Genomic DNA, 114979 nt, shown 5'->3' on the forward strand with positions numbered 1-114979 from the left:
CGGTCGAGCCCGTCCCGGCGGCGCCCGAGCCTCCGGCACCGTTCCAGGCCCCCGCGCTGCCGTACGCGGCTCCGGCTCCGGCCGAGACCGCTCCTCCGGCGCCCGAGGTCCCGGCACCGGTGCAGGCGCCCGAGCCGCCGTACGCGGCTCCCGAGCCGATCGTGGCACCCGAGCTGCCGTACTCCGGTCCGGCAGCGATCGCGGCGCCCGAACCGCCGGACCCGGCTCCGGTCGAGCCCGTCCCGGCGGCGCCCGAGCCTCCGGCACCGTTCCAGGCCCCCGCGCTGCCGTACGCGGCTCCGGCTCCGGCCGAGACCGCTCCTCCGGCGCCCGAGGTCCCGGCACCGGTGCAGGCACCCGAGCCGCCGTACCCCGCTCCGGCCCCGGCCGAAGGGGCCCCTCCGGTGCCCGAGGCCCCGACCCCCTTCACGGCGGCCCCGCCCGAGCCCGCCCCGTCCGGCACCGTGCCTCCGGCTCCCGTGCCTCCGGCGCCGTTCCCGCCGGTCGCGGCCACCGCCGAGCAGGCCGCCCCGGAGCCCGCCGACGCCGTGCCCGCGCCGTTCGCGGCCCCCGCGCCCCCGGCTCCCGTGGACGAGGTCCCGCCGTACCCCGTTCCCCCGGCCGAGGGGACGCCCGCGGCCCCCGGGGAGAACGCCTTCGGAGGGCCCGCCGGTGAACTGCCGCCGCTGCCGTCCTCGTTCGCGACACAGGGCTCCTACGGCTTCCCGCCGCCTGCTCCTGCGCCCGCGCCGCAGCAGCACCAGCCCCCGCAGCCGCAGCCGCAGTACGACCCCCGCGCCGCCGGGCAGTGGCCCGTCGGCCCCGGTCAGCAGCCCCCTCAATCCCAGCCCCAGCCCCAGCCCCAGCCGCACGACCCGCGGTACGCGGCCGGCCCCACCGGCGGAGGCGCGCCGCTCGGCTACACGGCCGCCGTCGAGCTGTCCTCGGACCGGCTGCTGCGCAACAAGCAGAAGCCCAAGAGCAACAACAACGGCGCGGGCGGCGGCGGCCTGTTCCGCTTCGGCGGCAAGGCGGCCGAAGCGGAGCGCCGCCGCAAGCTGGAGCTGATCCGCACCCCGGTCATGTCCTGCTACCGCATCGCCGTCATCAGCCTCAAGGGCGGCGTCGGCAAGACCACGACCACCACCGCGCTCGGCGCCACCCTCGCCACCGAGCGCCAGGACAAGATCCTGGCCATCGACGCGAACCCCGATGCCGGCACGCTCGGCCGCCGCGTCCGCCGCGAGACGGGGGCGACGATCCGGGACCTGGTCCAGGCGATCCCGTACCTGAACTCGTACATGGACATCCGCCGCTTCACCTCGCAGGCGCCCTCCGGTCTGGAGATCATCGCCAACGACGTGGACCCGGCGGTCTCCACGACCTTCAACGACGAGGACTACCGCCGCGTCATCGAGACGCTGGGCCGCCAGTACCCGATCATCCTCACCGACTCGGGCACCGGCCTCCTCTACTCCGCCATGCGCGGCGTCCTGGACCTGGCCGATCAGCTGATCATCATCTCGACCCCGTCCGTGGACGGCGCCAGCAGCGCCAGCACCACCCTCGACTGGCTCTCCGCCCACGGGTACGCGGACCTGGTCTCCCGCTCCCTCACCGTCATTTCGGGGGTCCGCGAGACGGCCAAGATGATCAAGATCGAGGACATCGTGCAGCACTTCGAGACCCGCTGCCGCGGTGTCGTCGTGGTGCCCTTCGACGAGCACCTCGCGGCCGGCGCCGAGGTGGACCTCGACCTCATGCGGCCCAAGACCCGCGAGGCGTACTTCAACCTCTCCGCCCTCGTGGCCGAGGACTTCCTGCGGGCCCAGCAGCAGGCCCCGCAGAACCACTGGGGAGCACCGCAGCAGCCCCACCAGCCCCACCCCCAGCAGCCGCAGCCGCAGCACCACCAGCCGCAGCCGCAGCCGTACGGTCAGCCCCAGGGCCAGCCCCCGTACCAGCAGCCCCCGCAGCAGCCGGGCCCCTACGGCCAGCCCTACCCGCAGCAGCCGCAGCCCGGCCAGCCCTGGCAGCAGCCCCCGGCCGCCCCGCCGCAGCAGCCCCACCAGCCGCCGCGCGACCCGCGGCTCGGCTGACGGCCGCGCCCGAGCAGGCACAACAGGAAGGGCCCGTACCGCCCCGGATCGCATCGGATTCCGGGACAGTACGGGCCCTCGCCCGTTCCTGCGTCAGCGCTTCATGTCGTACGCGTCGGTCAGCACCCGCGCCCGCTTCACGTCGTCGGCGATCGCCTCCAGCAGCCCGTCCAGCGACTCGAACTTCGCCATCCCCCGCACGTACGCGAGGAAGTCGACGGCCACGTGCTTCCCGTACAGGTCCAGCCCGACGCGGTCGATCGCGTACGCCTCCACCGTCCGCTCGGTCGCGTCGAACTGCACGTTCGTCCCCACCGAGATCGCCGCGGGCATCCGCTCGCCGTCCGCCGTCAGCCAGCCCGCGTAGACCCCGTCCGCCGGGATCGCGGTGTGCGGCTGCGTCTCCACGTTCGCCGTCGGGTAGCCGAGTTCACGCCCGCGCTGCGCTCCGCGCACGACCACGCCCTCGACCCGGTGCGGACGCCCCAGGACCTCGGCCGCACCGTCCATGTCGCCCTCGGCGACCAGCCGGCGCGCCAGCGTCGAGGAGAACGGCACGCCGCCGCCCGCCTCGCCGCGCTCCACGAGGTCCACGACCTCGACCCGGTAGTCGTACGTCGGTCCCAGCTCGCGCAGGAAGTCGACGTTCCCGGCGGCCCGGTGGCCGAAGCGGAAGTTCGGGCCCTCGATGACCGCGAGGGCGTGCAGCTTGTCGACGAGCACCTTCACGATGAAGTCGGCCGGGGACAGCTGCGAGAACTCTGCGGTGAACGGCAGGATCAGCAGCGCGTCCACGCCCAGCCCGGCCATCAGCTCGGCGCGCCGGTCGTAGGGGGCCAGGATCGGCGGGTGGCTGCCGGGGCGGACGACCTCGCTCGGGTGCGGGTCGAAGGTGACGACGACGGACGGGACGCCGAGCTCGCGCGCCGTGGCCACGGCCCGTCCGATGATCAGCTGATGTCCCCGGTGCACGCCGTCGTAGGAGCCGATGGTGACGACGCTGCGTCCCCAGTCCTGGGGGATGTCCTCCAAGCCACGCCACCGCTGCACTGTGACCGCTCCTCGCCCGAACCCGGTTGGTCCTTGAACTGATTGCCGATTGCAGGTCTAAGACTGCCATGCCGGGAGCCGGTGCCACGCATCGGCATCCGGGCCGGACGGGCCCGGCGGGCCGCCGTCGCGCCTCCTCATGTCACATCCGCGGCGACCCTGCCGAGGGTCTCCACGGTCTGCCGGGCGCTCGGCCCCAGCAGGGCCGCCGCCTCCGTGGCCGCCTCCGCCTGCCAGCGGGCCACGAGCGCCCCGAAGACCGGCCGGGCGCGGGCCAGCTCCACCGTCCGCCGCTCGAAGACCGCCGGCCCGCCGGGGGCCCGCAGCAGCTGCCGCCCGGTACGGCGCAGCAGCTCCCGCGTACGGTCCTCAGGGCGCTCCGCGGCACCCGCCGCGAGCGCCCCGAGGAACGCGTCCAGCACCCGCGCGTCCCTCTCCTCGCGCAGCAGTACGCCGGCCAGCTCCCCGCGCAGCGCGTACGAGGGCTCCCCGCCCGGCGCGCCCAGTACCGCGGCGAGCTCGGCCCGCACCCCTGCCGGCGCGGTCCGCAGCAGGTCCAGCACGAGCCGGCGCAGCGCGGGACCGGCTGCCGGGCCCTGCTCCAGCCGCCGGTCCACGAAGGCCGCGGCGTGCGGCGCGTCGCCGGGGCAACGCACGAGGTGCTCCCGGACGAGGTCGGCCGCGCGCCGGGCCAGCCCCGGCGTGTTCAGCGAGGCCAGGGCGCGCAGCACCTCCCCGTCGGCGCGGTCCCGCAGTGCGGCGAACACCGCGTCCTGGTCCGGGAGTACGGGCAGGGCCGCCACCAGCGCCTCGGCGGGCAACCGGGAGCCGGGCCCGGGGTCGCGGAAGGACGCGAGGGCTTCGGGCAAGTGGCGGGCGCGCACCTGCGGGTCGCGCAGCAGTACGGCCAGGGCGCTGCCGTGCAGGGTGACGTCGGCGGGGCGGGCGAGCAGTGCCCGGGCGGCACGGCGCAGCAGCTCCCGGTCGGCGGGGGTGCGTACGTGCGGGGCGGTGGCGAGTCCGTAGGCGGCGGCCGCGACCCTGCGCGCGGGGCGTTCGTCGTGTGCCCAGCGGTCCACGGCCCGGCACAGGGCGGCGGTCTCCTCCTCGGCGAGTACGGCGAGCAGTTCGTCGGCGCGGGGGTGCGCGGCGGTGACGAGCGCCTCGGTGAGGTCGTCCGGGGCGAGGTGGCGGTGGGTGTGCAGCAGGGCCTGCGCGGCGGTGGCGACGGTGGCCCCGGGGCGGCCGCGCAGCCGGCGGCCGTCGGTGAACCAGGCGCAGAGCAGCGGCTGGGTCCGCCGGGGGGCCCGGGCCAGCCGGCGGGCCACGGCGTCGAGGTAGCGGTCGCCGGGGACCGCCTCGGCGGGGTCTGCGGGGAGCAGCCGGCGCAGCAGGTCGAGGCGGTCGGGCTCGGCCAGCCGGAGCCGGTTCCAGAACCGGCCGCCGAACTCGCCCGGGCCGGCCCGGGCGACGTGCTCGGCGAGGGCGTGCAGGACGGGGAGGTGGGGGTGCGCGTCGGGGAGGCGCAGCAGGGTCTCGCGCAGCAGCCGGGCGGCCCACCAGCCGCGGTCGGAGCGGGCGGCATCGGTGGCCCCCGCCGGGGCTTCGGCGAAGCCGTTCAGGGCGTCGACCAGTCGGGTCAGTTCCTCGCGGAGCCGGTCCGGAGGGAGTCGGCGCAGGGCTTCCAGGACGGGCCCGATCCGGTGCCGGGGCACGGGCGGCCCGGGCCTGGCGGGGCCGTGGACGAGCACGCCGAGGGCCGTCGGGACGTCGAGGTGGCCGGCCTGGATCCAGTCAGACAGCTCCTCGTGGGCGAAGCGGTAGCCGGACCCGGCGGGCACCAGCAGCCCCTCGGTGAGGACGGCGGAGGCCCAGCCGGTGCGCCACGGGAACAGCTCCTCGAAGGAGGCCCGGTCCAGCTGTCCCTGCCCCGGCCCCAGGCACCGCCGGGCGGCCTCGTGCACGCGGCCGGCGACGCGGGCGGCGAGCCGCCGGACGCCGGGGCCGTGCACCGGTGCGTCTCCGGCGGCGATGCGGACCGCGCTGCGCAGGCACAGCAGGTCGAAGTGGGCGGCGAAGACCTCGTCGCGGCCGGCGCGGCCGGCGGTGACGCCGACGGCGCGGATCCCGGCGAGGAGGTGCAGCGTGAGCGGGTGCCGGGCGTCGGTCTCGCGGACGGCGTCGGCGGGGATGCCGAGGCGGGACCGGGCGGTGTCCGCCTCGGTGGCGGTGAGGTCCGCGAGCCGAAGGGCGGGAGGCAGTTGTGGGGTCGCGCGGGCCGGGATGTGCAGCGCCTCGGGCGGGTGGAGGGCGCCGGCCCGCTCCCAGTACTCGGGTCGGGCGGCGACGACCAGCCGGGCCCCGGTGCCGCGCAGCCAGGCGGTGGTGGCCTCGGTCCACGGTCCGAGCCGGTGGGCGAGCTCCGGCGGCATCTCCTCGGGGGCGTCCAGGACGACGAGCAGGGGCCGGTCGGCGCGGGCGGCGACGAGGGCGAGGTGCGCTGCGGCTCCCGCCGGGTCGGCGGGCTCCGGCCGGCCGCGCCGCTCCCCGGGCGGGGCCCCCCGCGGACCGGGCACCACCTGGCTGCGCCGCTCGACCGCCACGGTCCCCCCGGAGCCGCCCTCCGGCTGCCCCGGCCCCGCGGGGGCGTCCCCGCCGGAGCCGGACACCGCCCGGCCACGCCCCTCGACCGGTGCGGCCCCGCGCGGGCCGGGCACCGGCTCGCTGCGCGTCCCGTCCGGCACAGTCCCGTCAGGGCCGCGCTCCGGCTGACCCGGCCCGGCGGGGACCACCCGCCCCAGCCCCCCGTCGGACAGGGTTCCCCCGAAGCCGGACACCGCCTCGGCGCACCCCTCGACCGGCGAGGTCCTGCGCTGGGCCGGCACCGGTTCGCCGGGCCATGCGGCGGGCGGGGTTCCGGTGGGGCCGGGCGCGCGCCGGGGCGGCTCCTCGGCCGCCGAACGGTACTCGGGGTCGGCCGGTACGGCGGTGGTGCGTTCGGCGCCCTGCGGGGATCGGCCCGGCGCGCACCCGTCCCCACCACCTGTGGACGGGCCCGCTTCCGGGGTACGCCCGGGCCGGCAATCGGGGGCGGCGGGCCACGGCACGTCTTCGGATCCGGTCCCGGTCGTGTGCGGGCCGGATTCCGGGGTCCGGCCCGGCCGGGGATCGAGGGCGGCGGGGACCGGTGCCTCGGCCGGCCGGTGCGCGGGGCGGGAGGCCGCCGTCAGGGCTCGGGTCGCCGCATCCGCCAGCGAGGTGTCGTCGGCGTGCAGGTCCGCCCCGCGCAGCCACAGCGTCGGCGCGGGTCGGGCGCCGCGGGCCCGGCGGGCGGTCAGGGCCGCCAGTTCCGTCGTACGGCCGGTGCCCGGGTCGCCGACGAGGCCGAGCACCGGTCGGTCCCCGGCCGTGAAGGCTTCCAGTTCGGCGGCGATGCCGGGGCGTTCCACCGGTCGGTCCGGGGGGAGGACGGCGCACGAGGCGGCCAGTTCCAGCGCCCCGGCGAGGTTCAGGTCGGCGCCGCGGCCCGGCACGGTCGCCGCGTTGCGTGCGAGGAGCGCAGCCAGGGGGCCCCGCGGATCGGAGTCGGCCGCCGCCCGCAGGGCCACCGCGAAGCCGCCGGAGCGGTGCTCCGCGCGCAGGGCGGTGCCCAGTACGGCGAGCACCGCCCCGGTGGCGGCGTCGAGGACCGGCCCCCCGCAGACCTCCCCGCCCTGCGCGAGGGCGTCGCGGCCGTCCGTGCCGATCGCCAGCTCCACCGCGGCCCCCGCGGGCACCGCGTACAGCACGCCGCCCGCCCGGTACCCGACCTGCGCGCCCCCCAGCACCCGCGCCTGCCGCCAGCCCCGCGCGGGCAGCCGTACGTAGGTCCCCGGATCGATCGCCCCGCGCTGCGCCACCGCCAGCGGCCGCACCCCGAGTCCGTCCGTGCGGATGAGGGCCAGCGCCAGGGTGGGCAGCTCGGTCACGTCGGCCGCCTCGGCCGGCCAGGTCCGCCCGGAGGCGTGCAGCACGATCCGGGTCAGGCCGTCGACGGCCTCGTGACCGGTGACGACCGTCCCGCGGTCGTCCGCGACGAATCCGCTGCCGCGCTCCCGCCCGGCCGGATCGCAGATTTTGACGAGTTCCGCCATGGCCGCACCACTCCCCCGCAACGCCCCGTGCTCACGACGGTAGGCAGGTGAAGATCAGCACGAGAAGAACACGAGGCGAACGCGCCCCCCAACGCTCCCTCCATCACTCCGAGCGCCTGCTCGGACGGGTGAATAGCGGCGTCCGGGTGGATAGAGACCTACCCGAGGGGGGTCGTGGAGCGGTGAGCAGCACGGCATGTGCGCTCACCGCTCCACGTCAACGATCAGACGAAGACCGCGAGGGACTTCGCCTTTCCGTTCTTGCTCTCGACGAGCCCGAGAAGCTGGCCCTGCGGCCCGAAGACCGCGACCGTACGGCCGGCCTCGTACTCCTCCGGCATGTCGATCCGCACACCGTTGGCGAGCAGCGAGGCCCGCCGGGCGTCCAGGTCCCAGCGCGGGAAGGCCGCGGCGGCCGCCTCGCCGATCGGCATGACGGTCAGCTCTTCCTGGAGCTGGTCCAGGGTCCGCGCGCGGTCGATCTTGTACGGGCCCACCCGGGTGCGCCGCAGCGCGGTCAGGTGCCCGCCGACGCCGAGGTCGGCGCCGAGGTCGCGCGCGAGGGCGCGGATGTACGTACCGCTGGAGCAGACGACGGAGACGACGAGGTCGACGACCTTGGTGCCGTCCTCGGCCTCCGCCTCCCGCATGTCGTACACCTGGAACGACGAGATGGTGACCGGCCGGGCCGGGATCTCGAAGTCCTCGCCGTCGCGGGCCCGCTTGTAGGAGCGGACGCCCTTGATCTTGATGGCGCTGACCTTGGACGGGACCTGCATGATGTCGCCCGACAGCTTGACGACGCCCGCGTCCACGGCGTCCCGGGTGACCCCGGTGGCGTCCGTGGAAGAGGTGATCTCGCCCTCGGCGTCGTCCGTCAGGGTGTTCTGGCCCAGGCGGATCGTGCCGAGGTACTCCTTCTCCGTGAGCGCGAGGTGGCCGAGGAGCTTGGTGGCCTTCTCCACGCCCAGGACCAGCACGCCCGTCGCCATCGGGTCGAGCGTGCCGGCGTGGCCGACGCGGCGGGTCCTGGCGATCCCGCGCATCTTGGCGACCACGTCGTGCGAAGTGAACCCGGACGGCTTGTCGACGATGACAAGGCCTCCCCCAGGCTCCGCCCGGGAGGTGCCCCCGGGCGTCTTCCCTGCGTCGGTGCTCATTCCGCGGCTGCGTCCTCGTCGTCCTCGCCCGGCTTCTTGTACGGGTCGGCGTCGCCGGCGTACTGGGCGCCGGAGGACACCTCGCGCACCTGGGCGTCGGAGGTGCGCGCCTTCTCCAGGAGGTCCTCGATGGTCTTGGCGTTCTCCGGGAGGGCGTCCGCGACGAAGGTCAGGGTGGGCGTGAACTTCGTTCCCGCCGCCCGGCCCACCGCGGAGCGCAGAACGCCCTTGGCGCTCTCCAGGCCCGCCGCCGCACTGGCGCGGTCCTCGTCGTCGCCGTAGACCGTGTAGAAGACCGTGGCCTCCCGCAGGTCGCCGGTGACCCGGGTGTCCGTGATGGTCACGTGCGTACCGAGGCGGGGGTCCTTGACACCACGCTGCAGCTTCTCCGCCACCACCTCCCGGATGAGGTCCGCCAGCTTCTTCGCCCGCGCATTGTCGGCCACTGGTCCGTCTCCTTCTTTTCTTGCAGACAAGCAATCAGTCTTCATCACCGTGGAAGCGCCGTCGTACTGACAGCAGCTCCACTTCCGGACGTGCCGCGACCAGCCGCTCGCAGCGGTCGAGTACGTCCGAGAGGAACCCCGCGTCCCCACTCACCAGCGCGACCCCTATGCGGGCCCTGCGGTGCAGATCCTGGTCGCCCACCTCGGCCGCGCTCACGGAGAACTTTCGCTGGAGCTCGGCGACGATGGGCCGGACGACGGAGCGTTTCTCCTTCAGCGAGTGGACGTCGCCGAGGAGCAGGTCGAAGGACAGAGTCCCCACGTACATGCAGTTCCGGATATCCCGCCGGTGCGGGTTCGGTGGCCTGCCGGGCCGTCGCCCGGCAGGATCACCCGGCGCTCGCGCGGCCGGGTCACCAGAACCGTACACGCAACGGCCGGGGCCGATCGACGGATATTCCGCCGACCGGCCCCGGTGTTACGAGTTACGACACGGTGCGAACCGCCTCGCGCTTACGCGCGGGGCTTCTCGCGCATCTCGTACGTCGCGATGACGTCGTCGATCTTGATGTCGTTGTAGCTGCCGAGGTTGATACCGCCCTCGAAGCCTTCGCGAATCTCGGTGACGTCGTCCTTGAAGCGGCGCAGACCGGAGATGTTGAGGTTCTCCGCGATGACCTTGCCATCGCGCAGCAGGCGCGCCTTGGTGTTGCGCTTGACCTCGCCGGACCGGATGAGGACACCGGCGATGTTGCCCAGCTTGGACGAGCGGAAGATCTCGCGGACCTCCGCCGTACCGAGCTCGACCTCTTCGTACTCCGGCTTGAGGAGACCCTTCAGGGCCGCCTCGATCTCCTCGATGGCCTGGTAGATCACCGAGTAGTAGCGGACGTCGACGCCCTCGCGGTCCGCCATCTGCGCGGCACGGCCGGCCGCACGGACGTTGTAACCGATGACGATGGCGTCGGAGCCCATCGCCAGCGAGATGTCGGACTCGGTGACCGCACCCACACCGCGGTGCAGGACCCGGATGTCGACCTCTTCACCGACGTCGAGCTGGAGCAGCGAGGACTCGAGAGCCTCGACCGCACCGGACGCGTCGCCCTTGATGATGAGGTTGAGTTCCTGGACCAGACCGGCCTTGAGCACGGAGTCGAGGTCCTCGAGGGACACACGACGGACGCGCTTGGCGAAGTTGGCGTTGCGCTCACGCGCAGCACGCTTCTCGGCGATCTGGCGGGCCGTGCGGTCCTCGTCGACGACGAGGAAGTTGTCGCCGGCGCCGGGGACGTTGGTGAGACCCAGGACCAGGACGGGGGTCGACGGACCCGCTTCCTCGACGTTGTTGCCCTTGTCGTCGAGCATGGCGCGCACTCGGCCGTAGGCGTCGCCCACGACCATCGTGTCGCCGACGCGGAGGGTACCGCGCTGGACGAGGACGGTGGCGACGGCACCGCGGCCGCGGTCGAGGTGGGACTCGATCGCAATACCCTGAGCGTCCTGCTCCGGGTTGGCGCGCAGGTCGAGCGAGGCGTCGGCGGTGAGGACGACGGCCTCCAGCAGGGAGTCGATGTGCAGACCCTGCTTGGCGGAGATGTCGACGAACATCGTGTCGCCGCCGTACTCCTCGGCGACCAGACCGAACTCGGTGAGCTGACCGCGGACCTTGACCGGGTCGGCACCCTCGACGTCGATCTTGTTGACCGCGACGACGATCGGGACGCCGGCGGCCTTGGCGTGGTTGAGCGCCTCGATCGTCTGCGGCATGACGCCGTCGTTGGCCGCGACCACGAGGATCGCGATGTCGGTCGACTTGGCACCACGGGCACGCATGGCGGTGAACGCCTCGTGACCCGGGGTGTCGATGAAGGTGATCTTGCGCTCTTCACCGTTGACCTCGGTACCGACCTGGTACGCACCGATGTGCTGCGTGATGCCACCGGCCTCGCCCGCAACGACGTTCGTCTTGCGGATGGCGTCGAGCAGTCGGGTCTTACCGTGGTCGACGTGACCCATGACGGTCACGACCGGCGGACGCGGCATGAGGAATTCCTCGCCGCCCTCGTCCTCGCCGAACTCGATGTCGAAGCCCTCGAGGAGCTCGCGGTCCTCTTCCTCCGGGCTGACGATCTGAACCGTGTAGTTCATCTCGCCGGCCAGCATCTCGAGCGTCTCGTCGGAGACGGACTGCGTGGCAGTGACCATCTCGCCGAGGTTCATCATGACCGCGACCAGCGACGCCGGGTTGGCGTTGATCTTCTCGGCGAAGTCGGTGAGGGACGCACCGCGCGACAGGCGAACGGTCTCGCCGTTGCCGCGGGGCAGCATCACGCCGCCGACGGACGGGGCCTGCATGGCCTCGTACTCCTGGCGCCTCTGACGCTTCGACTTGCGACCGCGACGGGCCGGACCGCCGGGACGGCCGAAGGCACCCTGCGTACCGCCACGGGCACCGGGACCGCCGGGACGGCCACCGAAGCCGGGACGACCGCCGCCACCGGCGCCGGCCGGGCCGCCGCCGAAGCCGCCGCCACCCGGACGGGGACCGCCGAAGCCGCCGCCGCCCGCGGGACGCGAGCCGGGACCGGCCGGACGGCCGGCGAAGCCGCCGCCACCGGGACGACCGGCGCCACCGGGACGGGGACCGCCCGCACCGGGACCACGGCCACCGGGGCCGCCGCCGGGACGGGGACCGGGACCACCGGCAGCGGGACGCTGCGGCATCATGCCCGGGTTGGGACGGTTACCGCCGGGAGCACCACCGGGACGCGGGGCGCCGCCCTGCGGACGGGGCATGCCGCCCGGGGTCGGACGGGCGCCGCCGGGACCCTGCGGACGCGGAGCGCCGCCGGGGCCGCCCTGCGGACGGGGAGCACCCTGGCCGCCGCCGGCGCCGGGGGCACCGGGACGCGGGGCGCCGGCCGGACGGGGCGCCTGCGGGCGCGCCATGCCGGTGGAGCCACCAGAGGTGAACGGGTTGTTGCCCGGACGGGGACCGGCCGGACGGGCGCCCTGCGGACGCGGTGCCTGGGCACCGGGGGTGCCTGCGGGGCGCGCGGGGGCACCGGGGGTGGCACCGGCCGGACGCGGGGCGCCGGGACGGGCACCGCCCTGACCCGGACCGGCCGGACGCTGCTGCGCCGGACGGGGGCCGGGGGCCGCGGCGGGACGCGCCGGGGCGGCCGGAGCCGCCGGAGGCGCGGAGAACTCGGTCGCCACGGGCGCCGCCGGAGCGGGCTTCGGGGCGGCCGGAGCCTTCGGGCCGGGACGCGGGCCGGAGGCGGCCGGCGTCACGGGAGCTGCGGCCGGGACCTCGGCAGCGGCCGGCTTGGGGGCCGGTGCGCCGGGCTTCGGGGCAGCAGGACGTGCCGCAGCGGCCGGGGACGGCGCTGCGGGCTTGGCGGGCGCGGCCTTGCGGGGCGCGCCGGGCTTTGCAGCGGACTTGCCGGCGTTGCCACCGGGCCCCTGCAGTGCGTCAGTCAACTTGCGTACAACCGGCGCCTCGATCGTCGAGGACGCCGAACGGACGAATTCACCGAGTTCTTGGAGCTTGGCCATGACGACCTTGCTCTCCACCCCGAACTCCTTGGCGAGTTCGTATACCCGGACCTTAGCCACTTCGCTCCTTTTAGGTCCGGGTTACGCCGGACCGTCGCTACTTCATGGGCGTACTCATCGCGTACTCATCGAGTGCTCATCGCAATCTCGACCTACTTCCAACTCGCGAGGTACCTGACCGCACGGGGTATCCGTGCCGTACTACTTCTTTACGCTGTGGTCCCGGCTTTCCCGGCCACGGCATTGCGCAGGTTCGCCGTGTCGAGCGCTCCGGCGGACCGTAGGGCCCGGGGGAACGCGCGGCGGCGGACCGCCTGGTCGAGGCAGACCACGGCAGGGTGCACGTACGCACCCCGGCCGGGCAGCGTACCGCGAGGATCGGGGACGCATTCGTCCTCGATCGCCACGATCCGCAGCAGATCGCTCTTGGCCGCTCGCTCCCGACACCCCACACAGGTGCGTTCGGGGCATGCGCGGGCTTGCGTCCGGCCAGACACGCCTAAGTCTACCTCCCCGCACCGACCTCTCCCCCGACAAGTGTCGGGGGAAAGATCGAACGGCTGCTGTGTTGTCTTGATCCGCTGCCTGGGCAGCGGACGTGTGGACCCTGTCTACCGTCGGGACAGCCCCGGCCGGTACCGGTTTATTCCCCGGCCCTGTCCCGGTCCCTGTCCCGATCCCGGTCCCTGTCCCGGTCCCGGTCCGTGTCCGGGGACACCTCGGTGTCGGGACGGATGTCGATGCGCCAGCCGGTGAGCCGCGCGGCGAGGCGGGCGTTCTGGCCCTCCTTGCCGATGGCCAGCGACAGCTGGTAGTCGGGAACGGTCACGCGGGCGGAGCGCGAGTCCCAGTCGACGACCTCGACCTGGCTCACCCGGGCGGGTGACAGCGCGTTCGCGACCATCTCCGCCGGGTCGTCCGACCAGTCGACGATGTCGATCTTCTCGCCGTGCAGCTCGGCCATGACATTGCGCACACGGCTGCCCATGGGGCCGATGCAGGCGCCCTTGGGGTTCAGGCCCGAACGGGTGGACCGGACGGCGATCTTGGTGCGGTGACCGGCCTCACGGGCGATCGCCGAGATCTCGACGCTGCCGTCGGCGATCTCCGGGACCTCCAGCGAGAACAGCTTCTTCACCAGGTTCGGGTGGGTGCGCGAGAGGGTCACGGACGGGCCGCGGACACCCTTCGCCACGCGCACGACGTACGCCTTCAGGCGCAGACCGTGCGGGTAGTCCTCGCCGGGGACCTGCTCCTGCACCGGCAGGATGGCCTCCAGCTTGCCGATGTCGACGAGGACGTTCTTGGGGTCCTTGCCCTGCTGCACGACGCCGGTGATGACGTCGCCCTCACGGCCGGCGAACTCGCCGAAGGTCAGGTCGTCCTCGGCGTCGCGCAGACGCTGGAGGATCACCTGCTTGGCCGTCGTCGCGGCGATCCGGCCGAAGTCCGACGGCGTGTCGTCGAACTCCTTGGGCTCCTGGCCCTCTTCGAGATCCCTCGGGTCTTCCGTCGCCCACACGACCACGTGACCGTTGGTGCGGTCCAGCACGACGCGGGCGCGGCGGAAGCTCCCGTCGGTGCGGTGGTACGCGATGAGGAGGGCCGACTCGATCGCCTCGACGAGCAGGTCGAAGGAGATCTCCTTCTCCCGGACCAGACCCCGCAGGGCACTCATGTCGATGTCCATGGCTACGCCTCCTCTTCCTTCTTGTCCTTGCGGTTGAACTCGATCTCGACACGCGCCTTGGCGATGTCGGTGAATGCGATGCGGCGGGCGGTCGCCTTGCGGCCCTTCACGCCCGGTACTTCGAGGTCCATGCCCTCGTCGTCCACGTCGAGGATGCGGGCGACCAGTTCCCCGGCACCCTGCGCGTCCTCGGCGGACAGCTGGAACTTCACGAGACGGCCGATGGCCCGTACGTAGTGGCGGTGCTCGGTCAGCGGGCGGTCGGCGCCCGGGGAGCTCACCTCGAGGACGTACTCGTCCTCGCCCATCACGTCGGATTCGTCGAGCTTGTCGGAGACCTCACGGCTCAGCTCGGCACACGCGTCCAGCTCCACGCCCTCGTCGGAGTCCACGATGACCCGCAGCATCCGGCGCTTGCCCGCCCGCGACAGCTCGATCTCTTCGAGGTCCAGGCCCTTGGCGGCGACGAGCGGCTCCAGCAGTCCGCGCAGCCTGTCGCTCTGGGTCGTGCTCATCCGGGTGACTCCTCGGCCGCGTGTGCTGTTGTGGTTTCCGTCGTGTGTCAGGTCAAAGGGTATCCGGTGTCGGAGGGTGTTGCCGTCCGCCCTGCGACCAGGGCCCCGGGTACCGTGATCACACCCTGCCCCGCCCCACACCACGAGGACGTCGCCGTGCCCTGGACTCCGCCTTCCAGACCTTCGCGCAGGAGCCTGCTCGCCGGTGCCGCCGGCGCGGCCGGCGCCGTGCTGCTGACCGGGTGCACCGACGGACGCTCGGCGGACGCCGACCCCGCGATTTCACTCGAACGGCGGATGCGGGAAGCGGCCGTGCGTGACAGTGCCCGGCTGCTGGAACGTTACGACGCCACGGCCGCCACCCATCCGGACCTGGCCGCGCGTCTCGCTCCGCTGCGCGCCGCCGTCGCCGCGCACACGGCCGCCCTCTCCCCCGCCGCGTCGGGCTCGCCGTCCCCCGCGGCGTCACCGTCCGGCGGTACGGGGGCCGCCGCGCCCGCGGCGAGCGGTGAGCCGGTGCCCGCGAAGCCCGCCGAAGCCCTGACCGCGCTCGCCGACGCCGAGCGGAGCCTGGCCGAGGCCCGGACCATCGACCTGGCCGGGGCGCCGGGAGAGCTGGCCCGGATGCTGGCCTCGGTGGCCGCCTGCGGCGCCGTGCACGTCCACCTGCTGACCTCGACCCCCGGAGCCACGCCGTGAAGCCCGAACCCTCCCCCGCCGGCCGGGCCCTGGAGGCCGCCCAGGCGGCCCTCGCCGCCGAGCACGCGGCCGCCTACGGATACGGGGTGATCGGCGCACGGACCGCCGGCGCCCGTGCCGCGGAGGCCCGGGAGGCGTACGGCGGCCACCTCGCACGGCGCGACGCACTGGCCCGGACCGTGCGCGAACTGGGCGGTGCACCCCGGCCCTCGGAGGCCGCCTACGCCCTGCCCTTCGAGGTGCGCGGCCCCGCCGACGCCGAGCGGCTGGCCGCGGTGATCGAGGACCGGGTGGCCGGCGCGTATTCCGATCTGGTGCGGGCGGCAGAGGGCCCGCTGCGCCGTGAGGCGGCCGACGCGCTGAGCGCCGCAGCGGTGCGCGCGGCACGCTGGCGCGGTGTCGGCGTAGCCTTCCCTGGGCTCACGGAACGCGCATAGCGAGCCCTCACCAGCTGAAAGGGACCACGCACGCATGGCTTTCGAACCGCCGCAGCGGCTTGTACGGGCGCTCGGCGAGATGCCGGAGACGGCGCAGGAGGCGGACTGGCTGGGGCAGTTGCCCGAGCTCACCGAGGCCGCGCTGTCCCGGCGGGGCGTACGGGCCCAGCGGGTGCAGGCCCCGGGCGGCCGCAGCAGTCTGGTCCTCCTCGTGGCCTACGCGGACGGGACCCCGGCCGCTCTGAAACTTGCGCCCCCGCACGCGCGGCCCGACCTGGAGCTGGCCGCGCTGGCGCACTGGGGCGGTTTCGGCGCCGTACGGGTCCTCGACACCCGGCACCACCACGAGGACGGGGCTCTGCTGCTGGAGCGCCTGCACGCGGAGGTGTCGCTGCGGTCCCTGCCGGAGGCGAAGGCACTGCTGGAGGCGAGCGGCACACTGCGCCGGCTGTGGGTGGCGCCGCCGGCCGGGCACGGGTGGGAGACGGCGGCCGAGCGCACCGCGCGGCAGTCGCAGGCCCTGCGGGCCGCTCCCGCGGAGGCCCGGGCCCTCGCCGACACCGCTCTGGCGCTGCGCGAGGAGCTGGTGGCGGCCCCGCCGGAGGAACTGCTGCTGCACGGGAACTTCCGGCAGGGCAAGGTCCTGGCCGGCGAGCGGGCGCCGTGGCTGACGGTGGGCCCCGACCCGCTGGTCGGCGAGCGGGCGTACGACCTGGCCCGGCTGGTCCGGGACCGGCTGGAGGACCAGGTGGCCTCCTCGGCGGGGGCGGCGGGCGCCCGGCGCCGGGTGAACAAGCTGGCGGACGCGCTGGACGTGGACCGGGAGCGGCTGCGGGGCTGGACGCTCTTCCGGGCCGTGGAGTCGGGCAACCGCGCCCTGGCCGCCGGGCGCCGCCGGGACGCGGAGCTCCTGCTGGAGTTCGCCTCCTGGCTGTAGGCGGCGTCTCCGGCCTGATCGCACCGGCACGGAGTGGGGCATACCGTAGGTAGGAAGGTATGTCCGGCAGGGGGCCGTCATGGTCGAGGAACTGCTGACAGCGGTGCTGGCCGCAGCCGTGGGCGCCGCCGTCTACATGGGCGCTGCGGCCCGCGTGGTGAAGCAGTACGAGCGGGGCCTGGTCTTCCGCTTCGGCAGGCTGCGGCAGGAGATACGGCCTCCCGGCTTCACGGTGATCGTTCCCGTGATAGACCGGCTCCGCAAGGTGAACATGCAGATCGTGACGCTGCCGGTGCCCGCGCAGGAGGGCATCACCCGGGACAACGTCACGGTGCGGGTGGACGCCGTCGTGTACTTCAAGGTCGTCGACCCGGCGAACGCCATCGTGGCGGTGGAGGACTACCGCTTCGCCGTCTCGCAGATGGCGCAGACCTCGCTGAGGTCGATCATCGGAAAGTCCGACCTGGACGACCTGCTCTCCAACCGGGAGATGCTCAACCAGGGCTTGGAGCTGATGATCGACAGCCCCGCGGTGGGCTGGGGGGTGCAGATCGACCGGGTCGAGATCAAGGACGTGTCCCTGCCCGAGACCATGAAGCGGTCGATGGCCCGGCAGGCGGAGGCCGACCGCGAACGGCGGGCCCGCGTGATCAACGCGGACGCGGAGCTGCAGGCCTCGCACAAGCTCGCCGAGGCGGCGGAGGTCATGTCGGAACAGCCGGCGGCCCTGCAGCTGCGCCTGCTGCACACGATCGTGGCGGTCGCCGCCGAGAAGAACTCCACGCTGGTGCTGCCGTTCCCGGTGGAACTGCTGCGTTTCCTGGAACGCTCGGTCCCGCAGGCCGGGGCGGCGCCGGCGCGGAAGGAACCGGCCCCGGCCGGCCCGGCTTCCGAAGGCCCCGGGCCGGCCGGGGTCGCCACGACGGCGGCACCGGCCGAGGTCGACCCCGCGAAGGGGGACGAGGCGGCGGCCCTCGACCGGGCGGCGCAGGAGCCGGCCCTCGGGGCCGCCGAGCAGCCGCCGTACCCGGACGAGTCCCCGCCGTAGCCGCTGCGCGGAACTCCTCCCCGGACCCCGCGCCTCAGGCGGCGGGGCCGGCCTCGCGCAGGCGGGCGAGGGCTTCCGTCAGGGGGAGTTCCTCGCGGGTGCCCGTGGCGCGGTTCTGGAGTTCGACGACCCGGTCGGCCGAGCGGCGGCCCGCCACCAGGATCCACGGCACGCCGATCAGCTCCGCGTCCGTGAGCTTCACGCCCGGGGACAGGCCCGGGCGGTCGTCCAGCAGGACCCGCAGGCCGGAGCCCGCCAGGGCCGCGGCCGCCTCGTCCGCCAGAGCCAGCGGCACCGCCTTGCCGGCCGCCACCACGTGGACGTCGGCCGGGGCCACCGCCGCCGGCCAGCACAGCCCGCGCTCGTCCGCGGTCTGCTCGGCCAGGGCCGCCACCGCGCGGGAGACGCCGATGCCGTAGGAGCCCATCGTGACCCGGACCGGCTTGCCCTCGCGGCCCAGCACGTCCAGCCCGAAGGCGTCCGCGTACTTGCGGCCGAGCTGGAAGATGTGGCCGATCTCGATCGCGCGGTCGAGGCGGAGCCCGGCCCCGCAGGAGGGGCAGGGGTCGCCCGGCTCCACGACGACCACGTCCAGGTACCGGTCCACCTCGAAGTCCCGGCCGCAGACCACGTTGCGGGCGTGCGTGTCCTGCTTGTTGGCCCCGGTCACCCAGGCGGTGCCCGGAGCGACCCGCGGGTCGGCCAGGTAGCGGACCTTCTCCAGACCCTGCGGGCCCACGTAGCCGCGTACGAGGTCGGGCCGGTCGGTGAAGTCCTCGGCCGTGACGAGCTCGACGACCGCGGGGGCCAGGTGCTCGCCCAGCTTGCCGAGGTCCACCTCCCGGTCCCCGGGTACGCCCACGGCCACGATCTCGCCGTCGACCTTCACCAGGAGGTTCTTCAGCGTCGCCGAGGAGGGGACCCCCAGGTGTGCGGCGAGGGTCTCGATCGTCGGGGTGTCGGGGGTGTCCACCTCCTCCGACGGCGGGTGCTCCGCGGACACGGGGGTCAGCGCGAAGGTCACGGCCTCCGTGTTGGCCGCGTAGTCACAGGAGGGGCAGTCCACGAAGGTGTCCTCGCCCGCCCCGGCCGGGGCCAGGAACTCCTCGGACGCCGAGCCGCCCATCGCCCCCGACACCGCGGAGACGATCCGGTGGTCCAGGCCGAGCCGCTCGAAGATCCGGACGTAGGCCTCGCGGTGGAGCCGGTAGGACTCCTCCAGCCCCTCGTCGGACACGTCGAAGGAGTACGAGTCCTTCATCTGGAACTCGCGGCCGCGCAGCACGCCCGACCGGGGCCGCGCCTCGTCCCGGTACTTGGTCTGGATCTGGTAGAGCATGACCGGCAGGTCCTTGTACGAGGTGCACTGGTCCTTCACCACCAGGGTGAAGATCTCCTCGTGGGTGGGGCCGAGCAGGTAGTCCGCGCCCTTGCGGTCCCTGAGCCGGAACAGCAGGTCGCCGTATTCCGACCAGCGTCCGCTGACCTCGTACGGCTCCTTGGGCAGCAGGGCCGGCAGGAGCACCTCCTGGGCGCCGATGGCGTCCATCTCCTCGCGGACGACGCGGCTGACGTTGTCCAGGACCCGCTTGCCGAGCGGCAGCCACGTCCACACCCCGGCCGAGCTGCGCCGGACGTAGCCGGCGCGGACCAGGAGCCGGTGGCTGAGGGTCTCGGCGTCGGCCGGGTCCTCGCGGAGGGTCTTGGCCATGAGGCGGGACATGCGCTGTACGTGATGTGTGGACATGCCGGGAGGTTACCGGGGCCCCGCCGACGCCCGTTAACCCATTTCAGCGCCTGGTCAGCGGCAGTGTGGCGCCCATGACCGCATACGGGAGGCTCGCGCTCGGGAAGTGCACCTGGCGGGCGAGGTCGACGTAGCCGAGGGCCCGGTAGAGGCCGCGGGCGGGGCTCTCGGTGTCGATGGCGGAGAGGATCGAGCGGGGCTCGGCGGCGGCGTCGGTGAGGGTGGTGATCAGGGAGCGGCCGACGCCGTGGCCCTGGAAGCCGGGGTGGACGTGGAGTTCGGTGATGACGAAGGAGCCGTCGAGCCAGTGCTCGTGGCCGCCGGCCCGAAGGTAGGGCTCGACGATGGTGGACCACCAGTGCGTGCGGTCGTTCGGCATCCCGTAAACGAATCCGGTGAGCGCGCCGTCCTCGGCGAAGGCTCCGAGGGCGCGGGCGCCCTTGCAGGTCATGTGGCGCTGGACGATGTAGCGCCGGATGCCGACCTCCTCCTCGCTGAGGCCGAAGGCGACGGCCTGCACACGCAGGGCCTCGTCCACCCGGGCGGCGAGGTCGAGGGGGCCGATACGGACACCGGAAGGCAGCATGCGGTGACCTTACTTCGCGGTAAGGGTGTGTCGGAATGCCGCGACCCCGGTCTCCTGCGGGTTCAGAACAGCACGCTCATGAACGCGCCGACCTCGCGGAAGCCCACCCGGCGGTACGCGGCCCGGGCGGCGGTGTTGAAGTCGTTCACGTAGAGGCTGACCACGGGCGCGACGTCGCGCAGCGCGTACTCGACGACGGCGGCCATCCCGGTCTCCGAGTGCCCGCGGCCGCGGAACTCGGGGGCCACCCAGACGCCCTGGATCTGGCAGGCGCGGGAGGTGGCGGCGCCGATCTCCGCCTTGAAGACGATCGTGTCGTCCTCGACGCGGGCGAAGGAGCGGCCGCCTGCGACGAGCTCGGCGACGCGGGCCTGGTAGAGCAGGCCGCCGTCGCCGGCCATCGGCGAAACGCCGACCTCCTCGGTGAACATGGCCACGCAGGCGGGCATGATCAGGTCCATCTCGTTCTTGCGGATCCGGCGGACCTGCGGGTCCGGCTCGACCGTGGTGGACGGGCGCTCGATGACCATGAGGGGCTGGTGGGCGCGGACCTCGCGGGCCGGACCCCAGCTGGGCTCCAGGAGCTGCCACAGCCGCCGGGTGGGCTCGGCCGGGCCGACGATGGAGGAGCAGCGGCGGCCGGTGCGGCGGGCCCGGTCGGCGAAGGCCCGTACGGCGTCGGGCTCGGCGCAGACGGGGACGAGGTTGGCTCCGGCGTAGCAGAGCGAACGGAGCTCGCCGTCGGCGTACCAGCCCCACATCTCGCCGCCGAGGCGCCAGGGGTCGAGTCCGGCGACCTGGACCCGGGAGGTGACGAAGGCGTTCTCGACCGGCTCGCGTCCGAGGATGTCGAGCGCGGCGTCGAGATCACTGGGCTCAAGGACCCGGGTGGTGGTCTGCGTCAACACTGGGGCCTCACCATGCAAGTCTGCTGATCTCCGCACTGTACCCGGCAGCGCCGGACGATGCCGCGTCCGCAGGTCACGAAAAGGCCCCGGCCCCGCTCCCGAACTGCGGGAACGGGGCCGGGCGGGGTGCCGGTGGCCGGGTGGCTCAGACGCCGATGGCGACGGTCGGCTCGCCGCTGGTGATGCCGTCGGCCTCCATCTGCGCCGCGATCTTCATCGCCTCTTCGATGAGGGTCTCGACGATCTTCGACTCGGGGACGGTCTTGATGACCTCGCCCTTCACGAAGATCTGGCCCTTGCCGTTGCCGGAGGCGACGCCGAGGTCGGCCTCACGGGCCTCGCCGGGGCCGTTGACGACGCAGCCCATGACCGCGACGCGCAGCGGGACCTCCATGCCCTCCAGGCCCGCCGTGACCTCCTCGGCCAGCTTGTAGACGTCGACCTGGGCGCGGCCGCAGGACGGGCAGGAGACGATCTCCAGGCGGCGCGGCTTGAGGTTCAGCGACTCCAGGATCTGGATGCCGACCTTGACCTCCTCCGCCGGCGGGGCGGAGAGGGAGACGCGGATGGTGTCGCCGATGCCCTCGGAGAGCAGGGCGCCGAAGGCGACCGCGGACTTGATGGTGCCCTGGAAGGCGGGGCCGGCCTCGGTGACGCCCAGGTGCAGCGGGTAGTCGCAGGCGGCGGCGAGCTGGCGGTAGGCGTTGACCATGACGACCGGGTCGTTGTGCTTGACCGAGATCTTGATGTCGCCGAAGCCGTGCTCCTCGAAGAGGGAGGCCTCCCACAGCGCGGACTCGACCAGCGCCTCGGGGGTGGCCTTGCCGTACTTCTTCAGCAGTCGGGCGTCGAGGGAGCCGGCGTTCACACCGATGCGGATCGGCGTGCGGGTCTCGTTCGCGGCCTTCGCGATCTCCTTGACCTTGTCGTCGAACTGCTTGATGTTGCCCGGGTTCACGCGGACCGCGGCGCAGCCGGCGTCGATCGCGGCGAACACGTACTTCGGCTGGAAGTGGATGTCGGCGATGACCGGGATCTGCGACTTCTTGGCGATCACGGCGAGCGCGTCGGCGTCGTCCTGGGTCGGGCACGCCACACGGACGATGTCGCAGCCGGAGGCGGTGAGCTCGGCGATCTGCTGGAGCGTCGCCCCGATGTCGGAGGTCCTGGTGGTGGTCATCGACTGCACGGAGATCTGTGAGTCGCCGCCGACGGCCACCTTGCCGACCTGGATCTTGCGGCTGACCCTGCGGTCGGCAAGCTTCGTCGGCACGGCCGGCATTCCGAGTGAGATGGCAGTCATCTGCTGTGCAACCCCAAGGTGTGGATCAAGGTCCCGAGATCGGCGGGCTCCAGGCTTCGAGATTACGCCAACCAAGCGGCGGGCCGTGCATCCGAGGGGGTGCGCCACCCGAACGTAGGGAGCCGGGCACGATCCGTGCCCGGCTCCGGTACGACTGGGGTAGGCCCCCGCGAACTAGGTGATCTTGATCGGGTTCACCACGTCGGCCACCATCACCAGCAGGGTGAAGCAGATGAACAGGCCTGCGACCACGTACGCGACGGGCATCAGCTTCGCCACGTCGAACGGGCCGGGGTCGGGGCGGCGGAAGATCCGTGCCACGCCCCGCCGGAGCGACTCCCACAGGGCGCCGGCGATGTGCCCGCCGTCGAGCGGGAGCAGCGGCAGCATGTTGAAGAGGAACAGCGAGAGGTTGAAGCCGGCCAGCAGGTTGAGGAAGAACACCAGCTGGTGCTGGGCGGGGATGTCGAGGGTGAAGATCTCACCGCTGACGCGTGCCGCGCCGACGACGCCCATCGGGCTGTCCTGCTTGCGCTCGGCCCCGTTGAAGGCCGCGTTCCACAGGTCCGGGACCTTGGACGGCAGGGCGACCAGCGACTGCACGCCGGCCTCCATCATCTCGCCCATGCGCTCGGCGGACTGGCCGAAGGTCTGCGGTACGTAGCCGGAGGCGGGCGCGAAGCCGAGGAAGCCCGCGGTGACGTACTCGTCCTTGACGTACCTGCCGCTGCCGTCGGTCTTGGCGACCTTGTTCTCGATCAGGTTCGCCGTGAGGTCGAGGCGCTCGCCCGCCCGGACGACGGTGATCGTGGCGGGTCCTACGGTGGCGCGGATGTCCTTCTGGAGGGCGGACCAGTCCTCGACCTGGCGGCCGTTGAACGCGACGATCCTGTCGCCCGCCTGGAGGCCCGCGGCCCTGGCGGGTGCGGCCGGGTCGCCGGGCTGGCACTTGTCGCGCTTCTCGCTCTGCTGGATGACGCAGTCCGAGACGGTGGCGACCGAGGTGGTCTGGGTGTTCAGTCCGAAGGTCATCAGGGTGGTGAGGAAGATCGCCACGGCCAGGACCAGGTTCATGAAGGGGCCGGCGAACATCACGATCACGCGCTTCCACGGCTTGCGCGTGTAGAAGAGCCGGCTCTCGTCGCCGGGCCGGAGCTCCTCGTACGCCGCCGAGCGCGCGTCCTCGATCATGGACCGGAACGGCGAGGTGGACCGGGCGGTGACCTTGCCGTCCTCGCCGGGCGGGAACATCCCGATCATGCGGATGTAGCCGCCCATCGGGATGGCCTTGATCCCGTACTCGGTCTCGCCCTTGCTCCGCGACCAGACGGTCGGGCCGAAGCCCACCATGTACTGCGGCACGCGAATGCCGAACAGCTTGGCCGTGGAGAGGTGCCCCAGCTCGTGCCACGCGATGGAGACCAGCAGGCCGACCGCGAAGATCACGATTCCGAGCACCGTCATCAGAAGTGTCATGCGCGCGCCTCCGCGGCGGCCCGAGCCGCCATCTCCCGCGCCCGGGCCCTGGCCCAGGCCTCTGCTTCAAGGACGTCCTGGACGGTCAGGGAGGTTCCCGACTGCGGTGTCCCGTGCTCATCGACCACGGCAGAGACCGTATCCATGATTGCTGTGAACGGCAGCCGACCGGCCAGGAACGCCTCGACGCACTCCTCGTTCGCCGCGTTGAACACGGCCGGGGCGGTGCCGCCGAGGCCGCCCACGTGTCGGGCGATGCCCACGGCGGGGAAGGCCTCGGTGTCCAGGGGGAAGAACTCCCAGGTGGAGGCCTTGGTCCAGTCGAAAGCGGGGGCCGCGTCCGGGATCCGCTGGGGCCAGCCCAGGCCGATCGCGATGGGGCCGCGCATGTCCGGCGGGGTGGCCTGGGCGAGCGTGGAGCCGTCGGTGAACTCCACCATCGAGTGCACGTACGACTGCGGGTGGACGACCACCTCGATCTGCTCGAACGGGATGTCGTAGAGCAGGTGGGCCTCGATGACCTCCAGTCCCTTGTTGACCAGGGTCGCCGAGTTGACGGTGATGACCGGGCCCATGGCCCAGGTGGGGTGGGCGAGCGCGTCCTCGACGGTCACGCGTCCCAGCTCGGCGCGGGTGCGGCCGCGGAACGGGCCGCCGGAGGCGGTGACCACGAGCTTGCGGACGTCGGCGCGGGTTCCGGCGGCGAGCGCCTGGAAGAGCGCCGCGTGCTCGGAGTCCACGGGGATGATCTGGCCGGGCTGCGCGAGGGCCTTGACCAGCGGGCCGCCGACGATCAGCGACTCCTTGTTGGCCAGGGCCAGGGTGCGGCCCGCCCGCAGGGCCGCCAGGGTCGGCGCGAGGCCGATGGAGCCGGTGATGCCGTTGAGGACGGTGTGGCACGCGGAGGCGGCGAGCTCGGTCGCGGCGTCCGGCCCGGCCAGGATCTCGGGCAGCGCCTCGCCGGGGCCGTACTGGGCGCTCAGCGCCTCTTTCAGGGCCGGTACGACGTCTTCGCGGGCGACGGCCACCTTCTCGACCCGCAGCAGCCGGGCCTGCTCGGCCAGCAGCGCCACCCGGCCGCCGGCGGCGGACAGGGCGGTGACCCGGAACCGGTCCGGGTTGCGCAGGGCGAGGTCGATGGCCTGGGTGCCGATGGAGCCGGTGGACCCGAGGATCACGATGTCCCGGCGGCCGGCCGCGGGGTCGAAGAGGAGGTGCGGGTCGGCGAGGGGGGCTGGACGGTCGCTCATGCCCCCATTGTTGCCGCAAGTCAGGGGCGGCCCGACACGGAGCCCCCTTCCGTGACCCGCAGGAGGAGGTGCGGCAGCGTTCCGGCGAAGTCGGGGAGCGTGCGGGCGGTCCGCCACCAGGCTTCCGGGTCCTCTGCGAGGGCGACGGTGAGCAGCCGGTACGCCTCGGCGTGGGCGGCGAGGACGGCGTCCGGGTGGTCGTGCCGGTCGGGGTGGTCCACGTCACCGAGCCAGTGGTCCTCGTCGAGGGCCCAGCAGGCCGGCAGCTTGTGCCGGATCACGTCGATGCCGGTGAGCAGGCCGCGGTCGAGGCAGTCGCGCACCCAGCGGATGTCCTCCTCGACGCTCTCCATGGGCACGGCGAGGCTCGCGAGGGCCAGCTCGCGCTCCACGTCCCCGGAGGGTTCGGCGGCCGTCGGGGCCAGGTGGCGTACGGCCCGGGCCAGTTCGGGGTCCGGCTCCTGTGCGCCGTCCGGTGCGGGCAGGTTCCCCTCGACGACGCCCGCCACGAGTGCGGGCAGCGGCCCGGGGTGCCCGGGGGCGTGCCGCAGCAGCTCCGCCCACAGCCTCGGGTCGTCCCCCAGCGGGCGCAGGGCCCGCATCACGGCGGTCTGCATGCCGGCCTGTTCGGGCAGGGTCCAGCGCAGGGAGCGGCGGCGGGGGAGGTGGCCGAGGAGCAGGGTGTGGCGCGCGGGGGCGACGTGGGCGACGAGTTCCTCGTGCGTGAGCCGTCCCATCCGTACGGCGCGGACGGCGGGCCGGTGCCAGGAGCGGGCGTCGATCGGCGCCGCGGCGGTGGCGAGCAGCCCGCTGGCGGCCTCGCGGGGCAGGTCGGCGGCGAGCAGCAGGGCCTCGACGGAGCCGGCGGGCAGCGGACTGCGGGCGTGCTCGGCGAGCAGCAGCCCGGGGTCGGCCTCGTGGGGCAGCGCCAGGATGTCCAGGGGGACGCGCGGTCCGCGCCGGCCGTGCCGGCGCAGCAGGCCGGCCAGCTCGGCGGCGGTGAGGGGCTGCGCGGCGGGGTCCCGGCCGAGCTCGGCGCGGAGCACGGGCAGGAGCTCGGGCGGGGTGCGGCGGCGGGCGTAGCGGGCGGGCCCGGGCAGGCCGGGCAGCGGCCTGCCCACGACGCGGGGGTTGCGGGCGATGTAGCCGCGGTCGGCGGCGGCGCCGTGGCGCAGCAGCAGGGTGACGGTGGAGGCCGCCAGCCATTCGTCCCGGCAGAGGTACTTCAGGGCCGGCCGGTCGAGCCGGCGGCTCATGTCGACGACGACATGGTCCGGTGCGTGGCGCAGCAGGTGCGCCACGCACCAGGCCAGCCGTCGGCTGGTGCGGTCCTGCTCGGCCGTCGACATCGTTCTCGTCCGCCTCGTGCTGTGCTCGTTCGCGTGCCGGGTCCGCACGCGTACTCATCCTCGTACGCCTGTCCGACGTGCGGCGATGATCGCAGGTCAGCGGATGGGGCGGTGCACGTTTTTCCGGTTCGAGGGGCCGGGGGCGGCGTCCGCGATCCAGGGGCCGTCGCCGGAGGGGTCGAGGACCCCCTCCTCCAGCCAGGCGTAGGTCCCGGACAGGACGCCGGCGACGACCTTGCGGTCGAGGTCGTCGGTGTTGGACCAGAGCCGGCCGAAGAGCTCCTCGACGCGCAGCCGGGACTGCTCGCAGAACGCGTCGGCGAGCTGGTACGCCTCGCGGCCGTGCTCGCCGGAGGCGCGCAGGTGCTCGGCGCGGACGCAGGCCGCGCTCATCGCGAAGAGCTCGGCGCCGATGTCGACGATCCGGCCGAGGAAGCCCTGCTTGGTCTCCATGCGACCCTGCCAGCGGGACATGGCGTAGAAGGTGGACCGGGCGAGTTTGCGGGCGCTGCGCTCCACGTAGCGCAGGTGGGTGGACAGGTCGGGGTGGCCGCCGGGGTGGAAGGCCCGGTAGGTGCCGGGGACGTGGCCCGGGCCGGTGGCCAGTTTGGGCAGCCAGCGGGCGTAGAACCCGGCGGCGCGGGCGCCGGCCTTGGCCTTGTCGCCGAGTGCCTTCTCGGGGTCGATGAGGTCGCCGGCCACCGACAGGTGGGCGTCGACGGCCTCGCGGGCGATCAGCAGGTGCATGATCTCCGTGGAGCCCTCGAAGATCCGGTTGATGCGCAGGTCGCGGAGCATCTGCTCGGCGGGGACGGCGCGCTCGCCGCGGGCGGCCAGGGACTCGGCGGTCTCGAAGCCGCGTCCGCCGCGGATCTGGACCAGTTCGTCGGCCATCAGGCAGGCCATCTCGGAGCCGTAGAGCTTGGCGAGGGCGGCCTCGATGCGGATGTCGTTGCGGTCCTCGTCGGCCATCTGGGAGGCGAGGTCGACGACCGCCTCGAGGGCGAAGGTGGTGGCGGCGATGAAGGAGATCTTGGCGCCGACCGCCTCGTGCTCGGCGACGGGCCGGCCCCACTGCTCGCGTACCCCCGACCACTCGCGGGCGATCTTCAGGCACCACTTGCCGGCGCCGACGCACATGGCGGGCAGGGAGAGCCGGCCGGTGTTGAGTGTGGTGAGGGCGATCTTGAGGCCTGCGCCCTCGGCGCCGATGCGCTGGTCCGCGGGGACCCGCACCTGGTGGAAGCGGGTGACGCCGTTCTCCAGGCCGCGCAGGCCCATGAAGGCGTTGCGGTGCTCGACGGTGATGCCCGGCGAGTCGGCCTCGACGACGAAGGCGGTGATCCCGCCGCGGTGGTTCTCCGACTTCGGCACCCGGGCCATGACCACGAGCAGGTCCGCGACGACCCCGTTGGTGGTCCACAGCTTCACGCCGTCGAGGACGTAGGCGTCGTCGCCGTCCGGGACCGCGGTGGTGGCCAGGCGCGCCGGGTCGGAGCCCACGTCGGGTTCGGTGAGCAGGAAGGCGCTGATGGCGGTGGTGGCGCAGCGCGGCAGGTAGGCGTCCTTCTGTGCCTGCGTACCGAACATCTTCAGGGGCTGGGGCACACCGATCGACTGGTGGGCGGAGAGCAGGGCCCCGATGGCCGGGCTGACCGAGCCGACCAGGGCGAGCGCCTTGTTGTAGTAGACCTGGGTGAGGCCGAGGCCCCCGTACTTGGGGTCGATCTTCATGCCGAGGGCGCCGAGCTCCCCCAGCCCGCGCACGGTCTCGTCGGGGATCTTCGCCTCACGCTCGATGAGGGCGCCGTCGATACGGGTCTCGCAGAACTCGCGCAGCCGGGCGAGGAAGGCCTCGCCCCGGCGGACGTCCTCGTCGGCGGGGAGCGGGTGGGGATGGATCAGGTCCAGCCGGAACCGTCCAAGGAAGAGTTCCTTGGCGAAACTGGGTTTGCGCCAGTCCTGTTCCCGGGCCGCTTCCGCGACCTGTCGTGCCTCGCGCTCGGTCACCTTGGGCTGTGTGCCGCTGGGCTGTACGGGCTGTGTTGCGGACATGAGGGGACTCACCTCGCCGCCGGAGTCGGTGGTACCGGCCTACTGGCCGGTGCTACCTGTGAGTCGTACCCCGCCCGGCTCCGCGGGAAAAGCCGGGGCGGACCAGTCGGGGGAATCGCCGGGCCCGGGGGCCGGACCCGGCCCGGAAAAGGGGACGGCCGGAGCCCCCGCACAGTGGGCTCCGGCCGTCGGCTTCCGGGCCGTACGAATCAGATGTCGAGGCCGGTCAGGACCAGGACCCGCTCGTACGTGTAGTCGTCCATCGCGTAGCGGACGCCCTCGCGGCCCACACCGGACTGCTTGACGCCGCCGTACGGCATCTGGTCGGCGCGGTAGGACGGCGCGTCGCCGATGATCACGCCGCCGACCTCGAGCTCGCGGTGGGCGCGGAACGCGGTCTGGACGTTGCGGGTGAAGACGCCGGTCTGCAGACCGAACTTGGAGTCGTTCACCGCGGCGAAGGCCTCGTCGGTGTTCTCGACCCGCAGCAGGGTCAGGACCGGGCCGAAGACCTCCTCGGTGGCGAGCTTGACGCCTTCGGGCACGTTCGCGAGGACGGTGGGCTCGTACGAGGCACCCTCGCGCTTGCCGCCGGTGAGGAGCTTGGCGCCGGCGGAGACGGCCTCGTCGACCCAGGACTCGACGCGCTCGGCGGCGGCCTGGGAGACCAGCGGGCCGACGTCGGTGGCGTCGTCGTTCGGGTCACCGGTGACCTGCGCCTGGACCTTCGCGACGACCTTCTCCACGAGGCGGTCGTAGACGGAGGCGTCGGCGATCACGCGCTGCACGGAGATGCAGGACTGGCCGGCCTGGTAGTTCGAGAAGGTCGCGATACGGGTCGCGGCCCAGTCGAGGTCGGCCTCGGAGGACCAGTCGTCCAGGACCACGGCCGCTGCGTTGCCGCCGAGCTCCAGGGTGCAGTGCTTGTGGGGCACCGACTGCTGGATGGCGTAGCCGACCGTGTCGGAACCGGTGAAGGAGATGACGGGGAGGCGCTCGTCCTTGACCAGGGCGCACATCTTGTCGTTCGCGACCGGCAGGACCGACCAGGAGCCGGCCGGGAGGTCGGTCTCGGCGAGCAGCTCACCCAGGATCAGGCCGGACAGCGGCGTGGCCGGGGCCGGCTTGAGGATGATCGGCGCGCCGACGGCGATGGCCGGGGCCACCTTGTGGGCGCACAGGTTCAGCGGGAAGTTGAACGGCGCGATGCCGAGGACCGGGCCCTTGACGAAGCGGCGGGTCAGGGCGAGACGGCCGACGCCGCCGGCGTCGGTGTCGAGGCGCTGGGCCTCGCCGCCGTTGAAGCGGCGGGCCTCCTCCGCGGCGAAGCGGAAGACGGACACCGCACGGCCGACCTCACCGCGGGCCCACTTGACGGGCTTGCCGTTCTCGGCGGAGATCAGCTGGGCGATCTCCTCGGTGCGCTCGGCGAGCCGCTTGGAGACGTGGTCCAGGGCGGCGGCCCGTACGTGGGCGGGGGTCGCGGAGAACTCCGCCGTCACGGCGTACGCCGCGGCCACGGCCTCTTCGACCTGCTCGTCGGTGGGCACGCTGACCGTGCCGACCAGTCGGCCGTCCCACGGGGAGTGGACGTCGAAGCTGTCCTCGCCGGTGGCCTGGCGGCCGGCGAGCCAGAAGGCGTGGGTGGAAGTCATGCGAATCCCGGCCCTTCGGTGGTGTGCGGTGGGTCCTGACCCCTCCACCGTAGGACTCCGCGGGGGATTCGGCGTTTGTCCGGGGTGTAGTACCGGCCGTCGGGGTCGCGCCGGTTTGTCACTGTCGCCCGCCCCGGCGGCCCGCTGCGGGAGCTCTAGGTGGGGGTGGAGGTGGCCTTGAGGGCGAGCCACAGTTCCATGCGGACGTCCGGGTCCTCCAGGGAGCGGCCGAGGATCTCCTCGACCCGCTTCATCCGGTAGCGCAGGGTGTGCCGGTGCACGCCGAGGTCGGCGGCGGCCGCGTCCCACTGGCCGTGGCGGGAGAGCCAGGCCTGCAGCGAGGCCACCAGGTCCCCGCGTCCCGTCGCGTCGTGGTCCCGCAGCGCGCGCAGGGTGCCGTCCGCGAAGGCCCGTACCGCGTCGTCGGCCAGCAGCGGCAGGACCGAGCCCGCCGCCATCTCCTCGTGCTCCACCATCGGGCGCCCGCGCCGGCGGGCCACGGCGAGGGCCTGGTCGGCCTGCTTGAGGGCCGCCGCGACGCCGCCGGGCCCGGCGGGCGCGGACAGCCCGATCACCAGCTCGTCGGGCTCCGGGCCGGCCGCGTCGCGGCCGCGCCGGGCCTCCAGGGCCTCCGCGTGGCCGGTGCACGCCTGCACGGCCGAGCCGCCGTCGGAGGCCAGGACGACGAGCCGCCCGGGTTCCGGCACCACGAGCAGCGCCTCCCCGGTGCGGGCGGCCGCGGACTCCACCGCGTCGCTCAGTAGCGCCAGGCCCTCCGGCTGCGCCGTGCCCGCCAGCGCCGGCTCGGCCACGACCAGCCGGAACGGCGCGTCCAGCAGGGACCCGTAGAGGTCGCCGGCCACGGCCCGGGCGTGCTCCGGCTCGTCCGCCAGCAGCATCCGCAGCACGGCCGCCCCCAGCCGGGACTCGGCGTCGTGCAGCGACCGCGACCGCTCGGTGGTCAGCGTCAGCAGCGCGACCGCGGAGTGCACGGCGTAGCGCTCGGCCGTGCCCAGCGGGGCCCCGGTGCCCACGGCGAGCGCGCCCCGCGCCCGCCGGCCGGTGCCCAGGGACTGGAGCTCGACGCGGTCCTCGGAGCCGCCGACCACGGCGCTCGCGGGCGCGGGCCGCTCCCGCAGCCGCTCCACGTCGGGCGTGAGCCGGGCGGCGCGGCGGGCGGCCCAGTCGGGGGCGGCCGCCACGACCGCGCCGGAGGTGTCGTAGAGCGCCGCCCAGCCGTGCACGTGCGCCGCGAGCCTGGCGAGCAGTTCAGCGGGCCCGTCGGCGGAGAGCGCGGCGCGGGTCAGTTCGCGCTGCGCCTCGAAGCCCGCGGTCACGGCCCGGTACTGGTCGGCCGCGAGGGCCGCGGAAACGGCCTTGCTGATGGCGAGGAAGGGCGTCCGGCGGGGCACCTCCAGCAGCGGCATGTCCTCGGTGCGCGCCGCTTCGACCAGCGCGTCGGGGACCGCCTCGTAGTTGACGCCGATCGCGAAGCCGATGCCGACCACTCCGGCCGCGGCGAGGCGGCGTACGTAGGCACGCATCTCCTGCGGGTCGTCGGCGTCCAGCTTCATCGCGGTGATCAGGAGCAGTTCGCCGCCCTCCATATAGGGGACGGGGTCGGCGAGCTCGCTGACGTGGGCCCAGCGCACGGGGGTGTCCAGGCGGCTCTCGCCGGCCCGGACGCTGAGCTTGAGCGCCGAGTGCTGGACGAGTGAGGCGAGGGTCAGCGGCATCGGTAACCAGGAGCCTTAGCGGGAGGGGGGCGGCGGAGGAGAGCCGTCAGCCGTCGAGGCTTTTCGCCGTGTCGTACGAACGACTCCCCTCGATTCTGCCACCCCGTACGGGTCGGGGTGCGGGTCAGGCCGTTCCGGCCAGTCGGACCAGCAGCGGGGCCGCCCGCTCCCCCTTGACGGAGGTGAGCGAGAGCACCGCGTGCCCCGGCGGCACCGCGTGCGCCAGGTCCGAGGCCGACCACCGCTCCCGCTCCACCTGCCGCACGGTCACCGCGTCCGTGGTGACGGCCTTGCCGGTGACGAGCTTGCGGAAGGCGTGGATCGCCCGGGTCAGCGGCTGGTCGGCGAAGACCGTGCGGTGGGTGACGTCGCGTGTCTCCACCCACTCGGTGCCCCAGGCCTCGGCGAAGCGCTTGCCGTCCCAGGTCGTGACCCCGGAGAAGGCCATCCGGCAGCCGACCGCCCCGAGCAGTGGCATGCGCAGCGCCTCCGGTACGTCGTCCAGCGAGCGCAGGGTCAGCAGTACGCCCGCGTGCGCCGAGCGCAGCCGCTGGACGCCGCGCACGGTCTCGGCGGTCAGGGTGTGCGAGGCGTCGTCGAAGGCGAGGAAGGCGAAGAGGGAGCGGTCGGCGCGGGCGGCCGCGGCGGCGTTGAACTGCGCGAGCAGCAGCCGGGCCAGCATCCGGGAGGCGTCGGCGTGCCCCCGCTCGGGAAGGTCGACGCGGACCCGGATCGGGTGCTCCAGGGCGCGCAGCGAGAACGGCCGGCCCTGGCCGGTGGTGTCGAAGAAGCCGGCGAAGGCGGGCCGGTCCAGCAGGGCCACGCGGTCGGCGAGGGCCGGCCCGGGGTCGCCGTGCGCCCCGTGCTGGCGGGTGCGGGCGTCGAGCTCGCGCAGCATCGACTGCTGTGCGCCGTCGGCGGCGAGCTCGCGGCGCAGGGCGTCGAAGGCGGCCGGGACCCGGTCGAGCAGTTCGCGCAGCTCGGGCACGGCGGGGAAGCGGCCGTACGCCGCCCGGAAGGGTCCGAGGAGCTGGGCGAGGGCGGTCGCCGCCCGGCGCACGTCGATGCCGGGGACGTCCCCGACGAAGGCCTCGGCGAGCAGGGTCGCGGCCTCGTCGGGGTCGCTGGCCCCGCCGTAGAGGTCGAGGTCGTAGACGGAGGCGGGGTCGCCGATGCGGACCACGACGTCGTAGGCGGCGTCCGGCCCGAGCTGGGCCCCGGCGGCGCCGACGGCGACGACGGCGGCCTGGCCGGCGAGCGCCTGGAGGGCGAGGGACTCCACGACGGGCCGTACCAGGCGCTGGGTCTTGCCGGTGCCGGAGGGGCCGACGGCGAGCAGGGAGGTGCCGAGGACGTCGGGGTCGAGCGCGAGGGAGGTGCCGCGGCGGGCGTACGGGTTGCGGACGCCGTCCTCGACGGTGCCGAGCAGCACCTGCCGGGCCAGCAGGTCGTGCCGGGCGGCCCGCACGGGCAGGTCACGGTCCCCGGAGGGGTGCACGCAGGCCCCGGCGCCCTTGTCGCGGACGGAGTCGGCGAAGGCCCGCATGCGGGAGGGGTCGACTCGCACGGAGTCCCAGGCCCGCCGGATGCGGGCGTAGTCCACGTCGTTCATCCGCCCGCCCCCGGCCTCCCCTTCGAGCCGATCGGCCACCTCCCCGAGCCCGGCCCCCCGCAACTGCGGCCACCGCACGGGATCGTCCTCACTGCCGGCCTGGGGGGCGGGCGGGTGCGGGCGGTCCGCGCTCGCGGGTTCCGCCGCTCCGCCGGCACCCGAGAGACGGCGGACCAGGCCCACGACCCCTCCGAGGAGGGCGAAGGCGAGGACGAGGACCACGTCGATCACGGTCCGGGTGGTGTCCACGACGGCCCGGTTGGCCACCGGATCACCGTCGAAGGTGAGGAATCCCTCCACCAGCTGCCGGATCGGCAGCTGGTAGTTGTGCACGAGCACGATCGTCACGTAGGCGAGGGGAACCACCGCGAGGGCCTGCACGACGGGGCCGCGGGCGACGACCAGGCGCGTCCAGACGGTCCGCCAGTTGCCCAGTCGGCCGAAGCCGTAGAGGAGCGCTGCCACGAAGAGCAGCTCGTAGATCGGCTTGGCCTGTACGCCTCCCGTCTTCGCGACGGGTTCACCGTTCGCGGCCCACCAGCTGTCGGGCGTGAACAGCTTGAGCGGTGTGTCCCAGAACGGGATGTAGGTGTTGCGCATGAGCGACCAGACGAGGACGCAGCCCAGGAAGGAGATGAGCGCGCCGCTCGCCAGGGCCCGGTCGGGGGTCCGCTCGGGCTCCACCGCCGCCCGCGGTGTGTGGCCGTAGCGCCACACACCCGGCTCGGCGGCCGGGCGCGGCGTGCCGATCCAGTCGGCGAGGGCTGGCGTCTGTCCTGGGGCGCCCCCCGGAGCGTGGCGGGGTTTCGGAGGGTGCTCGGGGGATGCGGCAGGCCTTGGTACGTGACCCGCGCGGATCGCCTGTCCGTCGTACGTGCCCTCGGTGTCCATGAACCCCTGCCCCCTGCCCATCCCTTGCCCTGCGGCGCTCAATGTAGTGCCCGGCCCGGGCCTTGGGGGCGCGCTGCGCCCGTACCCGGTCCCGAGCCACGAGACACGGCTCGCTCCCTTCCTATGGCCGTCGCGGACAAGGACACGCTGAGATCACTACCGAACGGAGCATGCAGGACCCCCGCTCCCGGGCCTAGCCTGCGGACAAAGACACAAGTGCGTCCGAAAACACCCCCCAGGAGCCCTCTATGACTGCTGTCCCGCAGGAGCGCAAGATCGTCACCGCGATCCCCGGCCCGAAGTCGCAGGAGCTGCAGGCCCGCCGCCTGCAGACCGTGGCCGGTGGCGTGGGCTCCGTGCTGCCCGTCTTCACGGCCCGCGCGGGTGGCGGCATCATCGAGGACGTCGACGGCAACCAGCTGATCGACTTCGGCTCCGGCATCGCCGTGACCTCGGTCGGCGCCTCCGCCGAGGCCGTCGTGCGCCGCGCGTCCGCGCAGCTCGCCGACTTCACCCACACCTGTTTCATGGTCACCCCCTACGAGGGCTACGTCGAGGTCTGCGAGGCCCTCGCCGAGCTGACCCCGGGCGACCACGCCAAGAAGTCGGCCCTGTTCAACTCCGGCGCCGAGGCCGTCGAGAACGCCGTCAAGATCGCCCGTTCGTACACCAAGCGCCAGGCGGTCGTCGTCTTCGACCACGGCTACCACGGCCGCACGAACCTGACGATGGCGCTGACCGCGAAGAACATGCCGTACAAGCACGGCTTCGGTCCGTTCGCCCCCGAGGTCTACCGCGTCCCGGTCGCCTACGGCTACCGCTGGCCCACCGGTGCCGAGAACTGCGGCCCCGAGGCCGCCGCCCAGGCGATCGACCAGATCAGCAAGCAGATCGGCGCCGAGAACGTCGCCGCGATCATCATCGAGCCGGTCCTCGGCGAGGGCGGCTTCATCGAGCCGGCCAAGGGCTTCCTGCCGGAGATCGTGAAGTTCGCCAACGAGAACGGCATCGTCTTCGTCGCCGACGAGATCCAGTCCGGCTTCTGCCGCACCGGCCAGTGGTTCGCGTGCGAGGACGAGGGCATCGTCCCGGACCTGATCACCACCGCCAAGGGCATCGCGGGCGGTCTGCCGCTCGCCGCCGTGACCGGCCGCGCCGAGATCATGGACGCCGCCCACGCTGGCGGCCTGGGCGGCACCTACGGCGGCAACCCGGTGGCGTGCGCCGGTGCGCTCGGCTCCATCGAGACCATGAAGGAGCTCGACCTCAACGCCAAGGCGAAGAAGATCGAGTCCATCATGAAGGCCCGCCTGACGGCCATGCAGGAGAAGTACGACATCATCGGCGACATCCGCGGCCGCGGCGCCATGATCGCGATCGAGCTGGTCAAGGACCCGGTCTCCAAGACCCCGTTCCCGGAGGCCGCCGGCGCGCTCGCCAAGGCCTGCCACGCCGAGGGCCTGCTCGTCCTCACCTGCGGCACCTACGGCAACGTGCTCCGCTTCCTCCCGCCGATCGTCATCGGCGAGCACCTGCTGAACGAGGGCCTTGACCTGATCGAGGCCGCGTTCGCGGCCATCGGCACGGACATCTGAGCACCGGTCGGTACGACCGCCCGCTCGAACGTCTCGAACGTCTAGAACGTCCGAACGCAGCACACACCCCGTGTACCGGCGGTAACGGGCGGGCGCTGTGAAGAAGCTGTGGGGGGCCGATGGCGGGAGCGCGTTCCTGCTGTCGGTCCCTCTTCCGCTGCCGTACGGTTTCTGCAGATGAGTGAAACAGCCCGCTCCCGGGAAACCGGGGGCGATACCGGTACCGGGCTTCCCCAGCGCCGTACCGGGCATGCGTTCGCGCACACTCCTCACCGATCGGACAGCCGACCGCCCCAAACCCCCCGGGGCGTGCGGCAACCCGGTCCGGGCGGCCGTCCCGGAACCATCCCCCCTGTTCCGGGACGGCCGGCCACCCTTTCCGGCGAAGTCGCCGCCTCCGCGCTCTGCGCCCTCCTCTTCGCCCTGATCACCTGGCAGGTCCTGGTGCGGGGCCCGCTGCTGTCCTGGGACGCCCGGCTCGGCGGCGCGCTCGTGCGCACCGTGCCCGACGCGGTCACCGAAGCCCTCTCCGACCTGGGGAACGTCCCGGTCGCACTGCCCGTGCTGCTCCTCGCCGCCGCGTACGCCGTCCGGCGCGGGAACCGCCGCGGCGCCGCGGCCGCGGTGGTCGCGATGGCCCTGGTGCCGGCGCTCGTCGTCCCGCTGAAGGAGTGGACCGCCCGCCCCGGCCCCCTGGAGCCCTGGGCCGCCGGCTATTTCCCCTCGGGCCACACCGCGACGGCCTTCGTGGCGTACGCGGGCGCGGCCCTGCTCCTGCGGCCGTACGCGGGCCGGGTGTGGCCGACGGCCGCCGCCCTCGTGCTCACGGGGGCGACGGCCGTCGGGCTGGTGCTGCGGGGGTTCCACTGGCCGCTGGACGTGCTGGCCAGCCTGCTGATGTGTACGCCGCTGCTGCTGGCGGTCAGGCGGTCCTGCCGTAGTACGCGTCGAAGTTCCGGCTGAACTCCCAGCCCCCGAAGCGGTCCCAGTTGATCGACCAGGTCATCAGGCCGCGCAGGCCCGGCCAGGTGCCGTGGGTCTGGTAGGTCCCGCAGTCGCTCTTCTTCGTCAGGCAGTTCAGGGCCTTGGCCACCTCCGCCGGCGAGGTGTGGCCGTTGCCCGCGTTGGTGGTGGCGGGCAGTCCGATCGCGACCTGGTCGGGGCGCAGGGCCGGGAAGACGCGGGCGGCGTTGCCGGCGACCGGGAAGCCGGCGAGCAGCATGTCGGTCATGGCGATGTGGAAGTCCGCGCCGCCCATGGAGTGGTACTGGTTGTCGAGGCCCATGATCGGGCCTGAGTTGTAGTCCTGGACGTGGAGCAGGGTGAGGTCGTCGCGCAGGGCGTGGATGACCGGGAGGTACGCGCCGGCGCGCGGGTCCTGGCCGCCCCAGGGGCCGGAGCCGTAGAACTGGTACCCCAGCTGGACGAAGAAGGTCTCCGGGGCCATCGTCAGGACGAAGCCGGAGCCGTAGCGGGCCTTCAGGGACTTCACTGCGGAGATCAGGTTGACGATGCCCGGCGTGGTGGGGGCGCGGAAGTCGGTGTCCCCGGTGGCCAGGGAGAGCGAGTGGCCCTCGAAGTCGATGTCCAGGCCGTCGAGCCCGTACTCGTCGATGATCTTGCTGACGGACGTGACGAAGGTGTCGCGGGCGGCGGTGGTGGGGAGCTGGACCTGACCGTTCTGCCCGCCGATGGAGATCAGCACCTTCTTGCCGGCGGCCTGCTTCGCCCTAACGGCCGCCTTGAACTCGGCCGCCGACTCGACGTTCGGGCATTCCGCGACCGGGCAGAGGCGGAAGCGGATGTCGCCCGAGGTCACCGAGGTCGGTTCGCCGAAGGCGAGGTTGATGACGTCCCACGAGGCCGGCACGTCGGCCATGCGGGTGTAGCCGGAGCCGTTGGCGAAGCTCGCGTGCAGGTAGCCGACGAGCGCGTGCGCGGGGAGCCCGCCGCCCCCGCCTCCGCCGCTGCCCGTCGTCACGGAGACGGGGGCGCTCTGCGGGGACTCGCCCGCCGCGTTCACCGCGCCGACCCGGAAGGTGTAGGTGGTGGAGGCGGCGAGTCCGCTCACCGTGGCCGAGGTGGAGGTGACCATCAGCGGCGCGGCGCCGTCCCGGTGGACGGTGTACGAGGTGGCGCCCGCCACCGCCGTCCAGGACAGCAGGACCGAGCCGGACGAGGTCGCCGAGGCGGTCAGGCCGGTGGGGGCGGCCGGGGGCTGCGGCTGGCCGGGGCCGCCGGGGTCGGGGCCGACCAGGGTGACGTCGTCGGTGACGTGGGCGGGCTGACCGTACCAGCCGTGGGTGTGGACGGTCACCGAGGTGGTGGACGGGCCGGTGCGGAAGGTGCTCGTCAGCTGCTTCCAGGCGCCCGGGCTCTGCGTCCAGACCGACACGTCGGTGGTGCCGGTGCCGCTCGCGCCGAGGTAGACGTACGCGCCCTGCACCCAGGCGCCGAGCGTGTACGTGGAGTCCGGCTTGACGGTGACGGTCTGGGAGCAGCGGGCGTTGTCCTGGCCGGCCGGGGTGGCCCTCAGGGCGGAACTACCGCCGTGGACGGGGCTGGTGACGGTGGCTCCGCTGGCGCCCGAGCAGCTCCAGCCGTCGAGTCCGGCTTCGAAGCCGCCGTTGCGGACGAGGTCGGCATCCGCGGCCGCGGCGGGCGGGCCCGCGGCGAGGAAGCCGGCCGCCGCGAGGGCGGCGGCCGTGAGGAGGGACCAGGCTCTGCGCACAACTGCCTCCGGAACATGGGGGGATGGAGCCAGGCTGTTGGAACGGGAACAGCGGCGCCCAAGATGGTCCAGACCAATCCTGTTGTCAAGGGTTTCGGCACTCCCCCACCAGCGCGCGTGCGGCCGCCTCGTGCATGGCCAGCTCCAACAGGACCGGGTCCGTCAGGGTCCCCTCCCCGTCCGGGAGCACCACCCAGCGCACTCCCCCGGTCGCCCGGCCCGGGTACGGGACCACGATCCACGCCCCGCGCCCGGCACCGCGTACGCCCGTGCCGACCCAGTGGGAGGCGGTGCCCGCGGGCACGAAGAAGCCCAGCCGCGATGCGCCGAAGTCGGCGAGCACCGGACCGGGCCGGTCGGTGAGCAGGGCGAGCACGTCGAGGGTCGCCTGCCCCAGCTCCCCCGGCAGGACCAGTACGTCCCAGAGCCGGCCCGCGGGCAGCAGGGCGACCCCGAGGGGGTCGCGCTCCCATGCCCGCCGGCAGGCGTCGGGATCCGGCGCCGCCGACGCCAGCCAGTCCACCGCGGTCTTCTCCCCCGGGGTCGTCATCGCCCGGCCTCCGTTCCCTGTAGGTGAGGTGTCCTCACCCGCAGAGAGCGGGGCCGGGCCCGGCTATGACGCGGGTTCCCCTACTCCGTGATGGTGAATCGGGTCACACGGCGACCGGCGCTGCGGGGGCCGCGCGCGGGGCGCGGGGCGCCGGACGCGGGCGCGCTCAGCTGTCGAAGCCGAGGCCGAGCTTGTCCATCGCCTTCAGCCACAGGTTCCGGTGCCCGCCCCGGGCGTCCGCGCGGGCCAGCGACCACTTGGTGAGTGCGATCCCGGTCCAGGCGAACGGCTCGGGCGGGAACGGCATCGGCCTGGACTTCACCATCTCCAGCCGGGTGCGCTCGGTGGAGAGCCCGTCGAGCAGGTCGAGCAGCACGTCCGCGCCGAAGCGGGTGGCGCCCACCCCGAGGCCGGTGTAGCCGGCCGCGTAGGCCACCTTGCCGGAGTGCGCCGTTCCGAAGAAGGCGGAGAAGCGCGAGCAGGTGTCGATCGCGCCGCCCCAGGCGTGGCTGAACTTCAGCCCCTCCAGCTGGGGGAAGGCGGTGAAGAAGTGCTCGGCGAGCCGGAGGTAGGTCTCGGGGCGGTGGTCGTACTCGGAGTCGAGCCTGCCGCGGTAGGGGTAGATCGCGTCGTAGCCGCCCCACAGGATCCGGTGGTCCTTGGTGATCCGGAAGTAGTGGAACTGGTTGGCGCTGTCACCCAGGCCCTGCCGGTTCTTCCAGCCGATCGCGGCCAGCTGCGCCTCGTCCAGCGGCTCGCTCATCAGGGCGTAGTCGTAGACCGGGACGGTGAAGGGGCGGATCCGCCGGACCAGCGACGGGAAGATGTTGGTGCCCAGGGCGACCCGGCGGGCCAGGATCGTGCCGTAGGGGGTCTGCACGGTCATCCCGCGCCCCGCCGGGGCGAGCTTCAGGCCGCGGGTGTTCTCGTAGATCCGCACGCCGAGGTCCAGGCACGCCTGCTTGAGGCCCCAGGCGAGCTTCGCCGGGTTGAGCATGGCGACGCCGTCGCGGTCCCACAGGCCCGCGAGGAAGGTCGGGGAGTCGACCTCGGCGCGCACGGCGTCCCGGTCGAGCCATTCGGACCCGCCGGCCAGGCCCAGGCGGAGCGCCTCCTCGTGGAGTTCGCGCAGCTCCTCGACCTGGTGCGGTTCGGTGGCGACGTCGATCTCGCCGGTCCGCTCGAAGTCGCAGTCGATGCCGTAGCGGGCGACGGCCTCCTCGATGGCGTCGAGGTTGCGGGCGCCCAGCTCCTCCAGCTTCGCCAGCTCACCGGGCCAGCGGGCGATGCCGTTGCCCAGGCCGTGGGTGAGGGAGGCGGCGCAGAATCCGCCGTTGCGGCCGGAGGCGGCCCAGCCCGCCTCCTTGCTCTCGATCAGTACGACGTCCCGCCCGGGGTCGCGCTCCTTGGCGAGGAGCGCGGTCCACAGGCCGCTGTAGCCGCCGCCGATGACCAGCAGGTCGCAGCGCTCGTCGGAGGTGAGCGCCGGCTGCGGGGCGGGCTTGCCGGGGTCGTCCAGCCAGTACGAGACCGGCTTCGCTTCGGAAAGGGATTTCGCAACACTACGCATGGCGACTGGGGCCATGGCTTCCAACTCCCTACGGAACTGATTACTTCGGTTGTGCCTTCTTGCGGCGGTTGCCGACCATCTGGCCGGCGAGGACCACCAGCACCGCGATGACGAACATCGCCGTGCCGATGACGTTGATCTGCACGGGCGTACCGCGCTGCGCCGATCCCCACACGAACATGGGGAAGGTGACGGTGTTGCCCGAGTTGAAGTTGGTGATGATGAAGTCGTCGAAGGAGAGGGCGAACGAGAGCAGCGCGCCCGCCGCGATACCGGGTGCCGCGATCGGCAGCGTGACCCGTACGAAGGTCTGCACCGGGCCGGCGTAGAGGTCGCGGGCGGCCTCCTCCAGCCGCGGGTCCATGGACAGGACACGCGCCTTGACGGCGGCGACGACGAAGCTGAGGCAGAACATGATGTGGGCGATCAGGATCGTCCAGAAGCCCAGCTGGATGCCCATGTTGAGGAAGAGCGCGAGCAGCGAGGCGGCCATCACGATCTCGGGCATGGCCATGGGCAGGAAGATCAGCGAGTTGACCGCGCCGCGCGCCCGGAAGCGGTAGCGCACCAGCGCGAAGGCTATCGCCGTGCCCAGGGCGGTCGCCGCGAGCGTCGACCACAGGGCGATCTGGAGCGACAGGCCGAGGGAGCCGCACATGTCGGCGACACCGCAGGGGTCCTTCCACGCGTCGAGCGAGAACTCCTGCCAGGCGTAGTTGAAGCGCCCGGAGGGGTTGTTGAAGGAGAAGACGGTGACGACGACGTTCGGCAGGATCATGTACGCGAGCGTGCCGAGCCCCGCGATCACGACCAGGTTGCGCCGCAGCCAGGTGAGGGGGGTGCGCATCAGACCAGGTCCTCCGTCCCCGCTCGGCGGATGTAGATGGTGACCATGATCAGCACGATCGCCATGAGAATGAAGGACAGCGCGGCCGCCGTCGGGTAGTCGAGGATCCGCAGGTACTGCGACTGGATGACGTTGCCGATCATCCGGGTGTCCGTGGAGCCGAGCAGCTCGGCGTTCACGTAGTCGCCGCTCGCCGGGATGAAGGTGAGCAGGGTCCCGGAGACCACACCCGGCATGGAGAGCGGGAAGGTGACCTTCCGGAAGACCGTGGCGGGGCGGGCGTACAGGTCCCCGGCCGCCTCGTGCAGGCGGGTGTCGATGCGCTCCAGCGAGGAGTACAGCGGCAGGATCATGAAGGGGAGGAAGTTGTACGTCAGGCCGCAGACGACCGCGAGCGGCGTGGCCAGCACCCGGTCCCCCTCGGTCATGCCGAGCCAGCTGGTGACGTCGAGGAAGCCGATCGCGTTGAGGCCTGCGACCACCGGCCCGCCGTCGGCCAGGATCGTCTTCCAGGCCAGCGTGCGGATCAGGAAGCTGGTGAAGAACGGGGCGATGACCAGCACCAGGAGCAGGTTGCGCCAGCGGCCCGCCTTGAAGGCGATCAGGTAGGCCAGCGGGTACCCGAGCAGCAGGCACAGCGCGGTGGCGGTGCCGGCGTACAGCAGGGAGCGCAGGAACTGCGGCAGGTACTCGGTGAAGGCGTCCCAGTACGTCTGGAAGTGCCAGGTGACCTCGAAGCCCTCTTCGAGGGAGCCGGTCTGCACCGAGGTGGAGGCCTGGTAGACCATCGGCAGCACGAAGAAGACCAGCAGCCACAGGATGCCGGGGAGCAGCAGCCAGTACGGGACCAGCCGCTTGCGCACGGACGGCTTGTGGACCGGGGGTCCGGCGGGGGCGGGCGCCTGGGGCGGCGCGGCGGTGGCGGTCACGCGCTCTCCTCGACCGTCTCGATGCCCGCGTCGATGTCCTGGTCCGCGTCGAGGCCGAAGGTGTGCTCCGGGTTCCAGTGCAGGACCACCTCGGCGCCCGGGACCAGCCGGCTGTCGCGCTCGATGTTCTGGACGTAGACCTCGAGCTCGGGGCAGACGGGGCTGTCGATGACGAACTGTGTGGAGACTCCGATGAAGGAGGAGGCGGCTATGCGGCCGGTGATCTTGTTCCGGCCCGTCGCGATGGCGTTCTCCTCCTCGGCCGGGAGCAGGGACACCTTCTCCGGACGCACACCGACCAGCAGCTTTCCGCCGGTGCGGGGCGTGGTCGAACACCGGGCGGCGGGCAGCCTCAGGGTGGTGCCGGAGGCGGAGACGACCACGTCGGACCCGGCGGACTCCACGGAGGCCTCGATGAGGTTGGAGGTGCCGAGGAAGTTGGCGACGAAGGTGGTCCGCGGGTTCTCGTAGAGCTCGGCGGGCGCGCCCAGCTGCTCGACGCGGCCGCCGTTCATCACGGCGACCGTGTCGGCCATGGTCATGGCCTCCTCCTGGTCGTGCGTGACGTGCACGAAGGTGATGCCGACCTCGGTCTGGATCCGCTTGAGCTCCAGCTGCATCTGGCGGCGCAGCTTGAGGTCGAGGGCGCCGAGCGGCTCGTCGAGGAGCAGTACCTGCGGGTGGTTGATCAGGGCGCGGGCGACGGCGACGCGCTGCTGCTGGCCGCCGGAGAGCTGGTGCGGCTTGCGCTGGGCGAACTGGCCGAGCTGGACCAGCTCCAGCATCTCGTCGACCTGCTTCTTGACCGACTTGATGCCGCGGCGGCGCAGGCCGAAGGCGATGTTCTCGAAGATGCTCAGGTGCGGGAAGAGCGCGTAGCTCTGGAAGACCGTGTTGACCGGGCGCTTGTAGGGCGGCAGGTCGGTGACCTCGCGGTCGCCGAGGTGGACCGTGCCGGTGGAGGGCTCCTCCAGTCCCGCGATCATGCGCAGGGTGGTGGTCTTGCCGCAGCCGGAGGCGCCGAGCAGGGCGAAGAAGGAGCCCTGGGGAACGGTGAGGTCCAGCGGGTGCACTGCGGTGAAGGTGCCGTAGTGCTTGCTGATCCCGGAGAGGCGGACGTCGCCGCCCGCGGTCTTGTCAGTCATGGATGGTCCCGGGGTTGGGTGGGCGAAGAGGTCAGGGGGAGAAGCGGACGCGGTGCGGCTGAGGCCGTTACGCGCCGATGAGCTTGGCGAACTTCTCCTCGTACGCCGTCTCTTCCTCGCCGGTGAGCGAGCGGAAGGCGTGGGACTTGGCGGTCATCGCCTTGTCCGGGACGATCAGGGTGTTCTCCGCGAGCTCGGGATCGATCTTGGCGAGCTCCTCGCCCACGCCCTCGACGGGGCACACGTAGCTGATGTACGCGGCGAGCTGCGCGGCGACCGGAAGCTCGTAGTAGTAGTCGATGAGCCGCTCCGCGTTGGCCTTGTGCCGGGCCTTGACGGGGACCAGCAGGTTGTCGCTGGAGGTGATGTAGCCGGCGGCGGGGATGGCGAACTTGATGTCCGGGTTGCCGGCCTGGAGCTGGATGACGTCGCCCGCCCAGGCGAGGCAGGCCGCGAGGTCGCCCTTGTCGAGGTCGGAGGTGTAGTCGTTGCCCGTGAAGCGCCGGATCTGGTTCTTGTCCACGCCCTTCTGGAGCCGGCCTATCGCCTCGTCGAAGTCCGCGTCCGTGAAGGAGGAGGGGTTCTTGCCCTGGTCGAGCATGGTCATGCCGACGCTGTCGCGCATTTCCGTCAGGAAGCCGACGCGGCCCTTGAGGGAGGGGTCGTCGAGCATCTGGGTGACGGAGTCGACCTTCTTGCCGTCGGTCGCCTTCTCGTTGTAGGCGATGACGGTGGATATGCCGGTCCAGGGGTAGCTGTACGCGCGGCCCGGGTCCCAGTCGGGGCTGCGGAACTGCGGGGACAGGTTGGCGTAGGCGTGCGGCAGGTGCGAGGGGTCGAGCTTCTGGGCCCAGCCGAGGCGGATGATGCGCGCGGCGAGCCAGTCGGTGACCACGATCAGGTCGCGGCCGGTGTCCTGGCCGGCCGCGAGCTGCGGTTTGATCTTGCCGAAGAACTCGACGTTGTCGTTGATGTCCTCGGTGTACTTGACCTTGATCCCGGTCCGCTTGGCGAACTCCTCCAGCGTGGGCCGGGACTTCTCGTCCTCACTGGTGTCCATGTACTCGGTCCAGTTGGAGAAGTTGATCTCCTTCTCCCGGTCCGAGTGGTCGTCGGAGGCCGCGGCCGCGGCGCCCTCGCGCTTGGCGGGCGGGATGCCGCACCCGGCGAGGGCGGACAGGCCTCCGAGGGTGAGCGCTCCGACTCCGGAGGCGCGCAGCAGCGAGCGGCGGGTGAGGGCGCCGCGCCCGCTGGTGAGGCTGCGCCGCATCGCGGCGACTTGCACCGCGGAGAGGCGGTCGGGCTCGAACTGCTCCATGCGCTGTGGCCTTTCGGGAGGTGTACCGCGGGTCGGGCGGTGGTCGGCTATCGGTCCCCGAAGATCGTGCGGTGCCAGTCCTTCGCGGCCACCGCGGTGTTGTCGTACATCACATGCTTGACCTGCGTGTACTCCTCGAAGGAGTAGGCGGACATGTCCTTTCCGAAGCCGCTGGCCTTGTAGCCCCCGTGGGGCATCTCGCTGATGATCGGAATGTGGTCGTTGACCCACACGCAGCCGGCCTTGATCTCGCGGGTGGCACGGCCGGCCCGGTAGACGTCGCGGCTCCAGGCGGAGGCGGCGAGTCCGTACGGGGTGTCGTTGGCCAGAGCGATGCCTTCGTCGTCGCTGTCGAAGGGCAGGACCACGAGGACGGGGCCGAAGATCTCCGACTGGACCACCTCGCTGTCCTGGGCCGCCCCGCTGATGAGAGTGGGCCGGTAGTACGCGCCGTCGGCGAGCTCGCCGCCGGGGATCTCGCCGCCGGTGACGACGGTGGCGTAGCCGCGGGCGCGCTCGACGAAGCCGGCGACGCGGTCGCGCTGGGCGTGCGAGACCAGCGGGCCCAGGTCGGTGCCGGGTGCGAAGGGGTCGCCGAGGCGGACGGTCTCCATCAGCTCGGCGACCCGGGCGACGAAGGCGTCGTGCAGGGGGCGCTGCACGTAGGCGCGGGTGGCGGCGGTGCAGTCCTGGCCGGTGTTGATCAGGGAGGCGGCGACGGCGCCGTGCGCGGCGGCCTCCAGGTCGGCGTCGTCGAAGACGAGGAAGGGGGCCTTGCCGCCGAGCTCCAGGTGCAGGCGCTTCACGGTGGCGGTGGCGATCTCCGCGACCCGCTTGCCGACGGCCGTGGAGCCGGTGAACGAGGTCATCACCACGTCGGGGTGGCCCACCAGGTGCTCGCCCGCATCGCGGCCGGCTCCGGTCACGATGTTGATCACGCCGTCGGGCAGGCCCGCGTCCTTGGCCGCCTGGGCGAACATCAGGGAGGTCAGCGGGGTGAGCTCGGCGGGCTTGAGCACGATGGTGTTGCCCGCCGCGATCGCCGGGAGGATCTTCCAGGCGGCCATCTGGAGCGGATAGTTCCAGGGGGCGATGGAGCCGACGACGCCGATCGCCTCGCGGCGCACGTAGGAGGTGTGGTCGCCCGAGTACTCGGCGGCGGCCTGCCCCTGCAGGTGCCGGGCGGCACCCGCGAAGAAGGCGGTGTTGTCGATGGTGCCGGGCACATCGAACTCGGTCGACAGCTTGATCGGCTTGCCGCACTGGAGGGACTCGGCGTACGCGAAGTCCTCGGCCTGCTCGGCCAGTACGGCGGCCAGCCGGTGCAGGGCGTCCGAACGCTCGCCGGGGGTGGCGCCCGACCAGGCCGGGAAGGCGCGCCTGGCGGCGGCGACGGCCTCGTCGACGTCCGCGGTGCTCGCCAGTTCGTAGGTCAGGACCTCCTCGCCGGTGGCCGGGTCGATCACGGTGTGTGACCGACCGGAGGTTCCGGCCCGGAGCTGTCCGTCGATGTACTGCGCGCCGTCTGCGAAGCGGTCCTTGACCTGGAAGCGGTTGCCCATCACGCTCTCACGCTCTCCGTAGCTACAGTTCGAGCTACAGCTCGAATTGAGTGCCGATCCTGGCAGAGGTGATGCCCTCGGCCAAGTGATTCCGTTGTTGCCTTTTGATTACGCGACGGAATCGGTCGACCATGTGTCGAGGCACGCCGAAAATCCCGTACGAAGTGTCAGTGGCGGGTGTCAGACTCGCGTGCATGGAGATGATCGACGACCTGATCAAGCAGGTCAGCCGCGGTGAGCGGGTGAAGTTCCTGCCGTTCTGGGGGCACCGGCCGCTGCCTGACGGCAGGCTCGGTCCGAGCTGCCTGAGCCAGTGGTGGCCGTCCGCTTTCACTGTCGGTGACGTCCGTTATGCGACGGCCGAGCACTGGATGATGGCCGGCAAGGCCCGGCTGTTCGGGGACCCGGAGGCCGAGCGCGCCGCCGTGGAGGCGACGACCCCGGCCGAGGCGAAGAAGGCCGGGCGGCTGGTGCGCGGCTTCGACGACGCGACGTGGGAGCGGGAGCGCTTCGCCCTGGTCGTGGAGGGCAGCGTGCACAAGTTCGAGTCCGACCCGGCGCTGCGCGCCTACCTGCTGGGCACCGGGGAGCGCGTGCTGGTCGAGGCGAGCCCGATGGACCGGATCTGGGGCATCGGGCTGGCCGCCGACGACGAGCGCGCCCTGGATCCGGCGCGCTGGCGCGGGCTGAACCTGCTGGGCTTCGCCCTGATGGAGGCCCGGGAGCGGCTGCGCTCGGGCGGCGGGGCCGGCGAAGGTCCGAGCCGGGCGTAATTGGCTGGCGGAGCCGCAGGACCGCCGCCTAACGTGTTCCTCGTCCAGGTGCGAAGGCGAGACCTACTTCGAATCCAAATCGGGCGGCCGCGGGTTCGAGTCCCGTCACCGGCTTCAGGCCGGTGTAGCTCAGTTGGTAGAGCACCAGTGGTTTCGCCGGCCTTGTTCTCTGGACACCTACGTCACGCACCTCCCGGTGCGCAGGCTGCGGCTCCTTCTTTTGCAGAGAAACCCAGGCCGCCGCCACCTTGATCTCGGGAGGCCCGCGTGGGGGATGCCCGGTGCGCAGGCGACGGTTACTTCTGGGGACCCGGAGGTCGTGGGTTCGAATCCCACCCGGCTCGTCACCCGCAAGGGAACGGGCCGGTGGAGCAGTGAGCAAGCTCGCCGGGCATAAAGTCCGCCGCCGACTCCCGATCTCGGGCATCCCCCACGTCACGCCTCCCCCGCTTCCATTGAATTCGGGGGGATTCTCATGGCTCGTTTCAACCTGCGCGCGCTCGTCAAGCCGGCGCCCGCCGCACCCACTTCGCCAGTGCGCTCCACCGCAAGCGCCCGCACCGCCGAGGGCGGCCCGGGCCGGCTGCGCGATCCGCGCTCCGAACTCTTCCTGCTGGCCGTCGCCAACTTCGTGACGCAGCGCACCGCTTACGAGAGCGGTCAGGAGCGCGACGACCGCTTCACCGCGCTCGTGCGCACCCTCGCCGTCGAGGATCCCGCATGGACGGCCGGCCTGCTGGGCTGGCTGCGCGGGGACGCCAACATGCGCACCGCCTCGCTCGTCGGCGCCGCGGAGTACGTGAAGGCCAGGCTCGACGCGGGCGTCACCGACGGCCCTTCGAACCGCGGGGTCGTGGACTCCGTGCTGCGGCGCGCCGACGAGCCCGGGGAACTGCTGGCCTACTGGACGGCAACGTACGGGCGGGCCGTGCCCAAGCCCGTCAAGCGCGGGATCGCCGACGCCGTGCGCCGGCTCTACTCCGGCACCTCGCTGCTGAAGTACGACACCGACTCCAAGGCCTACCGCTTCGGGGACGTCCTCAACCTCGTGCACGCCTCCCCCGATCCGGACAAGCCCTGGCAGGGCGAGCTGTTCCGCTACGCCCTGGACCGCAGGCACAACCCGCAGAGCGCGCAGGTCCCGGAGGGCAACCGCACCCTTGCCGCGCACCGGGCGCTGATGGAACTGCCCGTCTCCGAGCGGCGCGGTGTCGTCGTCGCCCCGGACGGGGCGGAGCGGCTCGCGGCGGCGGGCATGACCTGGGAGGCGCTGGCCGGCTGGCTGCAGGGGCCGCTGGACGCGGCCGCCTGGGAGGCGGTCATCCCGTCCATGGGCGCGATGGCGCTGCTGCGCAACCTGCGCAACTTCGACGAGGCCGGGGTCTCGGACGCGGTGGCCGCGCAGGTCGCCGCGAAGATCTCCGACCCGGAGGTCGTCGCCCGGTCCCGGCAGTTCCCCTTCCGCTACCTGGCCGCCTACCAGCACGCGCCCTCGCTGCGCTGGGCGTACCCGCTGGAGCAGGCGCTCGGGCACTCGCTGGCCAACGTACCGGCGCTGCCCGGACGCACGCTGGTCCTCGTCGACCGGTCCGGGTCGATGTGGACCCGGCTGTCGGACCGCTCCCGGCTCAACCGGGCCGACGCCGCGGCCGTCTTCGGGGCGGCGCTGGCGCTGCGGGCCGAGAACGCCGACCTCGTGCAGTTCGGCACGACCAGCCAGGAGGTCGCCCACACCCGGGGCGAGTCCGTGCTGAAGGTGCTCGAACGGTTCGGGGACCTCGGCGGCACCTACACGGCGGAGGCCGTGAAGAAGCACTACCGCGGCCACGACCGGGTACTGATCGTGACGGACGAACAGGCCGCTTCCTACGGCTACAGCGGGGACCCGGCGGAGCACGTGCCGTCCGACGTGCCCGTCTACACCTGGAACCTGGCGGGATACCGGGTGGGCCACGCGCCGTCGGGCAGCGGGAACCGGCACACCTTCGGCGGGCTCACGGACGCGGCCTTCCGGATGGTGTCGCTGATCGAGGGCGGGCGGGACGCCGACTGGCCGTGGCTTCAGACCCGTTCGTGAAGACGTGAGTCCGAATACGGGCTCTCGTAGTTCGGGCCGTCGTCCCATCCGCCACCGAAGAACGGGGCGAACATGGCGATCAGCATCAGCAGGCCCAGGGCTATGCCGATCGCGCCCAGGATGATGCCGGCCAGGGCCATCCCGCCGTTGTCGGCCTCGCCGCGGTTGGCCTTGCCCTTGCCCAGGGCGCCGAAGACGACGGCCCCGATCCCGAGCGCGACCGCTATGAAGCTGGTGATGCAGCCGACGACCGCGAGGATGCCGAGGACGAGCGCGGTGATGCCGAAGCCGTTGCTGGGCGCGCGCCCGTACGGCTGGTACGCGCCGGGGAACGGGTAGCCCTGCGGGGCGGGGTACCCGGGATACCCGGGGTATCCGGCGTCGCCGGGATACCCGTAGCCGGGCTGGGCCGCCGGATAGCCGTACACCGCCGAGGCCGGACCGGCCGCCTGCGGGGGCGCGCCGGGGCCCGGCGCGGCGGGGGCCGTCTGCTCGCCCGGCATCCCGGCGAGCGTCGGCTGGTCGTGCATGGACGGCGGGCCCGACACGCCCGGCGTGCCGCGGTCCCCCTGTGGTTTGCCCAGGTCCACCGGCGGCCGCTCCGGCGGCGCCCACGGATCCCGCGGCTCGGGACTGCTGTCGTTCATACGGAGCCCCCCTCTCTCGTACGGCCATGCTAAGCGCTGCGACCGACAGTCACGGCCGTGCCTACGATGAAGGCGACCTGCCCGAACCCCGTCCCTCCGGAGGCACCCCCCATGACCGACCTGCACCCCTTCATCGCGGGGCTGCCCAAGGCCGAACTCCACGTCCACCACGTCGGCTCCGCCTCCCCGCGCATCGTGGCCGAGCTCGCCTCCCGGCACCCCGACTCCAAGGTGCCCACCGATCCCGAGGCCCTCGCCGACTACTTCACCTTCACGGACTTCGCCCACTTCATCGAGGTCTACCTGTCGGTCGTCGACCTCGTGCGCACCCCCGAGGACGTGCGGCTGCTGACCTTCGAGGTCGCCCGCGACATGGCCCGGCAGAACATCCGCTACGCCGAGCTGACCATCACCCCGTACTCCTCCACCCGCCGCGGCATCGACGAGAAGGCCTTCATGGAGGCCATCGAGGACGCCCGCAAGGCCGCCGAGAAGGAACTCGGCGTCATCCTGCGCTGGTGCTTCGACATCCCTGGCGAGGCCGGCCTGGAGGCCGCCGCCGAGACCGCACGGCTCGCCGTCGACCTGCGCCCCGAGGGCCTGGTCTCCTTCGGCCTGGGCGGCCCCGAGATCGGCGTCCCGCGCCCGCAGTTCAAGCCGTACTTCGACGCTGCCCGGGCCGCCGGCCTGCACAGCGTGCCGCACGCGGGCGAGACCACCGGCCCGGAGACCGTCTGGGACGCCATTCGCGACCTCGGCGCCGAGCGCATCGGCCACGGCACGAGCTCCGTCAAGGACCCCGAGCTGCTCGCGTACCTCGCCGAGCACCGCATCGCGCTGGAGGTCTGCCCGACCTCGAACATCGCCACCCGCGCGGTGACCGACCTCGACCGGCACCCGGTGAAGGAGATGGTCGCGGCGGGTGTGCTCGTCACCATCAACAGCGACGACCCGCCGATGTTCGGCTCCGACCTCAACAACGAGTACGCGGTGGCCGCCCGCCTCCTCGGCCTCGACGAGCGGGGGCTCGCGCAGCTCGCCAAGAACGCCGTCGAGGCCTCCTTCCTGGACCCGGACGGCAAGGCGAAGCTCGACGCGGAGATCGACACGTACACGACGCAATGGCTCGCGCGCTGAAGTCCCCACGAGAATGGGGCCATGCGCACCCTGACTGCCGTCGGCCACCGCGGCGATCCCTACCGTGTCCGTGAGAACACCCTGCCCTCGATCCGCTCCGCCTTCGCCCGCGGGGCGGACGCGGTCGAGGTCGACGTACGGCTGACCCGAGACGGGGTGCCGGTCCTCCTCCACGACGAGTCGCTCCAGCGGCTGTGGAACCACGACGTACGGCTCGACGAGATCTCCGCGGCTCAGCTCAAGGAGCTGACGGGGGGCGCCGTTCCGACGCTGCGCGACGCGCTGATGACGGCCGGGGCGGGGCGGCTGATGCTCGACCTCCCCGGCGCCACGCCGGAGGCGGTCCGCTCCGTCGTGGGCCTGGTCCGGGAGTGCGGCGCCCGCGAGCGCACGTTCTACTGCGCGGGACCGGGCTCGATGCTGGCGCTGCGCGCCGCCGATCCCGACGCGGAGATCGCGCTGACCTGGACCACGCTGTCACCGCCCCGGCGGGTCCTGATCGACGCGGTGGCGCCGCGCTGGCTCAACTACCGCTTCGGGCTGGTGAGCCGGGAGCTGGCCGACGCGCTGCACCGGGACGGCCTGCTGGTGTCGGCGTGGACCGCCGACACCAAGCGGACCATGAAGTGGCTCATCGCGGCGGGGGTCGACGCGATCACCACGAACAGGGTGGACGCGCTGACGGCCGTACGGGCCGAGTTCGACCGGTGATACCGGCGCTGGGGCGGCGGGTCCGGCGGGTCCGGCTGCTGCGCGGGGCCCGCCCGTGGGTCGTGGACCTGGGCCTGACCGTGCTGGTGCAGCTGGCCGTCACGATGCCGTTCGTGCTGCCGCGGGAGCCGGGGCTGCCTCCGGTGACCTGGGCCTCGTACGCGCTCACCACGCTGGGAGTGGTGCCGCTGGTGTGGCGGCGGCGTCGGCCCGTCCTGGTCCTGCTGGCGATCCTGCTGATCGGCGGCGTCTACAGGGTGGCGCTGGACGGGCCCGGCCAGCCGCTGCCCTACGCCGGGCTGATGGCCTTCTACACGGTCGCCGTGCAGTGTCCCGGCCGGGTGCGGGCGGCGGTCGGGGCGAGCTCGGTGGTGGTCGTCGCCGCGTCCGTGGGGCTGGAGACGGGCACGGCGAGGGAGCTGTCGTTCACGCTGTTCTGCGCGGGCGCCGCGTACGCGCTGGGCCGGCTCCAGTACACCCGGCAGGCCTACACCGCGGCGGTCGAGGACCGGGCGGCGCAGTTGGAGCGGGCCAACCGGATCGAGGCGGAACAGGCCGTGGCCCGGGAGCGGGCCCGCATAGCGCGGGAGATGCACGACATCCTCTCGCACGCCGTCAGCATCATGATCGTGCAGGCGGAGGCCGGTCCGGTGGCGGTGCGGCGGGCACCGGAGCGGGCCGAGGCGGCCTTCGAGGCGATCTCGGAGACGGGCCGGGAGGCGATGGCGCAGCTGCGGACGATGCTGGGGGTGCTCCGCGAGGCGGACGGCCCGGCGCCGCGCGAACCGCTGCCGGGGGTGGCGGCGCTCCCGGCCTTGCTGGACCGGGTCCGCCGGGGCGGGCCGGAGATCGTGTACGAGGAGACGGGCCAGGTCAGGGGCCTGCCGTCGGCGGTGGACACGGCCGTGTACCGGATCGTGCAGGAGGCGCTGACGAACGTGGTGAAGCACGCGCGGGCCCGGCGGGTGGGCGTACGGCTGCACCACGGGGCACGGGAGCTGGCGGTCACCGTGACGGACGACGGGCGGGGGCCGGCGGGCGGTGGCGGTAGCGGTGCCGGCCGCGGCGACGGTGGCAGCGGTGGTGGTGACCGGCCCGGCGGGCACGGGCTGATCGGCATCAGGGAGCGGGCGGCGGCCCACGGCGGGACGGCGCACTGCGGTCCGCGGCGCGACGGCCCCGGCTTCGAGGTGCGGGCGGTCCTTGTAACCTCGCCGCTGGAGGTGGGGAGTTGACGATCCGTGTGGTGGTGGCCGACGACCAGGAGCTGGTGCGCAGCGGGTTCGCGATGATCCTCGACGTCCAGGAGGACATCGAGGTGGTGGCGGAGGTCGGGGACGGCGCGGCGGCGGTCGCGGCCGTGGAGCGGCTGGCACCGGACGTGGCACTGCTGGACGTCCGGATGCCGGTGCTGGACGGGATCGAGGCGTGCCGGTCGATCTCGGCGCGCGGTGCCTGCCGGACGGTGATGCTGACGACCTTCGACTCGGACGAGTACGTGTACGAGGCCCTGCACGCCGGGGCCAGCGGGTTCCTGCTGAAGGACGTGCGGCGCGACGACCTGGTCCACGCGGTCCGGGTGGTGGCGGCGGGCGAGTCCCTGCTGGCGCCCTCGGTGGCACGCCGGCTGATCGAGGAGTACACGGCGGCGACGGTGCGGGCGCCCGCGCTTCCGGCGGAGCGGCTGGAGGTGCTGACGGCGCGGGAGCGGGAGACGCTGCTGCACCTGGGGCGGGGGCTGTCGAACGCGGAGATCGCGGCGGCTCTGGTGGTGAGCGAGCACACGGTGAAGTCGCATGTGGGCAACGTCCTGGCGAAGCTGGGGCTGCGGGACCGGATCCAGGCGGTGATCTGCGCGTACGAGACGGGTCTCATCGCGGCGGGTGCTCGCTCCGGAGAGTGAGGGGACGGCGTGTCGCCTCCCTCGCGCCGGTGAGTTGTCGTACCGGTGAAGACCCCTCTCGCTGGTGATCCGCAAACCCCCCTGTGAGCTGGAGCATTGAGGTCATCGGGGCGGAGGGTCCCGAGTGGTCTCAGGGGGAGCACACCGTCATGAACGCGAAGATGCGCACGCTGATCGCAGCGGCACTGGTCATCGGGATCGCCTCGGGTCCGGCCGCCGCCCACGCCGCGTCGGACCCGGTACCGGTACCGGCGCCCGCCGCCTCGGGCCGGATCGCGCCGCTGGTTTCGACACCGCCGAACGCGGCCGCCCTGGAAGCGGCGATCGCCGGGCTCGGTCCGCGGCACGGGGACGCGACGGCCGCACTGGTCCGGGTGGGCGGCGCGGCCGGCTGCTGGCGGGGCAGTTCGGGGGTCGCGGACATCCGTACGGGGCGCGATGCCGTCGTGCAGGGCCGGTTCCGGGCGGGGTCCGTGACCAAGGTGTTCACGGCGGCGGTCGTCCTCCAGCTGGCGGCGGAGGGCCGGGTGGATCTCGACGGTCCGGTCCGGCGCCACCTGCCCGGGACGGTCCCCGACCGCTACGGGGCCGTCACCGTGCGGCAGTTGCTCAACCACACCAGTGGCATTCCGGCGGCCGACGGACCGGGCGACTCCTTCGAGGCGCAGTGGGAGCACCGGTTCGACGTGACCGATCCGCGGGCGCAGGCGGCGAACGCGGTCGCGAAGGCGAGGGAGTTCGCGCCCGGCGCGGCCCAGCACTACCTGAACATCAACTACACGCTGCTCGGTCTGCTGATCGAGAAGGTCACGGGCATGCGGTACGAGGAGGCAGTCGGCGCCCGGATCCTGAGGCCGCTGGGCCTGCACCGGACGTCGTTCCCGGGGCGGACGGAGACGAGGATCCAAGGCCCACACAACCGGGGGTACCAGGCGATACCGAAGGCGGACGGCTCGCGCGAGCTGCGGGACGTGACCGAGTGGAACTCCTCGGACCGGTGGGCGGCGGGCGACATCATCTCGACGACGGCGGATCTGGAGCGTTTCACCGTGGCCCTGTTCAGCGGGCGGGTGGTGGCGAAGGACCGGCTGGAGGAGATGTTCACGGTGCCGGACGTGAAGGACTTCGCGAGCGGCGAGCCGGCGGTGATGACGGCCGGCCTGTCCAGGACCGTCCTGCCGGACGGCACGGTGGCCTGGGGCAAGACGGGCGGGCGGCACGGCTACAACACCGCGATCGGCGCGACCCGGGACCTCTCCCGCACCGTGGTCTACTCGGTGAACGCCACGGACGCCAAGGGCCAGGACATGAACCCGGTGGCCCTCGGCATCATCATGGCGGCCTTCACGAAGTAGCAGCGGTCTCGGTCTCCAACCGCTTGATCATGCGGCGCAGGATCAGGAGGGGGATCACCCCGAAGACGCCGAACGCCATGTCGATGACGCTCCACCAGAAGGGGATGCCGCGGATCGGGCCGCAGATGAGGGCCAGGGGGATCACGCCGGCGCAGGCGATCATGCCGGCTTCGACGATCCAGATGTTGCGGACGGGGTCTCGGTACACGCCGTAGAAGAAGACGGCGATCACGAGGTGGGCGAAGGCGAGCCAGTCCGTCCCGTACAGGAGGAAGGGGTAGTCGGCATCGGCCCGGTCCAGGCCCTCGCCCACGCGCTGCAGCCATATGTTGTCGATCAGGGCGTTGGCCCAGCGCAGTTCGCTGACCAGCGGAAAGGCCGTGATGCCGCTGAGGGCGAGGCAGACGACGAAGAGGATCAACCAGGCACGGATCCGCCGCTCAAGGGCGCTTCTCTCGCTCATGGATGGAAGCCTACGCCCATTTCTGAACACGTTCAGCCATTGGATTGAACATGTTCAGTTCCGTGTCCGGACCGTGATCAGAGTCCGACGATGGCGTTCCACCGCCTGGCGAGGGTGCGGCGCTCGGCCGAGGAGATGTCCCGGGCCACGGCGAGGCGCCTGCGCATCTCGTCGTCGGGGAAGATCAGCGGGTTCTCGGCGAGTTCGGCGGTCTCCTTGTCGTCGGATCCGGCCAGGACCTCCCTGGCCGCCGGGACGGGGCAGACGTAGTTGACGGAGGCGGCGAGCTCCGCGGCCACCTCGGGGTCGTAGTAGTGGTCGACCAGGGCCTCGGCATTGGCCTTGTGCCGGGCCAGGTTGGGGACGAGCAGGCTCTCGGCCCAGAGCTCGCCCCCTTCCTCGGGGACCACGAACTCGATGTCCGGGTTGTCGGCCTGGAGCTGGATGGCGTCGCCGGAGTAGGCCTGACAGGCGAGGACGTCGCCCTTGCTGAGATCGGAGGTGTAGTCGTTGCCGGTGAAGCGACGGATGTGCTTCCTCCTCACCATGCTCTCGACGTGGTCGCACACGCGGTGGAAGTCGGATTCGGTCCAGCGCGTGACGTCGACCCCGTTGCCCTGCATCAGCAGGCCGAAGGATTCGTCGAGCCCGGAGAAGAGCGTGACCTTGCCCGCCAGGTCGGGGTGCCACAGGTCCCGGACGGACCTGATCTCCCGGCCCAGGGCCTTGCGGTTGTAGGCGATGCCGGTGATGCCGGACTGCCAGGGCACGGTGTGCAGCCGGCCCTCGTCGAACGCGGGGGAACGCAGCTGCGGGTCGAGGTGGGTGGTCACGTTGGGCTGCGCCGACCGGTCCATCTTCTGGGCCCAGCCCAGATGGACGAAGCGGGCGGCCATCCAGTCGCTCACCACGACCAGGTCGTGGCCGGTCTCCTGGCGGTTCATCAGGGCCGGGCCGACCTTGCCGAAGAACTCGTCGTTGTCGTTGATCTCCTCGGTGTAGCGGACCTCGATCCCGGTCCGCTCGGAGAAGGCCTCCAGAGTCGGACGGCGCTCCTCGTCCTCCTCGTCGGTGTCGATGTAGAGCGGCCAGTTGGAGAAGGCGACGCTGCGGTCGCGCTCCGAGCGGTCGGGGCCCACCCGCCCTTCCTCGGGCACGTAGGCGGGGGGAACACCGCATCCGGCGAGGGCGGCCGACAGGCCCGCGGCACCCAGTCCGGCGAGCGCGGCACGGCGGGAGAAGGCGAGTTGAGGCATGGGCACAGCCTCCGCGAACGCCGAAGGGGCGGGCAATAGACATGTTGTCTACTGCCCGCCCCTTCAACGCTCTGCTGTGATCGATGCGGCCGATCAGCCGTCGAGCGAGGTCATCACGTGCTTGATGCGGGTGTAGTCCTCGAAGCCGTAGGCGGAGAGGTCCTTGCCGTAGCCGGACTTCTTGAAGCCGCCGTGCGGCATCTCGGCGACGAGCGGGATGTGGGTGTTGATCCACACGCAGCCGAAGTCGAGGTTCTTGGACATCCGCATCGCGCGGCCGTGGTCCTTGGTCCACACGGAGGAGGCGAGGGCGAACTCGACGCCGTTCGCGTACTCCAGGGCCTGGGACTCGTCCGTGAAGGACTGGACGGTGATGACGGGGCCGAAGACCTCGTTCTGGATGATCTCGTCGTCCTGCTTGAGGCCGGATACCACGGTCGGGGCGTAGAAGTAGCCCTTCTCGCCGACCTGGTGGCCACCCGCCTCGACCTTGGCGTGGGCGGGGAGGCGCTCGATGAAGCCCGCGACCTGCCGCAGCTGGTTCGGGTTGTTCAGCGGGCCGTACAGCACGTCCTCGTCGTCCGGCGCGCCGGTCTTCGTGTCGGCGGCGGCCTTGGCGAGCGCGGCCACGAACTCGTCGTGGATCGACTCGTGCACGAGCACGCGGGTGGCGGCGGTGCAGTCCTGGCCCGCGTTGAAGTAACCGGCGACCGCGATGTCCTCGACGGCCTTCGGGATGTCGGCGTCCTCGAAGACCACGACCGGGGCCTTGCCGCCGAGCTCCAGGTGGACGCGCTTGACGTCCTTGGAGGCGCTCTCGGCGACCTGCATGCCCGCGCGCACCGAGCCGGTGATGGAGGCCATCGCCGGGGTCGAGTGCTCGACCATGGCCTTGCCGGTCTCGCGGTCGCCGCAGATGACGTTGAAGACGCCCTTGGGCAGGACCGAGTCGATGATCTCCGCCATCAGCACGGTGGAGGCCGGGGTGGTGTCCGAGGGCTTGAGCACCACGGTGTTGCCCGCGGCGATGGCCGGGGCGAACTTCCACACGGCCATCATCATCGGGTAGTTCCACGGCGCGACCTGGGCACAGACGCCGACCGGCTCGCGGCGGATGATCGAGGTCATGCCGTCCATGTACTCGCCGGCCGAGCGGCCCTCGAGCAGGCGGGCCGCACCCGCGAAGAAGCGGATCTGGTCCACCATCGGCGGCAGCTCCTCGCTGGCCGTGAGGCCCAGCGGCTTGCCGGTGTTCTCCGACTCGGCGGCGACGAGCTCGTCCGCGCGCGCCTCGAAGGCGTCCGCGATCTTCAGCAGCGCCTTCTGGCGCTCGGCGGGGGTGGTGTCGCGCCAGCCCGGGAACGCGGCCGCGGCAGCGGCCATGGCGGCGTCGACGTCGGCCTGGCCCGACAGCGGGGCGGTCGCGTACACCTCGCCGGTGGCCGGGTTCACCACCTCGGTGGTCCGCCCGTCGGCGGCGTCCTTGAACTCCCCGCCGATGTAGTTGCGCAGACGACGCAGTTCGGTGGTCACTACAGCCACACTCCTGATCACATGTCCAACGATTGAGACGTTTACCAAAGCCTAGCCCCTCGGCGGAGGCTTTCGACAGACCCGGACGCCACCACCTACGAAATCAGTGAGATCGGAGTCTTCAAACAACGGATTTCATCGATTCCGTCTTGCGGAACAGACGACCCTCGTGCACAGTGAGGTCGTGGTCAGTCGAAGCGCAGATTCCAGGAACAGACAACCGTCCCCTTCGGTCGATGCTGTGTCCCTGGCGATCATCGAGCAACTGCAGGAGGACGGTCGCCGTCCCTATGCATCGATCGGCAAGGCCGTCGGCCTGTCCGAGGCGGCCGTACGCCAACGCGTGCAGAAGCTGCTCGACCAGGGCGTCATGCAGATCGTCGCCGTCACCGACCCGCTCACCGTGGGCCTGCGGCGCCAGGCGATGGTCGGCATCAACGTCGAGGGCGACCTCGACCCGGTGGCCGACGCGCTGACCGCCATGGCCGAGTGCGAGTACGTGGTGATGACCGCCGGCTCGTTCGACCTGATGGTGGAGATCGTCTGCGAGGACGACGACCACCTGCTGGAAACGATCAACAAGAAGATCCGCACGCTCCCCGGCGTGCGATCTACCGAAAGCTTCGTTTACCTGAAGCTGAAGAAGCAGACCTACATGTGGGGAACCCGATAACCGTGACCCAGGACCTGTCCAAGACCGCGTACGACCACTTGTGGATGCACTTCACCCGCATGTCGTCCTACGAGAACTCCCCCGTCCCCACCATCGTCCGCGGTGAGGGCACCTACATCTTCGACGACAAGGGCAAGCGCTACCTGGACGGTCTCGCCGGCCTGTTCGTGGTCAACGCCGGTCACGGCCGCAAGGAGCTGGCCGAGGTCGCCTACAAGCAGGCGCAGCAGCTGGCCTTCTTCCCCGTGTGGTCCTACGCCCACCCGATGGCCGTCGAGCTCGCCGAGCGCCTGGCGCACTACGCCCCGGGCGACCTGAACAAGGTCTTCTTCACCACCGGCGGCGGCGAGGCCGTCGAGACCGCCTGGAAGCTCGCCAAGCAGTACTACAAGCTGCAGGGCAAGCCCACCAAGTACAAGGTCATCTCGCGTGCGGTCGCCTACCACGGCACCCCGCAGGGCGCCCTGTCGATCACGGGTCTGCCGGCTCTCAAGGCTCCGTTCGAGCCGCTGGTGCCCGGCGCGCACAAGGTGCCGAACACCAACATCTACCGCGCCCCGATCTACGGCGACGACCCCGAGGCCTTCGGCCGCTGGTGCGCCGACCAGATCGAGCAGCAGATCCTCTTCGAGGGTGCCGACACCGTCGCCGCCGTCTTCCTGGAGCCGGTGCAGAACGCCGGCGGCTGCTTCCCGCCGCCGCCCGGCTACTTCCAGCGGGTCCGCGAGATCTGCGACGAGTACGACGTGCTCCTCGTCTCCGACGAGACGATCTGCGCCTTCGGCCGCCTCGGCACGATGTTCGCCTGTGACAAGTTCGGCTACGTGCCGGACATGATCACCTGCGCCAAGGGCATGACCTCGGGCTACTCCCCGATCGGCGCCTGCATCGTCTCGGACCGCCTCGCCGAGCCGTTCTACAAGGGCGACAACACCTTCCTGCACGGCTACACCTTCGGCGGGCACCCGGTGTCCTCCGCGGTGGCCCTGGCCAACCTCGACATCTTCGACAAGGAGGGCCTCAACCAGCACGTGCTGGACAACGAGGGCGCCTTCCTCCAGACGCTGCAGAAGCTGCACGACCTGCCGATCGTCGGCGACGTCCGCGGCAACGGCTACTTCTACGGCATCGAGCTCGTCAAGGACAAGGTCACGAAGGAGTCCTTCACGGACGAGGAGACCGAGCGCGTGCTCTACGGCTTCCTCTCCAAGGCCCTCTTCGAGAACGGCCTGTACTGCCGGGCCGACGACCGGGGCGACCCGGTCATCCAGCTGGCGCCGCCGCTGACCGCGGACCAGGGCACCTTCGACGAGATCGAGGGGATCCTGCGCTCGGTGCTCACCGAGGCCTGGACCAAGCTGTGACCGGGCTGTAAATAGTCCGAGGCTGCAATAGTCCGAACACACGGCCCGGATCCTCCGTTCGAGTGAGAACGCGGGGGTCCGGGCCGTGTGCTGTCGGCATCCAAGAGGTTCATCTCTTTACATCTCATTGCGGCGCCAGTGACCGGAAGGGCTCCGTTTCGTTCCCTCGGACGGAGGTGTACGCCATGGTGGCCCCACCGGAGAATGCCCCGCCGGACAACGACGTGCTCTGGGCGCGGTCCCTGCACTACGCGCACGACGGTGCTCCCGCCCTGGTCGGTGTCTCCCTCGGAGTCCGCCAGGGCGAGATCGTGGCCCTGACCGGCCCGCACGGCAGCGGCAAGACCACTCTGCTGCGCTGTCTGTCCGGGCAGCTGCGCCCCTCCGAGGGCGAGGTGTGGTTCAACAGCGTCCCCGTGCACACCATGGGGGACCTGTCCCGCGAGCGGCTGCGCCGCGACCGCTTCGGCTGGCTCGGCAGCGAACCCCAACTGCTGCCCGAGCTGAAGGTCTGGGAGAACGCCGCCCTGCCGCTGCTGCTCTCCGGGGCCTCCCACCGCAGTGCCAAGCACGCCGCCTGCGAGTGGCTCGACCGCCTCGACATCGGCGCCTTCGCCCGCAAGCGCCCCGCCTCCCTGACCCGCGCCGAGTGCCAGCGGGTCGCCCTGGCCCGGGCCCTGGTCAACGTGCCCTCGGTGCTCTACGCCGACGAGCCCACCGCCCCGCTGCACCGGGCCGACCGGGCCCTGCTGCTGCGGACGCTGACCACCGCGGCCCGCTCCCACGAGATCACCGTGCTGCTGGCCACGGACGACGAGGCCACCGCGGCCGTCGCGGACCGCCGTCTGAACCTGGTCGACGGCCGCCTCGCGGTGAACCCCGGCGCGTCCCCGCTTCCCGACACCCCGGAGGGCCAGGCCGCGTGCTCGCTCTCCGCCTAGCCCGCGGTTCCCGGCCCCTCGTCCAGCTGCGGCGGCTGCTCGTCGCCGCCGCCTCCGCCGGGACCGGCTTCCTGCTGCTGTACGTACTCGCCGGAGCCGTGGCCCGGCCTGCCGGATCGTTCCCTCGCCTGCTGTGGGCCCTGGTCCCGCTGGCCGTTACGGTCCACTTCGCCGTCGCCGTCGCCCGGGCCGACCCCGCCACCCGGCCCCGCGAGGGGCTGGACGCCGCCGGGCTGGGACCCGTACGCCTGGCCCTGGCCGCCGCGATCTCCACGGCCGTCGCCTGCGCCCTGGGCAGCGCCCTGGCCCTGGCCCTCTTCCTCCACCTCCGCGGGGACCTCTCCGGCCTGCCCTTCGACGGCTCCGGCGCCAAGCTCCTGCACGCCGAGCAGCCGCTGCCCGTGGCGGCCGCCCTGACCCTGCTGGCCCTCGTACCGCTGACCGCCTCGGCGGCCACCGTCCTCGCGCTGCGTCCGCACCGGCCGCTGGCTCCGCAGACCGCCCTGCCCTGGGGCATCGCGCTGACCGCCTGCGGGCTCGCCATCGAGGCCTACGCCGGCCGGGACGGCGGCGGGGTCCTCGCCGGCTGGACGCTGACCGCCGTCGGGCTCGCCCTCGCCGGACCGGGTCTGGCCTACGCCTGCGGGAGCCTGGTCCAGGCAGTGCGCCCGGGTGCGCTGCGACTGCTGGCCGGCCGGTCCCTGCAGGAGCAGGCCTCCCGGATCGGGCCGCCGCTGGGCGTGCTGTGCTCCGTCGTCGCGGGGGCCCTGACGGCCCTCGCCCTGCGGGACCGCGGCGGGCTGCACGTACCGCTCGGTCCGCTGGCCTGGCCGGCCGCCGCCCTGGTGGCCCTGTGCGCCGCCGCGACCCTTCTCACATCCGCGATGGAGACCCGCCGGACCGAGACCTCCGGACGCAAGGCCCTGCTCGATCTGGCCGCTCCCGCAAGGGTCCTGCGTACGGCGGCGGGTCTGCGGGCCACCGCGCTCGTGGCCGTGTGCGTACCCCTCAGCTGGGGTGTGGCACAGCTGACGTCGCTGGCACTGACCCGCTGAGGCACACAGCCCTTAGGGTGGGCCGAATGGTCAACGCAGACATCGAGATCGAGACGCTCGCCGAATTCGACCAGGTCGTGGCACGCGGCTCGCTCAGCGGCTACCGGATCCAGTCGGTCAACCTGCTGGAGCGGACTTTCGCCCTGCTGGCCGCCGACACCTCGGCGGCCGTCTTCCTGGGCTGCGCGATGGAGCCCGACGCCTCGGCGAAGGTCCGGGCGGACGGCGCGCTGGTCTTCCCGCCCGTTCCCGACCTGCCCTTCAACCCGTACCGGGGCCTGCTCTACACGCCGGAGGAGCTCTTCGAGGGGCTGCCCGGCGGCTACGAAGCCACCCCGGACGCCGAGACGTACGCCTGGTTCCAGGAGACCGGGACCGACGGTGACGTCTTCTCCTCGATGCTGCGCTCCGTCCACGACGACGCGGTCTCCGACGCCCTCGACGAGCACCTTCTCGCCACCCGCGTGGTGGGCGTGATGGGCGGCCACGCCATGTCCCGGGGCAGCGCGGACTACCGCGGTGCCGCGGAACTCGGCCGTGCGCTGACCCGGTCCGGGCTGACCGTGGCCACGGGCGGCGGCCCCGGTGCGATGGAGGCCGCCAACCTCGGCGCCTACCTGGCACCGGCCCCGGACGACGCCCTCGCGGAGGCCCTCGAACTGCTGGCCAAGGCACCCTCCTTCGAGCCGTCGGTGTCCGACTGGGCGCGCGCGGCCTTCGCCGTGCGGGAGCGCTGGCCCGCCGGCGGCGACTCGGTGGGCATCCCCACCTGGTTCTACGGTCACGAGCCGCCGAACGCCTTCGCGGCGCACATCGCCAAGTACTTCGCGAACGCCACCCGGGAGGACGGGCTGCTGGCCAGGTCCACCGCGGGCGTGGTGTTCCTGCCCGGCGCGGCCGGCACCGTCCAGGAGATATTCGACAGCGCGACGCCGAACTACTACGGGTCCCGGGGCGAGCCGGCCCCGATGGTCCTGGTCGGCCGCACCCACTGGACCGAGCACCTCCCGGCCTGGCCCCTGCTGCGGGCACTGGCCCGGGGCCGGGCGATGGAGTCGCGGATCGCGCTCGTGGACTCGGTGGACGAGGTCCCCGGCGTACTCGCTTCGATGAGCTGAGGTTCGCAGGCAACTTCCGGGCCGATTCCCACGTCTGGCAGAGGTACCGCACAACCTGCCAGACGTGAACGGAGCCATCGGTGCTCATAGGCCTGCTGACCGCTGTCGCGGCATCCATCTGCTACGGCACGGGATCCGTGCTACAAGCCGTCGGATCGCGCCGCGCCGCCCGGATGTCCCCGGCGGCGGCCGGGGTGACCGCCCACGGCGGCCCCAACCTCTCGTCCACCGCGAAGGCGGCGATGACCTGGGAGTTCATCGTCGGCACGATCCTGGACTTCGTCGGCTTCGGGCTCGGCGCCCTGGCCGCCCGCCTCCTGCCGCTCTTCCTCTCCCAGACGGTGATCAGCGCCAACCTGGTCATCACGGCCGTGCTGAGCGTGAAGATGCTCGGCATCCGGCTGACCCGCAAGGAGTGGGCCTCGATCGGTGTCGTCTGCACCGCGCTGGTGCTGCTGGCGACCGCGGCGGGCCACGAGGGCGGCCACCACGCGCCGATGTCCACGCACTGGTGGCTGCTGGGGATCACCGCGCTGCTGATGGTGGGCGGCACGGTCGCCGTCCGCCTCCTCGGCGGCGGGGCCGCGATCCTGGCGGGTCTGCTGTCCGGTCTGGGCTTCGGCGCCCTCGGCGTCGGCGTGCGGATCCTGAACGGCGTCGACCCGTTCGACCTCGGGGCCCTCCTGACGGACCCGGCCCTCTACGCCATCCTGCTGGCCGGCATCGGCGGCATGTACCTGCACACCATCGCCCTGCAGATCGGCTCGGTGAACGGAGCGACCGCGGCCCTCGTCGTCGGCGAGACGGTGCTCCCCGGCGCGATCGGAGTGCTCTGGCTCGGCGACGCCTCGCGCCCCGGCCTGGCCTGGCTGGCGGTCCTCGGCTTCGTCATGGCCGTGACCGGCGCGGTGGCGGTGGCCTGGTACGGCAAGCACGAGGGCGCCGAGGAGGAGGCCCCGGCGGCGGTACCGGAGCCGGTCGGCTGACGCCCGGCCGCCCGGCGGCGCCCCGCTCCCTCACCCGGTCGGCCGACCCCGGTGGTGGCTCGGCGACGGGTGTCGCTTGCTGGACCGGGGGGAGAGAGCGAGGGGTTCATGGAGCCCACGACCGATCGGCTGAAGACACCGCGCGCGGCCGGTATGGCCGGAGTCGCCTTCGCCCTGCTCCTCGGTGCGGCCATCGTCCTGATGCGGATCTCCGTCCCGGCCGGCGACGCCGCCGATGCCACCATCGACCAGGACCGCCGCTGGGCGGTCCAGCTGGCCCTGCAGATCGTGCCCTTCGCCGGCATCTTCTTCCTCTGGTTCATGGGCGCCCTCCGCGCGCACACCGGTGAGGCCGAGGACCGGTTCGTCGCCACCGTGTTCCTCGGCAGCGGCTTCGTCTTCGTGGCCACCCTGTTCGGCGCCGCCGCGGCGGCCGGCACCGTGCTGAACGAGGAGACGCCCTCCGACTTCGGCCGCCACTACGCCTACACCCTCCTCGCGACGTACTCGATGCGCATGGCGGCGGTCTTCGTCCTCGCGACATCGATGATCGGGCGAACGCTCGGCGTCTTCCCCCGGCCCCTGGCCATGCTGGGCACCCTCGTGGGCCTCGTCCTGATCGTGGTGGGCGCCGGCGTGCCCTGGTCCGAGATGCTCTTCCCGGCCTGGGCCCTGGTGATCAGCCTTTACATCCTGCGGGTCCGGCGTACGGCCGCGCCCACGGACGGCGCCGGCCCGCCCTGAACCCTTCCTGACCTGGCGGTCCGTGCTCCGGCAGGCGGCCCTCGGGTCCCGCGTGCATGCTGGTGGGCAGGGGAGGAACCGGGGGTACCCGGGGGGCGACGGGGATCAACAGCCGAGGGAAAGGCAGATCCGTCATGAGGCTTGTCGTCGACCTCAACCGCTGCCAGGGATACGCACAGTGCGCTTTCCTCGCACCCGACGTCTTCGCCATGCACGGCGACGAGTCGCTCCTCTACAACCCTGAGGCGGCCGCCGAGCAGCACGAGAACGTCGCCCGCGCCGTGGCCGCCTGTCCCGTCGGCGCGATCCTCCTCGAACTCACGGACGAGGACATGGCGGACATCGTGGCCCAGGAGGCCGCTGCCGGGGCCGGCGCCGGTTCCGGAGGCGCGCGGTGACCGGTGAACGCACCCGCGACGGGGCCCTGGAGCACCTCAAGCGCGAAGGCCGCATCGTCATCGTCGGCGCTTCGCTCGCGGGCCTGCGGGCTGCCGAGACCATGCGCGAGAAGGGGTTCGCCGGTTCGCTCACGATGATCGGCGACGAACCCTACGAGCCGTACGACCGGCCGCCGCTGTCCAAGCAGGTCCTGCTGGGCCATGCGGTCGCCGACCACACGGCGCTCCCCCGCCGCCGGGCGATCGACGCCGACTGGCGCCTCGGAGTCCCCGCGACGGGCCTGGACATGGCCGCCCGGCGGGTCCGGCTCGGCAACGGCGACGAGGTCGAGTACGACCGGCTGCTGATCGCCACCGGCGTCCGCGCCCGGCCCTGGCCCAACGAGGAGGAGGGCGAGCTCGAAGGGGTCTTCGTCCTGCGCACCCGCGACGACGGGGAGGGGCTGCAACGCGCTCTCGCCGACAACCCCCGCCGGGTGCTCGTCATCGGAGCCGGGTTCACCGGGTCCGAGATCGCCTCCGCCTGCCGGGAACGCGGCCTGAACGTGACCGTCGCCGAGCGGGGCGACGCCCCGCTCGTCGGCGCGCTCGGCGGGGTGATCGGCCAGGTCGCGGCCGAGATGCACCGCGAGCACGAGGTCGACCTGCGCACCGGCGTCATGGTCACCGCCCTGGAGGGAGACCCCTCCGGCCGGGTCCGCGCCGCCCACCTCTCCGACGGGTCCACCGTCGAGGCCGACGTGGTGGTCGTCTCCCTCGGCGCGCAGCGCAACACCGAGTGGCTCGTCGGCTCCGGACTCGGCGCCGGCCCCCGCGGCATCGCCTGCGACGCGGGCTGCCGGGCCTTCGACATCCGGGGCATCGTCACCGACGACATCTACGTGGCGGGTGACGTGGCACGTTCCCCGCACGCGCTGTTCGGCTACCAGTTCCTGTCCCTGGAGCACTGGGGCAATGCCGTTGCTCAGGCCGACACGGCCGCGCACAACATGCTCAGCGAGAGCACGGACCGCCGCCCCCACCTGTGGGTACCGGCCTTCTGGTCCTCGCAGTTCGGCGTGAACATCAAGTCGGTCGGGGTGCCGCCGATGGGCACCGAGATCCTCGTCACGCAGGGCTCGCTGGCCGAGCGCCGGTTCGCGGCCGTCTACGGCTACCAGGGGCGCGTGATCGCGGCCGTCACCTTCGACAACTGCCGGTGGCTGCCGTTCTACGAGCACCAGATCGAGAGCACCGCGCCGTTCCCGCCGCCGTTCTCCACGGTGGACCGCAGGCCGGAGGGGAACAAGCCGGTGCCGGCGGACTTCCCCGACCCCTCGGTCCCGACCCACGGCCCGACCATCACCCTCAGCGGCTACTCGCCGGCCGACCGGAAGATGACCTTCACCCCCGGGCGCTGACCGCGCCGCGACCGCCCCCGAGGATCACGAGGACCCGCCATGACCCAAGCCCTCCTGCGGGAGATCATCGACTACGCGAACCGGGCCGACCCGTATCCGCTGTACGAGGAGCTCCGCAAGACCCCCGTGTCCCACGATGGCAACGGCCCGTACGTCATCAGCACGTACTACGAGATCCAGAGCCTGCTGCACGACCCCCGGATCAGCTCCGACGCGCGCAACCTGAAGTCGACCGGTGACGATCCGCTGGGGCAGTCGGCCGACGACGAGGGGGCGGCCCTGCCGCCCTCCTTCCTCAAGCTCGACCCGCCGGACCACGACCGCCTGCGGCGGATGACGAACCGGCCCTTCGGGCCGCCGCACGCCCCGCACCGGGTGCACGACATGCGCGACGAGCTGCACGGCCTCGTCGGCGGGCTCATCGACAACATCGCCGCCACCGGGAACCTGGACCGGGTCGACCTGGTCGACCAGTTCGCGTACCCGTTCCCGGTGACGGTGATCTGCCGGCTGCTCGGGGTGCCCCACGAGGACGAACCGCGCTTCCACGTCTGGGCCGAGACCCTCGCCGCCAGCCTGGACCCCGACCCGGACGGGGACCCCACCCAGCGCGGCAAGGGCACCACGGACGCCCGCATGGAGCTGGGCATGTACCTGGCCGGGCTGATCGAGGAGCGGCGCAAGAACCCCGGCAACGACATGCTGTCCCAGCTGGCGACGGCGGACGGCCCGGACGGCGCGATGACGACGATGGAGGCGCTCAGCACCTCCGCGCTGCTGCTGATCGCCGGCCACGAGACCACGGTCAACCTGATCACCAACGGGATGCTGACGCTGCTGCGCCACCCGGACGTCCTCCAGCGGCTGCGCGAGGACCCCGGGCTGTCCGTCCCGATCGTGGAGGAGCTGCTGCGGTACGAGCCGCCGGTGCAGTTGCTGCCGCAGCGCACCACCCTCTCCGACATCGAGGTCGCGGGGGTCAACATCCCCAAGGGCGCGTCCCTGTGGCTGGTCCTGGCCTCCGGGAACCGCGACCCCAAGCGGTTCGAGAACCCCGACCGCTTCGACCCGGACCGCAAGGACATCCAGCACCTCGGTCTCGGCAGCGGCATCCACAGCTGCTTCGGAGCGCCGCTGGCCCGGCAGGAGGCGCAGCTGGCGCTGAGCGAACTGGCCCGCCGGCTGCAGAACCCCCGGCTGCTGGAGGACCCGCCGCCGTACCGTCAGAACGCGGTGCTGCGCGGCCCCCGGCACCTGCAGATCGCCTGCGACGGCGTCCTGCCGAAGGCCGCCTGAGGAGTGTTCAGCCCTTCCCCGGCGGAAGGACCACGACCTCGGCGGGGGTGAAGGCCACGGCGACCCGGTCGCCGACGGCCGGAGCCCCCGCCAGGCCGCACTCCGCCTCCAGTACCGGGCCGCTCCCGGGCCGCAGCAGCAGGGCGACGTGCGTGCCGCGGAAGGTCCGGGACAGCACCTCGCAGGGCAGGCCGGCCTCGCGGAGGACGACTCCCGCCGGGCGGACCAGCAGCCGCTGGTCCCCTTCCGGGGAGCCGGCCGGGACCGGGACCTCGCCCCACGCGGTCGCGGCGACCGCGCCCGTCACCGTCGCCGGGACCACGTTCTCGAAGCCGAGGAAGCGCGCCACGAACTCCGAGGCGGGCCGCTGCCACACCTCCAGCGGCGTCCCGGCCTGTGCGATCCGGCCGTCCCGCATCACCACGACCCGGTCGGCCAGGGCGAAGGCCTCCCCCTGGTCGTGCGTGACGGCCAGGACCGTCGTACCCAGCCGCGAGAACAGCCCCCGGAGCTCGACCACGAGCCGCTCCCGCAGCCCCCGGTCCAGCTGTCCGAGCGGCTCGTCGAGCATCAGCAGCCTCGGCGACGGCGCCAGCGCCCGGGCCAGCGCCACCCGCTGCTGCTCGCCGCCGGACAGGGAGGCCACGGCGCGGCCCTGGGCCCCGGGGAGCCCGACGAGTTCGAGCAGCTCCGCGACCCGGCCGGCGTACGCTCCGCGCCCGGGGCCGCGCCCGCCGCCGCGCATCCGCAGGCCGAAGGAAACGTTCGCGCCGACATCGCGGTGCGGGAAGAGCTGGTGGTCCTGGAACATCAGGCCCACGCCCCGCCGGTGCACGGGTACGGGGGCCTGGTCGGCCCCGTCCAGCAGGACCCGGCCCCCGGACACCTGCTGGAGCCCGGCGACGACCCGCAGCAGCGTGGACTTCCCGCTGCCGCTCGGGCCCAGTACGCACACGGTCTCGTGCTCGGCCACCGCCAGGTCCACGGAGTCGACGACCGCGCGCTCGCCGAAGCGGACCGACACCCCTTCCAGCTGAAGCAGTGTCATCAGAACTCTCCGGAGGTCTTGTCGGGTCGCAGTCGCTCCAGCACCAGCAGGGACACCGCGCACACCAGCATCAGGATCGTGCTCAGGGCCATCGCCTGCCCGTAGTTCAGCTCACCGGCCCGCCCCAGCAGCCGCGCCACCGCGACGGGCAGCGTCGGCCGGTCGGGCCGCGCGATGAAGACCGTCGCGCCGAACTCCCCCAGGGACACGGCGAAGGCGAACCCGGCCGCGATCAGCAGCGCCCGCCGCACCAGCGGCAGGTCCACCTCCCGCCAGGCGCGCAGCGGTGACGCGCCGAGCACGGCGGCCGCCTCCCGCAGCCGCCCGTCCACCGCGCGCAGGACCGGCAGCATGGTCCGTACGACGAAGGGCACGCCCACCAGGGCCTGCGCCAGCGGCACCAGGATCCACGTGGTCCGCAGGTCCAGCGGCGGCTCGTCCAGGGTGATCAGGAAGCCGAAGCCGACGGTCACGGCGGACACCCCGAGCGGGAGCATCAGCATCGCGTCGAAGCCGCGTACGAAGCGGCCCCCGCGCCGGGTCAGTGCGGCGGCCGCGAGTCCCCCGACGAGCAGGGCGATCGCGGTGGCGGCGAGCGCGTACTCCAGGGAATACCAGATCGCCTCCAGCGGCGGTACCAGGAAGGTCCCGCCACCGGAGCCGGCGTCCTGCAGGGCCCGGTAGAAGCCGAGGCCGTAGCCGCCGGGGGTGTCGAAGGACCGCTCGACCAGCACGGCCAGCGGCGCCACGATCAGCAGCCCGATGGTCAGCAGGACGCCGCCCAGCAGGCTGCGCTGCGCCCAGCCGCGCGGCCGGTGCGTGGTGCGGCCCGGGTCGACGAGGCGCAGCGCGGTCTCGCGCCGGCGCACGGTCCAGGCGTGCAGGGCGAGGATCGCGCCGATCGCGGCGAACTGCACCATCGTCAGGACGGCGGCCGTCGACAGGTCCAGCAGCTGCGCGGTCTGCCGGTAGACCTCCACCTCCAGGGTGGAGTAGGCGGGTCCGCCCAGGATCAGGACGACGCCGAAGGAGCTGAAGGTGAAGAGGAACACCATCAGGGAGGCCGCGGCCACGGCCGGGGCCAGCGCGGGCAGCGTCACCTTGCGCCAGGCGGCGAACCGGCCGGCGCCCAGCACCCGGGCGGCCTCCTCCTGGCGCGGGTCGAGCTGGGCCCACAGCCCGCCGACCGTACGGACGATGACGGCGTAGTTGAAGAAGACGTGCGCCAGCAGGATCGCCCACACGGTGGTGTCGAGCCGGACGCCCGCCGTTTCGTCCAGCAGTCCGCCGCGCCCGAGCAGCGCGAGGAAGGCGGTGCCCACGACCACGGTCGGGAGCACGAAGGGAACGGTCACCACGGCCCGCAGCAGCTGCTTGCCGGGGAATTCGAAGCGCGCGAAGACGTACGCGCCGGGCAGTGCGATCAGCAGCGTGAGCACGGTGGAGGCGAGCGCCTGCCAGGTGGTGAACCACAGCACGTCGGCGATGTCGGGCCGGGAGAGCACCTCGCCGATCCGGCCGAACTGCCATCCGGTGTCGGTCTTGAGGCCGCGGCCGACGATCGCGGCGACGGGGTAGGCGAAGAACAGCGCGAAGAAGACGAGGGGGACGGCCATCAGGGCGAGGCGGACGGCGGTGGCCCGCCCGCTCTCGCCCTGTCCGGGTACCCGCTCCGGTCCGGGGACCGGGGCGGCGTCGTGCGACGCCGCACCCGGCTCCTTCGTACCGCTTACTTCACGACGAGCGCGGTCCATGCCTTGACCCACTGCTCACGGTTCTTGGCGATGGTCTCCGGAGTGACGTTCTCCGGCTTCTCGACCACCACACCGTGCTTGGTGAACAGCTCCGGCAGCGCGGCGTCCTTGGTCACGGGGTTCACGAACATCTGGAGGGGCATGTCCTCCTGGAACTTCTTGCTGATCAGGAAGTCGACGAGGGCCTTGCCGCCCTCCTCGTTCTTCGCGCCCTTCAGCAGACCCGCGAACTCGATCTGGCGGAAGCAGGTGCCGGTGGCGACGCCCGTCGGGGCCTCGGCCGGCTGCGGCTCGCCGTACAGCACCTCGACCGGCGGGCTGGAGGCGTAGGAGACGACCAGCGGACGGTCGCCCTTGGCCTTCTTGCCGCCCGCGGAGCCGGAGAAGCGCTCGTTGTAGGCCTGCTCCCAGCCGTCGACGACCTCGACGCCGTTGGCCTTCAGCTTGCTCCAGTAGTCCTTCCAGCCCTCCTCGCCGTACTTGCCGACGGAGGCGAGCATGAAGCCGAGGCCGGGGGAGGAGGTCGCGGCGTTCTCGACCACCAGCAGGTTCTTGTACTCCGGCTTGGTCAGGTCGTCCAGCGTCTGCGGCGGGGCGATCTTCTTGTCGGCGAAGTAGGCCTTGTCGTAGTTGACGCAGATGTCGCCGGAGTCGATCGGGGTGACCCGGTGCTCCTTGTCGAGCACGTACTCGGGCTTCACGTCGGCCAGGCCCTTGGCCTCGTACGGGGTGAAGATGCCGTTGTCGAGGGCGCGCGAGAGCAGGGTGTTGTCGACGCCGAAGAAGACGTCGCCGCGCGGGTTGCCCTTGGTGAGGATCTCCTGGTTCAGGGCGGCGCCGGCGTCACCGGACTTCAGCACCTTGACGGTGTAGCCGCTCTGCTGCTCGAACTCCTTGAGGACCGCGTCGGTCACGTTGAAGGAGTCGTGGGAGACGAGCGTGACGGTCTTGGACTTCGGGGCGTCGCTCGTCCCCGCGGTCTTGTCCTTGGCGTCGCCGCCGCCGCAGGCGCTGAGCGTAGTGACGCCCAGCGCGGCCGCGAGCGCGGCGCCCGCGATCTTCTTGGTGGTGCTCACTGGTGATTCCTCCTGGGATGACCAGGAGAAGACGCGGCCCTGCCCGGCGCTCTGTGCGAGCGGACGCCGGGCAGGGCGCAACAGCTTGAGTGGTGACCGAACTTCCTACCCCGAATGACCGGGGCGAGGTTCAGAGGGTCTGCGGATGACGGATACCGCACTCTCAGCGCTGTGGCGCTCCCCTGTCGGAATATGCAATTGGTTCGGCCACAGGGTACCCCGTGGCCGAATGTGACCGGCCAGAACCGGACGCTAGCGCTCCGAGGCGGCCAGCTGGCCGCACGCGCCGTCGATCTCCTGGCCCCGGGTGTCACGCACGGTCACAGGAACGCCGTGACGGGCGATGGCCTCCACGAAGGCCTTCTCGTCCTCGGGCCGCGAGGCGGTCCACTTGGAGCCGGGCGTCGGGTTCAGCGGGATCAGGTTGACGTGTACGCGCTTGCCCTTGAGCAGCCGGCCCAGCAGGTCCCCCCGCCAGGCCTGGTCGTTGATGTCGCGGATCAGGGCGTACTCGATCGAGATCCGGCGGCCGGACTTCTCGGCGTACTCCCACGCGGCGTCGAGGACCTCGCGCACGTTCCAGCGGGTGTTCACGGGGACCAGGGTGTCGCGCAGCTCGTCGTCCGGGGCGTGCAGCGAGACGGCGAGGCGGCACTTGAAGCCCTCGTCGGCGAACCGCAGCATGGCCGGGACCAGGCCGACCGTGGAGACGGTGATGCCGCGCTGGGACAGGCCCAGGCCGTCGGGCTCCGGGTCGGTGAGCCGGCGGATGGCGCCGACGACGCGGTTGTAGTTGGCCAGGGGCTCGCCCATGCCCATGAAGACGATGTTCGACAGCCGGGCGGGGCCGCCGGGGACCTCTCCGTCGCGCAGCGCGCGCATGCCGTCGACGATCTGGTGCACGATCTCGGCGGTGGAGAGGTTGCGGTCCAGGCCGGCCTGGCCGGTGGCGCAGAACGGGCAGTTCATGCCGCAGCCGGCCTGCGAGGAGATGCACATGGTGACCCGGTCGGGGTAGCGCATCAGCACGGACTCCACCAGCGTGCCGTCGTGCAGCTTCCACAGGGTCTTGCGGGTGGTGTCGTCGTCGCAGCTGATGTGCCGGATGACGGACATCAGGTCCGGGAGGAGCTCCTGCTGGAGCTTGGTCCGGGAACCCGCCGGGATGTCGGTCCACTCGGCCGGGTCGTGCGCGTACCGCGCGAAGTAGTGCTGGGAGAGCTGCTTGGCCCGGAACGGCTTCTCGCCGATCGCGGCAACCGCCTCACGGCGCTCGGCCGGGGTCATGTCTGCGAGGTGCCGGGGCGGCTTCTTGGCCCCGCGAGGGGCGACGAAGGTGAGCTCACCCGGAACGGGGCGGGGGGCCATGCGGTACTCCTCAGTACGACGAGGTGGGGGTCACCCCGCGCGTGCAGGGCCGGTCCGCGGCTCGGCCGCTGGACGGAAAGGGCGCGCCGCGTACACGCGGCGCGCCCTCCAGGATAACCCGACCGGGACCCGTCAGCCGGTGCCGACGAAAGCGGCCAGCAGCAGCCACACCACCGGAGCGGTGGGCAGGAGCGAGTCCAGCCGGTCCATGATGCCGCCGTGCCCCGGCAGCAGGGTGCCCATGTCCTTGATGCCCAGGTCCCTCTTGATCATCGACTCGCCCAGGTCGCCCAGGGTGGCGCTGACCGCGACCGCGAGGCCGAGCAGCAGGCCCTGCCACCAGGCGCCGCCGTCGATCAGGAACTCCATGCAGAGCGCGCCGGCGACCATGGCGAAGGCCACCGCTCCGAACAGTCCCTCGCGGGTCTTGCCGGGGCTGATGCGCGGCGCCAGCTTGGTCTTCCCGAAGCGCCAGCCCACGGCGTAGGCCCCGGTGTCGCTGACGACGGTCAGGAGCAGGAAGGTGATCACGCGCTGCGGCCCGTCGTCGGCGGTGAGCAGCATCGCGACGAACGTGGCCAGGAAGGGCACGTAGAACGCCGCGAAGGCGCCCGCCGTGACGTCCTTGAGGTAGTCCTCGGGCGGTTCGGTCATCCGCCACACCAGGACGGCCAGCACGGTGAGTGCCATGGCCACCCAGGCGCCCTCGGCCCCGCGGACGTATCCGGCGATGACCATGGCCGCGCCACCGACCGCGAGCGGGACCAGAGGGGCCTTGATGCCCTTCTGCTCCTGCAGGCGGGAAGTGAGCTCCCACAGGCCGACCACGACGGCGACGACGACGACACCGACGAAGACCGCCTTGACGATCAGGAGCGATGCGAAGATCACCGCACCGAGACCGACTCCGACCCCTATCGCGGCACGCAGGTCCCGCCCCGCCCGCTTCTTCTGCGGCGGGGGGGAGGAGTCCTGCGGGTGCTCTGCATGCGGAGGCGGGGGGCTGGGCATGGGCTCCTGCGGCGGCGTATCGGCGCGGAAGGGGAAGCCGCCGTCCGAGGCGGCCCCCCTGTCGCGTGCTTCCCGGTCGTCGAAGTCACGGCCGGCGGCATCGGGCACGATGGGCATGGGCCGAGTGTGCGGGCCCACCTGCGCATCGTATGCGGGACCCGCCGGAACCGGCTCCGGCTGCCAGGAAGAGTCGTTCATCAGACTTCGAGGAGCTCGGCTTCCTTGTGCTTGAGGAGCTCGTCCACCTGCGCGACGTACTTCGCGGTGGTGTCGTCGAGCTCCTTCTCCGCGCGACGGACCTCGTCCTCGCCCGCCTCCTTGTCCTTGACGAGCTTGTCAAGGGCGTCCTTGGCCTTGCGGCGGACGGAGCGGATGGAGACCTTGGAGTCCTCGGCCTTGTTCTTGGCGACCTTGATGTACTCCTTGCGGCGCTCCCCGGTGAGCTCGGGGAAGGTCACCCGGATGATGCGGCCGTCGTTGCTCGGGTTCACCCCGAGGTCGGAGTCGCGGATGGCCTGCTCGATGTTGCGCAGCGCGGACGCGTCGAACGGCGTCACGATGGCCATGCGCGGCTCGGGAACCGCGAAGGAGGCGAGCTGGTTGATGGGCGTGATGGCGCCGTAGTAGTCGGCGACGATCTTGTTGAACATCGCCGGGTGCGCACGGCCGGTGCGGATCGCGGCGAAGTCCTCCTTCGCGACGACGACGGCCTTCTCCATCTTCTCCTCGGCCTCGAGGAGGATTTCTTCGATCACCACGTGCTCCTGCATGTCTTGAATGGATGGTTCGGGCGGGCGGGCGGGCCGGTCGGGGCACCCCGGACCGGCAGCGAACTGCTCAGGCCCGGGTTTCCTGGTCGCTGACGAGCGTGCCGATCTTCTCACCCTTGACGGCGCGGGCGATATTGCCCTCGGCGAGCAGCTCGAAGACGAGGATCGGCAGCTTGTTGTCACGGCAGAGGGTGATCGCGGTGGCATCGGCGACCTTGAGGTCGCGCGAGAGCACCTCGCCGTACTCCAGCGCGTCGAACTTCACCGCGTCCGGGTTCTTCTTCGGGTCGGAGTCGTAGACCCCGTCGACACCGTTCTTGCCCATGAGGAGGGCTTCGGCGTCGATCTCCAGGGCACGCTGGGCGGCCGTGGTGTCGGTGGAGAAGTAGGGCATGCCCATGCCGGCGCCGAAGATGACGACGCGGCCCTTCTCCAGGTGGCGCACGGCGCGCAGCGGGATGTACGGCTCCGCGACCTGGCCCATGGTGATGGCCGTCTGCACGCGGGAGTCGATGCCCTCCTTCTCCAGGAAGTCCTGGAGCGCGAGGCAGTTCATGACCGTGCCGAGCATGCCCATGTAGTCGGACCGCGCCCGGTCCATGCCGCGCTGCTGGAGCTCGGCGCCTCGGAAAAAATTGCCGCCGCCGATCACGACGGCGATCTCCGCGCCGTCGCGGACCACCGCGGCGATCTCACGCGCGATGGCGTGGACGACGTCGGGGTCGACGCCCAGTCCTCCGCCACCGGAGAAGGCCTCGCCCGACAGCTTCAGCATGAAGCGGCGGCCCTTCTTGTACTGGTCGCTCTTGTCGTCGGATGCGGTGTGGGGGTCCACGCCCTGATTCATGGAGATCTCCTCGTGCACATACGAAGAAGGCCATTGCCGGTGGGTCCTTGCGGTTCCCTCTACGGCAATGGCCTCCTCGTCAGATCTGCGGTCGCCTCGCGCAAGCGCGGACGACTGCTTCAGACCCTACCGGGGTCCGGTGTCCGTCGCGTACGGACGGACTCAGATGCCGACCTTGATGCGGGTGAAGCGCTTCAGGGTGACACCGGCCTCGTCCAGGACCTTCTGGACGGACTTCTTGTTGTCCAGGGCGTAGGCCTGGCCGAGCAGCGTGGCGTCCTTGAAGAAGCCGTTGACGCGACCCTCGACGATCTTCGCGATGGCAGCCTCGGGCTTGCCCTCCGCGCGGGTGACCTCTTCGGCGATGCGACGCTCGGACTCGACCTTGTCGGCCGGGACGTCCTCGGCGGACAGCCACTGCGGGGCGAACGCGGCGATGTGCTGCGCGACGCCGCGGGCGACCTCGGCGTTCTCCTTGTCGAGCTCGACCAGGACGCCGATCTGGAACGGCAGGTCGGGCATCGTGCGGTGCATGTACGCCGTCACGTAGCCGCCGGTGAACTGCGCGAAGCGGTCCAGGACGATCTTCTCGCCGAGGTTGGCGTTGGCCTCGTCGACGAAAGCGGTGACGGTCTTGCCGGGCTCGATCTCGGACGCGAGCAGCGCCTCGATGTCGGCCGGGGAGGTGGCGGCGACGTGCGCGGCCAGCTGGTTGGCGACGGCCAGGAACTTCTCGCCCTTGGCGACGAAGTCGGTCTCGCACTTCAGCTCGACGATGACACCGGAGGTGTTGTCGTCGGCGATGAGGGAGACGACGGCACCGTTCTCGGCAGAACGGCCCTCGCGCTTGGCGACGCCCTTCTGACCCTTGATGCGGAGGGCTTCCTGGGCCTTGTCGACGTCACCGTCGGCGTCCACGAGCGCGTTCTTGCAGTCCAGCATGCCGGCGCCGGTGAGCTCGCGGAGCTTCTTGACGTCAGCGGCGGTGTAGTTCGCCATGAGTCTGTGATTCTCTCTCGAAGTCGTAGATCTACGGGTGAACGGCGGAGGCGCCGCGCTCGTGGCGCGGCTCCCCCGCCGTCATCGTCCGTGCTGTGAGTGCCCGGCGCGTGAACGCCGGGCGCTCTCAGTGGGTCAGGCCTGCTCGGCGTCGGCGGCCGGGGCCTCGACGGCCTCGGCGGCCGGGGCCTCGGCGGCGGCGTCGGCGGCCGGAGCAGCCTCGGCGGCGGCGTCGGCGGCCGGAGCCTCGTCAGCCTTCTTGTCACCCTCGAGCAGGTCGCGCTCCCACTCGGCGAGCGGCTCGGCGGCGGCCTTCTCGCCCGGCTTCGAGTCGCCGGTCGCAGCGCCGGAGCGGGCGATGAGGCCCTCGGCGACGGCGTCGGCGATCACGCGGGTGAGCAGGGTGACGGAACGGATCGCGTCGTCGTTGCCCGGGATCTTGTAGTCGACCTCGTCGGGGTCGCAGTTGGTGTCGAGGATCGCGACGACGGGGATGTGCAGCTTGCGCGCCTCACCGACGGCGATGTGCTCCTTCTTGGTGTCGACGATCCAGACGGCGCTGGGAACCTTCGACATCTCGCGGATACCACCGAGGGTCTTCTCCAGCTTGGCCTTCTCGCGGGAGAGGACCAGGAGCTCCTTCTTGGTGAGACCCGAGGCGGCGACGTCCTCGAAGTCGATCGCCTCAAGCTCCTTCAGACGCTGGAGGCGCTTGTAGACGGTGGAGAAGTTGGTGAGCATGCCACCCAGCCAGCGCTGGTTGACGTACGGCATACCAACGCGCGTCGCCTGCTCGGCGATGGCCTCCTGGGCCTGCTTCTTGGTACCGACGAACATGATGGAGCCACCGTGCGCGACGGTCTCCTTCACGAACTCGTAGGCGCGGTCGATGTACGACAGCGACTGCAGCAGGTCGATGATGTAGATGCCGTTGCGCTCCGTGAAGATGAAGCGCTTCATCTTCGGGTTCCAACGACGGGTCTGGTGACCGAAGTGGACGCCGCTTTCCAGCAGCTCCCGCATCGTGACGACGGCCATGGCCATCTCCTTGGTTTCTCGGTTTGGTTCCTGACGCCCCGCCGCGCCCTGCCCCCATGAGGGACCGAGAGACGCTGTCACCTGGCCGTTTCGGGCTGGTGCCGGGGCGTGCGAAGTCGACCCGGTGACCCGGATCGCCACAAGAAGTGTACGGGACCCGGCGGTATGCCGGGTGACGCCGTTGTCCACAGCGCCCGGACCATCCACAGCCCGTCCCGCCGCCCCGGGGACCGCGGGACATTGGGCGGCATGACGACACTGCTGCTCAGTCTGCTCCTGGTGCTGGCCCGGACGGCCCTGCCGGACGCCCTGCCCGTGGTCCGCCCGCTGCCCGCGCCCCTGTCGGTGGCGCGCTGGTGGGATCCGCCGCCGACCCCGTACGCGGCCGGCCACCGCGGGGTGGATCTGGCCGCGCCGGTGGGTGCCGAGCTGCGGGCGGTCGCCGCCGGCCGGGTCCACCATGCCGGGCCGGTCGCGGGCCGCGGGGTCCTCTCGCTCGCGCTGCCGAACGGCCTGCGCACGACGTACGAACCGGTCCGGCCGCTGGTCGGGGAGGGTGAGGAGGTCTCGGCGGGGCAGGTGGTGGCGGTGCTCACGGAGGGGTCCCACTGCCCGGAGCCGTGCCTGCACTGGGGCCTGCTGTCCGGGGAGGCGTACCTCAACCCGCTGACGCTCCTGACCCGGCCCACCCCGCGCCTGCTGCCGCAGCCGCGCCCGGGCGGCGCGGAGGGCGGGCAGGCGGCCCCGGACGGCGCGGGGCTCAGCCCCGGACACCCCGCAGGGCGATGGCCAGGGCCGTCTCCGTGATGACCTCGGGATCCTCCGCGGCGCCGAGCTCGATGCGGCGCACGGCCGCGTCCACGACCCCCTGGAGCAGCATCGCGGCCAGCCTCGGCTGCTCCTGCCCGAGGGCGGCCAGCGCCTCGACGATCATCGCGATCAGCCCGCCGTGCGCGGCGCGGATCTTCTCCCGCGCTCCGGCGTCCAGCTCGCTGGCCGAGATCGCCACGACCGCCCGGTGCCGCCGGTCCCCCACGAGGGCCAGCTGGCTGCGGACGTAGGCCTCGACCTTCGCCTCCGGCGCCTCGGCCCGTTCCATCGCCGCCTCGATCTCGGCGGCCCACACGGGGAAGTCCACGGCGCACAGCTCTTCGACCACGGCCGCGCGGGAGCGGAAGTACTCGTACACGGAGGACCGGGCGAGTCCGGTCCGCTCCGCCAGGGCGGGGAAGGTCAGCGCCTCCGTACCGCCTTCGGACAGCAGGGAACGCGCGGCGTCCAAGAGGGCGCCGCGCTGCATCGACCGGTGCTCGGCCACGGAGGCCGCTCGAATCCTGGGCACACATCCACTCTACGGAGGTACCGCAAGCTCACCGCCCCACATCTGCCAACTTTGCGCGTAGTTGCAGCACGGACTTCGTGTGGATCTGGCTGACCCGGCTCTCGGTGACACCCAGCACGTTGCCGATCTCGGCCAGGGTGAGCCCCTCGTAGTAGTAGAGGGTCACCACGGTCTTCTCCCGTTCGGGCAGCGTGTTGATGGCCCGCGCCAGCAGGCGCCGCAGTTCGCGGTCCTCCGCCACCTCGACCGGGTTGTCGGCGGCGTGGTCCTCCAGGGTGTCCATCAGCGAGAGGCGGTCGCCGCCCTCCCCGCCGACGTGCAGCAGCTCCTCCAGCGCGACCACGTTCGCCAGCGACAACTGGCTGAAGACGGTGTGGAGGTCCTCCACACCGATCCCCATCTCCCCGGCGACCTCGCTCTCCGTCGGGGTGCGCCGCAGCTGGGCCTCCAGCGTGGCGTAGGCCCGCTCCACGGCCCGTGCCTTCTGCCGGACCGAGCGGGGGATCCAGTCCAGCGCCCTCAGTTCGTCGATCATGGCGCCGCGGATGCGGGTGATCGCGTACGTCTCGAACTTGATCGAGCGGTCGATGTCGAACTTCTCGATGGCGTCGATCAGCCCGAAGACCCCGGAGGAGACGAAGTCGGCCTGCTCCACGTTGGGCGGCAGGCCCACGCTGACGCGGCCGGCCACGTACTTCACCAGGGGCGAGTAGTGCAGGATCAGCTGCTCCCGCAGCCGTTCGTCACCCGAGTCCTTGTACGAGCGCCAGAGCCCCTCCAGGGACGAGGGCGCGGTGGACCGCACGCTGCCGCGGGCAGCGGGGGGCACCGCTGCGCGGTCGGACCCTGAGGTGTGCTGGGGCATGCGTCGCCTTTGCCGGAGCCGGATTCCTTGGGAGCGTAGCGTGACGGAAGTGTCGCGGTGCGCGAAGAGTACGGGATGGCGCGGGGGCCGAGGGGCGTCCCGGCTCGCGCGGGCGACCCGGGACCGGCGCCTTGCGCACGGTCCCGGCGACTGCCACCGGGAGGACCGCGTCTCTCATCGGTTTCACTCTTTCACCGGAAGTCCCCAGGTCAACGACCGCCTCGCCGGGGGATCCGGGTTTGCATGCCGTCTCCAGCCGAATCTCCGCTCAACTGCCAGCCGTCGCCCTGCCGTTCGACGAACCCCAGAGAGTGAAGTTCGTACAGTCTGCCGATGACTTCATCGGTGCCGGTGCCCGCGGCAAGTGCCAGCTCGGCCGCCGTCGCCGGCCGGTCGGCCGGGAGGGCTTCGAGCACGCGGGCCGTGTCCCGGTCCAGCAGGTCGCGGGCGAGCACCGGCCCGCGCCGCTCGGGCGCCAGCTCCCCCATGGAGCCGACGAGTTCGACCACCTCCGCGGCGTCGGTGACCAGCAGGGCCTCTCCGCCCCTCAGCAGTTCGTGCACGCCCGCCGAGAGCCCGCTGGTGGCGGGGCCGGGGACGCCCATCGTGAACCGCCCGAGCCGCTGCGCCCGCCGGGCGGTCACCAGGGAGCCGCTGCGGTGGGCGGCCTCCACGACGACGGTGCCGCGGGTGAGGGCGGCGATGACCCGGTTGCGCAGGACGAACCGGCTGGGCGTGGGATGGCTGCCGGGCGGCAACTCCCCCACGACCAGACCCTGGCCGGCGATCCGGCCGAGCAGCCCGGCGTGGCCGCGGGGATAGGCGACGTCCACCCCGCAGGCGAGCACCGCCGCGGTCGCGCCGCCGGAGGCGAGGGCCCCTCGGTGGGCCGCGCCGTCGATGCCGAAGGCCGCGCCGGAGACGACGACCCAGCCCCGCTCGGCAAGACCGGCGGCCAGCGTCTGCGCCATGTGCGCGCCGTACGGGGTGCAGGCCCTGGCCCCGACCACGGCGACCGAACGCAGCGCCCATGTGCGCAGGTTCGGCCGGCCGCGCAGCCAGAGGCCGACGGGGCGTTCGTCCCCGAGGTCGTCCAGCTGCGTCGGCCACTCCGCCGAGCCCGGGAACACGAACCGGCCTCCCGGCCCTGCGGCGAGCTCCAGGTCCCGGCGGGGGTCGGCCAGCGCCGCCCGCCTGCGGTACGCGGCGAGCCGCTCCGGCCCCACACCGGGCGGAGGCTGCCACTGCGCCTCCGGGCCGGTCAGCAGCCGGAGCAGCCCCGTGGCACCGTGCTCCCGGATCCAGCGCCCGCCGTGCGCGTCCCCCGGCTCCAGCACCCGTGTCAGGGCCGCCCGGGCCAGCAGTTCCTCCTGCCCGGCGGCGGTCATGTCCCGGCTCCTGTCAGCGGCATGGCCCCGCGGGCGATGCCGGTCCGCAGCTCCAGCGCCACGGCCACGTCGAGCGCCTCGGGCCGCTCCCGCCCCCGCAGGTCGGCGACGGTCCAGGCGACCCGCAGGACCCGGTCCAGCCCGCGCGCGGTGAGCAGCCCCCGCTCCAGCTCCCGCTCGGCCTGCGCCAGTGCCCCCGGGGCCGCCTGCCAACGGGTCCTCAACTCCTGTCCCGGAAGCTCCGAGTTGAGCCGCCACGGGGTGCCGGCGAGCCGGGCCGCGGCACGCTCCCGGGCCTCCCGCACCCGGTCGGCGACCACTTCGCTGGACTCGCCCCGGCCGCCCTGCCCCAGCAGGTCGCTGCGGGTCACGGGCTCGACCTCCACCCTCAGGTCGACCCGGTCGAGCAACGGCCCGGAGAGCCGGGCCTGGTAGCGCCGGATCACCGAGGGCGGGCACTCGCATCCCGCCCCGTGCAGGGTGTGCCGCCCGCACGGGCAGGGATTCGCGGCGAGCACCATCAGGAACCTGGCGGGCAGGCGTACCACTCCGGCCGCGCGGGCGATGACCACGTGCCCGGATTCGAGGGGCTGGCGCAGCGCGTCCAGCGCCCTGCTGTGGAACTCCGCGGCCTCGTCGAGGAAGAGCACCCCGCGGTGGGCGAGGGAGACCGCTCCGGGCCTGGGCACCCCGCTCCCGCCGCCCACCAGGGACTGCATGGTCGCCGAGTGGTGCGGGGCGCAGTACGGCGGCCGGGAGACGAGCGGCTCGCCGGGCGGCAGGATTCCCGCGACCGAGTGGACCGCCGTGACCTCCACGGAGTCCTGTCGGGTGAGCGGCGGGAGGATCCAGGGCAGCCGCTCGGCCAGCATCGTCTTGCCGGCGCCGGGCGGCCCGCTCAGGAACAGGTGGTGCCCTCCGGCGGCCGCCACTTCGAGGGCGCGGCGGGCCGTGTGCTGCCCCGTCACATCGGAGAGGTCGGGGAAGTCCGCGCAGTCCCCGCCGGGGCGGCCCGGGGCGAGACCGGTGCCCAGGCCGGCCCCGGGGACGAGCAGCCCGGCCAGCATCGGGTCGGGGCGGCCCGGCGGCGCCCCGGGATCCTCCTCGGGCACCTCCCCGTCGGTCAGGACGGCGATCAGCTGGCGCAGGCTGCGCACGCCGAGCACCGAGACATCCGGCACCAGCGCGGCCTCGGCGGCGCACTGCTGCGGCACGACCACCTGCCGGTGGCCGGCCTCGGCCGCGGCGAGGACGGCCGGCAGGATGCCCCGGACCGGGCGCACCCGCCCGTCCAGCCCCAGCTCGCCGATCAGCACGAGGTCCGCGATGGCTCCCGGGTCGACCACCTCGGCGGCCCCGAGCACCGCGACGGCGACGGCGAGGTCGAATCCTGCGCCGGCTTTCGGGACGGAGGCCGGGGTGTAAGCCCGACCGTGAGCTTCTTCTGAGGCCAGGCCGCTCCGGAGTTGACCACGGCCGCACGCACCCGGTCCCGGCTCTCGACGAGGGTCTTGTCCGGCAGCCCCACCAGGGTGAAGGCCGCGACTCCGGGCTCCAGGTCGGCCTGGACCTCGACCACCACGCCGTCGACTCCGACCAGGGCCACGGAGCAGGCCCGCGCGAACCCCATCACGCCACCCCCCTGACGTGTTCCACCAGGGGCGCGCCGCGCCGCGGCAGCAGGACTCCGACGAGGTCGATGCGGACCCCGCCCGGCGGCGGTCCGCCGTGGTCGGCGAGCCACCGCCCGGCGAGCCTGCGCAGCCGCTCCGCCTTGGCGGTCCGTACTGCGGCCATCGGATGCTCGAAGCCACCCGTGCGCCGGGTCTTGACCTCGCACACGACGAGGGCGTCCCCGTCACGCGCGACGATGTCGATCTCCCCGCCGCGGCACCGCCAGTTCCGTGCGATCACGGTCATCCCGGCCTCGGTCAGCCGTCGTGCCGCGAGCTCCTCGCCGTACCGCCCCATCGCCTGCCGTGCCGCGCTCTTCGCGTCCATCGGGCACCACCTCCGGCACCGACGGTCCCGCGTCCCCGCCCACCTTGTGGATCTTGGTGGACAACCCGGCCGCTGTGGACGGACCCGTCACCCTCCCGGGTGAGGCGGCTCAGCTCCCGGGCAGTTCGAGGTCGCTCTTGTTGAGCTCCTCGATGTTCACGTCCTTGAAGGTCAGCACCCGGACCTGCTTCACGAAGCGGGCCGGCCGGTACATGTCCCAGACCCAGGCATCGGCCATCGAGACCTCGAAGAACACCTCGCCCTGGACCGAGTGCACCTGCATCTCGTAGTCGTTGGTGAGGTAGAAACGGCGTTCGGTCTCGATCACATACTTGAACAGCCCGACGACGTCGCGGTACTCCCGATAGAGCTTCAGCTCCATCTCGGTCTCGTACTTTTCGAGGTCCTCGGCACTCATGGCATGTTCCCCTTCAGCCGTGCGTCCCCCTATTGTGCGCCAGCGCCGTGCGCCCCTAAACGATTTCCGGGGCCAGGACCACCGGCGCACCCGGAGGACCCTCGTCGAGCAGCGTGCGGAGCAGCCCGGCGAGTCTGGTCGGGTACACCGTCTCACGTGCCGCCAGAAGTTCCTCGGAGGTCCACCACCTGGCTCCGGTGACGCTGCGCCGCTCCAGCTCGGTCAGACCGCCCATCCAGGTCGTGGTCTGGCTGGTCCGGGCCAGGAAGTACCACTCGTCCTGCTCCCAGCGCCGGCCGTCGAAGGGGAAGGAGCAGAAGCGGTGCCACAGCACCGGCCCCAGCTCCACCTCGGTGATCCCCGTCTCCTCCGCCAGCTCGCGCAGCGCGGCCTGCTCCCGGGTCTCCGTGCCCTCGAGCCCGCCGCCCGGGGTGAACCACCAGTCGTCCGAGGGGTCGGCCGGTTCGAAACCGTGCAGCAGCAGGATCCGGTCCGCCGGGTCCAGCAGGATCACCCGGGACACCTGTCGGGGGCCGCGGTCGCCGGCCGGTTCAGGCGACACCGGTCCGCTCCCGCCGCCCGCGCCCCAGCACCCGTGCGAGGGGGCCGTACGCGGCCCCCAGCACCACCAGGGCCGCCCCCGCGACCACGGCCGCCACCTGCAGCTGCAGCGGCCCGTGCCCGGAGATCCCGCCGGGCAGGCCCGCGTACGTCCTGGGGCGCTCCAGCATCGTCACGGACGGCCAGGCCAGGGCATCGACGCGGGCGCTGACGGCCGACCGGGGCACCGTGCCCTGCCCGGCCTCCTGGAGGTGGGCCCGCGAGTCCAGCGAGGCGGCACGCCGGTCGCCCAGCAGGAAGAGGTTCCCCTCGGGGACCGTCACCTCGAAGGGGGTGCCGGGGGGCGGGGCCTGCCCGGGCGGCATGGCGAGGCCCGAGTCCGGCCGGCTGGTGTCGGCGTAGGGCTCGTCCAGCGGGGTGCCGTTCACGGTCAGCTCGCCGCCGGCGCCGCAGCACTTGACGGTGTCGCCGCCGACGCCGACGACCCGCTTGACCATGGGCGAATCGCTCCACATGGAATCAGTAAAGATGACCACGTCCCCGCGGCGCACCTCGCCGCCGTCGATGCGCTGCGCCAGCAGCCGGTCGCCCGGGCGCACGGTCGGCATCATCGAGTCGGTCGGAACCGTGTAGGGCTGGTAGACGAGCGCCCCCCACACGAAGCCGCCGAGGAAGAGCGCAAAGCCGATGGCCACGACGATGCCCGACAACACGTTGCCGAGACCGCCGCGGCCATCCTTGCCCCTGCGTATCGCTTCTGTTCCGCCCATTCCAGCGCCCCCACATCGGGATCGTCGACCTGGGCGGCACCCTACCCGTCGGTACGACCGCTGGTCAGCTTCCGGCGGCGCCACATCACGAGCGGGACGGCTCCGGCGAGCCCCAGCGCGGCCGGGCCGAGCCCGACGGGCGCCAGTCCGGCGGCTCCGAGGCCGAGCGCGGTGGCCGCGGCCTGGTTGCCGATGCCCGGCTGGTCGAAGGTGTCCGGGATCGGCAGGGTGGACCAGCGGGTGACCGGCCACGCGATCACGACGGCCCGCCCGACGACCTTGTCCACCGGCACGAAGCCCCCGGTGGAGTCCTGCATGTGGTAGCGGGAGTCCTGGGAGTTCTGCCGGTGGTCGCCCATCACCCAGATCTTGCCCTCGGGCACCTTGAGCGGGCCGAAGGGGGCGTCGTCGCACGGGGTGTTGCCGGGGTAGATGTACGGCTCGTCGAGCGCCTTGCCGTTGACGACGACCGGTCCCCCCTTCTTGCACTCGACCGTGTCACCGCCGATGGCGATGGTCCGCTTGATCAGGTCCTTCTCCTCGGCGGACGGCATCAGGCCGATCCAGCTGAGGACCTTCTGGGCGATGTTCGGCTCCGGAGTGGGCTCGCCCGAGAGCCAGTTCGCCGGGTCGTGGAAGACCACGACCTCGCCGCGCTCCGGCTCGGAGCCGAACCACGGCGTGAGCTTGTCGACCAGCACCCGGTCCCCGCGCTGCAGGGTGTCCTGCATCGAGTCGGAGGGGATCGAGAACGCCTGGACCAGGAAGGTCTTGATCAGCAGGGCCAGCAGCAGCGCGATGCCGATGAGGAGCGGGAGCTCCTTCCAGAAGGAGCGGTGCGGCTTCTCCAGAGCGCCGTCCTCCTCGGTCTCGTGCGCGACGGCGTCGTCCGGCCGCTCCTCGCCCTCGTCGCGTCCGGACCGTGCGCCTACCGCCACGTCCCCCACATCCACTCCTCACTCACGTTCGCCGCCCGCGCCGAACCGGACACGGGCCCTCCCCTCCCTTAACGAGCGGGAGTTCCCTAAGGCTCGGGAGACCGAGGACACACTATGCGAACGGCGTGCCCGTACGGCGTCGCCTGCGACCGCGTCCCTCGCGGCGTGCCTGATCGGGCACCATGCGGAAGGTCGCGGGCTGCTCCAGACGGGTCCAGTGCCCGAAGGGCCAAGCGATCACCACGGCCTCTCCCACGACCCCGTTCTCGTCGATGGTGCCCTCGAAGGCCTCGTCGAGATGGAAGCGGGAATCGGCCGAATTCGCTCGGTGGTCGCCCATCACGAAGAGCCGTCCGGCGGGCACCTGCACCTCGAAGGGGATGTCCGAGGGAGTGTTGCCCGGGTTGACGTACGGCTCGTCGAGCGGCGAGCCGTTGACGGTGACCCGGCCCTGGGCGTCGCAGCACTTGACGGTGTCGCCGCCGACGCCGATGACGCGCTTGATCAGGTCCTGTTCGTCGGCCGAGGGCAGCAGGCCGATGAAGGTCAGGGTCTGCTTGATCTGCTTGACCACGACCGGGTCCTTGGGGGGCCGGGCCGCCTCGCCCTTGAGCCAGCCGCCGGGGTCCTTGAACACGACGATGTCGCCGCGCTCGATCTTGGAGCCGAACCAGGGGGTCAGCTTGTCCACGAGGACCCGGTCGCCGATCCGGATGGTCTGCTCCATCGAGCCCGACGGAATGAAGAAGGCCTGTACCAGGAAGGTCTTGAGGAGCAGGGCTATGCACAGCGCCACCACCACGAGCAGCGGCAGTTCGCCCGCCCGGCGCGTGCGGCGGCGCCGCCGCACCCTGCGGGCCAGTCGGCGCCGCTGGGCCCGGCCGCCCACCTCCACGACCGGCTCGGGCTCCGGCGGCCGCTCGGGCTCGCGGCGGCCCCGCGGCCTTGCGCGCGGCTCCGGCTCGGGCTCGGGCTCGTCATCGAGCCAGTCCGGTCGGCCCCGCGTCCTCGCGCGCGGCTCCGGTTCGGGCTCGCGTTCCCGTCGGCCCCTCGGCCGCCCTCGGCTACCCATGGCCGCCGCCGACGGCGCCCCAGCGCGAAACCGGCCAGCCGATCCAGTCGGCCCGCCCGATCACCTTCTCCACCGGCACCATCCCCCCGCCCGGTTCCCCGAGGTGGTCCCGCGAGTCCCGGGACTGGGAACGATGATCGCCCATCACCCACAGGGTCCCCAGCGGCACGACGATCCGGAAGGGCACCTTCGAGGGGGCGTCCCCGGGGTACAGGTACGGCTCGTCCACGGGGACGCCGTTGACCGACACCCGCCCGCCCGCGTCGCAGCAGACCACGTCGTCACCACCCACGCCCACCACCCGCTTCACGAAGTCGGTGTCGGAGGGCTCCGCGAGCCCGAGCGCCGAGGCGGCGCCCTGCACCAGGTCGCCGACCGGGCTGCCGCCCGCGCGTTCCCGTACGAAGGAGCCCGTGCCGTCGAAGACCACCAGGTCTCCCCGGCGCGGCTGCTCGCCGAAACGGTACGCCAGCTTGTTGACCAGGACCCGGTCCCCGACCCTGAGCGTCGGCTCCATGGAGTGGCTCGGGATCAGGAAGGGCTGGACGACGAAGTTGCTGAGCAGCAGCAGGAAGACCGTGCAGATCACACCGAGCGCCCCCGCCCGGCGCCAGGTCAGCTGCCGCCCGGAGGGCCGGTCCGGTTCGGGTCCCTCAGAGGGTGCCCCGCCGGCCGTCCCGGAGAACGCAGAACGCGGCCACCCTTGCCCCTCGCGGGGGGAAGAGTGACCGCGCTGCGTGTGAGGTGCTTCGGTGTCCATCGTGGGGCGAGCCTATCCGGCCGCCGCCGGACACCGGAGGCGACCTTACTTGTCGCGCTTCTCCTTGATCTTCGCGGCCTTGCCGCGGAGCTCACGGAGGTAGTACAGCTTCGCACGGCGGACGTCACCGCGGGTGACGAGCTCGATCTTCTCGAAGATCGGGGAGTGGACCGGGAAGGTACGCTCCACGCCGACGCTGAAGGAGACCTTGCGAACGGTGAAGGTCTCGGAGACACCGGCGCCCTGGCGGCGGATGACGACACCCTTGAACTGCTGGATACGGGAGCGGTTGCCCTCGATCACGCGGACGTGCACGTTGACCGTGTCACCCGGGCGGAAGGCCGGGACGTCCGAGCGGAGCGCGGCGGCGTTGACGCCATCGAGCAGGTGAGACATGTTCTTCGTCTGCTTTCTTCGCATGACGCCACAGGTCGCCAGTGCGGGTTTCCGTAGAGAATTCGGGAGCCGTGCCACTCGGCGGCCGACGGTCCCCCTGTGGCAGGGGCGTCCGGCGAGCACACAGCAGCCGCCTATTCTTCCACGGCCTGCGGCCTGCGCCAAAATCGACCGTCCGGCGACGGCTGCCAGCCCAGGATCGAGAGCATCTCGCGGTCCTTCTTGTCGAAGGCTTCGGCCGCACAACGCTCGATCAGGTCGGGGCGGTTGGTCGCGGTCCGGCGGAAGGCCTCGTCCCGGCGCCACCGGGCGATCTTGCCGTGGTGGCCGCTGAGCAGCACGTCGGGGATGTCCCGGCCGCGCCACACGGGCGGCTTGGTGTAGACGGGCCCCTCCAGCAGGTTCGCCATCTCGCCGGGCGCGAAGGAGTCGTCCCGGTGCGACTCGGCGTTGCCGAGCACCCCGGGCAGCAGCCGCGCCACGGCCTCGGTGACGACCAGGACGGCCGCCTCGCCGCCGGCCAGGACGTAGTCGCCGATGGAGACCTCGTACACCGGCATGCGCGTGGCGTACTCGTCCATGACGCGGCGGTCGATGCCCTCGTAGCGTGCGGGCGTGAAGATCAGCCACGGCCGCTCGGAGAGCTCGACGGCCAGCTCCTGGGTGAACGGGCGGCCGCTGGGCGTGGGAACCACCATGACGGGGCCGTGCGCACCCGCCTCGTAGCCGTCGGCCAGCGCCTCGTCCAGCGCCTCGCCCCACGGCTCGGTCTTCATGACCATGCCGGGGCCGCCGCCGTACGGGGTGTCGTCGACGGTGTTGTGCCGGTCGTGGGTCCAGTCCCGCAGGTCGTGGACGTGCACGTCGAGCTGGCCGCGGGCGCGCGCCTTGCCGACGAGCGAGACGTTCAGCGGCTCCAGGTACTCGGGGAAGATCGTGACGACGTCGAGCCGCATCAGGCGTCGCCCTCGGAGCTCGCCGCCTCGGCGTCGCGGGCGGAGGCGACCTCGGCGCGGTCGTCGATCAGCCCGGGCGGCGGGGTGATGACGCAGCGCTGCTCCTCCAGGTCGATCTCGGCGACGATCTCCTCGACGAAGGGGATCATCACCTCGGTGCCGTCGGGGCGCTCGACGATGAAGAGGTCCTGCGAGGGCAGGTGGGAGATCTCGGTGATCCGGCCGATCTCGGTGCCGTCCTCGAGCACCACGTCCAGGTCCATCAGCTGGTGGTCGTAGTACTCGTCCTCCTCCTCCGGCAGCTCCGCCGGGTCCACGTCGGCGATGAGGAGGATGTTGCGGAGTCCCTCCGCGGCGGTGCGGTCCTTGACGCCGGCGAAGCGCAGCATCAGCCGGCCGCTGTGCACTCGGCCCGTCTCGATGGTCAGCGGGCCCGCCGAAGCCGGTTCGGTGCGCAGCACGGCGCCGGGGCTGAGCCGCAGTTCCGGCTCGTCCGTGCGCACCTCGACGGTGACCTCACCCTTGATGCCGTGGGCGCGGCCGATCCGCGCGACTACCAGCTCCACTGTCTGTGCCTCTCCTGTTCAGACGACGACGGGCCGGGGCGGGCACGTATGCCCTCCCCGGCCCGTGCCGGTGATTCAACTGCTCAGCGGACCTGGTCCACGTCGACGAGGTCGACGCGGATCCCCCGGCCGCCGATGGCGCCCACGACGGTACGCAGAGCACGTGCGGTGCGGCCGTTGCGGCCGATCACCTTGCCGAGGTCGTCGGGGTGGACCCGGACCTCGAGCACCTGCCCGCGGCGCAGGTTGCGCGAGGCGACCTGCACTTCGTCGGGGTTGTCCACAATGCCCTTTACGAGGTGCTCAAGAGCCTCCTCGAGCATGCTCAGGCCTCGGTCGACTCGGCGGCGGCCTCAGCCTCGTCCGCCTTCTTGTCGGCCTTCTTCTTCTGCGTGATGGCCTCGCCCTTGCCCTCGCCGATGCCCTCGAGGGCCTTGGCGAACTCGTCGAAGGAGCGACGCTTGTCTTCCTTCGTGGCCGGCTGCAGCAGCGGCGCGGGGGCCGGGAGGCCCTTGTGCGCCTGCCAGTCACCGGTGAGCTTCAGGATGGCGAGAACGGCCTCGGTCGGCTGGGCGCCGACGGAGAGCCAGTACTGGGCGCGCTCGCCGTTGACCTCGATGCGCGAGGGGTTGTAGGTCGGCTGGTAGATGCCGATCTCCTCGATCGCGCGGCCGTCCCGACGGGTGCGGGCGTCGGCGACGACGATGCGGTAGTGGGGAGAGCGGATCTTACCGAGGCGCTTGAGCTTGATCTTGACTGCCACTGGAGTGGTGTCTCCTGAACTTGACGTGGTTGGGCACATGAGATGCCACGTGGGGTTGCGGTACTCGGGTGCCCGATGGACGCGTCAGCCGGAGGAGAGAGGGGTCCTATGCGACTGTCGAGTACAGCTAGCCATTGTGCCATACGCCTGCGGCGCGCTCGGCCGACGGGGAGGATCACTCCGGTCGGACGAGCCCGCACGTCACGCCCGGCGCCGCGCGCCGGCCGCCCGCAGCGTCAGGAGGCCGCCGCGATGGCGACTTCGGGGATGCGGAAGGGCTTCATGCAGCCCCCGCACACGATCGGCGCCTGGGCGAGCACGGAGGGGACGACCCGTACGTTGCGCCCGCAGTCGCAGACCGCCTTGACGCGGACGCCGCCGCCCGAGGAGCCGTGCCGGGCGGCCGGCCCGCGGAAGCTGCGCTTGGTGTCGGCGGCGGTGGCGGCCGTGTGCGCCTTCAGCGCACGCTGCAGCCGCTCCATGGTGGGGCGGTAGCGCCGCTTCGCCTCGGGATTGAGGGTGACCAGCGAGAAGCCGCTGCTGGCGTGCGGCTCGTCGGAGTGGTCCAGCCCCATCTCCTCGGCGATCGCGAGGAATCTGCGGTTGTGGTAGCGGCCTGCGCGCGAGGTGTCGCGGACACCGCGGGCGGCCGCGATGCCGTGGACTGCCTCGTGCAGCAGTCGCTCGAAGGAGAGCTCCGCGCCGCAGGCGGACGAGGACTCTCCGATCAGGGACTCGGGCGCGGCAAGGTCAGGCAGCTCGGGGTGGTACCGCTGAATGTCGGCCCACGCCTGCGCCAGCTCTGCGGCGAGAACAGGTGGTGTCGTGCTCACGTCGTGACAACGAGCCGAGGTGCCCGGGTGTTCCGATTCCGGGCCATTCCAAATTTTTTGCACGTACCAGTCAGTTCAGCCTCATGCGTCCCGACGAGGACGGGTGCGCCGAACTCAGGAGGAGTCGGTACGTAACGTCGACCAAAAAGCGCCGACCCCGGCGCGCGGCACCAGCCGCACGCCGGGGCCCGGAAGCCTTCGGCGGCGAGATCAGTACGAGCGCGCCACGATCGCGAGGGTACCGGGAGCGTCGTCGGCGTCCGGAACGGACCCGTCCGCCGCCACCAGGCAGCGCACGGAAACGGCCTGCTCGGCCAGCTTCGCCTCGCCCTCCGGACCGAGGTCGGCCCACGGGATCCGCGCCCAGCCTCCGGCGACGGCGGCCTCGGCGGCCTCCTCGATGGTCGCGACGTCGGACGTACGGGCCTCGCGGCGCTCGCGGGACTCGCGCAGCAGCTGCGCCTGGTCCTCGTCCAGCACCTTGGGCAGCAGGTCGACGAGTGCGTCGATCTGCACCGGGGTCTTCCCGCCCGGGATCCGGCGGGCCAGCATCGCGGTGCCGGCCTCCAGGTCGCGGGGGCCGATCTCGATGCGCACCGGTACGCCCTTGAGCTCCCAGTCCACGGCGCGGCGGCCGAAGGGGGTGTCGACGCGGTCGTCGACCTGCACGCGGATGCCGGCGGCCTTCAGCCGGTCGCCCAGCTCGCGGACCTTGGCCACGGCCTCATCGCCCTTGATCGCCATGACGACGACCTGGACGTGGGCAAGGCGCGGCGGGACGCGCAGGCCGTTGTCGTCGCCGTGGGACATGATCAGGCCGCCGACCATGCGGGTCGAGACGCCCCACGAGGTCTGCCAGACGAGCTCCTGCTTGCCTTCCTTCGACAGGTACTGGGTGTTGAAGGCCTTGGCGAAGTTGGTGCCGAGCTCGTGGCTGGTGCCCATCTGCAGGGCCTTGCCGTCGCCCATCATGCCCTCGAGGGTGAGGGTGTTGATGGCGCCGGCGAAGCGCTCCTTGGCGGTCTTGCGGCCGAGCACGACGTCGATGCCGAGCACGTTCGTCATGAAGTCGCCGTAGACGTCGCGGTGGATGCGGGCGGCGTACTCGCGGGCGTCCTCGTAGGTGGCGTGGGCCGTGTGGCCCTCCTGCCAGAGGAACTCGCTCGTGCGCAGGAAGACGCGGGGGCGCATCTCCCAGCGGACCACGTTGGCCCACTGGTTGATCAGCAGGGGCAGGTCCCGGTAGCTCTGGACCCACTTGGAGAAGTAGTCGTTGATGATCGTCTCGGACGTGGGCCGGACGACGACCGGCTCCTCCAGCTCCTTGCCACCGCCGTGCGTGACGACCGCGAGCTCGGGGGCGAAGCCCTCGACGTGCTCGGCTTCCTTCGTCAGGTAGGACTGCGGGATGAAGAGGGGGAAGTACGCGTTCTGGGCGCCCTGCTCCTTGATGCGGGCGTCCATCTCCTGCTGCATCCGCTCCCACAGGCCGTAGCCGTACGGTCGGATGACCATGGTGCCGCGGACCGGACCGTTGTCGGCCAGCTCGGCCTTGTTGATCAGATCCTGGTACCAGCGGGGGAAATCCTCCGCCTGCGGGGTGAGAACGGGTGCCTTTGCCATGCCGCGAATCGTACGGCGCCCGGCACAGGATGCGTGAATCGGGTGCCGCGCTCCTCTGGACGCGGGGGCGAATGGGGAGTTCTCTGGCAACGGGGGCTGGGGGGCGAGACGGAATCAGGAGCGCTCTTTCGATGACACCGACGCCGACCGCGACGCTTGTCGCCCGGGACTGGGCGGAGATCCAGGAACGGATGCTGGTACCGCTGTACGAGGCGGTCTACGACCGGCTGGAGGTCGGGCCGGGTGACCGGCTGCTGGGCCTCGGCTGCGGGGCCGGCCTGCCCCTGCTGCTGGCGGCCGCGAGGGGAGCCGTGGCCACGGGCGTGGAGGCGGATCCGGCCCGGCGGGCGCTGGCCCGTGAGCGGTTGCTGGAGGTGCAGGCGGCGGCGCCGCCGTCGGCATCCTCGGCGCCCCGCCCCTACGACGCCCTGCTGGCCTTCTCCCCCGCTCCGGAGGCCCTGGCGTCGGCCCTGCCGGCCGTCAGACGCGGCGGCGCCGTGGTGCTGGCCGACTGGGGTCCCGCCGAGCGCTGCACGGTGCCCTCGGTGCTGGGCGGCGGGCCGGCGCCCGGGGACCTGGACGCGGTCGTGGAGCGGGCCGGTCTGCGGCCGGACGGGTCGGGGCGGGTGTTCTGCCCCTTCGGCTACGCGGACGTGGACAGCGCGGTGCGCGGGCTGCTGTCGACCGGGCTGTACGACGGCGCGTCCGATGCCGCTCTCGCCGAGAAGGAGCTCGCCGAGGCGCTTCACCCCTTCGAGCGATCCGACGGCGCCGTGTGGCTGCCGAACATCTTCCGGTACGTCATCGCCCGGGTGGCGTAACCGCCGCCGTGTGACGGCGCGACGAAGGGCCCCGACCGTGCGGGCTGCTGCCCCTGCCCGGTCGGGGCCCTTCGTCGTGACGGTCCGCCTGCTACTTCATGAACTTCTTGAACTCGTCCGGAAGGTCGAAGTCCTGACCGTCCTGGCCGCCGGTGGGAAGGCCGAACGGGTTGGACGCGGCCGCCGGGTCGATCTCCTGCGGTCCCTGCTCGCGGCGGGCCGCGGCGGCGGCCTCCTCCTGCTTGCGCTTCATCGGGTTGCCGCTCTTGCGCTTGCCCTTGGCCTGCTTGACCTGCTTCTTCTGCCGGCCGGGGCCGCCGCCCATCCCGGGGATGCCCGGCATGCCGGGCATGCCGCCGCCCTGGGCCATGCGCGACATCATCTTGCGGGCGTCGAAGAACCTCTCGACCAGCGCCTTGACGGCGCTGACCTCGGTGCCGGAGCCCTTGGCGATACGGGCGCGGCGCGAGCCGTTGATGATCGTCGGGTCCTGGCGCTCGGCCGGGGTCATCGACTTGATGATCGCCGCGGTGCGGTCGACGTCGCGCTCGTCGATGTTGTTGATCTGGTCCTTGATCTGCCCCATGCCGGGCAGCATGCCGAGCAGCTTGGAGATGGAGCCCATCTTGCGGACCTGCTCCATCTGGGCCAGGAAGTCGTCGAGCGTGAACTCCTTGGGGCCCTTGGCGAGCTTGGCCGCCATCTTCTCGGCCTCGGCCTGCGAGAAGGTCTTCTCGGCCTGCTCGATGAGGGTGAGCATGTCACCCATGTCGAGGATCCGGCCCGCCATGCGGTCGGGGTGGAACGCGTCGAACTCGTCGAGCTTCTCGCCGTTCGAGGCGAACATGATCTGCTTGCCGGTGACGTGCGCGATGGAGAGCGCGGCACCGCCGCGGGCGTCGCCGTCGAGCTTGGAGAGCACCACGCCGTCGAAGCCGACGCCGTCGCGGAAGGCCTCGGCGGTGTTGACCGCGTCCTGGCCGATCATGGCGTCGACGACGAAGAGGATCTCGTCCGGGCTGACGGCGTCGCGGATGTCCGCGGCCTGCTGCATCAGCTCGGCGTCGATGCCGAGGCGGCCGGCGGTGTCGACGATGACGATGTCGAACTGCTTGGTGCGCGCGTACTCGACGGAGTCCTTCGCGACCTGGACCGGGTCGCCGACGCCGTTGCCCGGCTGGGGGCCGTAGAAGGCCACGCCCGCGCGGTCGGCGACGACGGAGAGCTGGTTGACGGCGTTCGGGCGCTGGAGGTCGCACGCGACGAGGAGCGGGGTGTGGCCCTGCCCCTTCAGCCAGAGGCCGAGCTTTCCGGCGAGGGTGGTCTTACCGGCACCCTGGAGGCCGGCGAGCATGATCACGGTGGGGGCGGTCTTGGCGAAGCGCAGTCGTCGGGTCTCGCCGCCCAGGATGGTGACGAGCTCGTCGTTGACGATCTTCAGGACCTGCTGGCCCGGGTTCAGGGCCTTGCTGACCTCTTCGCCGCGCGCGCGTTCCTTGACGTTCGCGATGAAGGAGCGGACGACCGGGAGGGCGACGTCGGCCTCGAGGAGGGCGATACGGATTTCCCGGGCCGCTGCGTCGATGTCAGCCTCGGACAGCCGGCCTTTGCCGCGCAGGCCCTTGAAGGTATTCGCCAAGCGGTCGGAGAGCGTATCGAACACGGTGGTCGCGATTCCTCGGGTCGGGGGCGGTGTGGTCGTCCCCCAGGGTATCCGCCCGCGCCGTCCGTCCGGCCCGGCGGGCGGGTTTCCCTCGGAGGGCGGGGGTCCGGGCGGTTGTCCGGACCCCCTCCGCGTCACGACAGCGCGGCCGCCACCGAGGCCGCCAGGGCGGTCGCCGCCGCGGGATCCAGCGGCTTGCCCTCGGGGGTGGTCACGTACAGCGTGTCCACCGCGTTGGCGCCCAGCGTGGAGACATGGGCGCTGCGCACCCTGACGCCCGCCGACTCCAGGGCCCGGCCGATCCGGTGCAGCAGGCCGACGGCGTCGGGCGCCCGCACCTCCAGCACGGTGGCCAGCGAGGAGACGTCGGGGACGACCGTGACCCGGGGCGGTGGCGGGACGACCCCGCGCCGGCGGGGGTAGGCCGCCTCGCGGTCGGCCAGCTTCGCCGGGACGTCCAGCGAGCCGTCCAGGGCGCGCACCAGGTCGGTGCGCAGCCGGGCGGCCTCGGGCAGTGCCCCGTACTCGGCCGCGACCCGCCACCGCAGCACCAGGACCTCGCCGAGGCGGTCCGGGAGCTCCACGGAGCGCAGGTCCGCGGCCCGTACGGTGAGCCGGTGCAGGGCCAGCACCCCGGCCGCGGCGGGGAGGACCCCCGGCTGGTCGGGTACCGCCACCACGAGTTCCACGCCGACCGCGTCCTCCTCCTGGCGGGCGTGCAGCGCCAGCACCGGCTCGCGGGTGCGCAGGGCTTCGACCGCCAGGCGTTCCTGCTCGGCGCCGGGGATCTCCGGTTCCCGCTCGGCGGGGGCCGCGCCGCGCAGCACGGCGGCGACGCGCGCGACGAGGTCCGCCACGAGCGAGCCGCGCCAGGCGCTCCACGCGGCCGGCCCGGTGGCCAGGGCGTCCGCCCCGGTCAGGGCGTGCAGTATCTCCAGCGTGCCCACCGACCCGACGGCCTCGGCGACCGAGCGGACGGTGGCCGGGTCGTCCAGGTCGCGCCGGGTCGCGGTGTCGATCAGCAGCAGGTGGTGCCGTACGAGCGTGCCCAGCACGGCGATGTCCGGGGCGTCGAAGCCCACGCGGGCGGCGACGTCGCGGGCGATGGTCTCCCCGGCCACCGAGTGGTCGCCGGGCCAGCCCTTGCCGATGTCGTGCAGGAGCGCGGCCATCAGCAGCAGGTCGGGGCGGCCCACCCGGCGGGTGAGGGCCGCGGCCCGTACGGCCGTCTCGATCAGGTGCCGGTCCACCGTCCAGGTGTGGACGGGGTTGCGCTGCGGGCGGCAGCGCACCCGCTCCCAGTCGGGGAGCAGCCGGGTGATGAGCCCTTCCGCCTCCATGGCCTCCCAGACGGCCACGGTCGGCTCCCCCGCGCCCAGGAGCGTGAGCAGCTGTTCCCGGGCCTCGGCCGGCCAGGGCACCGGCAGCGCCTTCCCCTGCTGCGCGAGCCGGCGTACGGCGTGCGGGGACACGGGCAGCCCTGCCTGCGCGGCGGCCGCGGCCATCCGCAGGGCCAGTACGGCGTCGCGGTCCGGGCGGGCGGCCAGCGCCAGGACCGCCTCCCCGTCGGACTCGACGACGCCTTCGGCGAGGGGGGCCCGGGCGGCGGCGGGGGCGCCGCGGCCGCCCAGCAGCCCGCGCAGCCGCGGCCGGGCGGCACGGGCCCGCAGGACCCGTCCGACTTCCCGCCAGGTCACGTCGCCGGCGTACGCGACCACGCGCGCGGCCTCGTAGACCTCGCGCAGCAGGGCGTCGGCGTCGAGCAGTCCGAGCTGGGCGGCGACCTGGTCCTGTTCCTGGAGCGAGAGCCGGTCGGTGGCCCGGCCGGTGACCAGGTGCAGGGCGTCCCGCGCGTCCAGGAGCCGCCGCCGGGCCTCGGCGAGGCCCTCGCGCGGGGCGTCCGCCAGCCAGGAGGCGGCGACCGCCCGCAGTGCGGTGGCGTCCCGGAGGCCGCCGCGGGCCTCCTTGAGGTCGGGTTCGAGCAGGAAGCGGAGTTCCCCGGCCCGCTCGGCCCGCTCGCGGCACAGGGAGTGCAGCTCCGGGAGCCGTTTCGGCGCCTGGTTGCGCCAGTCGGCCAGTACGGAGGTCCGCAGGCCGGCGAGGAGTCCGGCGTCGCCCGCGACCGTCCGGGCGTCCAGCAGGCCCAGGTGGGCCTTCAGGTCCTCGGAGGCCGTCCGGCGGGCCTCGCCGGGGGTGCGTACGGAGTGGTCGAGGGCGATGCCGAGGTCCCAGACCGGGTACCAGAGGCGGTCGGCCAGCGCGCCGAGCGCCCGGGGCTCGGCCCTGCCGTCGTGCAGCAGCAGGAGGTCGAGGTCGCTGCGGGGGGAGAGCTCGGCCCTGCCGTAGCCGCCGACGGCCACGAGGGTGGCACCGCGGACGCCCGTCTCCCGTGCGGCGGTGGTGAACAGGGCGTTCAGCCATTCGTCGGTCAGGCCGGCCAGGGCGGAACGCCGCGAGGGCCCGGACCGCGACTCCTCCTGGAGGAGCCGCAGCCGGGCCGCGGCGTATCCGCCGGCTCCCGAGTCGGCCGTGTGGTCGGTGGTGTCTTCGACGCTCGTCACCCGGGAGCTCCCGTCGGTCAGGACCTGTTCAGTCGATCAGGCCGGGCTCGCGTGCCCTGGCGCGCACGCTCGCCGCGTTGTCGTCGGACCGGACAGGCCCTACAGCGCGTCCGCGCCGCGCTCGCCGGTGCGGACCCGGACGACAGAGTCCACGGGGACGCTCCACACCTTGCCGTCGCCGATCTTGCCGGTGGACGCCGCGCTGACGACGACCCGGATGAGCTCTTCGGCGTCGGAGTCCTCGACCAGCACCTCGATGCGGATCTTGGGGACGAGGTCGACCTGGTACTCGGCGCCCCGGTAGACCTCGGTGTGGCCGCGCTGGCGGCCGTAGCCGCTGGCCTCGCTGACCGTGAGGCCCTGCACTCCGAAGGCCTGGAGTGCTTCCTTGATCTCGTCCAGCTTGTGCGGCTTGACGATCGCGGTGATCAGCTTCATGCGTCAACCTTCTTGCTCGCGGCGGAGGGGGTGGGGGCGGCGGTGCTCCGCGCGGCGGCTCCGCCACCGGCTCCGCTGAAGTCGTATGCGGTCTCGGCGTGTTCGATCTGGTCGATGCCGGCGACCTCGTCGTCCTCGGAGACCCGCATCCCGATGGTCTTGTCGAGGAGGAAGGCGAGCACCGCGGATGCCACCAGAGAGTAGGCGAGGACCGAGAAGACTCCGACGGCCTGCTTGCCGAGCTGCTCCAGGCCGCCGCCGTAGAAGAGGCCGGCGACGTCGGACTGGACCCCGCCGGTGGCGAAGAGGCCGACGAGCAGGGAGCCGGCGACACCGCCGACGAGGTGGACGCCGACGACGTCGAGGGAGTCGTCGTAGCCGAACCTGTACTTGAGGCCCACCGCCATGGCGCACAGCACACCGGCGATCGCGCCGACGGCGATCGCGCCGAGCGGGCTGACGGCGCCGCCCGCGGGGGTGATGGCGACGAGGCCGGCGACCGCGCCGGAGGCGGCGCCGAGGGTGGTGAAGGAGCCGTGGCGCAGCTTCTCGTAGGCGAGCCAGGCCAGCATGGCGGCTGCGGTGGCGACCTGGGTGTTGACGAACATGACCGCGCCGACGCCGTCGTCGTTGCCGAGCCAGGAGCCCGCGTTGAATCCGAACCAGCCGAACCAGAGGAGACCGGCGCCCAGCATCACGAGGGGGAGGCTGTGCGGGCGCATCGGGTCCTTCTTGAAGCCGACGCGCTTGCCGATGACCAGGATCACGCCGAGGGCTGCGGCGCCCGCGTTGATGTGGACGGCGGTGCCGCCGGCGAAGTCGATGACGCCCATCTCGAAGAGCCAGCCGCCGGCGCCCCACACCCAGTGGGCGACGGGGAAGTAGACGACGGTGACCCAGAGCGCGGTGAAGAGGATCCAGGCGCTGAACTTCACGCGGTCGGCGAGGGCGCCGCTGATCAGTGCCGGGGTGATGACGGCGAACATCAGCTGGAAGACGGCGAAGACGTAGACCGGGATGGTGTAGCCGTCCCAGAGCTCGGTGATGCCGATACCGCTGAGGCCCACGTAGTCGGAGTTCCAGCCGATGAGGGAGCCGGAGTCGGTGCCGAAGGCGAGGCTGAAGCCGTAGAGGACCCAGAGGATCGTGACGATCCCGAGGCTGATGAAGCTCATCATCAGCATGTTGAGGCTGCTCTTGACGCGGACCATGCCTCCGTAGAAGAAGGCGAGTCCCGGGGTCATCAGCATGACCAGGGCGGAGCAGATGAGCATGAACCCGGTGTTCGCGGCAGACAGCGTCGGGGCGTCTGCAGCGAGGGTCGTGATGGCTGATGCCATCGGCGTCTCCTCGTCGTCGGTACGTTCGCGTGCGGGCGATCGTGAAAACCTGAGCGGCGGCAGAAGGAACTGGCCGGTTATTGGCCATGAGATTCGCGCAGGCCGGTTTCCGGCGGCGCCGCCCGATGTTTCGCGGCCGTGACGAAGAGGTCCGTGCTGTTACGCAGCGATGAACAGGGCAACCCTCACGGGGGCGACCACGACGGCGGGCGACGCCCTCCGCGGGAGCGGCGCCGGTTCGGGCGCAAAGGGGTGACCGGCCGCGGCAGTGACCCGGACGTCCTGGCTGGGGGAGCCTGATCGGGCTTCACGGGGTGACTGCCGCGGCCGGAGCCTGGGGGTGGCCGCCGGGGCCGTCAGACGGCCTCCGCGGCTTCGGGGAGCCGTGAGGCGAGGTGGTCGGTGAGCCGGACCACCTCGGCGACGTCGCCGTATTCACGGGCGGCGCTGTCGACGGTCTTGCGCAGGCGCGTGTTCACCCGTTCGGAGCGCACCTTTCCCGCCACGTCGAGGGCCCGGTCGACGAGGGTGGCGGCCTGCTCGGGCTCGCGCTGGAGCAGGTGGACGGTGGCCATGCCGATGAGGTTGAGGGCGTAGGAGCGCTGGTGCTCCTGGTCCTTCTCGAAGAGCTCGACGGCCCGTTCCATGACGGGCTCGGCGAGGGAGGCGTACATGGGGCTGCGCCCGGCGACGTAGGCCAGGTCCCGGTACGAGTGGGAGTTCTCGCCGTTCAGCTCGGCCTCGGAGAAGAAGCGGATCCAGTCGGGTTCCGGCTCGCCCGCGAAGCCGACGTCGCCGAAGGTGTCCTCGGCCATCCGCACGGCCCGCTTGCAGCGGCTGGGCTGGCCCATGTTGGCGTAGGCACGGGCCTCCATCGCATACAGCATGGCCTGGGTGCGCGGGCCGGCGCAGTCGCGGCTGCCGTACTGCGCGAGGTGGATGAGTTCGAGTGCGTCCTCGGGCCGGCCCAGGTGGATCATCTGCCGGCTCATCCCGGAGAGGATGTACGAGCCGAGCGGCTTGTCCCCGGCCTCCTTGGCGGCGTGCAGCCCGAGGACGAAGTACTTCTGCGCGGTGGGGTGCAGGCCGATGTCGTAGCTCATCCAGCCGGCCAGCTCGGCCAGCTCCGCGGCGACCTTGAAGAGCCGTTTCATGACCGGGGCGGGGTGGTTCTCCTGGAGCAGGTCGGTGACCTCGTGGAGCTGCCCCACGACGGCCTTGCGGCGCAGGCCGCCGCCGCACTGGGCGTCCCACTGGCGGAACATGACGGTGGTGGCGTCGAGGAGGTCGAGCTCCGGTTCGGAGAGCCGGGGCGGGCGGTGGCCGCCGAGGGCCCCCGTCGGCCCCGCTCCGCGCGGTCCCGGGTCGGCGGCCGGGGCCGGGACGAGCCAGCGCTGCATGGGCTCGATGAGGGCGGGGCCGGCGGAGAGCGCGAGGGAGGTCCCGAGGAAGCCGCGGCGGGCCAGCATCAGGTCGCTGCGGGAGAACTCGCCGAGCAGTTCGACGGTCTGCGGGCCGGCCCAGGGCAGGTCGACCCCGGAGACGGAGGGGGTCTGGTGGGCGGTGCGCAGGCCCAGCTGTTCGATGGCGACGACGGAGCCGAAGCGCTCGGAGAACAGCTCGGACAGGATGCGCGGAACGGGCTCGCGGGGCTGTTCGCCGTCCAGCCAGCGGCGCACCCGGGAGGTGTCCGTGCTGATGTGGTGGGCGCCCATCTGCCGGGCCCTGCGGTTGACCTGCCGGGCGAGCTCGCCCTTCGACCAGCCGCTGCGGACGAACCACGACGTCAGCTGGTCGTTGCGCGCAGCAGCATCGTCCATCGTTCCGCTTGCGCCATTGCCGCTCACTGGAACGCCCCCATCCGCTCAGCCTCTTCCTTACGAAACCCTGGCCGGGACGCCGAGCGTCACCACGGACCTTCACAGGTCCTTCACGCATTGCCTCCGGCATACCCACGCACGGGCCCGCCTCAGGGTTCGTGTACCGAAAGTAATCCTACGATCACCCCTGCGGCGAGGTCGTTTCCAGAAACGCCACCATTCGCCACCCCTTCGAATGAACTCGCCACCGGCCAGGCGCGATTCACTTGACACGAAGGTGAAACGGACCGGTTGGACTGGAGTGCGCTCGGGGCGCGCGCGGCGAGGAGTGCGCCGGGCGGGCGGCCCCGGCCACTCCCCCTGCGGCTTCGCGGACGTCCGCGAAGCCGCAGGCGGCGGGCTCCGCCGGCGTCCTCACCACAGGCGTCGTAACCACCGGCGCGTCCGACCCGTTGGAGGGGGCATGGGCATGGGCATGGGCTTCACGATCGGCGGCAGCCGCGGCACCAAGGAGTTCCGTTCCGGTACCCGGCGCCGCGGCCGGACCTCGGAGTGCACGACGGTGGCGGAGTACACCGGGTTGTGGGGCTGGGACGTGGTCCCCGGGGCGCGCGCCGCGGCGCCCTCCCGCGACTGCTCCTGCGGGGACGGCCGGTGCACCGCGCCCGGAGCGCACCCCCTGGCCTTCGCACCCACGGTCCCGGCCGGCGCCACCCTGGACGAGGTCACCGAGGCCTGGGGGGACTACCCCGGCGCCGCGGTCCTCCTCCCGGTGGGCCGCGCCTTCGACGTCATCGAGGTCTCCGAGGAGGCCGGGCGGCGCGCGCTGGTGCGGCTGGAGCGGATGGGCCTGCCGCTCGGCCCGGTCATCGTCACCGCGGACGGCCGGGCGCAGTTCTTCGTCGCCCCCGGCGCGGCGGCGGAGCTGCCGCAGCTGCTGTACCGGATGGGCTGGGACGATGCCGACCTGGACCTGCGCGCCCTGGGCCCGGGGGCCTTCGTGACGGCCCCGCCCTCCGACCGGGCCGGGCTCGGCCAGGTCTGCTGGCTGCGCCCGCCCGCCCTCGACTCGGCCGGGGGCCCGCCGCAGGCGCGGCTGCTGCTGGGGACCCTGGCGTACATCTGCCACCGGTTCCGCCGCTGAGGGGCCCGTACGCACCGGTGCCCCCGCGTTCCTCACGGAAGGCGGGGGCACCGGTATGTACGCGGGAGCCGTGCTCAGTCGCCGATCAGGGCGTCCACGAAGGCCTCGGGCTCGAACGGCGCCAGGTCGTCCGCGCCCTCGCCGAGACCGACGAGCTTGACCGGGACGCCCAGCTCGCGCTGGACGGCGACGACGATGCCGCCCTTGGCCGTGCCGTCGAGCTTGGTCAGCACGATGCCGGTGATGTCCACGACCTCGGCGAAGACACGTGCCTGGGTCAGGCCGTTCTGCCCGGTGGTGGCGTCCAGGACCAGCAGGATCTCGTCCAGCGGTCCGTGCTTCTCGACGACGCGCTTGACCTTGCCGAGCTCGTCCATGAGGCCGGTCTTGGTGTGCAGCCGGCCGGCCGTGTCGATGAGCACGACGTCGGCGCCCTCGGCGATGCCCTCCTTGACCGCGTCGTAGGCGATCGAGGCCGGGTCGCCGCCCTCGGGGCCGCGCACGGTACGGGCGCCGACGCGGTCGCCCCAGGTCTGCAGCTGGTCCGCGGCGGCGGCGCGGAAGGTGTCGGCCGCGCCGAGCACCACGCTGCGGCCGTCGGCGACGAGCACCCGGGCCAGCTTGCCGGTGGTGGTGGTCTTGCCGGTGCCGTTGACGCCGACGACCATGATCACGCCGGGGGTGTCCTCGCCGCTCTCCGTCTTCACGGCGCGGTCGAAGTCGGTGCCGACCAGGGTCAGCAGCTCCTCCTTGAGCAGGGCGCGCAGGTCCGCCGGGGTGCGGGTGCCGAGGACCTTGACCCGCGAGCGGAGCCGCTCGACGAGCTCCTGGGTGGGCACGACGCCGACGTCGGCGATGAGGAGGGTCTCCTCGATCTCCTCCCAGGTGTCCTCGTCGAGGTGCTCGCGCGAGAGCAGCGTGAGCAGTCCCTTGCCGAGGGAGTTCTGCGACCGGGCGAGGCGGGCGCGCAGCCGGACCAGGCGGCCGGCGGTGGGCTCGGGCACCTCGATCTCGGGCGCTGCCGGGGCCTCCGGCTCGGCTGCCGGCGCCTCGACGGGAGCCTCGGCCTCCGGGAGTCCGACCTCCTCGATCGTGCGGCGCGGCTCTTCCGCCGTCTCTACGGCGTCCTCCCCCACCTGCGGCTCGGCAGGCGGGGCAGTGATGGTCGGCGTGCTCGGCGGTGCCGGGGGCGGCAGCTGCTTCTTCTTGCGGCTGCTGACCACGAGCCCGCTGATCGCGCCGACCGCGACCAGGGCGATGACTACAGCAAGGATGAGGATGTCCATAACCCCACCAGTATCGGCCACGGCCACCTGGGAGCCGGGAACCCGGGCGTTCGGACCCGGACGTAAGCCTCTGTTTGTTGTTTTAGCGGCACATCTACGATGATGGGCGACTTCCTCTCACACCTCCCAGGGAGCAGACGCATGCCTGCCGAGCCCGCCGACGGCGGAAACGAAACCGCGATAGAGACCCGCGGCCTGGAGCCCGTCCCTGACGGCGAGCGCGGCGGCCGGGTCCGCGAACTGGTCCCCACCTGGGTCGCCGCCAACATCAGCGTGCTGCTGCTGACCATGGGCGCGGGCCTGGTGATCTTCAACAGGCTCAACATCTGGCAGGTGCTCGTCGTCGCCGTGGCCGCGCCGGTCGTGTCGTACGGGCTCGTCGGCCTGATATCGATCGCGGGCAAGCGGGGCGGGGCTCCCGGCATGGCCCTCTCGCGGGCCGTCTTCGGGCAGCGCGGCAACCTCTTCCCCGGCGCCCTCATCTGGGTGGCCCGCTGGGGCTGGGAGACCATCAACGCGGTCAGCGGCGCCTACGCCGTGCTGACCGTGCTGGACCTGCTCTTCGGGATCAAGAGCAACACCACCCTCATCGTGGTCACCCTGCTGTTCTTCGTGGGCTGCACCTTCGTGGTCTCGGGCCTCGGCATCAGCGCCCTGCGGGTGTGCTCGAAGTGGTCCACGTACCTCTTCGGCGCGTTCAGCGTGCTCGTCCTGGGCTACCTGCTCTTCACCACGGACTGGTCGGCCGTCTTCGGCAAGCCGGCCGGCTCCACCGCGATGATGGTCGCGGGCATCGGCACCATCGCGGCCGGCGGCATCAGCTGGGTGCCCTCGGGCCCCGACTTCACCCGCTACCTGCCGCGCACCGCCTCCTCCAAGGGCATGGTGGGCGCGACGATCGGAGGCGCCGGCATCGTCGTGCTCCCGATGGTCGTGATGGGCGCGGTCATGGCCGTCGGCACCCCGGACCTGGCCACCGCCCAGGACCCGGTGTCCTTCATCGGCGAACTGCTGCCCACCTGGATCGCGGTGCCCTACCTGCTGATCGCGCTCGTCGGCATGCTGCTGATCAACTCGATGTCCATGTACTCCGCCGGCTTCACCGCGCAGACCCTCGGCATCAAGGTCCCGCGCGCCTGGGCGGTCAGCGTCAACGCGGTCATCAGCCTGGTCTTCGGCTTCCTCCTGATGGTGGTCGCGACCAGCTTCTTCGGCTCCTTCATCTCCTTCCTGACCCTGCTGGCCGTGGCCTTCTCGGCGTGGATCGGCGTCTTCGGCGTGGACATGCTGCGCCGCACGGGCTACGACGGGCCCGCGCTGCTGGACACCACGCGGACCAGCGCCTACTGGTACAAGGGCGGCTTCGCCTGGCAGGCCATGACGGCCTGGGCGGTCGCCCTGGTGGTGGGGCTGCTGTTCACCAAGGTGGACTGGTTCAGCGGGCCGCTCGCCACCACCTGGATCGGGCAGAACGGCCTCGGCTGGGTGGCCGGCATCGTGACCTCCGGCGTGCTGTACGCCGCACTGCCCCGCACGCCGGCCGCCGGTCCGGCCCCCGCGCCGGAGCAGGAGCCCGAGCTCGCCGAATCCCTGTCCAACTGACGTCACGTCAGCTAACGTCCCCCTTCGCCAGCCCACCCCATCCGGCGAAGGGGGACTTCTCCATGCCCATCACCGTGGCCCGGTTCAATCTCGTCGACCCGAACGGCACCCCCGAGTCCCTCTCCGCCCGCTACAAGGCGGCACTGGAGATGGCCCGCTACGCGGACGACCGCGGGATCGACACCGTCCAGACCGAGGAGCACCACGGCACGGACAACAACTGGCTGCCCTCCCCCTTCGCCTTCGCGGGCGCGGTCTTCGGCGCGACCCGCCGGATCGCCGTCACCGTCTCGGCGATCATCGGCCCGCTGTACGACCCGCTGAAGGTCGCCGAGGACATCGCCGTCCTCGACCTGCTGAGCGGCGGGCGGCTGGTCACCGTCGCGGGCATCGGCTACCGGCCCGAGGAGTACGAGCAGCACGGCGTGGAGTGGGGCCGGCGCGGCCGGCTCCAGGACGAGCTGCTGGAGACGCTGCTGAAGGCGTGGACCGGCGAGCCCTTCGAGTTCCGCGGCCGCACGGTACGGGTCACCCCGGCGCCCTTCACCCGGCCGCACCCGCTGCTGCTGGTGGGCGGCAGCTCGGAGGCGGCCGCACGGCGCGCGGCCCGGCTCGGGCTGCCCTTCTTCCCCAGCGCGCACCTGCCGGAGCTGGAGGCGTACTACACGGCGCGGCTGGCGGAGTACGGCACGGAGGGCTTCTGCATGATGCCGGCGGCCGAGACCCCGCTGCTGCACATCGCCGAGGACCCGGACCGGGTGTGGGCCGAGTACGGCGAGCACTTCCTGCACGAGGCGGGCATGTACGCGTCCTGGCAGTCCAAGGACATCCGCAGCGCCGTACGGTCGTCCGCGCGCTCGGTGGCGGAGCTGCGCGCGGAGGGCGTCTACCGGGTCCTGACCCCGGACGAGGCGGTCGCGTACGGCCGGGGCGCGGGCGAGGCGGGGAACCTGGTGCTGCACCCGCTGTGCGGCGGGATGCCGCTGGACGAGGGCTGGCGCAGCCTGCACCTGCTGTGCGAACAGGTACTGCCCCGGCTCAAGGGCTGAGCCGGGGCAGTACCGAGGAGAAGGGGTGGTGGCGGGGATGGTTACCCCATCTCCTCCAGCGCCTTGCCCTTGGTCTCCGGCACCCACTTGAGGACGAACGGGATCGAGAGCAGTGCGAAGACGGTGTAGATCACGTACGCACCGGACAGGCTCCAGTCCGCGAGGGACGGGAACGAGACGGTGATGACCCAGTTGGCGATCCACTGGGCCGAGGCGGCGACGCCGAGCGCCGCGGCACGGATGCGGTTGGGGAACATCTCGCCGAGCAGCACCCAGACCACCACGCCCCAGGACAGGGCGAAGAAGAGGACGAAGGCGTGCGCGGCGACCAGGGCCACCGTGGCCTGTGCGTCGGGCATGGTGATGTCGTCGCCGGTGCCGGACGTGAAGGAGAACGCCCACGCGCACAGGCCGAGCGAGACGGCCATGCCCGCCGAGCCGATGAGGGCGAGCGGCTTGCGGCCGATCCGGTCGACGAAGATCATCGCGATCACGGTGCCGATGATGTTGATGATCGACGTGGTGAAGGAGTAGAGGAACGAGCTGCTCGGGTCGATGCCGACGGACTGCCACAGCGAGGAGCTGTAGTAGAAGATCACGTTGATGCCGACGAGCTGCTGGAAGACCGAGAGGCCGATGCCGATCCAGACGATGGGCAGGAAGGCGAAGCGGCTGCCGAGCAGGTCCTTGAAGGTGGACTTGTGCTCGGAGTGCATCGCATGCTCGATCTCGCGGACGCGCCCGTCCAGGTCGATCTTGGAGCCCTCGACCTCGGCCAGCACCTTCTTCGCCTCGTCGGTACGGCCGACGGAGACCAGGAAGCGCGGGGACTCCGGGATGACGAAGGACAGCAGCCCGTAGAGCACGGCCGGGACGACCATGACGCCCAGCATCCACTGCCAGGCCTCCAGGCCGCCGAGCTCACCGCGCTGGTCGCCGTCGGCGAGGTTGAGGATGCCCCAGTTGACGAGCTGGGAGACGGCGATGCCGATGACGATGGCGGCCTGCTGGAAGGAGGCGAGCCGGCCGCGGTACGCGGGCGGGGAGACCTCGGCGATGTAGGCGGGGCCGATGACCGAGGCCATGCCGATGCCGAAGCCGCCGATCACGCGCCACATGGCGAGGTCCCAGAGGGCGAACGGCAGGGCCGAACCGATGGCGCTGGCGGTGAAGAGGACGGCCGCGATCTGCATGCAGCGGATTCGGCCGATCCGGTCGGCGAGCCGCCCCGCGGTGGCGGCGCCGATGGCGCAGCCGATCAGCGCGGCGGCGATCACCTGGGCGAGCGCCTCCGAGCCGACGTCGAAGCGCTCGCGGATCGCGACGACGGCGCCGTTGATGACGGAGCTGTCGTACCCGAAGAGGAAGCCGCCCATGGCAGCGGCCGCGGTGATGAAGATGACGTGGCCGAGGTGGTCGGGGTGGGGCGAGGATCCGCCGCCGGACGCCGGGGTCTGCGCAGTGCTGCTGGTCAAGGTGTGCTCCGTGGGGGTTTCGTCCGTCCTTACAGTGGCGCACAGTTCAAGATCGGGCACCACCCGAAGGCGGGGGACAGCGGAGCGAGCCTATGCGTTCAGTTTCTGAAGTCAATACCCGGGATGAACTTCTCGTGAAGCCTAGAGCGGTCCCCATGAATTCACTTCTTGAACTAAAAGCTTGTCAGCGCAGCCGCTGGCTGATGACCTTGGAGACCCCGTCGCCCTGCATGGAGACGCCGTAGAGCGCGTCCGCGACCTCCATCGTCCGCTTCTGGTGGGTGATCACGATCAGCTGTGAACTCTCCTGGAGTTCCTCCATGATCCGGATCAGCCGCTGCAGGTTGGTGTCGTCGAGCGCGGCCTCGACCTCGTCCATCACGTAGAACGGGCTGGGGCGCGCCTTGAAGATCGACACCAGTAGTGCCACGGCCGTCAGGGAGCGCTCGCCGCCGGAGAGCAGCGACAGGCGCTTGACCTTCTTCCCCGGGGGGCGGGCCTCCACGTCCACCCCGGTGGTCAGCATGTTGTCCGGGTCGGTCAGGACCAACCTGCCCTCGCCGCCCGGGAACAAGCGCGAGAACACCCCCTCGAATTCTCGGGCCGTGTCCCGGTAGGCCTCGGTGAACACCTGCTCGACGCGCTCGTCGACCTCCTTCACCACTTGAAGGAGATCAGCCCTGGTCTTACGGAGGTCCTCCAGCTGCTCGCTGAGGAACTTGTGGCGCTCTTCCAGCGCCGCGAACTCCTCCAGGGCCAGCGGATTGACCTTGCCCAGCTGCTGGTACGCCCGTTCGGCCGCCTTGAGCCGCTTCTCCTGCTGCGCCCGGACGAAGGGGCCCGGCCGGTTGCGGGGATGCTCGGGGTCCTGCGGGAGCTCCTCGCCGTCGGCCGGCGGGGACGGGGGCACTGGCTGGTCCGGGCCGTACTCGGCGACCAGCGCGCGGGGCTCCATGCCGAACTCCTCCAGCGCCTTGGCCTCCAGGGCCTCGATGCGCAGCCGCTGCTCGGCGCCGAGCACCTCGCCGCGGTGGACGGAGTCGGTGAGCTTGTCGAGCTCGCCCTTCAGGTCGCGGCCGATGTTGCGCGCGTCCGTGAGCTCGCGCTCGCGCAGCCCCTTGGCCCGCTCGGCCAAGGCGCGCTCCTCGTCGGCCCTGCGGAGGGAGACCTCCACATGGGCGAGGAGCTGGCGGGCCCCGTCGGCCACCGCGCGGGCCACGTCCGCCTCGTGGCGCCGGCGCGCGCGGCGGCGTTCGGCGCGGGTCCGGGCCTCGCGCTCCGCCCGGGCTGCCCGGTCGAGGGAATCGGCCCGTCCGGCCAGCCCCTTGACCCGCTCCTCGTGGGTGCGCAGCTGGAGCCGGGCCTCCATCTCGGTCTGGCGGGCGTTGGCCCCGTCGGCCGCGAGCCGGTCCCGGCGGGAGCTGTCCGGCTCCTCCTCCACCGGCATCTCTTCGGCGACGGCGAGCCGCTCCGCACACTCTTCGACCTCGGCGAGCGCCTGTTCCAGGGCGTCCTGGGCCTTGTCCGCGGCGGCGGCGCCGCGCTCGGCCTCACCGGCGGCGCCCTTGGCCTGCCCGGCGAGCCGTCCGAGCTGCTGGGCGACGCCGGCCCGGGCCTGCTCCGCGGCGCGCCGCCGCTCGGCGAGCTCTTCGACCAGGGCGGCCGCGTCCTGCCGCCGGGACTGCGCGGCGGCCTGCGCGCCGGCGAGCTCCTCGCACCGCACGCCCAACCGGGTCAGCTCCGCCGCGGCCTCGTCGACAGCGGCCTGCACCTCGATCAGGCTGGGCGCCCCGGCGGATCCGCCCTGTGCGAGGTACGCACCGAGGACGTCCCCCTCGATGGTCACGGCCACGGCGTCGGGACGCTGCTCGACGAGCGCCTCGGCCTCGTCGAGCGTGCCGACGACGACGTGGTCGCGCAGCACCCACGCCAACGCCAGCCGCACCTCCTCGTCCCCGAACACCAGCTCCACCACGGGCACGGGCCGGACGGCTGCGCCCGGAGCGGGGTGTGGCCCGTCGCCCCCGGCCGGTACGGACACCCGCTCGCCGCCGCCGCCGACGGCGGCCGCCGCAGCGGTATCGGGGCCGGCCACCCGGCCCGGTGCTGTCCGTCCGCCATCCGGCGCGGGCGCAAGTGCGGGAACGGTCTCGGTCCCGAGCCCCTGGCCCGGCAGCGCGGCCGGTGTACCCGCGTCCGGGGAGGACGCAGGCCCCGCCGCCCGGCCCGGCGGGGCTGCCGAACCGTCCGCACCGGGGAGGCTCCCGACGACCGGACCCGCCGGCCCGGGCGCAGCACCCTGCCCCGGCAGCGCAACCGGCCCGCCCGCGTCCGCGGTGTGCCCCTCGGGCTCCGCAATGCGGCCCGGCCGGACCGGAGCGGCCCCGGGTCCGGCACCCTGACTCGGCAGGGGCGCCGGAAGGCCCGCGCCCCCGCCCGGGAGGGCGGCCGGCGGGGTGATCAGGAGCGTGGCGCGGCCCGCGTCCGCGTCGCGCAGGTGGCGGATCGCCCCGGCCGCCGCCGACGGGGAGGCCACCGCCAGCGCGTCCGCCGCCGAGCCGAGTGCGGCGGCCACGGCGGCTTCGTACCCGGGGGTCACCGACAGCCGCTCCGCCGCCGGCCCGAGCACCCCGGCCAGCCGCTCGCGGGCCGCGAGCAGCGCCCCCGTACCATCCTTGCGGCGCAGCCCCAGCGCCAGCGCGTCCCGGCGGGCCGACACCGCCGCCCGCGAGCGCTCCGCCGTCGCCAGTGCCTCCCGGGCGGCGCCGAGCGCGGCCTCGGCCTCCTTCAGCTCCGCCCGCGCGGCCTCGTGGTCCGTCTCCGCCGACGGGTCGTCGAGCCCGCCGACCTCCTCCGCCAGCGCCTCGTACTCCGCCTGCGCGGCCTCGGCCCGGCTCTGCGCCTCGTCCCGCGCCAGGGCGAGCCGGTCGATCTCGGCCTGAGCCGCCCCGGCCCGGGAGCGGGCCGCGCCGAGCCGCCCGGTCAGCCGGGCCAGGCCCTCTCGCCGGTCCGCGATCGCCCGCGCGGCGTCCCGCAGCCGGCGTTCCTCCTCGGCCAGCTCACGCTCCAGCTCCGCGCGGTGCCCGGTGGTGTCCTCCAGGGCCCGCGAGGCCGCCTCCAGGGCGGCCGTCAGCTCCGCCTCCTGCTCGCGGATCCGCTCGGCCTCCCGCTCCATGTCCTCGGGGTCGCGTCCTCTGCGCTCCTCCTCGACGGGCGCCGTGGCGCTCTTGACCCGTGCGTCCGCCAGGGACGCGGTGCCCCGTACGCGTTCGGCGAGCTGCGACAGCTCGTACCAGGTCTGCTGGGCCCGGCGGAGCCTCGGGGCGAGTTCCCGGACCGCCTCCTCCAGCTCGGCCTCGCTCCGCAGCGCTCCCGCGAGCCGGGCCTCGGCGGCCTCCTTGCGCTCCTTGAGGGCGGCCTCGTCCGCGATCTCCGCGTCGAGCGCGCGCCGCAGGGCGACCAGGTCGTCGGCGAGCAGGCGCAGCCGCGCGTCGCGCAGGTCGGCCTGGATCACGGCGGCCCGCCGGGCGACGGCCGCCTGGCGCCCCAGGGGCTTGAGCTGTCTGCGCAGCTCGTCGCCGAGGTCCTGTACGCGGGCGAGGTTGGCCTGCATCGCGTCGAGCTTCCGCAGCGCCTTCTCCTTGCGCTTGCGGTGCTTCAGTACGCCGGCCGCCTCCTCGATGAAGGCGCGGCGGCCCATGGGGTCGGCGTGCAGGACGGAGTCCAGCTGGCCCTGCCCGACGATGACGTGCATCTCGCGGCCGATGCCGGAGTCGGAGAGCAGCTCCTGGATGTCGAGGAGGCGGCAGGTGTCACCGTTGATCTGGTACTCGCTGCTGCCGCCGCGGAACATGATCCGGGTGATGGTGACTTCGGCGTAGTCGATGGGCAGCGCGCCGTCGGAGTTGTCGATCGTCAGGGAGACCTCGGCGCGCCCGAGCGGCGGACGGCCGGTGGTCCCGGCGAAGATGACGTCCTCCATCTTCCCGCCGCGCAGGGACTTGGCCCCTTGTTCGCCCATGACCCAGGACAGCGCGTCGACGACGTTGGACTTGCCCGAGCCGTTCGGACCCACGACGCAGGTGATGCCGGGTTCGAAGCGCAGGGTGGTGGCGGAGGCGAAGGATTTGAAGCCACGCAGGGTCAGGGACTTGAGGTGCACGCCGCCGGACTCTACCTTTCACGTTCGGTTTCACCCATGAAGGTGCAGGGCACGATCGACGTCAAAGGCATCAGGACCCCCACCTGGCCCTGTGGTCCCTGATGCGAGTCCAAAGAAAGAAGGGACGCCGGAGCGTCCCTTGCAGATCATGCGGGGCTGGATTCGAGCGACGAGTGAGCGCGGATCAGGTGAGCGCAGGCTCCGCCTGGGGTACGTCGATGTCGATGCTGTCCAGCAGCGAGTCTCCGTCGTGCTGAGCGGCGGCCGCGTTCAGCGCGTCATTTTCGGACTGAATCCGTACGAGCTCGGACTCGAGGTCCTGGACGCGCTGCTGAAGCCGTCGCATCTCGGCGAGGAGTCGCGGGTCGGAACCGCCGACGTAACCGAGAAGCGCCTTTGCCATGATGGATGGTCCTCCACACTGAGTGACCGACCGAAGCGGTGTGGGTCGTGAGGGAATCGCACCCGCGGATGTCCGACAGCGACTGTCAGTCACTGCGCTTACTACTGCCAACACTGCCAAACAGCTCAGGTGCGCGGGGCTTCCAGCGTCTCACCAAAAAGTTTGACGGTCAACACGATCACGCCCCGTATCGGCGGGCACCCCGGCCCGCGCAAGGGGCGTGGAGATCATCCTCACCTCCGAGCCTTCCACGGATCGACCGCGGCGGCAACGCGTCGGCGACGAATGCCCAGTTCCGACCGGGTCCGGGCGATCGGAGATGTGATGAGTGCATGATCAGTCGATCGCTCACCGCATCCCGAAACCGTCGTAGCCACCGCGCGGTGTGCCCCAGATCTCTGTCACCCCGTCCACCCGGCCGGGCGTGTCGGAGGACCGCAACCAGTCCAGAAGCCGGTGGCAATTCTCACGTTGACCTTCGGCGACCACCTGTACCCGCCCGTCGTCGAGGTTGAGTGCGAAGCCGACCACCCCGCCGATCTCCAGCGCGTTCTCCCTGGTGAACCAGCGGAAGCCCACTCCCTGTACACGGCCGCGCACCCAGGCGGTCAGACGGACCTCTTCATTCATGGGCGAACGCTATCCGGGTGCGAACTTTCCGGTCACATCGCCCCCAGGGCCCCATGGCGTACAGTCGCGCACCAATGAACTCACCCATTTGGGTGGGTAAGGGACGATCTTGATCCGGCCAGGAAGGCACGACACCGATGGGACGCCACGGACTCCACGCCGCGCCGCGCCGCGGCGGCAAGCGCGGCACCGCCCTGCGCACCGGCCTGCTGGGGGTCTCGGTGGCCGTCGCCCTGGGCGCCGCGGCCGTCACGACCGGCGTGGTGCCGGTCGGCGCCTCGTTCCCCTATGTGGGCGTCAGCGCCACGGACACCACAGTGAAGACCGGGGCGGCCAAGGCCACGCCCGACTCCGCCTCCGATTCCGTGATCGACCGGCAGGGCGGCCTCGCGAGCCTGTCGGGCCGCGGCTCGGCGACGAGCAGCGCACCCGCCCCCTCGGCAACCAAGCCGGCCCCGCCCACCAAGCCGACCCCGCCCTCCCCGTCGGGCTCCCCCTCGGCGCCGGCTCCGTCGGCCCCCTCCGGGTCCGCGCCGCCGAAGACCTCCCCCAGCACCACGCCGCCGAGCACCGCGCGCCGGGCCCCGGCCGCGCCCGTACCGGCCGCACCGGTCCCCTCCACCGAGGCTCCGAAGAAGACGCAGGCTCCGGCGCCCTCCACGCCGGCCCCGACCCCCACCCCCAGCGCCACCGCCACCGCGACCCGGCCGAGCCTCGACTCCCACTCGGCGGAGGAGGCGGCCGTGGTCACCCTGGTGAACCAGGAGCGCGCCCAGGCGGGCTGCGGCCCGGTCCGCGCCAACCCGCCGCTGGCGGCGCTGGCCGGCGCCTTCAGCAAGGACATGGCCGCCCGCGGCTTCTTCGGCCACGCCGACCCCGAGGGCAACACCCCCTGGGACCGCGCCGCGAAGGCCGGCCTCTCGGGCCTCGGCGGCGAGAACATCGCCCGCGGCCAGGGCGACGCGGCGTCCGTCATGAGCGCCTGGATGAACAACCCGGGCCACA

At 72.3% G+C, this 114979-nt stretch carries 97 protein-coding genes, 2 pseudogenes and 1 riboswitch (1 of these 100 cut by a window edge); of the genes and pseudogenes, 30 read left to right on the forward strand and 69 right to left on the reverse strand.

Going from position 1 to position 114979, the window contains the following annotated elements; translation table 11 throughout:
- A partial coding sequence (locus tag E6U81_RS21525; RefSeq protein ID WP_240803947.1) for a MinD/ParA family protein occupies positions 1-2099 on the forward strand: 2099 nt, incomplete at its 5' end.
- Between the two features lie 93 nt (positions 2100-2192).
- On the opposite strand, the gene E6U81_RS21530 is transcribed toward E6U81_RS21525, so the two are convergent.
- The 9 genes from E6U81_RS21530 to rimP form a co-directional block, all read right to left on the reverse strand.
- Complete coding sequence (locus E6U81_RS21530) at positions 2193-3149, reverse strand: bifunctional riboflavin kinase/FAD synthetase (RefSeq protein WP_136231744.1); 957 nt, start codon at positions 3147-3149, stop codon at positions 2193-2195.
- A gap of 137 nt (positions 3150-3286) precedes the next feature.
- The gene (locus E6U81_RS21535) at positions 3287-7282 is read right to left on the reverse strand and encodes a hypothetical protein (RefSeq protein WP_206309990.1); all 3996 of its coding nucleotides are present in this window, start codon (positions 7280-7282) and stop codon (positions 3287-3289) included.
- Positions 7283-7506: 224 nt separating this feature from the next.
- A complete protein-coding gene (gene truB / locus E6U81_RS21540) occupies positions 7507-8442 on the reverse strand; it encodes a tRNA pseudouridine(55) synthase TruB (protein ID WP_136231745.1) in 936 nt (311 codons plus the stop codon).
- On the reverse strand, positions 8439-8888 hold the full coding sequence (gene rbfA, locus E6U81_RS21545) for a 30S ribosome-binding factor RbfA (RefSeq protein WP_030651161.1): 450 nt from the start codon (positions 8886-8888) through the stop codon (positions 8439-8441). The genes truB and rbfA overlap by 4 nt, the downstream gene beginning before the upstream one ends.
- A gap of 34 nt (positions 8889-8922) precedes the next feature.
- Positions 8923-9216 carry a DUF503 domain-containing protein gene (locus tag E6U81_RS21550; RefSeq protein WP_030030358.1) on the reverse strand — a complete coding sequence of 98 codons (294 nt, stop codon included), beginning with the start codon at positions 9214-9216 and terminating at the stop codon, positions 8923-8925.
- A 185-nt stretch (positions 9217-9401) separates the two neighbouring features.
- Positions 9402-12506 carry a translation initiation factor IF-2 gene (gene infB, locus E6U81_RS21555; protein ID WP_136231746.1) on the reverse strand — a complete coding sequence of 1035 codons (3105 nt, stop codon included), beginning with the start codon at positions 12504-12506 and terminating at the stop codon, positions 9402-9404.
- 149 nt (positions 12507-12655) lie between these two features.
- On the reverse strand, positions 12656-12943 hold the full coding sequence (locus E6U81_RS21560; protein WP_030844383.1) for a YlxR family protein: 288 nt from the start codon (positions 12941-12943) through the stop codon (positions 12656-12658).
- 146 nt (positions 12944-13089) lie between these two features.
- Entirely contained in the window at positions 13090-14136 is a 1047-nt protein-coding gene (gene nusA, locus E6U81_RS21565; RefSeq protein WP_136231747.1) for a transcription termination factor NusA, read from the reverse strand.
- Between the two features lie 2 nt (positions 14137-14138).
- Complete coding sequence (gene rimP, locus E6U81_RS21570; protein ID WP_136231748.1) at positions 14139-14651, reverse strand: ribosome maturation factor RimP; 513 nt, start codon at positions 14649-14651, stop codon at positions 14139-14141.
- A 312-nt stretch (positions 14652-14963) separates the two neighbouring features.
- Here rimP and E6U81_RS21575 point away from each other — a divergent pair, with 312 nt between their 5' ends.
- The 4 genes from E6U81_RS21575 to E6U81_RS21590 all read left to right on the forward strand — a co-directional run bounded on the left by E6U81_RS21575 (position 14964) and on the right by E6U81_RS21590 (position 17772).
- Positions 14964-15350 carry a hypothetical protein gene (locus E6U81_RS21575; RefSeq protein WP_346766163.1) on the forward strand — a complete coding sequence of 129 codons (387 nt, stop codon included), beginning with the start codon at positions 14964-14966 and terminating at the stop codon, positions 15348-15350.
- Positions 15347-15787 (forward strand): DUF4439 domain-containing protein, encoded by a 441-nt coding sequence (locus E6U81_RS21580; protein ID WP_168714703.1) that lies wholly within the window; start codon positions 15347-15349, stop codon positions 15785-15787. The genes E6U81_RS21575 and E6U81_RS21580 overlap by 4 nt, the downstream gene beginning before the upstream one ends.
- Before the next feature lie 34 nt (positions 15788-15821).
- Entirely contained in the window at positions 15822-16724 is a 903-nt protein-coding gene (locus E6U81_RS21585) for an aminoglycoside phosphotransferase family protein (RefSeq protein WP_136231751.1), read from the forward strand.
- Between the two features lie 79 nt (positions 16725-16803).
- Positions 16804-17772 (forward strand): slipin family protein, encoded by a 969-nt coding sequence (locus E6U81_RS21590; RefSeq protein WP_136231752.1) that lies wholly within the window; start codon positions 16804-16806, stop codon positions 17770-17772.
- Between the two features lie 34 nt (positions 17773-17806).
- Here E6U81_RS21590 and E6U81_RS21595 read toward each other — a convergent pair whose 3' ends face one another.
- The 11 genes from E6U81_RS21595 to E6U81_RS21645 form a co-directional block, all read right to left on the reverse strand.
- Entirely contained in the window at positions 17807-19519 is a 1713-nt protein-coding gene (locus E6U81_RS21595) for a proline--tRNA ligase (protein WP_136231753.1), read from the reverse strand.
- Positions 19520-19562: 43 nt separating this feature from the next.
- Positions 19563-20105 (reverse strand): GNAT family N-acetyltransferase, encoded by a 543-nt coding sequence (locus tag E6U81_RS21600; RefSeq protein WP_136231754.1) that lies wholly within the window; start codon positions 20103-20105, stop codon positions 19563-19565.
- Between the two features lie 62 nt (positions 20106-20167).
- Positions 20168-21013 carry a GNAT family N-acetyltransferase gene (locus tag E6U81_RS21605; protein ID WP_206309991.1) on the reverse strand — a complete coding sequence of 282 codons (846 nt, stop codon included), beginning with the start codon at positions 21011-21013 and terminating at the stop codon, positions 20168-20170.
- A gap of 145 nt (positions 21014-21158) precedes the next feature.
- A complete protein-coding gene (ispG, locus tag E6U81_RS21610; protein ID WP_030651122.1) occupies positions 21159-22316 on the reverse strand; it encodes a flavodoxin-dependent (E)-4-hydroxy-3-methylbut-2-enyl-diphosphate synthase in 1158 nt (385 codons plus the stop codon).
- A gap of 174 nt (positions 22317-22490) precedes the next feature.
- Positions 22491-23792, reverse strand: a complete 1302-nt coding sequence (locus E6U81_RS21615; RefSeq protein WP_136231755.1) for a site-2 protease family protein — start codon at positions 23790-23792, stop codon at positions 22491-22493.
- Positions 23789-25042 carry a 1-deoxy-D-xylulose-5-phosphate reductoisomerase gene (gene dxr / locus E6U81_RS21620; RefSeq protein ID WP_136231756.1) on the reverse strand — a complete coding sequence of 418 codons (1254 nt, stop codon included), beginning with the start codon at positions 25040-25042 and terminating at the stop codon, positions 23789-23791. The genes E6U81_RS21615 and dxr overlap by 4 nt, the downstream gene beginning before the upstream one ends.
- Before the next feature lie 20 nt (positions 25043-25062).
- Positions 25063-26391: a hypothetical protein gene (locus tag E6U81_RS21625; protein ID WP_136231757.1), complete on the reverse strand. Its 1329-nt coding sequence runs from the start codon at positions 26389-26391 to the stop codon at positions 25063-25065.
- A 96-nt stretch (positions 26392-26487) separates the two neighbouring features.
- Positions 26488-28446 carry an acyl-CoA dehydrogenase family protein gene (locus tag E6U81_RS21630; protein WP_136231758.1) on the reverse strand — a complete coding sequence of 653 codons (1959 nt, stop codon included), beginning with the start codon at positions 28444-28446 and terminating at the stop codon, positions 26488-26490.
- 209 nt (positions 28447-28655) lie between these two features.
- On the reverse strand, positions 28656-30101 hold the full coding sequence (locus E6U81_RS21635) for an aldehyde dehydrogenase family protein (RefSeq protein ID WP_136231759.1): 1446 nt from the start codon (positions 30099-30101) through the stop codon (positions 28656-28658).
- A 155-nt stretch (positions 30102-30256) separates the two neighbouring features.
- On the reverse strand, positions 30257-31837 hold the full coding sequence (locus E6U81_RS21640; RefSeq protein ID WP_136231760.1) for a PucR family transcriptional regulator: 1581 nt from the start codon (positions 31835-31837) through the stop codon (positions 30257-30259).
- A 124-nt stretch (positions 31838-31961) separates the two neighbouring features.
- Positions 31962-34340 (reverse strand): ATP/GTP-binding protein, encoded by a 2379-nt coding sequence (locus tag E6U81_RS21645; protein WP_136231761.1) that lies wholly within the window; start codon positions 34338-34340, stop codon positions 31962-31964.
- Positions 34341-34588: 248 nt separating this feature from the next.
- Here E6U81_RS21645 and gabT point away from each other — a divergent pair, with 248 nt between their 5' ends.
- Together gabT and E6U81_RS21655 are read left to right on the forward strand one after the other, a co-directional pair.
- Positions 34589-35935 (forward strand): 4-aminobutyrate--2-oxoglutarate transaminase, encoded by a 1347-nt coding sequence (gene gabT / locus E6U81_RS21650; RefSeq protein ID WP_136231762.1) that lies wholly within the window; start codon positions 34589-34591, stop codon positions 35933-35935.
- Positions 35936-36112: 177 nt separating this feature from the next.
- The gene (locus tag E6U81_RS21655; protein WP_136231763.1) at positions 36113-36898 is read left to right on the forward strand and encodes a phosphatase PAP2 family protein; all 786 of its coding nucleotides are present in this window, start codon (positions 36113-36115) and stop codon (positions 36896-36898) included.
- Here the strand turns inward: E6U81_RS21655 and E6U81_RS21660 are convergent.
- From E6U81_RS21660 to E6U81_RS21695, 8 genes are all read right to left on the reverse strand, one after another.
- A complete protein-coding gene (locus E6U81_RS21660) occupies positions 36858-38666 on the reverse strand; it encodes a glycoside hydrolase family 18 protein (protein WP_136231764.1) in 1809 nt (602 codons plus the stop codon). The genes E6U81_RS21655 and E6U81_RS21660 overlap by 41 nt on opposite strands.
- An 85-nt stretch (positions 38667-38751) precedes the next feature.
- Positions 38752-39216 carry a hypothetical protein gene (locus E6U81_RS21665; protein WP_136231765.1) on the reverse strand — a complete coding sequence of 155 codons (465 nt, stop codon included), beginning with the start codon at positions 39214-39216 and terminating at the stop codon, positions 38752-38754.
- A 166-nt stretch (positions 39217-39382) separates the two neighbouring features.
- Positions 39383-40801 carry an FAD-dependent oxidoreductase gene (locus tag E6U81_RS21670; RefSeq protein ID WP_136231766.1) on the reverse strand — a complete coding sequence of 473 codons (1419 nt, stop codon included), beginning with the start codon at positions 40799-40801 and terminating at the stop codon, positions 39383-39385.
- Positions 40802-40826: 25 nt separating this feature from the next.
- On the reverse strand, positions 40827-41633 hold the full coding sequence (locus E6U81_RS21675; RefSeq protein ID WP_136231767.1) for an ABC transporter permease: 807 nt from the start codon (positions 41631-41633) through the stop codon (positions 40827-40829).
- Complete coding sequence (locus E6U81_RS21680; RefSeq protein ID WP_136231768.1) at positions 41633-42562, reverse strand: ABC transporter permease; 930 nt, start codon at positions 42560-42562, stop codon at positions 41633-41635. The genes E6U81_RS21675 and E6U81_RS21680 overlap by 1 nt, the downstream gene beginning before the upstream one ends.
- The gene (locus E6U81_RS21685; RefSeq protein WP_136231769.1) at positions 42559-43707 is read right to left on the reverse strand and encodes an ABC transporter ATP-binding protein; all 1149 of its coding nucleotides are present in this window, start codon (positions 43705-43707) and stop codon (positions 42559-42561) included. Before E6U81_RS21685 ends, E6U81_RS21680 begins: the two co-directional genes overlap by 4 nt.
- A gap of 67 nt (positions 43708-43774) precedes the next feature.
- Positions 43775-45025, reverse strand: coding sequence for a spermidine/putrescine ABC transporter substrate-binding protein (locus tag E6U81_RS21690; protein ID WP_136231770.1), 1251 nt, complete (start codon positions 45023-45025; stop codon positions 43775-43777).
- Between the two features lie 47 nt (positions 45026-45072).
- Entirely contained in the window at positions 45073-46587 is a 1515-nt protein-coding gene (locus E6U81_RS21695; protein ID WP_136231867.1) for a gamma-aminobutyraldehyde dehydrogenase, read from the reverse strand.
- A 194-nt stretch (positions 46588-46781) separates the two neighbouring features.
- Here E6U81_RS21695 and E6U81_RS21700 point away from each other — a divergent pair, with 194 nt between their 5' ends.
- Positions 46782-47360 carry an NADAR family protein gene (locus tag E6U81_RS21700; RefSeq protein WP_136231771.1) on the forward strand — a complete coding sequence of 193 codons (579 nt, stop codon included), beginning with the start codon at positions 46782-46784 and terminating at the stop codon, positions 47358-47360.
- 475 nt (positions 47361-47835) lie between these two features.
- A complete protein-coding gene (locus E6U81_RS21705; protein WP_136231772.1) occupies positions 47836-49437 on the forward strand; it encodes a TROVE domain-containing protein in 1602 nt (533 codons plus the stop codon).
- On the opposite strand, the gene E6U81_RS21710 is transcribed toward E6U81_RS21705, so the two are convergent.
- Positions 49422-50084, reverse strand: a complete 663-nt coding sequence (locus tag E6U81_RS21710) for a DUF4190 domain-containing protein (RefSeq protein ID WP_136231773.1) — start codon at positions 50082-50084, stop codon at positions 49422-49424. The genes E6U81_RS21705 and E6U81_RS21710 overlap by 16 nt on opposite strands.
- Before the next feature lie 111 nt (positions 50085-50195).
- On the opposite strand from E6U81_RS21710, the gene E6U81_RS21715 reads away from it, so the two are divergent.
- The 5 genes from E6U81_RS21715 (at position 50196) to E6U81_RS21735 (ending at position 55190) form a co-directional block, all read left to right on the forward strand.
- Positions 50196-51221: an adenosine deaminase gene (locus E6U81_RS21715; RefSeq protein ID WP_136231774.1), complete on the forward strand. Its 1026-nt coding sequence runs from the start codon at positions 50196-50198 to the stop codon at positions 51219-51221.
- 21 nt (positions 51222-51242) lie between these two features.
- Complete coding sequence (locus E6U81_RS21720) at positions 51243-51932, forward strand: glycerophosphodiester phosphodiesterase (protein WP_136231775.1); 690 nt, start codon at positions 51243-51245, stop codon at positions 51930-51932.
- Positions 51933-52036: 104 nt separating this feature from the next.
- On the forward strand, positions 52037-53167 hold the full coding sequence (locus E6U81_RS21725) for a sensor histidine kinase (RefSeq protein WP_136231868.1): 1131 nt from the start codon (positions 52037-52039) through the stop codon (positions 53165-53167).
- Positions 53164-53835 (forward strand): response regulator transcription factor, encoded by a 672-nt coding sequence (locus E6U81_RS21730; RefSeq protein WP_136231776.1) that lies wholly within the window; start codon positions 53164-53166, stop codon positions 53833-53835. Before E6U81_RS21725 ends, E6U81_RS21730 begins: the two co-directional genes overlap by 4 nt.
- 149 nt (positions 53836-53984) lie before the next feature.
- Positions 53985-55190 (forward strand): serine hydrolase domain-containing protein, encoded by a 1206-nt coding sequence (locus tag E6U81_RS21735; RefSeq protein ID WP_136231777.1) that lies wholly within the window; start codon positions 53985-53987, stop codon positions 55188-55190.
- Here E6U81_RS21735 and E6U81_RS21740 read toward each other — a convergent pair.
- From E6U81_RS21740 to E6U81_RS21750, 3 genes are all read right to left on the reverse strand, one after another.
- The gene (locus tag E6U81_RS21740) at positions 55180-55653 is read right to left on the reverse strand and encodes a hypothetical protein (RefSeq protein WP_136231778.1); all 474 of its coding nucleotides are present in this window, start codon (positions 55651-55653) and stop codon (positions 55180-55182) included. The genes E6U81_RS21735 and E6U81_RS21740 overlap by 11 nt on opposite strands.
- 77 nt (positions 55654-55730) lie before the next feature.
- Positions 55731-56909 (reverse strand): spermidine/putrescine ABC transporter substrate-binding protein, encoded by a 1179-nt coding sequence (locus tag E6U81_RS21745; RefSeq protein ID WP_136231779.1) that lies wholly within the window; start codon positions 56907-56909, stop codon positions 55731-55733.
- A 93-nt stretch (positions 56910-57002) separates the two neighbouring features.
- Positions 57003-58442 carry a gamma-aminobutyraldehyde dehydrogenase gene (locus tag E6U81_RS21750; protein WP_136231780.1) on the reverse strand — a complete coding sequence of 480 codons (1440 nt, stop codon included), beginning with the start codon at positions 58440-58442 and terminating at the stop codon, positions 57003-57005.
- Between the two features lie 169 nt (positions 58443-58611).
- Here E6U81_RS21750 and E6U81_RS21755 point away from each other — a divergent pair, with 169 nt between their 5' ends.
- The 10 genes from E6U81_RS21755 to E6U81_RS21800 all read left to right on the forward strand — a co-directional run bounded on the left by E6U81_RS21755 (position 58612) and on the right by E6U81_RS21800 (position 68417).
- Entirely contained in the window at positions 58612-59115 is a 504-nt protein-coding gene (locus E6U81_RS21755; RefSeq protein WP_007266859.1) for an Lrp/AsnC family transcriptional regulator, read from the forward strand.
- The gene (locus E6U81_RS21760) at positions 59100-60479 is read left to right on the forward strand and encodes an aspartate aminotransferase family protein (RefSeq protein WP_206309992.1); all 1380 of its coding nucleotides are present in this window, start codon (positions 59100-59102) and stop codon (positions 60477-60479) included. Before E6U81_RS21755 ends, E6U81_RS21760 begins: the two co-directional genes overlap by 16 nt.
- A 185-nt stretch (positions 60480-60664) precedes the next feature.
- The gene (locus E6U81_RS21765; protein WP_136231781.1) at positions 60665-61420 is read left to right on the forward strand and encodes an ATP-binding cassette domain-containing protein; all 756 of its coding nucleotides are present in this window, start codon (positions 60665-60667) and stop codon (positions 61418-61420) included.
- Positions 61402-62475: a hypothetical protein gene (locus E6U81_RS21770; protein WP_136231782.1), complete on the forward strand. Its 1074-nt coding sequence runs from the start codon at positions 61402-61404 to the stop codon at positions 62473-62475. Before E6U81_RS21765 ends, E6U81_RS21770 begins: the two co-directional genes overlap by 19 nt.
- A gap of 26 nt (positions 62476-62501) precedes the next feature.
- The gene (locus E6U81_RS21775) at positions 62502-63593 is read left to right on the forward strand and encodes an LOG family protein (protein WP_136231783.1); all 1092 of its coding nucleotides are present in this window, start codon (positions 62502-62504) and stop codon (positions 63591-63593) included.
- 80 nt (positions 63594-63673) lie between these two features.
- Entirely contained in the window at positions 63674-64579 is a 906-nt protein-coding gene (locus E6U81_RS21780) for a hypothetical protein (protein ID WP_136231784.1), read from the forward strand.
- 108 nt (positions 64580-64687) lie between these two features.
- Positions 64688-65323 (forward strand): hypothetical protein, encoded by a 636-nt coding sequence (locus E6U81_RS21785; protein WP_136231785.1) that lies wholly within the window; start codon positions 64688-64690, stop codon positions 65321-65323.
- Positions 65324-65457: 134 nt separating this feature from the next.
- Entirely contained in the window at positions 65458-65721 is a 264-nt protein-coding gene (locus E6U81_RS21790; RefSeq protein ID WP_136231786.1) for a ferredoxin, read from the forward strand.
- Positions 65718-67121 carry an FAD-dependent oxidoreductase gene (locus E6U81_RS21795; protein WP_136231787.1) on the forward strand — a complete coding sequence of 468 codons (1404 nt, stop codon included), beginning with the start codon at positions 65718-65720 and terminating at the stop codon, positions 67119-67121. Before E6U81_RS21790 ends, E6U81_RS21795 begins: the two co-directional genes overlap by 4 nt.
- 39 nt (positions 67122-67160) lie before the next feature.
- Entirely contained in the window at positions 67161-68417 is a 1257-nt protein-coding gene (locus tag E6U81_RS21800) for a cytochrome P450 (protein ID WP_136231788.1), read from the forward strand.
- Between the two features lie 7 nt (positions 68418-68424).
- Here E6U81_RS21800 and E6U81_RS21805 read toward each other — a convergent pair whose 3' ends face one another.
- The 9 genes from E6U81_RS21805 to rpsB form a co-directional block, all read right to left on the reverse strand.
- Positions 68425-69465: an ABC transporter ATP-binding protein gene (locus E6U81_RS21805; RefSeq protein ID WP_206309993.1), complete on the reverse strand. Its 1041-nt coding sequence runs from the start codon at positions 69463-69465 to the stop codon at positions 68425-68427.
- On the reverse strand, positions 69465-71081 hold the full coding sequence (locus E6U81_RS21810) for an iron ABC transporter permease (protein ID WP_136231871.1): 1617 nt from the start codon (positions 71079-71081) through the stop codon (positions 69465-69467). Before E6U81_RS21810 ends, E6U81_RS21805 begins: the two co-directional genes overlap by 1 nt.
- Positions 71082-71194: 113 nt before the next feature.
- Positions 71195-72295, reverse strand: a complete 1101-nt coding sequence (locus tag E6U81_RS21815; RefSeq protein WP_136231789.1) for a thiamine ABC transporter substrate-binding protein — start codon at positions 72293-72295, stop codon at positions 71195-71197.
- A gap of 84 nt (positions 72296-72379) precedes the next feature.
- Positions 72380-72489, reverse strand: a riboswitch (TPP riboswitch).
- Positions 72490-72547: 58 nt separating this feature from the next.
- Positions 72548-73663 (reverse strand): 23S rRNA (adenine(2503)-C(2))-methyltransferase RlmN, encoded by a 1116-nt coding sequence (gene rlmN / locus E6U81_RS21820; protein WP_136231790.1) that lies wholly within the window; start codon positions 73661-73663, stop codon positions 72548-72550.
- 132 nt (positions 73664-73795) lie between these two features.
- Complete coding sequence (locus E6U81_RS21825) at positions 73796-74872, reverse strand: phosphatidate cytidylyltransferase (protein WP_136231791.1); 1077 nt, start codon at positions 74870-74872, stop codon at positions 73796-73798.
- Complete coding sequence (gene frr / locus E6U81_RS21830) at positions 74872-75429, reverse strand: ribosome recycling factor (RefSeq protein ID WP_030028670.1); 558 nt, start codon at positions 75427-75429, stop codon at positions 74872-74874. Before frr ends, E6U81_RS21825 begins: the two co-directional genes overlap by 1 nt.
- An 82-nt stretch (positions 75430-75511) precedes the next feature.
- Positions 75512-76291 (reverse strand): UMP kinase, encoded by a 780-nt coding sequence (pyrH, locus tag E6U81_RS21835; RefSeq protein ID WP_136231792.1) that lies wholly within the window; start codon positions 76289-76291, stop codon positions 75512-75514.
- Positions 76292-76453: 162 nt separating this feature from the next.
- Positions 76454-77290 (reverse strand): translation elongation factor Ts, encoded by an 837-nt coding sequence (gene tsf / locus E6U81_RS21840; RefSeq protein WP_031148742.1) that lies wholly within the window; start codon positions 77288-77290, stop codon positions 76454-76456.
- 135 nt (positions 77291-77425) lie between these two features.
- Positions 77426-78328 carry a 30S ribosomal protein S2 gene (gene rpsB / locus E6U81_RS21845; protein ID WP_136231793.1) on the reverse strand — a complete coding sequence of 301 codons (903 nt, stop codon included), beginning with the start codon at positions 78326-78328 and terminating at the stop codon, positions 77426-77428.
- A gap of 249 nt (positions 78329-78577) precedes the next feature.
- On the opposite strand from rpsB, the gene E6U81_RS21850 reads away from it, so the two are divergent.
- Positions 78578-79135 carry a M23 family metallopeptidase gene (locus E6U81_RS21850; protein WP_136231794.1) on the forward strand — a complete coding sequence of 186 codons (558 nt, stop codon included), beginning with the start codon at positions 78578-78580 and terminating at the stop codon, positions 79133-79135.
- On the opposite strand, the gene E6U81_RS21855 is transcribed toward E6U81_RS21850, so the two are convergent.
- The 18 genes and pseudogenes from E6U81_RS21855 to proS all read right to left on the reverse strand — a co-directional run bounded on the left by E6U81_RS21855 (position 79089) and on the right by proS (position 93580).
- The gene (locus E6U81_RS21855) at positions 79089-79628 is read right to left on the reverse strand and encodes a TetR/AcrR family transcriptional regulator (RefSeq protein WP_168714705.1); all 540 of its coding nucleotides are present in this window, start codon (positions 79626-79628) and stop codon (positions 79089-79091) included. The genes E6U81_RS21850 and E6U81_RS21855 overlap by 47 nt on opposite strands.
- A gap of 70 nt (positions 79629-79698) precedes the next feature.
- A complete protein-coding gene (gene whiG / locus E6U81_RS21860; protein WP_136231795.1) occupies positions 79699-80535 on the reverse strand; it encodes an RNA polymerase sigma factor WhiG in 837 nt (278 codons plus the stop codon).
- A 209-nt stretch (positions 80536-80744) separates the two neighbouring features.
- On the reverse strand, positions 80745-81923 hold the full coding sequence (gene dprA, locus E6U81_RS21865) for a DNA-processing protein DprA (protein ID WP_136231796.1): 1179 nt from the start codon (positions 81921-81923) through the stop codon (positions 80745-80747).
- Positions 81920-83553 (reverse strand): annotated as a pseudogene (locus tag E6U81_RS21870) (YifB family Mg chelatase-like AAA ATPase). The gene dprA and the pseudogene E6U81_RS21870 overlap by 4 nt, the downstream one beginning before the upstream one ends.
- Positions 83553-83924: a YraN family protein gene (locus E6U81_RS21875; RefSeq protein ID WP_136231797.1), complete on the reverse strand. Its 372-nt coding sequence runs from the start codon at positions 83922-83924 to the stop codon at positions 83553-83555. The pseudogene E6U81_RS21870 and the gene E6U81_RS21875 overlap by 1 nt, the downstream one beginning before the upstream one ends.
- A gap of 109 nt (positions 83925-84033) precedes the next feature.
- Positions 84034-84342, reverse strand: a complete 309-nt coding sequence (locus tag E6U81_RS21880; protein WP_005311352.1) for a DUF2469 domain-containing protein — start codon at positions 84340-84342, stop codon at positions 84034-84036.
- A gap of 55 nt (positions 84343-84397) precedes the next feature.
- Positions 84398-84904 carry an NUDIX hydrolase gene (locus E6U81_RS21885; protein WP_136231798.1) on the reverse strand — a complete coding sequence of 169 codons (507 nt, stop codon included), beginning with the start codon at positions 84902-84904 and terminating at the stop codon, positions 84398-84400.
- The gene (gene lepB, locus E6U81_RS21890) at positions 84894-85673 is read right to left on the reverse strand and encodes a signal peptidase I (RefSeq protein ID WP_136231799.1); all 780 of its coding nucleotides are present in this window, start codon (positions 85671-85673) and stop codon (positions 84894-84896) included. The genes E6U81_RS21885 and lepB (E6U81_RS21890) overlap by 11 nt, the downstream gene beginning before the upstream one ends.
- A gap of 41 nt (positions 85674-85714) precedes the next feature.
- Positions 85715-86611, reverse strand: a complete 897-nt coding sequence (gene lepB / locus E6U81_RS21895) for a signal peptidase I (RefSeq protein WP_136231800.1) — start codon at positions 86609-86611, stop codon at positions 85715-85717.
- A pseudogene (gene lepB, locus E6U81_RS21900) lies at positions 86559-87683 on the reverse strand (signal peptidase I); the annotation flags it as partial. The pseudogene lepB (E6U81_RS21900) and the gene lepB (E6U81_RS21895), both read right to left, overlap by 53 nt.
- Complete coding sequence (gene lepB, locus E6U81_RS21905; protein WP_136231802.1) at positions 87676-88443, reverse strand: signal peptidase I; 768 nt, start codon at positions 88441-88443, stop codon at positions 87676-87678. The pseudogene lepB (E6U81_RS21900) and the gene lepB (E6U81_RS21905), both read right to left, overlap by 8 nt.
- Before the next feature lie 45 nt (positions 88444-88488).
- Positions 88489-88839, reverse strand: a complete 351-nt coding sequence (gene rplS / locus E6U81_RS21910; RefSeq protein ID WP_136231803.1) for a 50S ribosomal protein L19 — start codon at positions 88837-88839, stop codon at positions 88489-88491.
- Positions 88840-88973: 134 nt separating this feature from the next.
- Complete coding sequence (gene trmD / locus E6U81_RS21915; RefSeq protein WP_136231804.1) at positions 88974-89795, reverse strand: tRNA (guanosine(37)-N1)-methyltransferase TrmD; 822 nt, start codon at positions 89793-89795, stop codon at positions 88974-88976.
- Entirely contained in the window at positions 89795-90361 is a 567-nt protein-coding gene (gene rimM / locus E6U81_RS21920; protein WP_136231805.1) for a ribosome maturation factor RimM, read from the reverse strand. Before rimM ends, trmD begins: the two co-directional genes overlap by 1 nt.
- Before the next feature lie 83 nt (positions 90362-90444).
- Positions 90445-90684, reverse strand: a complete 240-nt coding sequence (locus tag E6U81_RS21925) for an RNA-binding protein (protein ID WP_030011889.1) — start codon at positions 90682-90684, stop codon at positions 90445-90447.
- Between the two features lie 2 nt (positions 90685-90686).
- Positions 90687-91124, reverse strand: coding sequence for a 30S ribosomal protein S16 (gene rpsP, locus E6U81_RS21930; RefSeq protein WP_030031059.1), 438 nt, complete (start codon positions 91122-91124; stop codon positions 90687-90689).
- A gap of 236 nt (positions 91125-91360) precedes the next feature.
- Positions 91361-91957: a hypothetical protein gene (locus tag E6U81_RS21935; protein WP_031148710.1), complete on the reverse strand. Its 597-nt coding sequence runs from the start codon at positions 91955-91957 to the stop codon at positions 91361-91363.
- 210 nt (positions 91958-92167) lie between these two features.
- On the reverse strand, positions 92168-93580 hold the full coding sequence (proS, locus tag E6U81_RS21940; RefSeq protein WP_136231806.1) for a proline--tRNA ligase: 1413 nt from the start codon (positions 93578-93580) through the stop codon (positions 92168-92170).
- 131 nt (positions 93581-93711) lie between these two features.
- On the opposite strand from proS, the gene E6U81_RS21945 reads away from it, so the two are divergent.
- Entirely contained in the window at positions 93712-94401 is a 690-nt protein-coding gene (locus tag E6U81_RS21945) for a methyltransferase type 11 (RefSeq protein WP_136231807.1), read from the forward strand.
- A 91-nt stretch (positions 94402-94492) separates the two neighbouring features.
- On the opposite strand, the gene ffh is transcribed toward E6U81_RS21945, so the two are convergent.
- The 5 genes from ffh to E6U81_RS21970 all read right to left on the reverse strand — a co-directional run bounded on the left by ffh (position 94493) and on the right by E6U81_RS21970 (position 102223).
- Positions 94493-96064, reverse strand: coding sequence for a signal recognition particle protein (ffh, locus tag E6U81_RS21950; protein WP_136231808.1), 1572 nt, complete (start codon positions 96062-96064; stop codon positions 94493-94495).
- Positions 96065-96198: 134 nt separating this feature from the next.
- Positions 96199-98625: a [protein-PII] uridylyltransferase gene (locus E6U81_RS21955; RefSeq protein ID WP_136231809.1), complete on the reverse strand. Its 2427-nt coding sequence runs from the start codon at positions 98623-98625 to the stop codon at positions 96199-96201.
- Positions 98626-98724: 99 nt separating this feature from the next.
- Entirely contained in the window at positions 98725-99063 is a 339-nt protein-coding gene (locus E6U81_RS21960; RefSeq protein WP_030844530.1) for a P-II family nitrogen regulator, read from the reverse strand.
- Positions 99060-100403 carry an ammonium transporter gene (locus tag E6U81_RS21965; RefSeq protein ID WP_136231810.1) on the reverse strand — a complete coding sequence of 448 codons (1344 nt, stop codon included), beginning with the start codon at positions 100401-100403 and terminating at the stop codon, positions 99060-99062. The genes E6U81_RS21960 and E6U81_RS21965 overlap by 4 nt, the downstream gene beginning before the upstream one ends.
- A 356-nt stretch (positions 100404-100759) precedes the next feature.
- Positions 100760-102223: a hypothetical protein gene (locus tag E6U81_RS21970; protein ID WP_136231811.1), complete on the reverse strand. Its 1464-nt coding sequence runs from the start codon at positions 102221-102223 to the stop codon at positions 100760-100762.
- 475 nt (positions 102224-102698) lie between these two features.
- Between E6U81_RS21970 and E6U81_RS21975 the strand changes: the two genes are divergently transcribed.
- Positions 102699-103367 (forward strand): bifunctional DNA primase/polymerase, encoded by a 669-nt coding sequence (locus E6U81_RS21975; RefSeq protein ID WP_136231873.1) that lies wholly within the window; start codon positions 102699-102701, stop codon positions 103365-103367.
- 74 nt (positions 103368-103441) lie between these two features.
- Here E6U81_RS21975 and ftsY read toward each other — a convergent pair whose 3' ends face one another.
- On the reverse strand, positions 103442-104653 hold the full coding sequence (gene ftsY, locus E6U81_RS21980; RefSeq protein WP_136231812.1) for a signal recognition particle-docking protein FtsY: 1212 nt from the start codon (positions 104651-104653) through the stop codon (positions 103442-103444).
- Between the two features lie 141 nt (positions 104654-104794).
- Between ftsY and E6U81_RS21985 the strand changes: the two genes are divergently transcribed.
- Complete coding sequence (locus E6U81_RS21985) at positions 104795-106255, forward strand: cytosine permease (RefSeq protein ID WP_136231813.1); 1461 nt, start codon at positions 104795-104797, stop codon at positions 106253-106255.
- A 62-nt stretch (positions 106256-106317) separates the two neighbouring features.
- On the forward strand, positions 106318-107304 hold the full coding sequence (locus E6U81_RS21990) for an LLM class flavin-dependent oxidoreductase (protein WP_136231814.1): 987 nt from the start codon (positions 106318-106320) through the stop codon (positions 107302-107304).
- Positions 107305-107345: 41 nt separating this feature from the next.
- Here the strand turns inward: E6U81_RS21990 and E6U81_RS21995 are convergent, their stop codons facing one another.
- From E6U81_RS21995 to E6U81_RS22010, 4 genes are all read right to left on the reverse strand, one after another.
- Positions 107346-108779: a sugar porter family MFS transporter gene (locus tag E6U81_RS21995; RefSeq protein WP_136231815.1), complete on the reverse strand. Its 1434-nt coding sequence runs from the start codon at positions 108777-108779 to the stop codon at positions 107346-107348.
- Between the two features lie 184 nt (positions 108780-108963).
- The gene (locus E6U81_RS22000; RefSeq protein WP_136231816.1) at positions 108964-112941 is read right to left on the reverse strand and encodes an AAA family ATPase; all 3978 of its coding nucleotides are present in this window, start codon (positions 112939-112941) and stop codon (positions 108964-108966) included.
- 184 nt (positions 112942-113125) lie between these two features.
- Positions 113126-113344 (reverse strand): hypothetical protein, encoded by a 219-nt coding sequence (locus E6U81_RS22005; RefSeq protein ID WP_030032603.1) that lies wholly within the window; start codon positions 113342-113344, stop codon positions 113126-113128.
- 348 nt (positions 113345-113692) lie between these two features.
- Positions 113693-113974: an acylphosphatase gene (locus E6U81_RS22010; protein ID WP_078909436.1), complete on the reverse strand. Its 282-nt coding sequence runs from the start codon at positions 113972-113974 to the stop codon at positions 113693-113695.
- Positions 113975-114111: 137 nt separating this feature from the next.
- On the opposite strand from E6U81_RS22010, the gene E6U81_RS22015 reads away from it, so the two are divergent.
- Positions 114112-114979 carry the 5' portion of a CAP domain-containing protein gene (locus E6U81_RS22015; protein ID WP_136231817.1) on the forward strand. It continues 95 nt past the right edge of the window, so the window shows 868 of its 963 coding nt (coding positions 1-868); it begins with the start codon at positions 114112-114114; the stop codon falls past the right edge of the window.

Origin of the sequence: Streptomyces sp. A0592 (assembly GCF_004795115.1) — a bacterium.
GTDB lineage: Bacteria > Actinomycetota > Actinomycetes > Streptomycetales > Streptomycetaceae > Streptomyces > Streptomyces erythrochromogenes.

Excerpts from the sequence above, each read along its gene's own strand:
- E6U81_RS21535 (WP_206309990.1), bottom strand. The coding sequence starts at position 7,282 with ATGGCGGAACTCGTCAAAATCTGCGATCCGGCCGGGCGGGAGCGCGGC.
- truB (WP_136231745.1), bottom strand. The coding sequence starts at position 8,442 with ATGAGCACCGACGCAGGGAAGACGCCCGGGGGCACCTCCCGGGCGGAG.
- E6U81_RS21550 (WP_030030358.1), bottom strand. The coding sequence starts at position 9,216 with ATGTACGTGGGGACTCTGTCCTTCGACCTGCTCCTCGGCGACGTCCAC.
- nusA (WP_136231747.1), bottom strand. The coding sequence starts at position 14,136 with ATGGACATCGACATGAGTGCCCTGCGGGGTCTGGTCCGGGAGAAGGAG.
- rimP (WP_136231748.1), bottom strand. The coding sequence starts at position 14,651 with ATGAGCACGACCCAGAGCGACAGGCTGCGCGGACTGCTGGAGCCGCTC.
- E6U81_RS21585 (WP_136231751.1), top strand. The coding sequence starts at position 15,822 with ATGGCTTTCGAACCGCCGCAGCGGCTTGTACGGGCGCTCGGCGAGATG.
- E6U81_RS21590 (WP_136231752.1), top strand. The coding sequence starts at position 16,804 with ATGGTCGAGGAACTGCTGACAGCGGTGCTGGCCGCAGCCGTGGGCGCC.
- E6U81_RS21595 (WP_136231753.1), bottom strand. The coding sequence starts at position 19,519 with ATGTCCACACATCACGTACAGCGCATGTCCCGCCTCATGGCCAAGACC.
- E6U81_RS21600 (WP_136231754.1), bottom strand. The coding sequence starts at position 20,105 with ATGCTGCCTTCCGGTGTCCGTATCGGCCCCCTCGACCTCGCCGCCCGG.
- ispG (WP_030651122.1), bottom strand. The coding sequence starts at position 22,316 with ATGACTGCCATCTCACTCGGAATGCCGGCCGTGCCGACGAAGCTTGCC.
- E6U81_RS21615 (WP_136231755.1), bottom strand. The coding sequence starts at position 23,792 with ATGACACTTCTGATGACGGTGCTCGGAATCGTGATCTTCGCGGTCGGC.
- dxr (WP_136231756.1), bottom strand. The coding sequence starts at position 25,042 with ATGAGCGACCGTCCAGCCCCCCTCGCCGACCCGCACCTCCTCTTCGAC.
- E6U81_RS21625 (WP_136231757.1), bottom strand. The coding sequence starts at position 26,391 with ATGTCGACGGCCGAGCAGGACCGCACCAGCCGACGGCTGGCCTGGTGC.
- E6U81_RS21630 (WP_136231758.1), bottom strand. The coding sequence starts at position 28,446 with ATGTCCGCAACACAGCCCGTACAGCCCAGCGGCACACAGCCCAAGGTG.
- E6U81_RS21635 (WP_136231759.1), bottom strand. The coding sequence starts at position 30,101 with ATGACTTCCACCCACGCCTTCTGGCTCGCCGGCCGCCAGGCCACCGGC.
- E6U81_RS21640 (WP_136231760.1), bottom strand. The coding sequence starts at position 31,837 with ATGCCGCTGACCCTCGCCTCACTCGTCCAGCACTCGGCGCTCAAGCTC.
- E6U81_RS21645 (WP_136231761.1), bottom strand. The coding sequence starts at position 34,340 with ATGGACACCGAGGGCACGTACGACGGACAGGCGATCCGCGCGGGTCAC.
- gabT (WP_136231762.1), top strand. The coding sequence starts at position 34,589 with ATGACTGCTGTCCCGCAGGAGCGCAAGATCGTCACCGCGATCCCCGGC.
- E6U81_RS21655 (WP_136231763.1), top strand. The coding sequence starts at position 36,113 with ATGAGTGAAACAGCCCGCTCCCGGGAAACCGGGGGCGATACCGGTACC.
- E6U81_RS21665 (WP_136231765.1), bottom strand. The coding sequence starts at position 39,216 with ATGACGACCCCGGGGGAGAAGACCGCGGTGGACTGGCTGGCGTCGGCG.
- E6U81_RS21670 (WP_136231766.1), bottom strand. The coding sequence starts at position 40,801 with ATGGCCCCAGTCGCCATGCGTAGTGTTGCGAAATCCCTTTCCGAAGCG.
- E6U81_RS21675 (WP_136231767.1), bottom strand. The coding sequence starts at position 41,633 with ATGCGCACCCCCCTCACCTGGCTGCGGCGCAACCTGGTCGTGATCGCG.
- E6U81_RS21685 (WP_136231769.1), bottom strand. The coding sequence starts at position 43,707 with ATGACTGACAAGACCGCGGGCGGCGACGTCCGCCTCTCCGGGATCAGC.
- E6U81_RS21690 (WP_136231770.1), bottom strand. The coding sequence starts at position 45,025 with ATGGAGCAGTTCGAGCCCGACCGCCTCTCCGCGGTGCAAGTCGCCGCG.
- E6U81_RS21695 (WP_136231867.1), bottom strand. The coding sequence starts at position 46,587 with ATGGGCAACCGCTTCCAGGTCAAGGACCGCTTCGCAGACGGCGCGCAG.
- E6U81_RS21700 (WP_136231771.1), top strand. The coding sequence starts at position 46,782 with ATGGAGATGATCGACGACCTGATCAAGCAGGTCAGCCGCGGTGAGCGG.
- E6U81_RS21705 (WP_136231772.1), top strand. The coding sequence starts at position 47,836 with ATGGCTCGTTTCAACCTGCGCGCGCTCGTCAAGCCGGCGCCCGCCGCA.
- E6U81_RS21710 (WP_136231773.1), bottom strand. The coding sequence starts at position 50,084 with ATGAACGACAGCAGTCCCGAGCCGCGGGATCCGTGGGCGCCGCCGGAG.
- E6U81_RS21715 (WP_136231774.1), top strand. The coding sequence starts at position 50,196 with ATGACCGACCTGCACCCCTTCATCGCGGGGCTGCCCAAGGCCGAACTC.
- E6U81_RS21720 (WP_136231775.1), top strand. The coding sequence starts at position 51,243 with ATGCGCACCCTGACTGCCGTCGGCCACCGCGGCGATCCCTACCGTGTC.
- E6U81_RS21725 (WP_136231868.1), top strand. The coding sequence starts at position 52,037 with ATGCCGTTCGTGCTGCCGCGGGAGCCGGGGCTGCCTCCGGTGACCTGG.
- E6U81_RS21735 (WP_136231777.1), top strand. The coding sequence starts at position 53,985 with ATGAACGCGAAGATGCGCACGCTGATCGCAGCGGCACTGGTCATCGGG.
- E6U81_RS21740 (WP_136231778.1), bottom strand. The coding sequence starts at position 55,653 with ATGAGCGAGAGAAGCGCCCTTGAGCGGCGGATCCGTGCCTGGTTGATC.
- E6U81_RS21745 (WP_136231779.1), bottom strand. The coding sequence starts at position 56,909 with ATGCCTCAACTCGCCTTCTCCCGCCGTGCCGCGCTCGCCGGACTGGGT.
- E6U81_RS21765 (WP_136231781.1), top strand. The coding sequence starts at position 60,665 with ATGGTGGCCCCACCGGAGAATGCCCCGCCGGACAACGACGTGCTCTGG.
- E6U81_RS21775 (WP_136231783.1), top strand. The coding sequence starts at position 62,502 with ATGGTCAACGCAGACATCGAGATCGAGACGCTCGCCGAATTCGACCAG.
- E6U81_RS21785 (WP_136231785.1), top strand. The coding sequence starts at position 64,688 with ATGGAGCCCACGACCGATCGGCTGAAGACACCGCGCGCGGCCGGTATG.
- E6U81_RS21790 (WP_136231786.1), top strand. The coding sequence starts at position 65,458 with ATGAGGCTTGTCGTCGACCTCAACCGCTGCCAGGGATACGCACAGTGC.
- E6U81_RS21800 (WP_136231788.1), top strand. The coding sequence starts at position 67,161 with ATGACCCAAGCCCTCCTGCGGGAGATCATCGACTACGCGAACCGGGCC.
- E6U81_RS21805 (WP_206309993.1), bottom strand. The coding sequence starts at position 69,465 with ATGACACTGCTTCAGCTGGAAGGGGTGTCGGTCCGCTTCGGCGAGCGC.
- E6U81_RS21810 (WP_136231871.1), bottom strand. The coding sequence starts at position 71,081 with ATGGCCGTCCCCCTCGTCTTCTTCGCGCTGTTCTTCGCCTACCCCGTC.
- rlmN (WP_136231790.1), bottom strand. The coding sequence starts at position 73,663 with ATGGCCCCCCGCCCCGTTCCGGGTGAGCTCACCTTCGTCGCCCCTCGC.
- E6U81_RS21825 (WP_136231791.1), bottom strand. The coding sequence starts at position 74,872 with ATGAACGACTCTTCCTGGCAGCCGGAGCCGGTTCCGGCGGGTCCCGCA.
- pyrH (WP_136231792.1), bottom strand. The coding sequence starts at position 76,291 with ATGAATCAGGGCGTGGACCCCCACACCGCATCCGACGACAAGAGCGAC.
- tsf (WP_031148742.1), bottom strand. The coding sequence starts at position 77,290 with ATGGCGAACTACACCGCCGCTGACGTCAAGAAGCTCCGCGAGCTCACC.
- rpsB (WP_136231793.1), bottom strand. The coding sequence starts at position 78,328 with ATGGCCGTCGTCACGATGCGGGAGCTGCTGGAAAGCGGCGTCCACTTC.
- E6U81_RS21850 (WP_136231794.1), top strand. The coding sequence starts at position 78,578 with ATGACGACACTGCTGCTCAGTCTGCTCCTGGTGCTGGCCCGGACGGCC.
- E6U81_RS21855 (WP_168714705.1), bottom strand. The coding sequence starts at position 79,628 with ATGCAGCGCGGCGCCCTCTTGGACGCCGCGCGTTCCCTGCTGTCCGAA.
- whiG (WP_136231795.1), bottom strand. The coding sequence starts at position 80,535 with ATGCCCCAGCACACCTCAGGGTCCGACCGCGCAGCGGTGCCCCCCGCT.
- dprA (WP_136231796.1), bottom strand. The coding sequence starts at position 81,923 with ATGACCGCCGCCGGGCAGGAGGAACTGCTGGCCCGGGCGGCCCTGACA.
- E6U81_RS21875 (WP_136231797.1), bottom strand. The coding sequence starts at position 83,924 with ATGGACGCGAAGAGCGCGGCACGGCAGGCGATGGGGCGGTACGGCGAG.
- E6U81_RS21880 (WP_005311352.1), bottom strand. The coding sequence starts at position 84,342 with ATGAGTGCCGAGGACCTCGAAAAGTACGAGACCGAGATGGAGCTGAAG.
- lepB (WP_136231799.1), bottom strand. The coding sequence starts at position 85,673 with ATGGGCGGAACAGAAGCGATACGCAGGGGCAAGGATGGCCGCGGCGGT.
- lepB (WP_136231802.1), bottom strand. The coding sequence starts at position 88,443 with ATGGACACCGAAGCACCTCACACGCAGCGCGGTCACTCTTCCCCCCGC.
- rplS (WP_136231803.1), bottom strand. The coding sequence starts at position 88,839 with ATGTCTCACCTGCTCGATGGCGTCAACGCCGCCGCGCTCCGCTCGGAC.
- trmD (WP_136231804.1), bottom strand. The coding sequence starts at position 89,795 with ATGCGGCTCGACGTCGTCACGATCTTCCCCGAGTACCTGGAGCCGCTG.
- E6U81_RS21925 (WP_030011889.1), bottom strand. The coding sequence starts at position 90,684 with ATGCTCGAGGAGGCTCTTGAGCACCTCGTAAAGGGCATTGTGGACAAC.
- proS (WP_136231806.1), bottom strand. The coding sequence starts at position 93,580 with ATGGCAAAGGCACCCGTTCTCACCCCGCAGGCGGAGGATTTCCCCCGC.
- E6U81_RS21945 (WP_136231807.1), top strand. The coding sequence starts at position 93,712 with ATGACACCGACGCCGACCGCGACGCTTGTCGCCCGGGACTGGGCGGAG.
- E6U81_RS21960 (WP_030844530.1), bottom strand. The coding sequence starts at position 99,063 with ATGAAGCTGATCACCGCGATCGTCAAGCCGCACAAGCTGGACGAGATC.
- E6U81_RS21965 (WP_136231810.1), bottom strand. The coding sequence starts at position 100,403 with ATGGCATCAGCCATCACGACCCTCGCTGCAGACGCCCCGACGCTGTCT.
- E6U81_RS21970 (WP_136231811.1), bottom strand. The coding sequence starts at position 102,223 with ATGGACGATGCTGCTGCGCGCAACGACCAGCTGACGTCGTGGTTCGTC.
- E6U81_RS21975 (WP_136231873.1), top strand. The coding sequence starts at position 102,699 with ATGGGCTTCACGATCGGCGGCAGCCGCGGCACCAAGGAGTTCCGTTCC.
- ftsY (WP_136231812.1), bottom strand. The coding sequence starts at position 104,653 with ATGGACATCCTCATCCTTGCTGTAGTCATCGCCCTGGTCGCGGTCGGC.
- E6U81_RS21985 (WP_136231813.1), top strand. The coding sequence starts at position 104,795 with ATGCCTGCCGAGCCCGCCGACGGCGGAAACGAAACCGCGATAGAGACC.
- E6U81_RS21990 (WP_136231814.1), top strand. The coding sequence starts at position 106,318 with ATGCCCATCACCGTGGCCCGGTTCAATCTCGTCGACCCGAACGGCACC.
- E6U81_RS22005 (WP_030032603.1), bottom strand. The coding sequence starts at position 113,344 with ATGGCAAAGGCGCTTCTCGGTTACGTCGGCGGTTCCGACCCGCGACTC.
- E6U81_RS22010 (WP_078909436.1), bottom strand. The coding sequence starts at position 113,974 with ATGAATGAAGAGGTCCGTCTGACCGCCTGGGTGCGCGGCCGTGTACAG.